Origin of the sequence: Ferroplasma sp., assembly GCF_031200575.1 — an archaeon.
GTDB lineage: Archaea > Thermoplasmatota > Thermoplasmata > Thermoplasmatales > Thermoplasmataceae > Ferroplasma.
The window spans coordinates 1,149,951-1,265,293 of the sequence record NZ_CP133597.1 but is presented as its reverse complement, the minus strand read 5'-3'; the positions used below and the strand labels follow the sequence as shown (position 1 = coordinate 1,265,293).

The window sequence follows — 115,343 nt, the reverse complement described above, 5'->3', positions numbered from 1 at the left end:
TAAGGCCCCTTTCCTATTATGTGGAGGTTTATATTAGACATCCTCTCCAGTGCAAGCAGCATATCCACTCCCTTGCTTTCCACAAGCCTCCCCAGGTAAACCACCGAAAACTCATCATTGTTGAAGCAGCCATAGTTGCTAAATTTTACATTGTTATAGGGTATCTCCCTGATATATTCAGGACTGCATTTTATTTTCCTGTAATACTGGGACTGGAACTTATTCTGGGTATGGACAAAAAATTTTACTCCATTTTTCAGGAATTTATGGAATATAAGCTTTGTCAGTATTCTGGAGTATGCACGGGAAAGGGCGCCAAAGGTATCCAGAACCTCAAAGAATGTTCCATGGTTTCCAAGTATCACGGTTTTTCCTTCCCTGATCAGCCTGTAGCCCACTGTCCGGAACATTATTGTTGGTGAAATAAAATAGTACACATCAAAATCCTTTACCTCATCGTATATCTTCCTTGAGGTGTAAATTCCTATCAAACCTATAGATAGTATTTTAGAAACTTTCAGCATAGTGTCCGATGCCATAATATCAAAGGGAAAGGCGCTGGGGACGTAGTTAAAATTATATTTTTTTATTTTTCCCTCATATCCTCTTGGAATTCCGGATCCGAAGAGGGTGACATCATATCCCTGGCGGGTAAATAGATCCGCAATGTCCTTTGCATTTTCCTCTCCCCCTCCAGCGAATTCCAGATTCATTGATCCTATGATTGCCAGTTTCAATTATTCTCCGGTCATAATTGAGGAATTATATTTTAACTGTTTCATTAATTTGTTTATTTTTATGTAATGTTTTCAAGTTTTCCAAATACAGTAGTAGCCATGGCAATTTATTTTTCCATATAATTTGATATCATTTGTATCAAAATTATTATTTTCTCCTTATATAATATAACTATTAATGTTAGACTCCCAAGTATTATATTAACAAAACTCATTATGAAAGTAATCTAACTGTGATAAAAATTCCAAGGTGTTAACATGATTGGTTATGAAATATTCAATAAAACGTTAAAAAACATGGAACTGTACCCTGTATTTGGAAACCCTGGGACCACCGAGATTCCCATGCTGGAGGACATAGAATCTGATAATTATATTTTAACACTGCATGATTCCATATCTGTGGGCATGGCAGATGGCAGGGCACAGCTTACAAGAAAACCTTCCATGGTAAATTTGCACAGTATCCTGGGAATAGGTAATTCCATGGCCTTTATCTACTCAGCCTATGTGCATAAAATACCCATGATCATTACAGCCGGGGAGCAGGATAACAGGCATATATTTTATGACCCACTGCTCTCAGGAAACATAAATGACATGATTTCCAAGTATACAAAATATAGCTTTGAGATCAGGTCGGCAAATGACATAGAAAGGGCAGTGAGAAGGGCATACATAAGCTCCATTACCCCGCCGTTTTCCCTTTCATTTCTGGGATTCCCCATGGACACACTTGAGGAGAATGCAGAGTTCAGGAACCTTACCAGACCGGAGGTCAACAGTGATATTGTGGATGACAGGGCCGTAAGGGAGATTTGCAATGAAATCAACAATTCTGGGAATCCAGCCATGATACTGGGGTATGAAGCCGATCTTTACGGTGGAATATGGCATGCTAAGGAATTTTCCAGGAAACTAGGTATTCCGGTATTTGCTGAGCCATTTGCCAGTAGAGGCCCCTACGATTCGTCCGATCCATATTATGCTGGAGACCTTCCACCTGTGGCAGAAAGGATCAATAAAAGCCTTTCAGCTTACGATCTTATAATAATGGTTGGCGGTGATATTAACTTGTACCCATATTCACATAGTGACCTGCTATCCGGCAGGCGCATTATAAAAATTGGTCTGGATATTTCAGGTAAAATCGGGGATTCCTATTTCATGAATCCGGCCACATTTCTCAGGGAATCATTAAAATATTTACATGAGAGAAAAGGAGAAAAAATACCTGTTAGGCCAGAGGTAAACAAAAACTCCCAGATCCAGAGGGTTATGTTAAAAATACATGAAAATTTTCCTGGATACACCATTGCAGATGAATCGATTTCAGCATCGCCCTTCCTGAGGCAGATAGTAGGATACAACCAGGATTCCTACTTTATAGGAAAATCTGGGCAGATAGGATGGGCATTGCCTGCCGCAGCAGGCATGGCAACCGTAAATCCTAAAGTTCTGTGTGTTATTGGCGACGGGGCTTTTATGTACACATCACAGACCCTCTGGACCATAAGGAACTACAACTTGCCGGTCAAATTGATAATACTGGACAACCATGGATATGGCATACTCAGGAAATTTCAGGAGGTCAATTATGAGAACACGGGTAAATACCTTACATTTTCAATTGAACTGAAAAAGGTGGTGGATTCATTTGGCATTGATGTAAGGAAAAATGATGAAAATATGAGGGATATAGAATGGCTCAGGTCACATGATGGTCCTGCTGCCCTAATAATTAGGGTGGATAAGCCATATGGTTACAATTTATTCAAAAAATGATATTTTCATAGTTTTTCTACAGTTTTTTTCAGCACACTATAGCCATTCAAAAGGTCCTGGTCTGATGAGTACTCCTCCCTTGTATGGCTTCTGCCATTATGTGAGGGAATGAATATCATTGCAGTCGGGACAACACGGTTCATATACTGTGCATCATGCCCCGGCCAGCTGTAAAGATATTTGTACTTCAGGTTCAGGTCCCTGCATGATTTCTCTATTTCCTTTTTCATATCCTCGTCAAATATTGTTGTTTCAGTAATCCAGCTTCTTTCATATTTAAGGGATACTCCCTCCTCTACAGATATCTTCCTGGCTATTTCACCCGCCATGGATGAGTATTCCTCAGCAATAGATTTCTCGGGGCTCCTTGTGTCAAGGTTCAGTTCAACCCTGCCCGGTATAACGTTGTATGCATTTGGATAGTTATTCAGCTTTCCAACTGTCATTACCAGTTCCTTTCCTGATTTAGCGGCAAGGTCCCTTACAGCGGTGTTGAACCTTGATGCTGCAACCAGTGCATCCTTCCTTACATTCATGGGCGTTGGCCCTGCCTGGTTTGATTCTCCAGTAAATACCACACTGTCCACAGCCATGGTTACTATTCCCCTGGGTATGCCTATCTGGTACCCCTCAAGCTCCAGCACGGGCCCCTGCTCTATATGCAATTCAAGGTATCTGGATATGTCCTGCTTCTTTACCCGATTCTCAATGGAACCCATATAGCCGGATTTCTCCAGTGCATCCCCGAATGTTACCCCATTGCTGTCTGTCCTGGAGTACGTAAACTCCCTTGTAAAGACACCGGTGGACATTCCTGATCCAAGAAGTGAAGGCTGGAACCTTGCACCCTCCTCGTTGGTAAAGTCAATTGCTGTTATCTTTTTTCCGGAGGCCATTCCATCCTTCAGTATCTGCATTGCAGACATCACACCGTAGAAGCCATCAAACCTTCCGCCATTGGGCACTGAGTCCATATGCGACCCTATTGCCGTATTCTCGCCTGAACCCAGTGAACCGAATATTAATCCCGCATCGTCATATGATACCTCAGCGCCAACCCTTTTCATTTCATCCTCAAGGTTCCTCCTGGCCCTTATGTCGTATTCATTCAAAGCAAGCCTGTTAACACCATTATTCTCGTCCCATCCAACAGATGTCAATCTGTGGAACATTTCAAGAAAACCTTCACCTGACATAATTATTCACCTTTTATGTATAATTGATGATTTATTCCATGTTTAACTTTTCCATCGGTAGATATAGGCCTGATCAATAAAATAGGAATACTGAACTTTCCGGTTAATGTAATGCCGCATCTTTTATTTATCAATTCAAAATGTGCAAAATAGTGGGGAGAGATATTAAATTAGAAAAATTAATATGACTGTAAGTAATTATATATTATGGTAAAGAATACTTATAAAATAATAGGCACCCTGGCTGGGACCCTGATCGGCACAGCAGTTGGAAACAAATATGGTATGGTGGCCGGGGCAGTAGTAGGATTTGCTGTCGGTCATATACTCGATGGTATAATGGAAGGATAAGTAACTGGGTTGCCTTCCTATCAGGCATATTCGTTTCTATAATAAAATCCAACTATAATTTTTCTATAAGACTTCAGCTGTGAAAGCCAAAAAAACAATCTATTTCCTGAACATCTATTTTAAATAGCAACATACAATTATTGATTATGGTGCTTTATGCTGAAGATATAATGAGAAAGGACTGCCAGATCGTTGAAGGAGACATGAACGCGCTGGAAGGTTCAAATATAATGGCAGAGAAACAGCAGGGTTTCCTTATAATAGGTTCAGGCAAGATTCCCGAGGGAATAGTTACTGAATGGGATTTTATAAATAAAATCGTATCCAAGAACCAGAATCCGGAAAAAATACCCTTAAGGGAGATCATGACAACACCATTGACATCAGTACCCTCTGATACACCCATGGAGAAGGTTGCCAACCTCATGGCAAAGAAAGGAATAAGGCGTCTGCTTGTAATAGACGAGGGTAAGCTATCCGGAATAATCACATCCAGGGACATACTGAAATTCTTCAGCGATTATGTATCTGACATGGTGGAAATAGCATCAAAGTTCGGAATAAGATAATTTTTTTAAGCCTTTGAAATAACCAGATTTTTTCTTTTTGTTTTATTGTCCCTTATGTTGACACCCACGGAAAGCATAATAAGAAATGCCATGGGAATCAGTGTTGCGTATATTGCTATTTTTATTGTATATAGATCTGAAATCAATCCGAATATGAATGGTATTACAAAGGCTATTACATCCATGATCAGCAGAAACACAGAATAAACAATATTCATATACTCCATGTCAACACTTTCAGCTATGTATGAGGTTGACAGGGGGAATATGGACCCATGCGGGAATCCCAGAATCAGAAGGGCAGCTATGAACATTACTATTCCTGTATTGATGCCAACAAGCATATATCCCAGTATGCTTGCTGCAAATGCTGCATACATAAGATATTCCTTGCTCCTTACCTGCCTGACCGATAGGATAACCCTGGAAAGGAATGAAACGCCGTAAAACAATGCAAGTAGGTAAAGGAATGTACTCGGTGCAATGCCATCGTATTCCCTTCCAATTATGCTTCCATAAGTTATCAGGAGAATGAAGGGAAATGCATAGGAGATGTTGCCGAACATTGCAAATAAAACCTTTCCCTGATGCAGCGAAGTTGATGCCCTTGAAATAATTTCCCTGAATGACCTGGTCTTGGTTGATTTTGCCGGTATATGTATTTTTCTGGACAGGAAGAACATGATTATAGATGATGCTGCTGCAATAAAGAAGAAAATGACAAATGCATACCTTACATCTATTGAGGAAATTATAAGGCCCTCAACCAGCACACCGAAAATAAGGCTCAGTGATAGTGATGCAGTATAGGCTGCTATATACCTGTCCCTGCTTCCTGGAGGTGCTATGGCATTTGTGATTGTCATTAATAATGGCTGGACAACACCCATGGAGAGGCCGGTAACAGCAGATAATACAAATACTTCATAAACGTTGCTTGAAAATATATAGAAAAATATTCCAAGTGTCATAACGGCAAGGAAGGCAAAAACCACCTTAGGAGTTTTATCAACGCTGATTCTTCCATTCACAAATATATTTGATACCATGCCACCGATACCGTACAGTGTTGCTGTTAAACCTACGAAGAGTACGTCTGCATTTATAACATATTTTGTAAAAACAGGGACAACGGTCATGAGCATATTTGTTGACGACCTCATGGTAAATGTAACGGACAGAAGCATTATCATGTTTATTAATAGAAGCTTATTTCCCTGGTTTTTCACCTTTAGTATATTGCAAAATATTATTTAACCTTTAAATTGTTTAGTACATGAACTAAATAATGCCGGAATAGGATAGTTATCCTCCTTTATCAAAGTTTTTATTATTTCATGGAATAGTCTTTTATGGCAAAGAAGGTAGCAGTAATAGGATCAGGAATAATGGGCCAGGGCATATCGCAGGTATTTATCAGGCAGGGATTTGATACACTGCTTATAGATATCAATGATGCCATACTGGAAAATGCAAAAAACAGCATAGCTGATGGCAAATTCGGGCTTGCAAGGCTTGTGCAGAAGGGCACAATAACGGAGGAGCAGAAAAAGGAGTACATGAATAACCTTACAACCTCAACTGATTACGGAAAGTTATCGGACAGGGAATTTGTCATTGAGGCAGTCCCCGAAATTATGGATCTGAAGTTGAAGGTCATGGAAAGCATTGAAAAAAACATTCCTGAGAATGCAATTATAGCCTCAAACACCTCAGGCATAATGATATCTGAAATAGGCATGAACATTAAGAATAAAGGCAGGCTGCTGGGGATGCACTGGTTCAATCCCGCACCGGTAATGAAGCTTATAGAGGTTGTGAAAACCCCCTTTACCTCACAGGATGCATTGGACACTGTTATCGATATGGCAAAGGCAATGGGAAAGGAACCGGTGGTCGTTAAGGACTATCCGGGATTTTTCACCACCAATTTTGTACATTCATGGCTTGTTGCATCACTGAGAATGTATGAGAAGGGAATAGCCAGCATGGAGGATATAGATAAGATGGCAAAGCTGGGATTCGGGTTCCCCATGGGGCCATTTGAGCTCATGGACACAATAGGCCTTGATACCATGAAGGAAATCGGCGATTACCTCTATTCAGAAACCGGAGACGAGAGAATGCTCCCACCACCGATCCTTAAGGAGATGGTTTATGCGGGCTACAGGGGAAACAGCAAAATAAAGATGAATAGCAGGGGAGGATGGTACGACCTGAAATAAATTATAAATTTTTTTCAATAACCCTGAAGGCATTGTTATAGAGCACATCATCTGCATGGCTGCCCAGTTCGTCATGGAGCTTTTCAACTCCAGTAATATCTTGGAAATTGTCAGGCGGCACAGGAATTCCCAGAAAATCTGTGCCCAGGCTCACATGCCTCCATCCGAAATTATCGCCCAGGTAATTTATGCTCTTCATTATTCCATCAAAATCAGGGGTGATCAATGAATCCCTGATGCCGGTTATTCCCATGACACCATCGGTTTCCACAATTGCCTTTATGGACTCCTCATCTATATTCCTTGGATGGTTTTTAAGTTCCCTGAAATTGGTATGGGAATCCAGTACCGGTTTCTCCGTTACCTCACAGGTTTCCAGTATGGTCTTCTTTCCTGCATGGGCTAAATCAATTATTATGCCGCTGGAGTTGCATATTTCAACAAGCTGCTCTCCGTATCCAGTCAATCCGTAATCCTTTCTTGAGTAGCATGATGATGCAAATTTTGTGTCATAATTCCAGGTTAATCCCATATTTCTAAGTCCCATATCTTTGAACAGCAGGACATCCTCCGGGGTGTTGAGTATATCTGTTCCCTCCATGGAAATAAGGAAGTTAAGGCCATTTTCTGCTTTTGCCGAATCCATTATATTTATGCCGAATTTTTCAGCAATCATTCTGTAGTAGTTAAATTGCTGGTATGCCAGGGTTACATTTGGGATGGATTTTCCGAACTCCTCACCAGACCTCATATTAACATGAGGAAAAACTACTGAAAAAATTATGCTGTCTGGGAATTTTTTCAGCATATCCACCGATGACTGTTCATTGCCATGTATCACATCCTTGTACATTGAGGAATAGGCTATATCTTCGTGCAGGTCTATAAACTTCATATAGCTCTAATTAACATATACTAATAAATTTATTCCTTGTTTATTTCATGGTAGAGATGGTTTACCATGCCATTTATTATTTCAAATGCTATTTTCTGGGCATCCTCAGAACCCGGTACAGTGAATATAATTTTTTTCTTGTAAATGAACAATGAGGCATCCGATATGTATGGGAAGACTCCCCCAGATTTTTCCCTGAAAAGCTCTCCAAACCCACGAACCTCACGATCTGCAATCTTCCGGATAGCCATGGATGTCTGGTCAAGCCTTGATATGCCGGTTCCACCTATGTAAATGAACACATCTGTACTGCCATAGTTTATGAAAAGGTCAGAGAGGATCATGACCTCATCATCCTTTACCAATCCGCGAGACGCCTTATTTTCAAGGAGTTCCTCCATTATGGTGCCTGACCTGTCGTTTTCCATGGTCCTGCTGGTTGATACCGTGACTATTCTGTATCTTAAGCTGTATTTTTTATCCTCATGATGTATAGGAATCACCCTTCTTCTTGTACAGCACAGAGATATTTCCTATGGATGTATGGGGATAATTGCCTGTTTCATCCTTCTCCAGGTATTTCACCATATCCCATATGGTCAGCAGGGCAGTCTGGACTCCATTAATTGCCTCCATTTCAACACCTGTCCTGTATATAGCCTTAACCCTGCATGTAACATCAATCTTTGATTCCTTTATATCGAAATTGAAATCTATGGACATTACAGGGACGGGATGGCAGTATGGTATCATGGAGGAAGTGTTCTTCACGGCCATTGTCCCGGCTATTTTTGCCGTTTCAATCGTATCACCTTTTTTAACCCTGTTTTCCTTTATGAGCTTCACTGTCTCCTTTTCCAGTGTGATGGTGCCGGTTGCCATTGCTTCCCGGCTTACAGTATTTTTATCCGTAATATCTATCATAAGATATTATGTTATTTACATACTAAAAAGTTTTTAGAAGTATGCAGTATAAATAAAATAAATTGAAAAACTATAAAACTAATCTAGCGGATCAGCGCCTTACGCTTTCTACCCTGTGGTGAATGCCATCAGAGAACTTCCTGAAATTCCTCAGGTCCCTGGACAGCTCCACTGTGTTGGGCTTCAGATAGAGGTCTATGTACTCCACAATGTCCATTTCATTGTCGTTAGCCTCACCGGCTATCTTGGCAATCAGGAACGGCATTATGGTTTTGGCATCCCAGATCGAGAGATCGTATTTCCTGAAAACATCGAAGATTTCCTCTGAGACCTCGTCCATTCTGTTCATGGACTCCCTGGTTATGACCTCACCCGGGTAGGAAAATTTGCTTTCCATAAGCAGTCCCTTTTCATTCTTTTCTGTTTCTTTTATCTCCTTAACCTCTGCCATTTTAATCACCTCTTTGAAGGCATATAGGTTATTATAAACTTCTATAAAAACATTTCGATAATATAACCATATTATAAGGTTATTTCCCTTAATTAGAATGATATTGGTTTAATCATAATATTTAATCTTTGAGTATATATATCATTTCTCAGGGATTCCACTGGAATATTGCATAGTATATTATTTTAATCCAAATGAACCTATTGCGATGTTGATGTATCACTCACTCCATAATATGTGCTTTAATTTATAATAGCCACTAATAATGGTATTATAGTGTTTTATAAAGCTCCCCGGGGAAATAACGTCTTAATGTGGCACAGGTTCCTGTACCATATCTTTTTGATATAAGATAAATTAAGCTATGGTTGTCACATTAAAAATAAATATAAATTTATAAATAGATATTCTATTCCCATCAATGAGTCTGACAGAGTCAATCAGAAGATATAAAATGGCATATAAAAATTACAGGCATGTTATGCTTGATTTAGCTACAAAGAAGGAGCATATTAAGATAATAGCCCAGAATGGCAAGGATTCCTTCTGGAACATGCAGAAAACTTACCTGTATTCTCTATGCGTGGAGAATGGGCTCTGCAATAGCAATCTTGACTTTTTTACATTCGAGAACTCCCTTGTTCCAGGATGCATGAATTTTAAGTACAAATCAGGGCAGCTATTCATGTGCAATATGGATCAGAACCATAACTTTCTTGGTACATTCGGGGCAAATGAATACGCCTTTCTAAATGTGGCAGATGAAAATGTCATAGACATAGGAAGCAAGGTTGGCGATTCCCCAATATATTTTACACTGAATGAATCAAAAATAGTTATAGCAGTGCCGGAAGAATCATTTTACGATGCCCTGTCAAAAAACGTGAAGGCCAATGACCTTGAAAAACGTGTTATTGTTACAAGGTCCACATACTGCAACGGGAAAAACGACGTTTCACTTAAAGACCTTATGGAAAAGTACAAGCTGGATTCAGCCGTTCTCAAGGTTGACGGTTCAGCATCCATTAAAAAACTTCTGTCAGAGGACGATGACAGTTTAAAGATGTTTAAGCGCATACAGATTCTTTACGAGGGATCGCCTGATGAAATCAAAAAGAGGCTGGAGGCTGCAGGATTCAAGGTAACCATGCAGAAAAGAGCCCTTAAAAGTGTAAATCCCAACACAGGCTTTGTATGTGCCGAGCTCTAATTTTTATTTCTATTAATTATATGCAAAAATTTATTCATATTTTCTAGCTTTGCATATATATAATCATATAGAAATATTTAATAATAATTTTCCACTGGCGACCTGTGAGTTTAGAAACCAACGATTATGGCATCAAACTCTTCTCGGTTTCGGTTATCCTGTTTCTTCTGTTACTGTTCGCCAGTTATGAAAATTTTCTTCTAACCTTATACGGCGTACTGTATCTGGCTGTAGCAGATGTTGTCATTTCTGCCATATCTGTTGTTTTTATGGATTACCTGGATCCCATAGGATACATTCTCATATGGTTCTGGAGTACATTTGCCATCTATCTTGTTAGATTTCTTGTACATTCTTCGCCCTTAACTGCCGGGCATATTTTTCTCGACCTGCTTGGCATTCCTATTTTCCTTTCACTTCTTCTCGGAGGGATATTCATGGTTTTCAGGTCCATATCATGGAAGGTGCATTTTCATAAGCCGGCAGAAAGAATATCTGAATCCTATTCTGGTTTGAAACGCCAGTACATGTCAGTGGAAGCATCTATTTATTATGCAGTACTCATAATTATCTCACTTTTTTATGAAAACCGTGGGAATATCTACTTTTTGAAACCGGGTTTTCTTGTTATTTTTATTCTAGCCGCATACATATCATCCCTATTCTATATTGTTATAACAGATAGCGCCGGGATCAATGCATCAGTGCCATTCATGTTTTTTATTTCTGTTCTGCCTGCCATCAGCTTTAGCCAGTTTGTCCCCATTAGAGGTTTCCTGGAGCTTATCCTTATCCTGCTTACTGTATCATTTATAACATTCTATCTCCTTGACAAGGAAGAAATCGGTTCCGGTGGAGAATATACAGGGTCGGTTGTATCATCGCAAACTGATAATCTCATAGGACTTGCCATAATCTTCGTGGCATGGCTGGTTTCTAGCATTGTTTTGAATCTTCCACTGAATTCTGGCACTGTTCTGTTTATCCTGCTTCCACTTTTTGTAGGGAGCCTTATGTCCGATCAGATCCATGGCAGGCGTGCAACCAAACTGTACAGGCAGCACAGTAAAGCAACAAATTTCGTGGGTGTTATTGGTGGCGCCGGCATGTCTGATGGCCTGTGGTTTGAAATTTTGACAGTGATTGTTCTGTACCTTTTTATAAATATGATCTGAACAAATTCAAGATACATTTCACTGGTGAAAGCATTCCATTTATAAACTTCAAATGGATAAATTTTAGATTCATGATATGATGCTTATAAGTGGATAAACTCAGGAAGGCAGTTTTTGTGGATCGTGACGGCACATTGAATTATGATAATGGCTATACGCATAAAATTTCAGACCTGAAGATATACGATGACATAATACCTGTCCTGAAGGATTACTATGATCAAGGCTATGTAATCATTGTGATAACCAACCAGTCAGGGATCAACAGGGGATATTATAGCATAGAGGATATGGAAGCATTCAACACAAGGCTTGCTGAAATATTCATAAAGCATGGCATAAAGATAGAGGAGTTTTTCTACTGCCCCCACAGGCCGGATGAGCACTGCAGCTGCAGGAAACCGGAAACAGGGCTTATTGAGATGGCCGCCGAAAAGTATGGGATAGATATTAAATCATCCATAGTAATAGGGGACAGTGAAAGCACCGATGGAAAAATGGCGTCAAGGCTGGGAATTAAATTTATAAAGGTGCACGGGTACAATTAATTTTTAATTATGTCGAAGGAACTGTCATCCCGTGATGCCCTGATTGCATAATCCACATATAATTTCATGGCTTCCTGTTCCCCATCCTTGAGGAATATTATCCCCGTGCCGTTGCTTCCGGTGCCAAAAAACTTGAAAAAGCTGCTCCAGAATTCATTCTCATACAATGGTATCCCGCTGTTGCTTACCGGAATTATATCATTGGCTGTATTGACTATTATCAGTGGATTTCTCAGTGATTCTGTTCCTGTTACGAAACCAGCCCAGAGCTTGGATGCCAGTGACTGGCTATCCTGAACCGAGGATACAACCCTTCTTTCATAGTATTCAGGGCTTATATCGAAGCGCTTTATGCTGAAGCTTGTGTTGCTATTGATAATATTCTTGAAGGGGTCAAATTTCGCAGTGTTCAGTATGGCTATTTCCCTGCCGTTCTTTTCTGCCTCTGCAATTGCTCTGGCTGCTACCCCTATTTTTCCTTCCCCGGAAATAATAGATGCCTTCTCCCCTGTTGCCATGGAATTGATTATCTCCGATTTTTCATCAAGGATTATGGCATTGTCCGATTCATCCCTCTTGAATTCCAGATATCCTGATTCTTCCTGCCGCCCTGGCGGGAGCTTCATCTCCTTTGTGCTGTAATCCAGTTCAAGGAAGTTCTCTATTCTGGCTTTATACGTGTACAGAACCTTCTTTCTGCTTATCAGCAGTGGCGGCATGAGGTCACCTGAATAGATTTTATTTCTGGTGCCCTTTAACTCCTTCCATGTAATCTCTGTCTTAATGGAATTCTGGATCATTCCCATGATAACGTTGGTAAGATCCTCATCTGGCTTCTGCTTGCTGAATTTGTCAACCCTCTGCATGAATATTATCCTTACAAGGTATTTGTCCTCCTGTAGAACATACTGGTCCTTTGGCGGCTTCTTATCATAGTACATGAACCAGAACATGACCCCCTGCCCGTCCGCCAGTTTCTCTATAATGCCCTTAATATCTGAAAATTCAACGCCAGTATCGTAATAATCCTTTTCCTTCCTTGCCCCTGAGACAAAATAGTGATTCATCTTGGGCATCTCGTCTATGGGGTCAAGCTCCACTGACTGTTTAACAAATGAAAATCTTGTATTTGTATTTAGAAATACGTGTATCCTGTTATCCCTATTGAAGTAAAAAAGCCCGAATTTCTGTCCTATGATGCTGTACAGCTTCTTATTATACGCAGAGCCTGCAGAACCGTTGATGACTTCATACCATGCCATTTAAATGCACTATGGATATAATCCTTATATATACTTAAATTTTGTCATTCAGCAGTCATACAAGATTAGATATATCAGATACAGTTATGGTAACTGGAGTATTAAAATGCAGGAGGTTTTTCAATGTTTTCACTGGGGATAGACCTTGGTACAGGAAATACGGCAGCGGCATTCACAGGGGTTTCTGATGGAAAGATAAACACTGTTGTTATACCCCTGAGCGGAAATAAAAGGGCAAATTCCATGAGAAGTGCTGTTGCCTTTGATGGGTCGGACAGAATGTTCTCAGGAAAGGACGCCGAAAGGCTTATCCGGCAGGGAAAGGCAGATGGGGCAGTTGCATTCAAAACCAGGATGGGTACTGAATACCTTTACCAGTCCTACGGAAAATTCCATTCCCCTGTTGAACTGAGTGCCATAGTGCTTGAGAATGTGAAGAAAAATGCAGAGGCATTCCTGAATGACAGGATGAGGGAGGCTGTAATTGCAGTGCCTGCCAGATTTGGGCAGAACCAGAGGAATGCCACAGTGGAAGCAGCCACAATAGCAGGCATAAAAGTGAAACAGCTCGTTTCTGAGCCCACCGCAGCTGCCATTGCATACAGGTCTAAAAATCCATCAATGGATGGTAAAACAATGCTTGTTTTTGATATGGGTGCTGGCACAACTGACGTTAGTGTGGTGCACGTAAATGGCAGGAATTTTGCTGTGCTGGGAACCTATGGGAATACACATTTAGGCGGGAATGATATTGATAATGCCATAGTTGAAAAAATTAAGGCGTTTCTGCATGGCAGGGGATTGAAAACTTACCCGGAAGGGCTCGAAGTGCTTGCGGAGCAATTGAAAATAAAGCTTTCAGGGGGCAATGAGGCGCAGATACGCATACCAGGAGCAGGAGGAAAATCAGGGCAGACATTATACAGTATGTCAGCCATCGAGATGAATGAAATTATCCAGCCACTTCTTCCTGAAATTTTCAGGTGCATTGACATGGCAATTTCAACCTCCGGAATAGGCAGAAGGAGCATTGATGTACTGCTTCTCACGGGTGGTCAGATGAGGATGCCACAGTTGAGAATGTCCATAGAGGATTACCTTTCAATGAAATCGGCAGGGGGAATAAACCCTGAAACAGCTGTTGCAACTGGTGCCTCTATTATAGCCTCCGGGTATGCATACACAGAAAATGGAAACGTTTCAAGGATCCGGGTACAGGATGTTGTCCCCATGACACTGGGAAGTGTGATACTCAACGATATTGTTATACCCATGATTCCGGCAAATTCCAGAATACCATGCAGTGCAACAAGGCCATTTACAACAATAAGGGACTACCAGAAGGAGATAGAGGTAAGGGCTGTGCAGGGTGAGAGGCCAATGGGGTCTGATAATATCCAGCTGGGGAAATTCATACTTACAGGCATAAAGGCCGCCCCCAGGGGAGAGGTATCTGTGGATGTTACCTACAGCGTTGATAAAAATGGAATACTTACAGTATCCGCCACAGACAGGGATACAGGGTCACATAAGGAAATAAAAATTGAGAATTCAATGCAGCACAGCCCTGAAGAAATAAGGGAAATGAAAGAGAAGGTAAGGGCATACTTCAAACGGGATGCGGAAATGAAGAAAATGGCCGAGGTCATGAATAGGGCAGAGGATCTCCTGCACAGGCTAAAGGTCATAGCAAACGAACAGCTTTCATCCGGAACCGTTTATTATAATGTAAATACTGATATACTCCGGGTAAGCAGGGCCATAAAGGCGGAAAATGTGAAATTGCTGTCACAGCTTGTTCCGAAACTGGAAAAGGAGTATAAAATTATTAACTAACTGACTGAAAATACTCCTCAGATTCTTTCCGGAAGGCATTTAGATATTTTTTGTGCGCATCAGGGTTATGACTTCCTATTAGGTAATTTCCCCCGCTGATTTCCAGGAATTCGTCCAGCAATTTCCTATCGGCTGACATTACCATGAGTGATGGTCCGGTGTCGCCTGTGATATATATTCCTTCATTTCTCTTCCTGAATTCAAGGAATTTTTTCAGCAGGGCGAGGCTTTCCGGTGTCTGGACAATATTGCCCCTGGACATGAGCACAGAGTTGAGGCTGAACATGTCCTCCAGTCCCCTTTCCATAAGGTCTTCTGTATTGAAATTCCCTGTCATTATCTCATTAATCCTCCTGTATTTTTCGCCTATCCAGGAATCGTAAAATGGGGATTTGACCGCTTCGGAGTGAGCGCTAGTGGTCTGGTAATCTATATTTGCAGGAAATATTGCATAGCTTATTTTATTCACATCAGCCGGTATTTTAACAGCATAGGATTCATTTTCATTTATTCCCGGATATGAGAGCCAGATTGACGGGCCATTTACCGCCGCCCTTGTGCCAGAGCCTGAAACCATCCTTGCATATCTGGATACTGTACTGTCATCTCTTCCTGCATCCTCGCCAAATATATTTTTTACAAGGCTCCTGGACACAGCGGATGCTACGGCTGAGGATTCACTCATGCCCTTTGCATCGCTGTACTTTCTGTACCTTTTTATGTAGAAAGAGAATGAACCCTTAACACCTGTGTTTTTTCTGAAAAATTCTAGGGGCTTTCTGTATCTTTCTATATATTTGTCCGCAGGTTTCCCATCCAGCATTACAGTATCATTTCCTTTATTCCTATTATACATGCAGGCACTGAAAATCAGTGAGAAATCTGTATTGAAAGAAATAGACGGGTTATATGCAATATTGTAATAGCTGTCATAATAACCTAAGAATTTTTCAAATGCCTTGATCGGATAGCTGTAGCCTGTGGAAATTTTTCCCTCCTCTGGATCAGGATTATAATCATTCAATGGGCTGTATATGCCAGAATCGGTAAGTTTCCTTTTTATTGTCTCTCCTTCAAATTTATAATCCATAATATGGTAATAATACCATTTAATAAAAACCTACATAAAGCCCAACCATAACAATAGTATACCTATGAATTCAGCATAATAGAGGAATACCGGTATCTTGACAATAAATAATGTGCCTGCAACTGAAACAACAATCACACCGGCTATAATGCTCAGAAGCTTGTTGCTGTGGAATTTTCTGTAACTGATTGCTGCAATGATTATTATAAACACCGCCGCAGGGAAGGTAACTACCGATGATGATATTGTGATGCCCAGGGGCAGAACCCCGAAAACGATATGACTTCTTATTATGTCCCCAACTGGATAGAGTATCAGAGTAGCAATCAGGAATATGGTGGCAAGCACAGAATATATGTAATAATAATTCAGGAATTTCTTATTTCCAAATAGTGCAAAGGAACCTAAGGCAAGAAACTGTACAAGCACTGCCACAAGGAATAAGTACAGGTCTATTATAAATCGATCATAAATGTTATTTGCCATGAGAATTTCCAGCAGTACTGCAATAGTAAATACAATAAGCCCTGAGGACCAGTAAAGAAGATTTAGGTGCTTTTTAGCAAGGTATTTTCTTACAATGAAAAAGGTAAGGCCGGCGCTGAGGAGGAATATAACTATGGTGGAAAATGTAACAAATGCTGTGGAAACTACTGAGAACATAGTAGTTAATTACAGAAAAGGATATAAATATATTTTATCTAAATAAATGGTAGACACATCTTAAATTTTACGAGACCTTTCACCAATAAGAATGTTCTACCATCTGCCCTAACCCTATTCAGGATTATTTAAAGGTTTCTTGACACATTATCAGGTTTTCCATTATTCACATATTTCATTGGTTTTATACAGTTCTATGTACATGTTCCAGCATTATTTTCTCCTCTCTTAGTCTTTCCTCCCTGCTGGCTGCATATGCATCTGTGTCTATGCTGTATAGAATATCATCCCTTTTATCCTCTATAATATCCAGCCTGACACCTCCTTCTTCCCTATGGGGATATGCTATTATTGAGTCTCCCATAAAATCATCTGAAATAGAATTTATGGATATCACAGGTATCCTGTTCTCCAGTGACCTTGTTTTAACGTACAGGTGCCACTCTCTGTGGAAATCCTTTCTTATTAGTGAGGGATTGAATATAATATCGCAGTGCTCCCTGAAAAGCATTCTGGCATAGTCAGGAAAATCAAGGTCATAGCATACAAGTATTCCTGCCCTGTAACCTGCCATATTAAAGACTTTAAGTTCACTTCCAGGCGTGTATTTAGTAGCCTCTGCCCTGTAGAGATTAATCTTATCCTGCCATCCCATGATTTTTCTGTCCTTTATTATAAATGACCTGTTGAATAGAAATCTGTCCACATAGGATAGGCTTCCAAGAATTATTGTGTTGTTGAACTTTATAGAATCCAGTATCATACCGAGGCTATTGCCATCTATCTTTTCCGTAATGAATTTCTCAGGCAATACAATAATTTCATCAGACTCTGGGTCCAGTGATGAGAGGTACTCCATGGCATTATGCATGGTCATTCTCCTTGACTGTAAACCCCTGATTCTCAATTTCATATTTTTTAATGTTTGTGGCTTATTTTAACTTTTATGAATAATTTTCTCAAAGGCCCTTGCGTCATCCAGTGTATCTATATCCATAAGTGAATCGTCAGGTGCCTCCATTCCAGTAAAATCATCCATGTGCCTCTTTATCACAGGCTTTCCTCCACGGTCTCCGTTTAGGTCAAGAAGTTCCTTGAAATATTTCCTGCTGAATATCACAGGGCTTACAGGTGACCCATGCATTAAAAATCCTGCTATTCCCTTTCCATGAGTGTTAAAATGGCTGATTAAACTGTTCAAATAATCTGAGGGCATCATGGGCAGGTCCCCCGGAATAATCATTGCAGCGTCTGAATTCTCTGATACATTCTTGATTCCCAGTATTATGGATTGGGACATTCCTTTTTTATATTCATCATTCCAAACCGGAATAAAACCATGATTCACGGCGTATTGTTTAAGTTCACTGTTTCTAAGCACAATCAGCCTTTCATAAAATCCGGCTTTTAGGACATTTTCCATTGTATAATGTATTATAGGGATTGAATTTACAATATACATTAGCTTATCGGAACCGAAACGCTCTGCCATGCCTGAGGCGGTTATTACTGCAGAAATATGTGACATATGCTAATATTAGTTTTATCTAGATATATGTTTAGTTTCAAACATCTGATAAAATCCGATAAATTCCCATGGATAATACTGAATCATAACAATAACTGCTTAAACCATGGAAGACATCCTGGGAATCATTGATTGAAAGGATTGCTTTAGCCAAACCCCAAATTTTTATAAGATTTTTCCATTACCGGCAGTGAAGAGAATCCGGCTGGTTGCAATAATATTTGTATTACTATTTTCTGTATCCATAATTCATATTCCATCTTTTGAACAGGATCACAGCTCTGTAAGCCCTGATGCTGTTAATTCAAACATAAATGTAAGGAATCTTTCGGGAGGTGCAATGGATATATGCACAGACAGTTCTACTCCTGTATATTACAATACCACAGTGAGCCATTATTGCGAGACAGAATACAGCTTTAATCTCTCATGGGCGCCCAATAGTGATGTGGAAGGTTCAACTGAGAATAATATTATCTTAGAACAGGGAAATGAAACCCTGTTATCCATTGAATACGGTAACCAGCTATGTTATAAGACCATAGTTTCAGGACGCCAGAATTATACCAATATCTTGAATTTCAGGTCGTGCTATACAGCATATAACCTTTCCATAATACTATCGGCCAATATGAGGAATCATGCAATTATTATGCAGGGTAATGGGCATTACAGTGAACCGGATACTGTTGCATTGAAAAATCCTTATAAAAGTGGAAATGTTATATTTATGTTTGGGGGAGAATATTCCAACCAGACCATAGGAAAAATAGCAGTTAAAAATTATAGCAGGCTGCTTTCTCCTAGAGGGGCCAGGATTGATAATTTAAAGGTTGAAGGTAAAGGTGTAATTCCCTACCAGCCCTACAGTTACTCCATGGTATTTCTGGATTCAAGGTTGAATTCTGTGATATATCTGAACAGTGATTTGTCCATAATCCGGTATAACTATTATGATGGCAACTATTTCACCTTGGGCAGAATAAGAGATATCCCAGGTGATAAAATAATATCGTTCCAGTATGGTAATATGTTCTTATATTATTACAGCACCTCTTTTGAGATGCATATATACACAGTTAATGGTACAGACCTATCAGTTAACAGAACCGTTATCCAGAATGATAACTCAACACAGCTACTTATTTACAGGAATCATTATATTACGTTCAATCTTAATGGTACTTTTATTTTTCCCGGCAATTATAGGGTAACTATTCCTGATGTTAAGATTTTATCTGTAAATGCATCCAGAAATATTCAGATTACAGCCTTCTCAGGAGACAGAATATACAACTATACAATGAATAATACAATGGTACCCATGCAAACAGGTAATTACAAATGGAACATGGCAGGTAAGGAAGTTTACCTTCATTCTTCCAATGGGATAAATTACCTGCTAAAATACGGAAATGTATATTTGAGGCCATATGGTTACACATATTACAATTTATCATATTTAACGGATAATACCCTTGAAGCCAAAGGTGAAATCTATGAATTAATTCAGGGGCATTTAATAAACACAGGAATAAATGCAAATAATTCTGAAATCTCAAAATCCAGCAATGCAATGATATCAATGGACGGGTTTCATATGACTGTATACTCAGATAACACTATACTCTCACCATATATAATTAAAATCAACAGGGTATCAGAAACTGTTAATTACAGAAACACAACATTGAAGTTTAATGTTTCTTCAGGATTAAGCTATAAGATGTTTTTAACAGTATTCAATAAAACCTATCCTGTGCATAATAATGAGTTCTCATTCATATCCAGTAATACAACTACAGGAATTTACAGTTACAAGGTAGTAGCTATAAATGCAGCTGGATATAATTATACCTCCATAAATACCCTGCAATATAACAACACACTTTATGTCAAACCGGTTACAACAATTAGCTCTGCAGTGATTAGTGAAAAAGCCGGACACTACTATTTGATAATCCATGGCAATAACACAGCCAATGTAACAGTTAAATGGTATATAAACGGTGTATACTCAGGAACAGGCATGGTGCTTGATAAAGGATTGCCTGAGGGTCTTGACAAAATATCCGCTGAAATTTCCTATAACGGGAAGACATACAATGCCATGAGGACTGTAGTTGTACTGGGAAATCTGCCGTATATTGTCGGCTTGGCAGGAATAGGTTCTGTAATAGCCGTATTTGCTGTTGAAACATTCTACTTCAATAATAATGATATCGATGATATAATTGAAAATTCTTACGGAAAAACTGTAAGGGAATTATTAAGAACGGGAAGAAGGCAGCGTGTTAGTGGAAGGAGGATAAAAAGCAGATTAAATCAGCTATCAATGGAGGGCAGAATATCAGTTGCAAGGGATCTGGATAATAAAAAATATATAATGGCAGGTAAAAGAAAAAGGAGCTAAAATAGGTCGATTAAGGTATTTTAATCTATATATGAATAGAATTCCGGAATCTATTACTTAAATTATTTAAAATACCATGAATTTATATAAACTAAAAATATTAATAGTCCGATAAATTACCCTTAGCTATGGTTATAAATTCAAAGACACTCACAAGTACCAGTGACATTTACACAGAAAATTATATAAAAATTGGCGACCACGGTGCAATATTCAACAATAGGACATCTGCCTTGGTCGGTTTCGATGGAACTATTGACTGGGCATGCTTTCCAGATTTTGATTCAGACCCTATTTTTGATTCAATACTGGATAGCAAAAAAGGAGGTTATTTTCTTTTCAGGCCCCGGGGAGAATCAAAAATAAATCAGTATTATGAGGAATTTACAAATATACTCATAACCGAATTTATTCAGAATGACAAAATTGTTTTAAGATTGACAGATTTTTTGCCAACATCTGATTGCTCCACACTAAATTTCCCTGAAATACATAGGTTTGTGGAAGTTCTAAGTGGCATTAATGTTGAGATTTATTTCAAGCCGAGTTTTCATTTCGGAAAAGAAGTGCCAAAAATTATAGAAAATAAAAATGGTTTCCTGTTCCAGGGAGAAAATTCCAGTGTTGGGTTATCATCAAATTTCAAACTTCTAAGCGGGTCTGGAATAGTTTATAACGACAATCTATTCCTTGGCGCGGGGACATATCAATGGCTTGTTATATCAACTGATATCAATTATATACATAAGGTGGAGGAATATAAATCATATCAGAGATTGGAAGAAACCAGAATTTACTGGAAAAACTGGACAAATAAAATAACATACCACGGGCTCTGGCACAAATACCTTTTGCGTTCAGCACTTGTACTTAAGGGAATGTTTTATGAGCCCACCGGTTTAATGGTAGCCGCACCTACCTCCAGCCTGCCTGAATCCATAGGCGGCGAGAGAAACTGGGATTACAGATATACATGGGTAAGGGATACAACATACGTTATTGAGGCAATGTCAATGATTGGCCTTAAGGATGAGGCGTCAAAGTTCCTTTACGGGCTCATGAACATGATACATAGAGACCACAGGCTACGTACAATATATCCGCTGAATGAAACAGGGGAATTATCAGAAAAGATTCTTGATTATTCTGGATATATGAATTCAGGTCCGGTGAGAATCGGAAATGAGGCCGTAGATCAGCTGCAGGTAGACCAGTATGGTTCTATTATCAACGCCATTTATCATTTCGAACTTTCAGGTGGCATCGTCACATTACAGCTATGGGACTTTATAGTTGAAATACTGGATACATTGAAGAAGATATGGAAATACCCTGATTCCAGCATATGGGAATTCAGAAGTGTTCCCCGGCATTATGTTTACTCTAAATTAATGTCCTGGGCAGCCTTTCACTTCGCTGGATTAATAGGCAAAAAACTTTCTTATTCGGCTGATTATGAGGATTGGGCGAAGATAGAAAATGAAATAAAAGAGGATATACTTGCAAATGGCTTTAACAGTGAATTAAACTCCTTTGTGCAGAGTTATGGGTCAGATGAAATAGATGCGTCGTTGCTCAGGCTCCCCCTTCTGAATTTCCTCGAACCAACCGATCCGAGAGTGCTCAGTACAATCAGAGCAGTGGAAACCAGGCTGATGAACAGTTCATATCTTTTTAAGCGCTATCTGGAGGATGACGGTTTAAAGGGGGATGATAACGGTTTCCTCCTGCTCACATTCTGGTATATAGAGGATCTGATTAAGATGGGGAGTATCGGTAAGGCAAAGGATATACTTGAATCCATATTAAGCATGTCTAACCATCTCATGCTCTTCTCAGAAGAGATGGATCTGAAAACTAACGATATGCTGGGTAACTTCCCGCAGGCAATATCACATCTGGGCGTTGTCAGGACTATTACCCTCCTGAATAATGAATTCAAAAAAAGTGGGAACGCAGGTATATTGAAATATGCATGATGATTAAAGCATAATCATGTAACCCGTTTCCATTTACAAATTTTTTATTTGCCCATAGAAAATTATTAAATATATATCTATATAACAATCCAATGCAGGAAAATTTTAAGGTTATCCGTAAACGCCTTGTAGAATACGTCAATATGCTCATGTCAGAAAATGGTTACATGTATGCCGGATATCCAAGATTCATGGAACTCTTTGGCAGGGATTCAATTATTTCTGCAGTGGAGCTGTTCCACCTGTATCCTGAAATACTTAAAAAAACATTGATATCACTGGCAGGGCAGCAGGGAAAAGTATACAATGCAGAAACAGGTGAGGAACCCGGTAAAATACCCCATGAGCTTGCTAACCCTGAAACTTTTAGATACTATCCAGAAAAGGAAAAATGGGTTAAGCCAAACGTTCCGTTATATTATTCGGTGGATAGCACACCGCTCTTCGTATTTGCATGTGAATTATATATAAAAAATACGAATGACAGTGACTTTTTGAATTATATCCGGGCTTACATGGATAGGGCAGTTTCCATGATGATTAAAAAATCACAAAAAACCGGGTTTCTGACATATAATGCCTCAGAAATAGAAAACAGGCTGGCAACCCAGGGATGGATGGACGGATCGTGGGGCATATACGGAAAATTATCAGGAGATATTGCGCTTATCGAGGTTCAGGGATATTTTTACCAAAGCCTGAAAATATACAATGAGTTATTTCCTGGAAATCCAGTTGCAAAAGTCATAGCAGACCGCCTTAATTTCATGGAGAATTATATTGATCCATATTTCTGGATGGAGGATCAGGAGTATTATTCCCCTGCAGTCTTTTTTTCCGGTAAGGACAGGGAAAGAATTGATACAGTATCCTCCAGTGCAGGGCATCTCCTCCTTACAGAAATTGTAAGCAGAAACAGGAAAAAAAGCATGGTCAAAAGGATTTTCCAGGATGATATGGCAACACCATGGGGAATAAGGACAATATCATCAGAAAGCAAATGCTTTGATCCCTATAAGTACCAGTCAGGAAGCATATGGCCACATGATAACTGGATAATATTACATGGACTGAGGCACTCAGGTTTTAATGAAGAGGCAGAATTATTAGAGAGTTATATTTTAAATGCCATATCATCTGTAAAATATCCCTATGAATACTATTCGGTGGATCTGAATAATAATATAATAAATATGGAGATGCTCGAGGTTCCTCCCTGCATGCCTCAGGCGTGGAGTACAGGAGCCTTTATAGGAGTACTGGATAATAAATCCTAATTGTCCACGTCGTTTATCCCTGAACTGGCAACACTGTTTCCAGATTTAATTTCCTCGAGCACACCATTCTTATAAATATTGAATCTTTCCAGCCCGAATGAAATGGTATCATCCACATTGTATTTTGTATCCGTTCTGATTACAATATCGCTATCACCGGTTTTGCAGTGTACGAAATAATTTCCTTCAGAATTTTCTATTAATGTAACCTTAGCGGTTATATCGTTCCCCTCAGATACCCATCTTGTCCTGAAGCCTATCGTACTATCAGGGTATCCCATTAAATCACCGGGTATGAAATTCATGGGGTATGTGCCGATGAAATCACCTACCCACTGTGTATTCGGTTTTTCATAAAGTTCATTGTAGGGGCCTATCTGCTCTATGACACCGTTATGGAGCACGGCAACGCGATCTGCCAGATTCGAAGCCTCTACTTGGTCATGGGTAACATAGACAAATGTATGGCTAAGCTCTTTCTGCAGCCTCTTCAATTCCTGTCTTGATGTGTACCTTACCCTGGCATCGAGATTGCTTAATGGCTCATCCAGAAGGAACAGTGCAGGGTCCCTTACCAGTGCCCTGGCTATGGCAACCCTCTGCTGCTGTCCCCCGCTGAGTCTGGTTACGTTAATATTGAGCTGTGGCTCTATATTGAGCAATTTGGCTACCTGGTCTACCTTTGATCTGATACTGTTCCTGTCTGTCCTGGCCATTTTCAAGGGAAATGCTATGTTTTCGTATGCAGTCATATTTGGGTATAACGCATAATTCTGGAAAACCATGGCTATATTACGCTTATTTGGTGGCTTGAATGTTACATCAGTTCCATTCACAATTATTTTTCCGCTGTCCAGGTTTTCTATTCCGACTATTGTCCTCAAGAGGGTTGATTTACCCTCGCCGGATGGCCCAAGGACTACTAAGAATTCACCGTCTATCACTTTTAAATTCAATTTATCCAGCACCTTTTTATTCGAAAAGGATTTTTCAAGGTCTACAAGTTCCAGTTTATATTTCATATTTTCATCCCTCCACTTAAATATTCTCCCTTTAGATATTTCTGCAGTACCACAACTATTACAATTACCGGAATGGTAACCAGCAATGCAAAGCTTGAGGCTATGAAAGGCTCTCCCCGGCTTACATAGTCATAAAGGCTAACCGGGAATGTTGGATTAACCGGGGATATTATCACAGCATATGTAAATTCATCCCATGAGGTCATCCATGCCAGCAAAAATGATATGAGCAATGGTATTTTTATCAGCGGCAGTATTACGTTTCTGAATGAATGAAATATGGATGCGCCATCAACCATTGCCTGGTTTTCGATATCCTGCGGTAGTGCACGGAAGCCACCAAGCATTATGAATACAGATATGGGCAGGACCACAAGTTCCTGGGCCAGCGCTATACCAAATATATTATTATAGAGTCCCACCTTAATGAAATATACTGAAATAGGTATGGCTATTACTATTGCAGGCATCATATTTACAACAAACATTAGCATAATGATTTTATTGGAAAACCTTGCTGCAAGTTTGTTCAGTCCATAACCTGCAGGGGTTGCAAGGGCAATGGCCAGGATACCTACGGTAAATGCGACAATAATACTTCTTATTACGGGTTTTATCAGGGAAAGATCCTTAATGGAAGCCTCAAAGTTTTTAAGTGTGAATATAAAGGGCAGCTGGTAAGGATACAGCCTGTCAAATGTCAGGCTTATGGGCTCAAATGCTATGAGTATCAATATATAGAGCGGGTAGATGAAAATAACTGCCAGAATTATTGCAATTATATATGATGGCATATTTTTATTTTTCATACTGTTTTGCACCTCCAAATTTTATTATTATAAAGGCAAATACAACTATTATGGCAAGGAGAACTGAAGCTGCAGCATAGGAATAGTATGTTGTGGAAGAATATATAAAGTACTCATAGACAAGCGTGTTTATCAGGGATGGGTGATACCCTATCAGTATCAGTGGCAGGGCAAATATATTAAATTCACTAACACCTCTTATGAGCAGGGCGATTGCAATAAATGGTGCCAGATTGGGAAGGGTAATATGTATAAACCTCCTGAGGGAACCTGCACCGTCAACGCTGGCCGCCTCATTGAGGCTTGGTGGTATGGTGGACATTCCGCCCATGAGTATAAGCGCCACAAGTGGTGTGTTTTTCCAGAAATCTGCAAACATTACAACCCCCATTGAAGAGTATTTGGTGGAATACCAGTCAACACTATGAATTCCGAGGGAGTAAAGGGTTGAATTTGCAAACCCGCCAACAGGGCTAAATATGAGGGAAAATATAAACGCTGAAACGACTGTGGATATCCCGTATGGAAGTATGAATATTGTAGAAAATAGTTTGTTTCCCTTAAGTGACTTGATCAGGATATTAGCAATTAATATGGCGAAAAAAAGCTGAATCAGCAGGGCACCAAAGCTTACAATAACCGTATTTCCTATTGAAGTCAAAAGACCTGCCTTGCTTATTGCCTCATAATTTGAGATAGAATAAACGCCCCTGGGCGTTTTAAAGCTGTAAAAAACAACGGAAGCCGCAGGGAAAAAGGAAAGTACTGCAACATATGCCAATGCAGGCAGCACATAGACCATGTATCTATAATTCCTATATCTATGCATAAACATAAGAACCGATTTATAAGAAATACTTAAACTTTGGCATCTCCTATAAATAGCATAGTATGAAAATGCTCATGTTCTGAGGCATTAATATATTAGATGTTGCAAAAATTTATATATATCCATGTTATGGTATCTCATGAAAAATCCACAAGACGGATCATTAAAACCTAAAAATAACTTTTGGGTGAAGGTGATTGCAGTTATAATTGTGATAGCTGTGGTAGGCGCAGTTATTGCAATAGAACTGCCGCACTTATTGCCTAAGAAAGTATCAGAACAGACGCTGCAGACATATCCGGGACCAAGCGGCCCGGTAAATTCAGACCACTTACTGGGAGGATGCGTTATTGCTGAGGCTAATACAACCGGATTGACTACAAGTGATGTACAGGCAATGGACCAATTCGTGCAGTACATGCTATCCCCACATGTTGAATTCGCAGGCGAGAGCGCCACCGGCTTTATACCCATAAGCAGCAGCAATACAAGCGAAAGTATAACTCATTTCTATACAGGTTCTACACAGGTTGATATAACATATTTCACCAGCGTATCTCCCTCAGATTTCTCGGCATACTATAAGGGTGTGGTAAGCGCATTCAATGCTAAATATAGCAACATAAAGGTAACTGCAGTAGACGAGACTGCAACTTCCATAGTGTCTGATATAGAATCTGATGTGGCATCCGGGCATGTTGGGCCAGTGGTCACAAGCATAGATAACCTTGATGTGGGAATCCTTGCATACGGTTCATACAACGGCCATTCATACCTGATGAATATAAACAGTACTGTATCTGGAGGGGTACAAACACTGATGCCAAATAACGTAATTCCATCCATAGTTAACCTGACCAACTACGAGGGCAAAATATTCGCAGGTTCCATACCATTCATAACAGAAATCATAAATACGCCTCTTGTGTGGATAGACCAGACAGCACTTAAGGCAGCCGGCATAAACCAGGAGCCGCAGAATTACACAGCATTACTAAATGACGCAAAAATACTGGATAAAAAGTATGGCAGGGGAATGATCAACTTCCAGGGACATGGAGGAGCCAGCACTGCAACGGAATTATACCAGTTCTTTGTGCAGTTTGGAGGAAACCCGGTGACATTCAACTCTACCAACGATGTAAGTGCAATGTATTACATATATAATTTAAGCAAGTATTTCAGCCCTGAGTACAAAACATCATACTGGGCAACATACAAGGGACTAGCAGCGAATAAATACACTATGATGGACTACCAATGGCCGGGATCAGTTGATACAAGTACTGTAGGTATGAATACAACAGACCTGAGTGGAAACAACTCTGTATTAAATGTATCATTGAAGGCCATAAGCGAGGGTGTATTCATAAGGGATCCGGTGCCATGGATAGGAGAATGGCAGACATTGATGGATTCAGCCTGGACAACTATTATAACCAGCGGTCATTCACAGAATTATACCACGATTGCGAGCGCCCTTGCAACAGCCAACTCATCAATGTACTCATACCTGCTGAGCAATTACAATTACACTGTTGCCCAGGAATACGAACAGGGAATGTACAAACCTATAATTGTATAAATTTTTTATATTTTTAGTTTTAAATTTATAATTATATATTTTTATAATTAATTAAAAATTTTTATGAATTGTAAACTACTTAATTTTACTTATCACTGACATTCATTCAATCTGCTCAAGGAAGCAAATTATTCCTTTTCCTATTTTATAACAAAATTCTCTCAACCCATAGCTTATAATATCAATCTGCCATCTTTTAGCTATTCCTGACTGCATAAGTTCCTCAATCCTTTTTGCTATGATTGTCCTGTTTGACCCCGGAATTGATTTAACAATATCAGTGAAATTTTTCTAGTGGTATTGTTGCCCATACCTCAAGAACCAGCATTGTGTATCGTTTCCCATTAATCGGAAAATTGGAAGTGAAGGGTCTATGCACACCGTTTTTCACCTTAGTAAATCATGCATGCATTTTCAATATTGCTATCCATGTACTAATTAATGCAATTTAATATATATTATTTGCACAGTTTCACCAAGTGGGAATACAGATATCTATGATTGATATTTTAAATCATTCTCATTGTTTCCCAATTTCTGTCAAATATAAGCCTAATATTATAAAGATGAAGTTAAACAATAACGATTCTAAATGTAGTGCGATAATGCGCTGATGTTTGATAACTGTTGTCATATTCCATATTTTATTACCTCCTTGCTTCAAAAGAGGTATTTCTCCATGTTATTTAATGATCATTTCATTATTAACAGGGGGTTTATATTTACACATAATATGGTACACAACCGGCATATTTCCGCCTATCAAATAAACAAGACAATAGTAATTAGCTTATGATTAATACTATATACTCTTAAATTATAAATTCTCCATGAAATACGTAAATTTAGGCAATACTGGAGTTAAAGTTTCAGTTATTGGAATAGGCACATGGCATTTGCCAGGTTCTGGCAGATACAATGAGCAGGGAATTGAATATGTTGATAATGAGACATTTGCTAGGATTTTCAAAAAGGCATACGACTCTGGAATAAATTTTTATGATACTGCAAACATTTACCATGGCAGGGTGGAGCATAACGAGGATTGTATTGAATGCACTGGGAACTCTGAAAAAATTCTTGGCAAAATAATAAAGAATTATGAACGGGAGTCGCTTGTTATTTCCACAAAGGTTAGGGGACCTATGGCGGGATATATCAATTCATCAGGGTTATCGAGAAAACATATAATGAGCCAGATAAAAGAATCCCTGAATAGATTAAATACAGATTATGTCGATCTATATCAATTTCACTGGTCAGATAATGAAGTTCCGCTAATAGAGACCCTGAAAACTATGAGCCATATTGTAGATCTAGATTACTCAAGATATATTGGTATGAGCAATGTTAATGCGACTGATATAAGTGACTTCATGCATCTATCTGAAAGATATAACCTGAATTTCTTCTCCACAATTCAGGAACCCTATAATATACTGAACCGCAATATAGAGGATAACAAATTAATTTATGCAAGAAAATACGGTCTTGGACTGTTGGCATATACACCACTGGACCAGGGAATCCTTACAGGAAAATATTTACAGGACTATGATAAAAGCTCAAGGATAACTTATTATCCCGAGCTCAAAAAGGAGATAGAAAGAACAGAGATAAAGGTAAAGCCGCTGAAAGAATTAGCAGATAATAAGGGGGTAACGTTATCACAACTTTCTATAGCATGGCTTCTAAAAATGTCAGAAAAATTGGGAATAAGGGTAATTCCCCTTCTAGGGATAACAAAAATACAACACCTTGCGGATAATTTAGAGGCTATAAATGTCAGTTTAAAGGAGGAGGATATGAAATATATAAATGAGATTTATTTGAACAATGCTTAAACTTATGTGTCCATACTCCATGATATTCTCTTTCAACAAATATTTTTCTGGCATAAATACCAATTAAACTGCAATAAGATTAGATTATCTGCCTTGCTATTACCACAGATCTTTATGTGTAATGTCTATGCTAAAATTTATTCTACTTCATTCAAAAAGCAAATTATTCCATTCCTTATTTTATAGCCTAATTCAGTTAGTTCATAGTATACAATTTCGTTAACACATCTTTTAATTATACCTGCCGCTATAAGGTCCTTAATCCGTGTTGCAATAATAGTCCTGCTGGCACCCGGAATTGATTTAACAATATCATTAAAATTTTTTCTTGTTTTATTATTTCCTATTACACCTAGAATAAACATTGTATATCTTTTTCCTATTAAGCGGAACAATGGCAGTGATGGGTCAATGCATATTGTTTTTCCATTATCATATATCATACAGGCATTTGCAACGTTCTGTTTCATGATTTTTACAATACCATTTTCTATATATCTTTAATTATAATTAATAAAATAACTGCATAGATGTAACTCGTATTTTAAAGAGGGTTTTTATTACCACTCTGAATGAGTGAAAGAAATAATACTAATCAAATCCATGTATGAGTAGTTACATACAAATGTTTATATACAAATAGCAGTTAAATTATTATGGCAAAGAAGAATACTGAAATTACAACAAGCCTACCACCGCGGCTGGACCGCCTACCATGGAGTGCATGGCACTGGAAGGTCTGGCTCATATTAGCCGGTGGGATGCTGCTTGAGGGTTTTGTCCTTTCTGTTGGTGGTTCTACTCTATCAACAGTGGAAAAGCTTTTTAGTCTTACCAGTGAGGAGGCGGTGGCACTTACACCCATATTCCTGGTTGGTGAAATGGTCGGTGGAATCTATTTAGGCTCCATGGCAGATGTGAGGGGAAGGAAGCAGCTATTTATAATAACAATGGCAATTATTGCCGGAGGGTCACTTCTTTCAGCGGTTTCTGTGGATTATCCGATGCTGGCTGCATCAAGGGCCATAGCTGGTTTCGGAATTGGCGGTGAGCTTGGATCTGCCATAGCAGCATTGGAGGAGTTCTCACCATCTAAAAACAGGGGCTTTTCAGTGGGAACGGGCAACGGTGTTATGTTTGATTTCGGGACATTCATAGCGGGCTTTGTTTCATTCTTTGCGATATCATACCTTCCAGTAAGCTTTGGATGGAGGATAGCATTCCTCACAGCATTTGTCTTAGCAGGATTTATCTTCGTTGCCAGGCTTGATCTCCCGGAATCAGTGCGTTACCTCCTGAGAAAGGGAAGGGTGAAGGATGCCGAGGATATAGTGGATGGTATCGAGGCAGAGGTAAAAAAATAAAAGGGAAAATTATCAGATGTGAAGGACACTGTAAATATTCCGGTTGATGAGGGGAAGGTGCCAGCAACTGAGGGATTCAGCGTTATATTCAGGAAATATAAGAAAAGAATTGCTTTATCATGGATACTCAATTTCTGTGAAACCTGGCCCTATTATGCCGCCTTCTCGATTATACCACTGATATTTACGAAGATATACCTTATACCATCAAAGGATACCGGGCTTATTTTAAGTGTGGTTCTCGGAGCAGGTGTCCTGGGTGTTCTGGTCTGGGCATACCTTCTGGATATAATAGGTAGAAGGCCTGTAATAATGATAACATACATAGTTGCAGGGGTTGTTGCAATAATTCTTGGTGTTGTGGTGCATTCCATAGATTTTGTGGTATTCATTGCCATTTTATCTTTAATGTACTTCTTCACATACGCAGCCGCAGCACTGCTGTATCCCCAGATAGGTGAAATGTTTCCCACAAGGGCAAGGGGTTCAGGACTTGGAACCGCAATAGGCTTTGGAAGGCTCGGCGGGATAATTGGTCCATTTGTGCTTCTGGCCCTCCTTAATTATGGATTACTGTACGTCTTTGTTGTTACAGGAATTGTTCTGATTATAGGAGGGATAGCAGAGGTTGTGCTCGGCCCTGAATTAAAGAGGGAAAGCCTGGAGAAAGCCTCCAATGATACCTAAATTTTTAAAAAATCCATTAATTTTTTTTCTTCCTTGAAATTATTAAACACAAGGTCTGACCCTGTTAAATCAGAGGCTTTGTACACTCCGGTTGCCACTGCTATTGCATTCACAGATGCATCCCTTGCAGCTCTTATATCCAGCGGTGTATCCCCTATTAGGTAGATATCCTCCCTTTCAATGGATTTACCAAATCTTTCTATGGCATAGTTTACAAGTTCTGATCTTACCCTGCTGTCATCTCCATAGCCACCGGTCACAAAGTATGATGATATGCCAGCCTTCTCAAGCCTGAGAGAGGCTATTGCCTGTAGATTTCCTGTAAGAATTCCCAAACTGTATGTGGTATTATGAAGCCTTTCAAGGATATGGCCAACGTTTTCCAGGAGCTTGTAGTCGTCAGGTTTCAGATTCGCAGAAACGTATTCAGCCATTGCCGAGAAGGCTTTTTTCATTCCATTCCTTATCTGGTCATCCTCAACATTTTCCTTTTTTAAGAGACCATACAGTATTCCTGTATCGGTCATTCCATGCCTTGGAAAAGAATCTATATCCGTTGTGACACCGTAAATAGAGCTGCATACATAATTGAATGATGCAGTATGTGTTGGGGATTCCTCCATTAATGTTCCATCAATATCAAATAACAATAATTTTGCCATAAAAGTAAATCTTTGTGTATAATATTATCTTTGCTATGTGAGAATTTTGTTATATAAAATAATAAATTTATTTATAAATGTAAAAGCCCTTTCCCGTCTTTCTGCCGAGGTATCCGGCTATAACCATATTCTTGAGCCTTTCAGGCGGTATGTAAGCATCACCGTATGCCTTATTGAATGATTTCAGGACATCATATACTATGTCAAGGCCAACATAGTCTCCGAGCTCAAAGGGCCCCATTGGGAATCCTGCACCCTTCTTCATTGCTATATCCACAGATTTTTCATCGGCTATTCCCTCATCAACTATTTTTATAGCCTCATTGATTACCTCTATGAGTATCCTGTTTACTATGAATCCCGACCTCTCCTTTGCCTTTACAGGAACCATTGTTTCCCTGTGGTTTCTTAATCCTGAGATAAGTTCATATGCAGCCTCCACAGTCTTCTCAGATGTCTGTATCGCCGGCACGATTTCTACCAGTGGCATTGTATACGGCGGATTGAAGAAATGTACTATCACTGCATTTTCCGGGTATTTATAATTTGATGCCATTTCGGTTATGCTCAATGATGATGTATTTGATGCAACTATTGTATTTTCACCGATAGATTTCGATAATTCTTTGAAAAGGTCGTTCTTAATATCCTGCCTTTCAAACACAGCCTCTATAATAATGCCGCACTGGGCAAGGTCATCATAGGATTCTACGGGATGTATCCTGGAAATAATTTTATCAATGTCTATTTTCTTTAACAGGTTTTTTTCAATTGTGCTCTTCTGCTGTTCATTGAGCTCAATGCCATTCTTTTCTATTCTTTTTATTTCCTTTTCAGGAAGTGAGTTTGCATAGTTCTGGAAGTCCTCCAAAACCTTTCTGGCATGATTTATTCCCTTATTTACATAATCTAAATTCTGGTCCTTGAGGTAAACGGTATATCCGTTGTATGCAAAAACCTCTGCTATGGATGAACCCATTGCTCCTGCTCCTATTATGCCTATTTTTTCTATCAAAATAACACCGGCATTTAATTTTCAGAGAATATATAAAATTTTGGAGTAAAACCTTTAGTTTTTCTTTTTCATGGTAAATTTATTCAATTCTTCATAGCCCTTATTTGTGTAGAATATTCTTCCACAGTTGGGGCATACATACGCCTCGAAGTCTCCTACTGTTACTCCATCTTTTTCATAGGGAGCCATCTTCAATTCCATATCCAGGTTGCAGTGCGGGCACACTGTAATATTATTAACTGACATAGGTGTAGATAGAGTAAGAATATATTAAGTGTTTGTCAGGGTTATTGTCGCATATGGTTTTTATGGCTTTGTATTGAATGGGATTCTCCATGAAATGTATTCTTCGTGATAGAATAATTTTATATGATCCTCAGAGATTCTTTGTAAATCCTGTTTTGAATATATTTTCTGTAACGCCTTTTTGATAATCTTAAAAATAAATATATCAGGATATGTTTTGCTTTATTTCTGAATCCATTTTTGCTGTAGATTAAAAAATTTATTATATTAACAGTGATATATTGATGATTATAGATAAATCTTAATATTCCATAATAGGTGATCTGGGCTTCAAGATATTTCTGAGCATTTTTAGTCGTAAAAAAACCAGTGAATGTATTATAAGTTTCAATCACCTTGTTTATATATTCCAACCTGGAGGCATTAAAATCATTTATATCAGGAGAAAAATTATTGCTGGCACTGTTATGAACCATATAAATAGTTAACTTTTGTTTATCTGCTAAAATACGTTTTCCTGATTCAACTGCACTTAAATACATAAATGTATCAAGGGAATCCGTTAGCCCAGCAATCTTATTAGATTCTATTATATCTTTTCTTATGGAAATGCATGACATATTAAAGTCCGGGAAATTATTCCTGTATACTATGGGTTCATATTTCTCGTTGACCGGCTTATACTGATTGTGGTAATATACAAGATTTTGATTCTTTATAAATAAAGAATATACATATTCCAATTTGCCCTCAAGGAAGGCGTCATCATCTTCAAGGAAAGCAATTATTTCCCCGGTGGAAATTTTAATTGCCTGATTTATTTTGCCACCCAGTGATTTATCATGGCTGTAAATATTTTTTATCCCATTTTTATCCAGAAAACTATCAATCATTTTATCATTATAGTTTTTGATGACAATCAACTCATAGTTACTTTCTGGTATCTTCTGGCTTAAAACACTTTTAACTGCATTTAAAATAAATTTTTTTCGATAATGTAATTTTTTTGCTGTAAATTTAAAATGACTCTTTGCAATATCATAATGAGGTAAACAAAATGACAAAGACAAAGAGTCAATTAATAAGTAAAGAAGAACTAATAAAGGTTTTCATAGAGGATAGAACAGAGGGAAAGAAAAAGTTCGTTACATGGTTCTTAAACGACGTAATGAATGAGGAGCTGATTGAGCAGCTGAATGCAGAATCCTATGAGAGAACTGATGGAAGAACAGGATTCAGGAATGGAACCAAGAAGAGGAAATTAAAGACTGTGGATGGTGAGCTAATACTGGATAAGCCTGATCTAAGATCAGGATCATTCACAACCACTGTATTTGACAAGTACTCCACTGTGGAAAAGGCCTTGAACTCTGTAATAGCAGAATCATATATCAATGGTGTGTCAACCAGGTCTGTTAACAATATAATAAATAATTTAGGTGTAAATGTATCACCTGAGTACGTATCATCACTGAATAAGGAGCTTGATACTAAGGTTAAGGAATTCATGGAAACAAGGATTGAAGAACAGATAAAATACCTGTACATAGATGCTGCATACTTCAAGGTCAGGAAAAATGGCAGATACAAATCAATGGCATTATACGTATCAATAGGTGTAAACAGCAAGGGAGTAAGGCAGATACTGTCAATGGATGTATATAATTCCGAGGATGGGATGGACTGGAGCAGCTTCTTCTTCAAGTTACAGGAAAGGGGATTGGCAGGAGTTCAATTGGTAATATCAGATGGCCATTCAGGAATAAGGAAGGCAGTAACAGAGTCATTCCCCGGTTCACTGTGGCAGTACTGCCATTTCCATTTCCTGAAGAATTTAAAAAAGACAATGAATAAGGACCAGTGGGAGGATATATCAAAAATAGTGTCGGAGGCCCTAATGGATGAATCACTGTTTAAGATAGCAATAGATAGAATGGAGAAGATGAAGCTAAACAGGTCCATTGACATGTTCTATAAATGGTATGATCCACTGTACTCATACACATCATTCCCTAAATCTCATCAAAGAAAGCTGCATACAAACAATGTAACAGAGAGATTCAATAAGGAATTGAAGAGAAGGACAAGAAAGATAGGTGCATTTCCAGATAGTGATTCACTGCTAAGGCTGGTTGTTTCAATAGCAATGGACATCAATGAGGAATGGCTGTTAAGGAAATACATAAATATGGAGGTTGATTAAGGATAATGGTAAAGGGCCATTTGAATTTACAGTAAATGTATTACATTATCTTTTTTTCTGTCATATGCTGTAATTATGACCGTTATTTTCACTGAGTAATATTGCAAATAATTTAAAAATTTTACTGGTTATTGCCATCTTTTTCAGAATTTATCTTATTATACCATTCTATGATTTTATTGTAAAGTGAAGTGTTGATCTGCTTCCTTGAATAGTACTCAATGAAGCCGGGGGTACCATCAATAAATATAATGCTGCCGAAGAATAAGGATAAGGCTGTAATAGGGGTTATAACGTGATTGGCCGCCAGATCAAAGGATATGGAGAATAATGATATAATAAGCACGGTCATTTCCATTACAGACCTGAACCGTGGGACCTTCCATTCCAGGTACTGTGAATATTTTTTACGGCCTGTGCTGAATTTGAGGAAACCCAGCTATTCTCCACTCTCTTCTTTATTTGGCCTCTTTTCAAGATTTGCCAGGAAATTCTGTTTCTCATCACCGTACATGGTTATGGGAACGATATTTTTAATGAAAAAATGTACATCTGAGTCCATATCAATGGGTTCCGTTGCGATTTTAACCAGCTTTATCTCCTGCCTGTACAGTTCAAGGACATCCTGTATTTTTATATTATGCGCCTTTAAATGCTTTTCAATGGAATTGTAATGGTCTTTATCAAATAATATATAGACAGTTTTAATATTATTTTCAAACACATATTCCTGTAAAAGTTCAGCCTTATCCAGTATGTATATTAGGTCAGCCAAAGCCTTTACCGTACTTTTCAATTCCAGGTTATTGTATAATTCATTATTATTTATGGACTCTATATAATTGTATACATCGGACCTGCTTCTGAATTTAACATCCATAGCATTGACGTTTTCTATGAGTTTCAATTTCTTTATAAATGGCTCAAGATTTGAAAAAACAACTTGGCATCCACATTGAATTTTATTCTATTTTCTGTATGTTCATCCAATCCAGATATATAATTTTTGTATGTAATCAATGATTCACATCTGTCTGATCTGATATCGTCATTTTCGAATATTTTATAAAGAGACTCTACTAATAGATTTGGTATGTCCCATTAATAATTTGGACAGTTATGAAAAGGAATATATAAATATTGTAGAATATTATTACAGTATCAACAGGGGTGCGTTATAATGAGGAATATAAGAACAGGTGAGGAAAAATTCAATATTATAATTGAGTCGCTTAACAGCAATGAAACTATAGCAGAGATATGCAGGGAGCATGGAATACCAGTATCAATGTTCTATAAATGGAAGGAGCAGTTCCTGGAAGGTGGGAGAAAGGGCTTAGAAGGAAAGGATCCTGACAAGTCTTTAATGAAAGAGAATGAAAGCCTGAAGGCAATAATAGGCGAAATGACAATAGCAAATGAAATTTTAAAAAAAATTATATGAGGAGGAAAAGGTAAGTTCAGTGGATGAGATGTATAATAATGGAATGAAAATAAGCAATGCATGCTATTATTCCGGAATCAACAGAATAACATACTATTACAGGAAGAAGCATGAAAACATTGAGGATAGAAGATCTTCAGCAAGGATTGATAACAGTACCATTAATAAAATAATAGAGCTATGCAGAGAAAGAGTAACATATGGATATAACAGGATCTGGGCATTATTAAGGAATTCAGGCATAAGAATAGCCAGGAAAACAGTATACAAGATAATGAAGAACAACAATTTAACACTTCCAGTGCATAGCCATAAGAACAGAAAGGAACTGAAACTGTTAAGGGCTGACAGGCCAGAGATGCTGATTGAAACAGATATAACATATATACCTACTAATAACGGAATGACCTATTTAATGTGCATAAAGGAATCATGAAAAACCTTATTTAGCCTCAGCTATATGACGATATAGCTGTGAGAATCTGAGGCGGTTTTCGAATACATTGGCATTCGAGGCCGTCATAAAGGATAACCGCCCTTTGACTCGATTTAATACCTTATTATTATTTAATAAGGTGAATAGGAGTTTGTCGAGTCTTCGATTCTGAATCTCACAGAACCACTAAGAGGTGATTAATATGGTAATAGGCTTGGATGTGCATAAACGTTCCGTATATGCTACGGTAATGGAGGATAATGGTAATATTATTTCCCAGAGAAATATGGAAAATAATATGGAGACAGTCAATGGGTTTTTATCAGTTTACAAGGACCATGATATAGTAATAGAATCATCAACATCCGGTAAATATCTTTGTAAGGAATTATTAAAACTAAACTATAAGATACATCTGATTAATCCTGCAAAGGTTCCTGAAATATCAAATAATTACAAGAAAACAGATAAGGAGGATTCCTTAGAACTTGCAGAATTATTTAGATTGAATGCATTATGAGGTATACATTCCATCAGGGGAAACAGAGAATATCAGATCATTGGTTAGATACAGGCATTCACTTGGAGAAGAGTTAACTTTAAAGAAGAATAAAATACATGCATTGTTAACATCATACGGAGTAATAATAAAAGCTACAGACCCGTTCGGTAAGAAGGGATTAAAGGAAATAGAGAATAATTACAGCAATCTTAATTATTCTGATAGAATAGTTTTAAGATCATTATTAAATGATATATCATTTATAAAAATAAGGGAAAGGAAAATAGAAGTAGAATTATCAAAGATAGCTGTAAACAATAGCAATATAAAATTATTGATGACAATTCCAGGAATCAATTATCACTCTGCATGTGGAATATACTCTGAAATAGGGGATATCTCAAGATTTAAGAACAGGGAGAAGTTTGCATCATATACCGGTTTAATACCTAAGGAATACTCTTCAGGTGAGAGGGTAGTAAAAGGCCATATAACAAAGCACGCACCGTCAATATTGAGGTTCTTCCTAACAGAAATATCGCATATTGTAATAAAATATACAAAGAAGTTCAGATCCAAGTATCTCAGCATTGTAAGAAGATTGGGAAAGAAGAGGTCAATAATAGCAATAATATTAGCAGAAACAATATTTACCATGCTTAAAAATAAAACAGGTTACATTGACTATGAGAGAGATAAAACAGGTCTAAAAATATTGATTATGCCTATTTTGATAGATTGGAAAGCCTTGCAATAAGGAAAAGAAGGACTATGGAATATACATCATTAAAAGACAATAACAATACAGTAGATGATTCAGCAAATTTAAAATACAATGGAGGCATAAAAGATTGTTAGGTATAGGTTTTTCATAGGAGGATGTATTTTCTAAGGAATGGTATGGCTATAACTATAATATATCATGCACTGCTAGGGATGCAATCAGTGCAATGGGTGATTCAATAATAAGGAAGCTCAATGGCATAGTACCTGATAATATTACATTGAGGACAGATAACGGTCCACAGTATATCTCTAAGAAGTTCAATAACTATCTTAAAATAATGGGAATTAACCATGAATACATAGAAAAGGAAACACCTGAAGAAAATGGTGATATTGAAAGTTTTCATAATTAAATTAAGACTGATTACATATGGATCAATGAAATCAATAATTTCAGCGATGGCAAAATAATAATAGAGAACGCATTCTATGATTACAACAACATAAGGTCGCATTCCACATTGGATTATTATTCCCCATCTGAATTTGAAAATAAATATAAAAATGATGTGAATTTCAGAAAAGAGTATAAACTATATCTGGAAAAGTTAAAGAAAAGCCAGCGTAACAGGTATATAAAAAATAAGAAGGTGATGTCAAGTGTCTCTTAGAATGGATAAAAAAGTGTACAAAAAAATATGGGTCAGATCACTTCTCTTTTCAAGCCCTTCTTTCTATTTATAGGATAATGATACTTCATTATATATTATTTATAGAATCAATAACATAACTAATCTCATCTTCATTTAAATACGGGTCTATTGGAATACTTAATTCTGTGTCTGCAATTTTAGAACTGTTTACTAGGGAATTGATATCATACTTCAAATATTTTAATGCAGGTTGCAAGTAAGGTGGCACAGGATAATGTATTATGGACATAATACCTTTTTTTTGAAGTTCCGATTTTATACGTTCCCTTTGTTCAGAAAATATGGGGAAGATATACCAGTTTGGGGTTGCATAATCTGCTATCTCTGGCAAAACGATTCTTTTATTATGTATTTCATTTAAATATCTATCAGCTATATACCTACGCCTTTCATTCCATTTATTGAGATATTTTAGCTTTGCGTTTAAGAAACCTGCCTGAATTTCATCTAGCCTAGAATTATAACCAATTAAATAGCTTACATAATTCTCCTTCTCACCATAGTTCCTCAGCAATTTCGAATTATAATTAATATTATCATTATCTGTAGCAATACATCCAGCATCGCCAATAGCACCCAAATTTTTTGTTGGGTAAAAGCTAAAACATTCAGCCTCTGCAAGTGAGCCTACAACTTTACCTTTATATTTTGCCCCGTGGCCTTGTGCTGCATCTGTAATAACCCTTAAATTATTTTCTTTTGCGATTTCATTGATAACATCCATATCTGGAGTCTGGTAATATAAATGCACGGGCATGATTACACGTGTTTTCTCCGTAATTTTATGTGGTATCAAATTGGCATCTATCTGTAGTGTCCTTATGTCTGCATCTACCGGTATAGGAACATAACCAGCTCTGATAATGGCAATAAACGTAGCTATATATGTATTTGCCGGTACTATAACCTCACTTCCTTTTTCTAAGTTCAACGATTTTAAGGCGATGGTTAAAGCATCCAAACCGGATGCCACACCAATGCAATATTTGGATTCAACAAACTTAGAAAAATTATTCTCAAATTCTTTTAGTTTACTTCCAAGAATATAGTAGCCCGAAGACATTGTTTCAAAATAACTAGTATCCAATTCAAGCTTTAAATCATTATAAAGCCTATTAAAATTTTGAAACTTAATTATCACTTGAAATCAGCTCCATAAATTTATCCTTATCTCTTATATACTCATTCTCATTATACTCCCCATCTGCTAAGACCATGTAAAGAGAGTTATTAGTTAAACTCCTGATATTAATCCATATTAAAGGACTTATAATTATTCCCTCATATTCTGTTAATAATAATTTTTTGTTCTCTATACTATTATAAAGTTCTATTTCTAATCTTCCCGAAATGTTAAATAAAATCTGAGTTTGTCTATAATGTGCATGTCCACCTCTGATAACATTTTTTTTTGATGTTTTTACATAATATACGCGCTTGATTTCAAAGTTATCTATTGGAATATTATCCGTAATAACTGTTAATATCCCCCTTTCATCTATATGAGGTGCAGAAAAATATTTAATGACCTTTTCATGAGGACTCATGGTACTCCACAATAGCCTATAAGTATAAATACTTAGTTATGGAATAGATGATAAAGGGAAGGACTGCATTGATTAAATAAAAACAAATAATAATATCTTAGGGTGTCCAAACATACGTCAACTCACGATGTACATTATTTTCCTCCCTGAGATTCCAGTTATTTTATTGGCCATTACAATACAGTTGTATGCAACTCCTCCTATGAAAAACCTATACTTAACAATCTTTTATGCCTCTATGATATATTAAATTTGCTGAATCGTCATGCACATTACCATTTTTAGCAATTCTTCTCATGTTGTTTATTTTCTTTAATGACAGTTCTTCAAGCCTTTTAAAGTATAATTCATCAGTATTGACTGTTTCAGTTCTTTCCCTTTCAATGTATCTTACATTGTTTTTTAACATTGCATAGATTGTTTCTGCTAGTATCCTTGCTATTGCTATTATTGACCTCTTCTTCCCTAATCTTCGTACTATGCTCAGATATTTAGATTTGAACTTCTTTGTATACTTTATTAATGAATGTGCTGTTTCAACTAAAAAGAATCTTAATAATGATGGACCATGCTTTGTTATATGTCCCATTACCTTTTTTTCACCTGATGAGTATTCACCTGGTATTAGTCCAGTGTATGAGGCGAACTTAAGCTTGTTATAAAATCTATTTATTGTTCCTATTTCTGATAATATTCCTTGGTTATGGATAGTTTAAACTTATACAAAGCTAAAGAGATATATATAACGGATAATTTATATAATTATATAAGGGAGGTAATGTAAATGCCGGGACGATTATATACAGGCGAGGAAAAATTCAATATTATAATTGAGTCGCTTAACAGCAATGAAACTATAGCAGAGATATGCAGGGAGCATGGAATACCAGTATCAATGTTCTATAAATGGAAGGAGCAGTTCCTGGAAGGTGGGAGAAAGGGCTTAGAAGGAAAGGATCCTGACAAGTCTTTAATGAAAGAGAATGAAAGCCTGAAGGCAATAATAGGCGAAATGACAATAGCAAATGAAATTTTAAAAAAAATTATATGAGGAGGAAAAGGTAAGTTCAGTGGATGAGATGTATAATAATGGAATGAAAATAAGCAATGCATGCTATTATTCCGGAATCAACAGAATAACATACTATTACAGGAAGAAGCATGAAAACATTGAGGATAGAAGATCTTCAGCAAGGATTGATAACAGTACCATTAATAAAATAATAGAGCTATGCAGAGAAAGAGTAACATATGGATATAACAGGATCTGTGTAAACGCCGGTCAGGATCTGTGCAAAAACGTCGGTTTGGAATTGACCCACTTTATATATACTTTTCCTCATTTTATCACTCCCTTTTATCTTTTTGGAAAGAATTCCTCTTCCTGTCCTTAATCCTGTAGGATTCGCCTTTTATATTGACAACTGTGCAGTGGTGCAGTATTCTATCGAGCACTGCTGCAGCCATGACCTGATCCCCGAGAACCTCCCCCCACTCTGAGAAAGATTTGTTGGATGTGTAGATTGTTGACTTTCTTTCATACCTGGATGATACAAACTGGAAGAACAGGTTGGATTCTTCCCTTGTCAATGGAAGATATCCTATCTCGTCCACTATCATTAATTTAAAGCGTGAATATGTCTTTATCCTGTATTCTAAGCGCTTCAAATCATAATCCTTCTTTAGTGTCTGCACCAGTTTCACTGCAGATATGTAATATGCAGGAATATCAGACATGATTGACCTCATTCCCAGTGCAATGGATAGATGTGTCTTTCCTACACCGGGTGGACCTAAGAATACAACATTCTCTGTATTGTGTATAAACCTTAGTGTCATCAGTTCATCAATCACCATTCGATCTATTGATGGCTGGAATGAGAAATCAAAATCATCTATTGTTTTCCTGAATGGGAAACCTGACCAGTTAAGCATGTTCTCCGTCTTCTTTGATGTTTTGTGCTTCAACTCCTCCGATAATAAATGGTCAAGTATTTCCATTACAGGCCTATTTTTTGATGCTTCAAGGTATGAATCTATAGTGCTTTCCATCGTTGCCATACCGAGTTTTAAAAGGCATTCATGAACCCTTTCATATGGACCCATTACATCACATCCTCATACCTTTTCAGGTCACGTTTCTCAACAATGCTGGAATATGTATTCTTATTCTCATCCCTTATTGCTTTTAACAATCCATCAAAATGTTCCTTCTTTCTTGATATCCTGCCGGTTCCATTGAGTATGCCATGTTCTGCAACTGTTGCTGAATCAATTTCAATTATTATCTTCCCTGAATTCTCCATAACACCGCATTCCCTGCCTGCATATTTCCATGGCACCGAATACCTGTTTCCCTTATAGGAAACATAGCATTCCCTCGATACCTTTCTGGTTTCCTTTTTATGTGTAAAGTATCCTGGCACAGCTGATATTGAATTGAGGTTTTCCCTCTTTTTCCTCTCTGCAGGTATTTCATGTGTTGTTCCATGTACCTGTGAATTAACTCTCTTCAGCCATTCATGGCACTGGATGTTTATGTCATTTAGATCTGTGAATGTTCTTCCATTGAAGAAGTTGTATCGAAGATATTTGATTGTGTTCTCAATCTTTCCCTTTGTCTGCGGCCTGTATGGATAGCATAGCCTCATTATTATCCCATAATAATCTGCAAAGTCCATGAATTTCTCATTGAAATGTGATTCTTGTGTATTGGCCTTTCTTTCAAGTACAACCTGCTTCATATTGTCATATAATATTGTGTCTGTGAAACCGCCAAAGTATTCAAATGCATTTAAATGCATTTTTATGGTATTCTCTGTGGATATGTCAGTGGTGAATTCAGCATACCTCATCCTTGAATATCCCAGTATCATTGAGAATGCATATAATTTCCTTGATTTGCCATCATATTCTATATGTCCAAATTCACCAAAGTCTACCTGTGATTGATTTCCCGGTCCAGTTTCATAGCGGTACACTGCCTGTATTGGCCTATTCTTCCTGATATCGTGGCAGTATTCTTTCAGTATTGTGTAGCCACCATTGTATCCCTTCTTCCTTATCTCTTCCAGTATCCTGACAGCAGAAAGATTGTCTCTTTCAATGAGTTCCTTTACTGTATCCCTGTTAGGATCAAGCTTAGATGCTTTTTTCTTTTTATTTTTCTTCACAGGTTCACCCTTGAGATACTTCCTGACACTGTTCCTGGATATTCCCATCTCCTTTGCTATTGATCTTATGCTCATTCCATCATTCTTCATATTGCGAATCATTCTCCACACCTCAAAACCATACAATTCTGACCACTGTTTTGTATAACGCATGGGTCAAAATTAAACTGGCGATACGGGTCAATTTTATTCCGGCGAAAATGCACAAAAATCAACCGGCGTTTACAATCTGGGCATTATTAAGGAATTCAGGCATAAGAATAGCCAGAAAAACTGTATATAAAATAATGAAGGATAATAATATGACACTTCCAGTGCACGATCATAAGAACAGAAAGGAACTGAAACTACTAAGAGCTGATAAGCCTGAAATGCTGATTGAAACAGATATTACTTATATTCCAACAAACAATGGAATGACCTATTTAATGTGTATTAAGGATGTATTCTCCAAGGAATGGTATGGCTATAATTATAATACATCATGCACAGCTAAGGATGCAATAAATGCAATAGATGATGCTATTATAAGGAAATTCAATGGTATAATACCTGATAATATTACATTAAGAACAGATAATGGTCCCCAGTACATATCTAAAGAGTTCAATAATTATCTTAAAATAATGGGAATTAACCATGAATACATAGAAAGGGAAACACCAGAGGAAAATGGTGATATTGAAAGCTTCCATAATTCAATTAAAACTGATTATATATGGATCAATGAAATCAATAATTATAATGAAGGTAAAATAATGATAGAGAATGCATTCTATGATTATAATAATATAAGGCCACATTCTACCCTTGATTACTATTCACCTTTGCAGTTTTTAGGTAAATGGAATAATGATAGTAGTTTCAGGGAATATTACAGAGGATTTTTAAAGAATTTGAAAGATAGTTACAGAAGAAGAAAGATTAATTATTATAAGAGGTCGATAATAAATGTCTCATGAAATGGAAAGATTTTTGTTTAAGAATCACTATCCAACATCAATATTTCTGTTTCTATTTCCTTTTCCATATCCTTAATGTATGATATGTCATTTAACAGTGATCTCAGTACTATTTTATCAGAATAATTAAGATTATTATAATTATTCTCTATTTCTTTTAATCCCTTCTTACCGAACGGGTCTGTAGCTTTTATTATTATTCCATAGGATGTTAACAGTGCATGTACCTTATTCTTCTTCAAGGTTATCTCTTCCCCCAGGGAATGCCTGTATCTAACCAATGACCTGGTATTTTCTATTTCCCCTGATGTAATGTATATCTCCTTCATTCCACCCTTCCTGAATACATCTGCAAGCTGGAATGAATCCTCCCTGTCTGTCTTCTTATAATTGTTTGCTATTTCAGGAACCTTTGCAGGATTTATCAAATGTATCTTATAGTTTAATTTTAATAATTCCTTAGAGAGATACTTGCCTGATGTAGATGATTCTATTACAATATCATGATCCCTGTAATCAGATAAAAACCCATTCACTGTCTCCATATTATTCTCCATATTCCTCTGGACAATAATAGTACCGTTATCCTCCATAGCCGTAGCATATACGGAACGTTTATGTACATCCAAACCAATTACCATTTAATCACCTCTTAGTGGTTCTGTGAGATTCTGAATCGTAGACTCGACAAACTCCTATTCACCTTATTAGATATTAATAAGGTATGAAATCGAGTCGAAGGGCGGGTATTCTAATTAACGGCCTCGAAGGTCAAATATACCAACAACCGCCTCCGATTCTCACAGCTATATCGTCATATAGCTGAGGCTAAATAAGGTTTTTCATGATTTCTAAATAATATCTATATGATATTATGAATATTTAACTTTACTTACAAAAGTTTTTTCCATTTCGCTAGCTGTGAATAATGATTCGATAGTTCCAGCATCTATCCACTCATTATCAATTATTCTATATTCAATATCATCATTGTCCAGAAAGTACTTATTCACATCTGTGATTTCCATTTCGCCTCTTTTGGACGGTTGTACTTTGTTAATTATATCAAAAACATTACTTTTATATTGATACAAACCTATGATGGCAAGATTTGATGTGATTTTTTTTGGTTTTTCAACGATCTTTGTAATCCTTCCATTCTCAATATACGCTATTCCAAATCTTTCTGGGTCTTCCACTTTTTTTAAAAATATCCTACAACTTTTACGCAATGGTTCTCTTAATTCTTTTACATTCCCAAAAATTATGTTGTCACCAAGTACAACAGTCATATCATCGATATATACAAAATCCTTAGCTTTACTCAAAGCATCGGCGATACCTTTAGCACTTTCTTGCAAGGCATATGTAAACCTTACATCGAAATCACTTCCACTTCCAAGCAGCAATAGAAAATCACTTGTCCTTCTTTTATCTGTAACTACTAGTATGGAATCAATAGCTGCACTTTTTAAAGTATTAATGGGAAAATATATCATAGGTTTATCATATATAGGCAATAGATGCTTATTTGTAACCTTTGTCAGAGCTTTCAACCTTGTACCTGTACCACCGGCAAGTATTATACCTTTCATATAGACATAATTGGCATTCATAATTTAAATTTTGGCTAAACATTTTATATGAAATATATATTTAAGAATATGTCTAAAAATATTTTGATAACAGGAGGATATGGTTTTATAGGCACAAACTTTGTTAAACACCTATTAAAAAGCAGTGATTATAATATTACAGTTTTTGATAAATTGACATATGCATCCAACATTAAGAATTTAGAAAAGGAAAACATAAAATTTATAAAAGGCGATTTATACAATAAAAACGATGTTAAAAGTGCCATTAATAATATGGACTATATTGTAAATTTTGCAGCAGAATCCCATGTTGACCGTTCAATTATAAACGCAGATGATTTTTTGAATTCTAATATATATGGTGTCTACAATATTTTAAATTATATTAAAGAAAATAAAAATATTGAAAAATTTATTCACATATCCACAGATGAGGTTTACGGTAATGCAATAAATACAACCTTCAGCGAGAATTCATGCCTTAATTCGAATAATCCTTACAGTGCAACAAAGGCCTCTGCAGACCTTTTAATAATGTCATATTATAAAACATACAAAATACCAGTATGCATTACAAGGAGCTCAAATAATTACGGACCTTACCAGCATCCAGAGAAGTTGATACCAAAAACAATAATATATTCGATTTTAAATAGGAAAATACCATTATATGGAAATGGAGAAAATACAAGAGACTGGTTATATGTTGAAGATAATGTAAATGGAATATTAAATATTTTAATACATGGAAAAAATGGGGAAATATATAATATCGGATCAGAAATAGAATTATCAAATATTGACATTGTTAGAAAAATCCTTAAATTTATGGATAAACCAGAATCACTGATAAATTATGTAAATGATCGGCCAGGAAATGACCTTAGATATTCAATGGATTCATCAAAAGTAATGAAATTGGGTTTTAAGCCTAAAATAGACATAGATAATGGACTGAAAAAAACAATTAATTGGTATGAAAATAACAGAGAATGGTGGTCTGGATATCTTGATAACATAGATTTATTTAATAGATTTTAGAATGTTTATATATTTTAAACAAGAAAAATAATAAGTTTCTTACCAGTTTCCAATACTTAACCCTTATCCTACCATGTCATATTTACAGGATAATTTAATTTTCAATTATTATGAAAACAGTGAAGGATATACTGAATAAACCAGCAAATGAAATATCAGAATCAATGAATCTTGATATAAACTCAAAGAGGATTAAATTCATTGACCATGTATATGCCATAATTTACAGTGCACTGCATGGTTGTGATTTAACCGATACTTCCATTGACAATGGAATAAGCAGGTCATGGCTGTCGAAGCTTAATAGAAATAAAACCGTACATGCCATTTATCCAGCTTTTCTATAAATTATTAGATCCATACATCAGGGCACATGACTACAGGGTATACAGCAAATACATGCGTGTTCTTGCTATAGACTCAACATTCATTAAAACATTAATGAATGGTTCAGGCAGCTATAAGGGAATATCAGATGGAATGAAGATACATGTCCCTGCAGTAGTATTCCCATTTACAGTTCCACTGAATGCACACATATCATCTGCAAATGTAAATGATTCATCATTATTTGATAATATTATAGAAGACATGGATAGTAAAATATTATACTCATCCATTTTAGTATTTGATTTGGGCTACTATAACTTAGACAGGTTCAGGGAGCTTGCTGATAGGACTATATTATTTGTTTCCAGGATAAGGAGAAATGCTGTATACACTGAATCAGGGAGAGTCAATGGCCATGAAATGATTGAAATGAGTAATGAATTGAATTTAAGGATTGTAAGGGTGAATGTTGATGGTTCTGAGTACAGGTATATTACAGACATAATGAATTTACCTGATAGATATATCTACTATGCATACAATTTAAGAAGGAACATAGAGGAATTATTCAAGAGAGTGAAATCACAGTTAAAGATAGATCGCCTATTATCAAAATCATTGAATGGGATGATAATACAGGTATTCTCCTATATGATTGCATATATCATTGTAAACATGATAATGGAATCCATTGGAATTATGGTTTCATTCCCTGAAATCATCAGGGGAATAAGGCATGGGTTTATAAGATACTTCAATAATATTTACCATCTTGATCTATCCAAAATATAGCTAAAATAAATCAGTACGGCATCCCCGAATGGGGAATGCCTTACGCCCTTGCCAGTAAATATTATAAACTTTTATTTAAGAATTTCTGATATTTCCATTATTTATTCTTTATTTCGTATCAATTGATTGGTAATTTGACTTTCTGTGATAATAATTACCATGGATTATGGATAAAATATTAATCAGTTAGTGGAGAATCGAAAAGAAATATATTAATATTGGAAACTGGTAAGTAAGTTTATAATTAACAATACTTTTGCATTTATCCTGAAAATAACCTCGATTTGTAGTTCTTTTTGATAATTAGAATCTCCTTTATAGCCCTAGAACATTCACCTATTGTCTTAAAAATCCTTCAAAACAGTTTCCCTCATGATCTCCTATGAAAAACCTATACTTAACAATCTTTTTTGCTTCCCCGGTATATTAAATTTGCTGAATCCCTCTGCGTATTGGCATTGTTAGCGATTCTTCTCATGTTGTTTATCTTCTTCATTAACAGTTCTTCAAACCTTTTAAAGTATAACTCATCAGGATTGGCTGTTTCACTTCTTTCCTTTTCACTGTATCTTACATTGTTTTTTAACATTATATAAATTGTTTCTGCCAGTATCCTTGCTATTATTGACCTCTTCTTCCCTAATCTTCTTACTATGCTGAGATACTTGGATCTGAACTTCTTTGTAAACTTTATCAGTGAATGCACCGTTTCAACCAAAAAGAATCTTAATAATGGTGGTCCATGCTTTGTTATATCGCCCATTACCTTTTTTTCACCAGATGAATGCTCAGATAGTATAGGTCCTGTATAGGAAGCAAACTTGAGCTTGTTCTCGAATCTGCTTATTGTTCCTATTTCCGATAATATTCCTGATGCTGTGTAGAAGTTTATTCCGGGAATTGTCATTAATAATTTTATGTCATTGCTGTTATCTGCTCTTGATGATATCTCTGCTTCTATTTCCCTTTCCCTTTCTTTTATAAGTGATATGTCATTTAACAGTGATCTTAACACTATTTTATCGGAATAACTGAGATTGCTGTAATTACCCTCTATCTCCCTTAATCCCTTCTTACCGAACGGGTCTGTAGCTTTTATTATTATTCCATAGGATGTTAACAGTGCATGTAATTTGTGAAGCATTTCTGTTTTACCATAAAGATGTAGCTGGTATAAATATAATAATGTTAGTAATCTACTATAATTAGATACAGATATTCCTTAGGGGAGGAATTGACCTTAAAAAAATAATTATGAAAGGAGACATCTGCCACTTTCAAAAGATGATAGGCGAGCATATAATGATATACGAATAAGAAGCCCCAATGAGAACTAATTACTCTCACCATGCACTCAAGCTTATTGCAAACCTTTAAATATAAAATTATGATTAGTTTTTCGATGAAGCGAGAAGAGAAGTACTTGTCATTAAATGCCAAAATAAAAATTGCAAAAACTGTTATAGATGATTCAATAAATACATTTAAAAGACCCGCAATTGTATGGAGTGCAGGAAAAGATTCAACTGTACTATTGAACCTAGTGAAAGAGGTATTTGAATCTAAAAATATGAAAATGCCTCCTGCAATACTGATAGACCATGGACAGCACTATGATGACACATACGATATGGTAAAAAAGATATCAGACGACTGGAATTTTAGGGTACTGTATGCAAGGAATGATGATTTCATTTCAAAAGTAACGGATGGAAAGGCGCTGATTGATGACCTGAATGAAAATAATAAAAACGAATTGAAAAAGATTAATTTTGATATAAATAAAAAATATATTGATTATTCCCTGGATACATTTGAGGGGAACCATTTATTAAAAACAGTACCATTTAATGAACTTATTATAAAATACAGGTTTGATGCATTGTATACCGGGGTTCGCTGGGATGAGAATGAGGCAAGGTCTGTAGAAACATTTATTTCAATAAGGAAAGACCCTGAACATTTCAGGGTGCAGCCTGTAATATTATTCACTGAGAGGGATATATGGAATTATATGTTTGAATATAAGCTTCCTGTGCATCCATTATACTACAAGGGATACAGGTCAATTGACGGCAAATACGATTCAAAGAAGATGAGTGACAGGCCTGCATGGGAACAAGACTTGGACAATACAGAAGAAAGGGCAGGAAGGGCACAGGACAAGGAAAAGATGATGGAAAGGCTGAGAAAATTCGGATACATGTAATATGGATAAGCCAAATATAATTTTGATAGTTGCAGACACAATGAGAAGGGATGCAATAGGCATCTATAACAAAAATGTGAGCACACCGAATATAGATGCACTTGCAGGGGATTCTATGGTATATAACAATGCCATATCGCCATCGCCGTGGACTATTCCTTCACATGCATCTATATTTACTGGAAAATATGGAATAGAACATGGATTGCACGAAACTTTTGACAAAAAAGGATTTGCCCTGATGGGAAAGATGAACGATGTGAAATATGAGACAATTGCCGAGGTTCTTCTTAAATCACATTATAATACTTATGGTATATCGGCCAATCCTAATTTAATCCCTGGAAGTGGTTTTGATCGCGGATTTAATTTATTTACCTATTGCCCGGTAAATTATTATTATGATTTGCTTAAAAAAGAATTGAAGAATATAGAATTTAAAGAAAGTAAAATTAAGGCAATGGTAGATTATTTTTCAGCAAATGGATTGAAAAATTCAATAGATTTAATCAAATTATATAAATTACAGAAATACAATAGCTTTAGTATTCCTAAGAGGGTTAAAAGCCCATATAATAAAGGTGGGTTTAACATAGTAAATAATATTGCAAATATTAGTATTGGAACTCCCTTCTTTTTATTTATAAATTTTATGGAAATGCATGATCCTTATATAAGCATTAATAACTCTCATGAACCAAATTCTGTCGAGAATTTAGTATTTTTAAAGAAGAACAGGTTAAAAGTTCTAAATAAAATTTCTAAAAAATATTATCAACAAGCTAATTTTTTAGATACTTATATTGGGAATGTGATAGAATTCTTAAAACAAAATGAAATTTATGATAAAACATATATAATTTTTACATCAGACCATGGGCAGTCTATAACAGAAGACTTCTACGGACACGGAACATTGTTGACTGATGATTTGATAAAAGTTCCTCTGATAGTTAAGGGAATAGCTAATGAAAGACGAGAAATTAATGATGTGATATCTACAATTAATATATTTGATATGATCGTGAAAATTACAAAGAATGAAGCATTTATAAATAATAATCCAATTGCTTTTTCTGAATCTTTTGGAATCATGTATGATAATGCCCTAAAATATCCTAAAAGAAAAGAAACGTCTAGAATAGCTATATTTAAAGATGGATATAAACTATCAATAGATGGCAATCTAAATGTAGAAGAATTCAAATATTTAAACAACAATTTAGATTTTGAAAAAAATTTGAATATACAAACCTGTTTAATGGAATCAATCTATATGCATCTTGGAAACGAATTAAATAATTTCCTAAACACACCTTAGGCATTGTAATTATATAACTTAATTAATATGACTTAGGCTGATCGTGTAATTCCGTTCTCCATGAAATTTGTCCCTTTTTATGTTGATTTTAGAAAGTTCCTCATCAGTTACTACTATCCCCTTTTCATAGATTCCCTTATCCAGTCCGCACTTAACGGTTAAGCCTTTCTCCGTGCTCGTATTGGCTATGAGAGTCACCACAACCTGGAACGACGTGAGAGGTTTCCCTCTCCAGTTCTTCGTTATGAACGAGAATAACCTGTGCTCAACCTTGTTCCACTTGCTCATGCCCAGAGGGAAATGACATACGTTTATGATGAGATTGAATTCATTGGCGAGCTTCTGCAGTTCTATCTTCCACATCTTTACTCTTGATCCATTGGATCCGCCGCCATCTGCCGTGATCAGCAGTTTCCTTGCATCAGGGTATCTCTCCCTGCCCATGAATTTCCAACATCACCCTATGGATTCCACCGCGAACACAGCAGTATCATAATCGATGCCCACATTGACCCATCCCTCGTTCCTCTTCATGTCATACACACCATACGGTACAGCTTTTGCATCTGCATCAGCAGGGAAATCGTACACGTTGACATGATCGTATTCACCCTCCGGTTTTCATTCCTTTCCGTTGTTCTTGAAATTGCCGATCAGTTCCTTCTTCTTTGTGTCCACGGATATGACGGGCTGGTTCTCCTTCATGAATTCCATTGCAGTATCGCTTATGTACCGGAACTGTTCATCACGATCCGGTTCACTTCTTCCTTCGTTTGATTTCTTGTTGCTCTTGAGGCTGTATCCCATGTCGTGAAGCATGATACTCACAGTCCTGTAGCTTACGTGATATCCATTCCTCTTCAACTCTTTTGATAGATTTCTGAGACTCTTGCTCGTCCAGAGAAGTGATGACATGGGGTAGCCTCTCGTAAACTGGGCAACTATTTCCTGCAGGTTCTCTTTCAATCCCGGGTTCATATCAACGGATCTCTTGCGTCCTGCTCCCTTATCCCTGATTCTTCTGTCCAGTTTCTTCCCGGCAATCACCTCATTTCTGCTTTTGACCACTGGATTCCTTGCCATACCTGTTGCTATGGATATGATGGCAATGCCGCCATGACCCTATGGAAAGGCATTCATTGCCTGCCCAGAGCCGCTTCGACAATTCACTCATGGTTCCGGAGATTCTGTCATCTCGCTCTTTGACATCGTTTACAAGTCTTTCTCTCCTTTCAGGATTGATGTGTCCTATATCATATATAATATGAGCGGGTTAAAATAGGTATTTAATTACATTACAGTACCTTAATATAATTTATGTTTTTGGAAAATATAGCTCAATTAGCATATGAATGAATAAATATGTACTAGAATTTTTAATTTTACCTATATAGTTTATTGGAAGCGGTATGTAATTTTTCAGAAACCTATAATATTCTGTTTTTGCAAAACAAATTATAGAAAATTGTGAGTAAAACCTATGATGATAATGTAAATGTATAATATCATCTATTTTAACTCTAAAAATCTTATTTTTTGTAAACAATCTACCAAAAAAATAAAAATTAAAAGGGAAATTATAGTTGTAAGGTAATATTTTTATTCTATCCTTCCCGTATGAGGCCATAAGAACGCTGGCTAATATTATTTGATCCAAAGCCCAATCAGCTAATTTATTACCTTTTAATATATTTCTAAAATTCTCATCTTTGGCAAGAGAACTGCTTTTTTCAGCCCACAAATCAAATAATTTCGTCCCTTGTTTTTCTACTATAAATCCGGAATTAAAATATGGATAAATTTTCTCTTTAGTAATTGTTGTTTTAATATTCCATAAATTACTTTTATCAATGTTCATGACTGTAAATATATAATTCCAAATTTCATTGAAATCTTCACCATATAAATTGCCTATATTTCGTACATCCGCGGGTCTTATTCCAATTTTTTGCATATTATTAAAAATGCTAAAATCTATAGGTTTTAATAATATTGAATCGGAATCTAAATAAATTACATACTCACATTCACTTTCTAATATTTTTTCACCATAACAAGCTGCATAGGGTTCGTTCATCATAGGATGATCTTTCCAGTCTATATTTAAATCAGCATCAAAAAATTCCGCACCTATTTTACCAAATTGATCAAGTATATTTTTAGATATGGGTTGCCCACTTCTTGGTTTAATAATTATTACTCTACATTCGTTATTATAAATACGTTTTATACTTAATGCACATAGTAATGCCTTATTTTCAAGATCTCCAGATTCGACTATTAATATAAATCCTAGTTTAAATTTAAACACTGTTAGATGATATATAAATGTCATATAATAATTTCCATTATTTTAACTATCATGATATTTCAATGGTATGTCCCATTAATAATTTCGACAGTTATGAAAAGGAATATATAAATATTGTAGAATATTATTACAGCATCAACAGGGGTGCGTTATAATGAGGAATATAAGAACAGGTGAGGAAAAATTCAATATTATAATGGAGTCGCTTACCAGCAATGAAACCATAGCAGAGATATGCAGGAGATATAATATAGCACCATCACTGTTTTACAGATGGAAGGATGAATTCTTTGAAGGTGCAAAACAGAGATAGTCAGGAAATAGGCCCGATATGGTAGCAGAAAGAGATATTACATATCCACAGGTGCAGGAATGACATGCCTGATATGCCTGAAGGATGTTTATTCAAAGGCATGGTATGGCTATAACTATAATACATCATGCATAGCAGATGATAATCAATGCAGTAATGGACTCAATTATCAGGCATTTCAGAAATACCATGCCTGAGAATTTTACACTGAGGACAGACAATGGCCCACAGTTCATATCAGATAAGTTCAATAAAATCTTAAAACACATGAACATAAAACATGAATACACAGAAAAAGAAACACCAGCAGAGAATGGCGATATTGAATCATTCCACAATTCAATAAAGACTGATTATATATGGATCAATGAAATCAATAATTTCAATGAAGGAAAGGAAATAATAGAGAATGCATTCTATGATTATAACAATATAAGGCCACATTCCACATTGGATTATTATCCCCCATCTGAATTTGAAAATAAATATAAAAATGATATGGATTTCAGAAAAGAGTATAAACTATATCTGGAAAAGTTAAAGAAAAGCCGGCGTAACAGGTATATAAAAAATAAGAAGGTGATGTCAAGTGTCTCTTAGAATGGATGAAAAAGTGTACAAAAATATGGGTCAGATCATACGGCATAATATAGCGAAAAATCCTTATGTTGATATTGAAAAAAAGATAATGGAATAAATATCAAGGAAATATTCTTTTTGTTTTGCCATTTATAATTTGTTTAATAAACCTTCTAAATATATTATGTTTATAAAGTATGAATGCTATTGATGCTTTTATCTTTTTTATAGTATTCATCCGGCCAAAAAATAAAAACCAAAAAATATCAATATTTGACTTTTCAAATGAATCATTTATAAACAAAACAATATTCCAGAATGTTATTTCAGTTTTTATTTTATTTATCACTTTTTTGGTTTTGAACTGATTTAAAAACTTTATATATTGATTTCTAAATGAAATATTTATGTGAATGCTTTCAACTAAATCTTTGCTTATACTTACATTTTTATCATGTATTCTATATAAAGTTAATACTTGATTTGAAATTTTAATCTTTCCCTTAAATTCAATCGCAGAGAAATACATAAAAGTGTCCTGTAATATTTCCAATTGTTTTAAATGTATTAAATTCAAAATATCCTTTCTAACAGATATTGAAGACATATTAAAACAGGGAGATCCATATTTATTATAATTAATTATTTTATCAAATTGATCAATATTTTTATGATTGTTATGGAGATAAACCAATTTTTTATCACTAAATGCATTGTAAACAGCTTGAAGTTTGCTTTGTGTAAACACATCATCATCATCCAGAAACACGATAATATTCCCTTTGGAATTTCCAACACCTATTGACAGTTGTTCTCCAATAGTTACGTCTCCACATTTTATATATTTAATATTATTAAATTTTTGTTCTATGTCAATATAATGAACTACAATAATTTCATATTCATCTTTTGCTAAAGACTGATCTATCACGCTTTGAATTGCATCATTATAAAATTCTAATCTTTTATAAATTGTAATTATTACAGATATAAAACGAGATTCATTTTTCATATGTTCACATTTTATTTGTATATTTAACTATTATGTCCTTGGAATTTTATTCTGTTATACCAAATTCAGTTCCTTATATAATGATTTTAACCATAACCCATTATGGCCTAGATCAGGTAGTAATGTGAATTCCCTAGCGTTTAATCCAATATAAATGTTCAGTACTTGTCCTTTTCATATTCATGTATGCTGATATTGGTTATGGATGGTTTAAAGTTAAACAACTCTAAATAGATAAATATAATGACGAATTTATATAAATACAAAAAGAAGGCAATGCAAGTGCCTGGAAGAATATACATATCAGATTAGAAATACAGTATTGTAATGGAAGCATTCCAGAATTCAAACATTACAGTAGCAGAACTCTATTCACGAACCATGGAATAGCATCATCATTATTCTCCTAAGAGAGTGTGAGGGATACTATTATTCTATAATCTACCCATATTGAGCAGATTATGCCATGTGCCTGTGCAGAACAGTGCACTGTATATTCTGTCATTCCTTTTCTGTGCCACATTCCATCCGAGCATCTTCTTATCAGCTGCAAATCCTGATTCTGAATTGCTTCTCTGATGGTATTCTTCCAGATATGGAACAGTATTCTCAACAAATTCCCTCATAGCATCCTTCCATTTCTTCGATCCATTAAGTGTTGAATTCTTCTTTGGCATAACGTAAACCTTTGTATTGCCAGATTTATCCCTGTATGATGCGAATTAATAGTACCTGTCCAGCCTGATTGAGGCGATTTCAATATATATGGTTCCAGGCATCCCTATTGCCCTATCATATGCGTGCCTCTCAGATTTCATGGATGCTCCTCTGGCTATGTATAATCCTGTTTCAATGTCCATTATATTGAATGAATATGTAAAGGGCCTCTTCTTATGGCCATCTGCTTTCATGTCGTTGCCCTTTTCCTTCCTGTTTTCAGGACTCTCCTTGGCAAGGTCCTTCAGCTTCTGTGCGTATGATTCATAGTTCTTCTTGACAGTAAGGCCATAGCCTGTGCCATCACCTGCTGCATTTGAGTTATTGATATCTTTTTTCCCTAATATCAGTACATGGAGATTATGTATGGCAGGAATTACCTCATGATCAGAATATAGCCTCTCAATGACTTTGTATGATACGTCGATCCCCGAGACCATGGAGAATATTACAGACATGTTGGCGAACATCCTGTTGGACTTGCCAACAAGCTGCCTGATCACTAATACCCTGACCCTCTGTTCCAGTGATAGAGTGTGTGGATGCCCTGGCCCTGGTGCTCTATGCATTGCCGATACTGCTTCGCTGACCAGTGGTTCAAGTTCCCTCATTGCTGTCTTTATTCTATCTGAGAACTCCTTCTCATAGTTTTTCCAGTCTCTTTCCTCCCTTAGATGTTCCAGGGCATACTGCCTTCCAATAATACTGTTTATTTCCTCCAGCTTGTAATTTATATAATCGCCGGCAACCTTTTCCATTAGATAGTTATATATATAATATATATACATTACTATGAACAATGTAAAGATTGAGGAGACAACAGAGTTCACAATAAAAGGAATCTATGGTGTCATAGAGAGAAAGGTCACGAAGTTCGGATCGGGAGCAAAGGTGGATTGCCCCAAGGAATTCCTTGGCAGGAGAGTTTATTTAATAATAACAAAGGACGAGAAATAGTGCCCCACACTCTATGATTTCTAGTTAGTCACGCATTTTTTCACGTCTTCAAATATGAATGATGTAGGATCATTTTAATTTTACAGCAAACTAATTACATTATTTCAATAATAGAGTAGAATATAACTTAATAATATTAGATTTAAATTCGTTATGGTTGAATATTCTACATCTTTCTAAAGATTTTTTTGGATATTTATCATGCTCAATATTTCTTATGCTATTTACAAAAGAGTTTACATTAATTTCTGAAAATATACCGGCACCACCACATATCTCCCTTGCAATATCAATATCTGAAGCAACAACTGGTAATCCCGTGGCCATTGCTTCTACATATGGAATCCCAAATCCTTCTCTCGATGACGGTAATAAGGCAATGTCTGATAAATTATATAATTCATTTAGTATGATAACATCAATATTTTTGAATACTCTTCCAGTATTAATATCAGAACCTACATGTATTAGATAATAATCATTACCAAGTTTTTCCATTATGGGTTTTAACATATTTGTATTTTTATATTCGAAATTATTAGAAACATTAATTATAACCTTTTTATCTATTGGTATATTATATTTTTTCCTTAATTCATTTTTGTTGTTCATTTTATATATTCCTTTAGTAACAGGAGGATAAATAGTAACTATTTTCCCATCAAAACCATAAGTCTCACAACATTTTTTTACAGTATTACTTACGGTGTGAACAAAATTAAATTTTTTATATTTTTTTAAATTTCTCTGTATTATAGATGAATATATTTTATTTTTATTAGATTTTTTATTAACCGCAAAAAGGTCATGTATTGTTATTATTGAATTTACATTTATAACCGGATATATGGACATATTTAAATAATGTATTATATAATTGTTATTCAATGAAATTTCATTGTATATATTTTTATAAATATATTTTTGAAAATACGCATTAATTGGCCATAACTGTATATTTGATGCCTTTAATCCGTAATAACCTTCACCATAAAAATCTTTTTTTGATTTTTTACTATTCATAATTAGAGATATTATTGTTGTATTATCAACAGAGCTATGTATATCCATAGTTACATTGCTAATGCCTGTATACTTTGTTTGATCGTTCAATAGAAAAATATGTTTATCCATTTTTTACTTAATTGAAAGTAAATATTAAAAATTTCCTCTATTTTTTCTATATATATCTATCATGAAATAGGTTAATGCTATCAAATAAAATATGATGCCTATATAGAATGCATCCATTAATGCCTCTCCTTTAACAATTATCTTGGCATTATTCAGAGAGCTTATATTCCCTGGTAATATGTATATGCTGTCTCCATAAATTCCGGGAATGGGTTTGTAGTACTTATTGTTATATTTTAATTCATAATCCCTAAGGCTTGGGTCTATGGAAACTATATAAGATGTATTTTTCTGCTCCAAAATACTTTCATTGTTTAAAAGTACAAGTGCGGCAACATCAGTTTTATTTTTTATATAAAGGCCTTTAGAATAATTGAATTTTAGCCACTCAAAATTATTACTGGTGTTGTTTTTCATAAATATTAATGCTGTTTTGTTTCCTCCTTTCAATAATGTATTGTTTAAAACAACGTAGTTGCCAAATGGCATTGAAGAATTTTCTACAATGCTTGGGAGTACTGTATATTCGGTGCTGAGATTTTTTACATAAAATGTTCCGGGGTTATAATCATATAACCTGAAATTCAAATATTGTTTAGCGCTGGTAAATGTGTATGAAAAAGTATATTTTTTATAGGTATTGGTAACGTTAAAACTTATACCATAATAGACATTGTCTGTATTTATATTGGTTTTAGGTTCTCCCATAAATAGAATTGTATCTCTTCCATTAACGCTTGATTTTGCATAAAATGTGACATTTAATTTTATATAATTGTTATTATCATAAAATCCTCCGGGCCCATTATTGAAAGAACCATTATACGATATGCTTGTTCCTGAACCATAACCACCGGTCATATGAATATTTGTAATACTATTGCTATAATTATAATACGTTTCATTATTGCTCCATAAGGTTAATGTATAATTATTATAAAGTCCTGTGCCATAATTGTGCCCGGCACCTCTAATGGATTCACTAGAATTTAAGTTAAAAGATTTACTGTTATTTATTTTAATAAGGTGGGATGCCAGATAGGCTGGAGTGTCAACATCATTACCCGTATTATTATTGAATAAAATGGTAATCCCATTATCACTATTTGTTAGTGAAGTGTTATAGCCCATAGTCTTAAAAAGATACGGCAACGCTGAATAGTCAGGATTGCTAACATTACAGTGTATCAGCATGTTTGAATTATACATGCTTGAAAATCCATTAACCTGGTAGATTATAACCGAATTTTTATTATATATCTCCTCTAATCCCGGTACGTTGTCCATAAATGCCTTTGCTTTGGAAAAGTTATTGAAGCCAGCATCCGAGAATGTATCCTCATAAATATTTGCAGCATTTTTTACTATATCCTGATTTGAAATAACAACATATTGTGTGTTTGAATCCAATAAATTATAGTAAAAATCATAGGTCATATTATTGGATGTTATATAAGATAGATCAGGAATGCTAGTAGTGGGATGTGGGGATTCGTAAACCCTGTTATTGTATTCAGGTCCGCCTATCCATAATATGTTGAAATCCGATTTCTGGGACGATATTAAATTATAAGCATATATAACACTGCTGTTCACTTGTATTGGTGTAAATCCACCTATATTAGCTACATGATTTCCATAGGTAGAATCCGGTGCTCTTGCCGGATAAAATGTTCCATCAAATGCCTGCCATCCAGAGAATAATATTACAAAAGTTATAAAAATTACAATAATAACCTTTACCTGTTTTTTATTAACAGAAATATTTTTTATAACAATATTTAGTTTATTTCTTCTTTCTGAGTCATTAGCTTCTTCATTGTATTTTATTGTCGGAGAGAATCCTCTGGCTTTATTAAATAGTTCTATCAATGTTACCGAAAGCAGAATATAATACATCCCTGCCATTACATTTATTACATGGCCTGGAAGTGAAAGTGTGGTTCCTATAGAACCCCCAATTAATGGAAGAGTTGTTAAATAGTATTCTAGGTCATATAAGGGTTTAATATAGTATACAAGAGACATAATATAAAATATTAAAAATAGTATGATTACCGGGAATGCTACTTTTCTTGATTGTTTAAAAATTATTGATATCAATGATAAAACAGGTATCATAATTAATGTAAATAACCAGAGGGTGGTTACAACTCCAGATGGAAGCAGCAACTGCGATGGATACATTAAAGCCTTAACACTGCTTATCTTATTACCATACAGTAAAATATTGGGCGGTGCATAGACTATGGTTGACCATAAATGACCTATAAGTATAAGCGGATATAGAGGTTTTATGTTGCCACTAAAAAAAGCTATTGTTCCATAATTATAAACCCTTAGGGCCCCAAAAGTTGAGATGGTAGATACAGTACTTGACGTTATATACATACCATATATAATGAATAACGCCGGAATAATGATAGAAAATATAGAAAGCAATGCATATTTGAATCTATAGATAAAGTCCCTGTTAACTATTCCTGAGATTATACTCCCGCCCAGTATAGATAATATGTAAAATGTTGTATAATCTGGCTCTACCAGAATGGATACTGCAAGGAGTAACGTAGAGAGCAGAAATGCAAGGCGCATATTTTTCCATGCAATAAAAGCGAATAGTATCATAGCGATAAATATTATATTTAACCCATCAGAATAACTTCCACCATCTGCATTTAAATTCAAAGCCGTAAAATTTGAAAATATGAACAAAACGATGATAAATTTGATTAATTTAATTTCATATTTATTATTAGTTTTTAATAATTTTGATGTTATCATAGATGCCAGTATATATGCAAAAAAGGTGTAAAGGACAAATGTATAATAAATGAATATTCTTTCAGTTATTTCCACGTTCTTGGTGAATAGCGTTATTATATAATATGGCCAATCGATTACCAATCTAGAAAAACTAAAGCCGCTTAAAGAATTTAAGGATAATATCCCGTTTGCGTAAACGTAGTTTGATAGAGGCCATCCCTGATCGGCGTAAAAATAATAGCCTGGAAAGAATAGAAATCCCCATAATGAGACTAAAGGTATAATAAAAATTATGATTATATCAATATAATAATATTTGAACCATTTTTTTAATGATGTTTTGTCAGCAAGTTTGATTTTAATCAATAAATATTGATATAAAAGTCCTATTTAAATTATTTTACTATAGTTGTGGTGTCTTTCTAATTATTCTTGGGCATCACAGAATCTTGTTAATACTGTTAGAAATCACCTTAAATTTTTGTAAATTTTCACTATGACCCTTATATAATCTAAGGCTATGTATTCGATGATATTCATGTTATAACGATAAATAAAGCGGTGTAATTGATTATAAAGTAGAACATGAACAGTAAAGCAGGAACGAACATAAATAATTTTATTCCGTGAACAGGAAGATGGATTAGACATTCTCCATACCAGAAAAATAGTAAAAGCTGAGAACATCTAGTACGCCTGAAACAGGTTATGTGATGATACTGTTAGGTTGAATATAATAGCATGCAATTTTGTAGTAATTTCAGATGTTGCACAAAAAATGATGCTAAATGTATATTTCTCCTCCTATAAAAACCTGTACTTAACATTCTTTTATGCCTCTCTGGAATATTAAATTTGACGAATCACAATGCGCTTTAACATTGCCTGCAAGTTTATTCACATTGGTTGTTTTCTTCATTGATAAGTCTTCTAATTTCTTGAAATGAAGTTCATCGAGATTAATTGTTTCTTCCTTTTCCTTTTTAATATACCTTATATTGTTTTTTAATATTGTATAAACTGTTTGATTATGGATATTGGTTATTGAATATATCCCTTAATATTTCTGTTACCTTCCTTGTTGATAGATCACTGGAGTATAATGGTACTATTAAATCCTCAATGCTTATTTTACTTTATTAATTAAATATTTATATACAAATATTATATATCCAATTTGACAATTTTCAGATCGTGTACCATATTATGTGTATTTATAAAGGGTACCTCTTGTTGAACATCTCTTTAATCTCGTCATTGCATTTATAGTATCTGTTCATCTTCCTGAATGCATGCCTGGAATTGAACTCTATTGATTTCAGATAGAATATCTTCATTGCAGAATCCTCATCAGGGAATGATGATACTACTTTTATCCTCCTTCTTATTTCCCCATTCAACCTTTCTATTTCATTGGTTGATTTAAGTGAATTTCTAATCTTGGAAGGATAATCATAGAATCTCAATAACTGCCCTAGTGGTTATGGATAGTTTAAACTTATACAAAGCTAAAGAGATATATAACGAATAATTTATATAAATATATAAGGGAGGTAATGTAAATGCCGGGACGATTATATACAGCTGAGGAGAAATACAATATTATAATGGAGCCATTCCAGAATCCTGACATTGCAATAGCAGAGATATGCAGGGAGCATGGAATAGCAGTATCGTTATTTTATAAATGGAAGGAGCAGTTCCTGGAAGGTGGGAGAAAGGGCTTAGAAGGAAAGGATCCTGACAAGTCTTTAATGAAAGAGAATGAAAGCCTGAAGGCAATAATAGGCGAAATGACAATAGCAAATGAAATTTTAAAAAAAATTATATGAGGAGGAAAAGGTGAGTTCGGTGAATGAGATGACTAATAATGGAATTGAAGTAAAAAAAGCATGCTATTATTCTGGAATCAACAGGATAACATACTATTACAGAATAAAGCATGAAAACATTGAAGATAATAGGCGTATAACAAGGATTGATAATAATATTATAGATAAAATAATAGAACTATGCAAGGAAAGAATAACCTATGGCTATAACAGGATATGGGCATTATTAAGGAATTCAGGTATAAATATAGCTAAGAAAACAGTTTATAAAATAATGAAGAATAATAATCTAACTTTACCATTGCATAACCATAAGAATAGAAGGGGATTGAAATTATTAAAAGCTGATAGACCTGAAATGCTGATTGAAACAGATATTACTTATATTCCAACAAACAATGGAATGACCTATTTAATGTGTATTAAGGATGTATTCTCCAAGGAATGGTATGGCTATAATTATAATACATCATGCACAGCTAAGGATGCAATAAATGCAATAGATGATGCTATTATAAGGAAATTCAATGGCATAGTACCTGACAATATTACATTGAGGACAGATAATGGTCCCCAGTACATATCTAAAGAGTTCAATAATTATCTTAAAATAATGGGAATTAACCATGAATACATAGAAAGGGAAACACCAGAGGAAAATGGTGATATTGAAAGCTTCCATAATTCAATTAAAACTGATTATATATGGATCAATGAAATCAATAATTATAATGAAGGTAAAATAATGATAGAGAATGCATTCTATGATTATAATAATATAAGGCCACATTCTACCCTTGATTACTATTCACCTTTGCAGTTTTTAGGTAAATGGAATAATGATAGTAGTTTCAGGGAATATTACAGAGGATTTTTAAAGAATTTGAAAGATAGTTACAGAAGAAGAAAGATTAATTATTATAAGAGGTCGATAATAAATGTCTCATGAAATGGAAAGATTTTTGTTTAAGAATCACTATCCAACATCACTGTCTCTTCTATTACTTCCTCAACATTCGATATGTTTATATTGTCATATTCCATATTTTATTACCTCCTTGAGTTCAGAAGAGGTATTCCTCCCTGTTATTTAATGATCATTTCATTGGTAACAGGGGGTTTATATTTACACAAAATATGGTACACAACCTATAAGTTTGATTATTCTCTAATGATCCGTGTTATTATATAACCAACTGCTAAAGTTACAATGAGATTGTAATTAATCAGTATGCTAATGTAGTGGAATTCAATAACTAGAAATTATAATTAAAGCTCGAGTATGTCAATGATAAGTCTGTATATACTCCATCTTCTTTTCTCTACACAAAACATTTTTATCAATTATATACATAGTTAATAGTATATGTTGTTTGGTCATATCAGCATTTTAATTTTGTTGATACTGCTCGGCATCTATTGGTTGCTAAAGGAAATATGATATATCTTAAATATTAAAATTTTATTGATGTTTAAATTTAGCACTTAAAAATCCCAAAATAAAAGAAATAGTCTTTATAAAAAATAAAATTTTATTTTTTAAAGAATTTTTATGTATACTAGTTCCTTTATTCTCTATCTTTACACGTGGGTCACCTAAATATGAATAACGTGATATTCTAGAAAATACATAATAATTGCATTTACCATATCTGTAATATTTTTTAATATAATTCATTAATGACTCTGATTCTCTATGTATTAAGTAACTTTTACAAACGCCAATTTTATTACTTATTTTTAAAGCCTCAAGATACAACATTCTATCTTCAAGCGAGCATATGTTATTAATTTCATTTTTATTTATATTATTTAAAACTCTGTTGAATGCGTCGTCCAATATATTTTTCTTATAAAATCTAGGTAAAAAAATACCGTTAACAGGGTTGCAGTTTGATAAAACGTAGTTAATATCTATTTTTCCCCATTTATTATAATTTAAAATTTTTGACTTAGATTTATTTATTTCAGGAATTATTACCATATCTTTATTTTCACCTAAATTTATTAAGTTTGCTAAAACATCCTTATCAAGGATTCTGGTGCTATCTAATAATAAAACATAGTCTCCACCAGCAACCTTGTTGGCATTAAACCTTGCATTCAAAAAATTTGAATTAACATCATGAATATATTTTATGCAACTTATACTTTCATAGTCCTTATAATGATCTTCTATTGAAGAATCTACTATAATAATTTCAAGATCCTTAAATTCCTGATTTAAAATTGCATTTATGGATTTATTAATATTATTATCATTTTTGGTTATCATCTCGATTGAAATCATTTATTGTTGATTTTAATTGGTTATAAAAATTATTGTATGGTTTCGTTACATAGTAATTTATACCACATTTCAGCCGTTTTATCCCATGTAAAGTTTTCTGCAAATTTTCTGGAATTTTTAATAAATAAATCCTCATTTTTAATAATATACAATATTTTATCCTTAAAGTCACTAATATCCTCGACTAAAAAACCGTTAAAATTATTTTTGATTGTATCTACAACACCGGGAACTCTAAAGGCAACACTTGGTGTTCCTGATGCAGATGATTCCAGTATTGACAATCCCCAGCCTTCTGTAACTGAAAAATGAAGATTAACCCATGATTCACTTATTATTTTTGATAGTTTATTATAATTTATTTTACCCAAAAAATCAATATTATAATTCTTACTTTTTATATCTTCTTTAAGTTTATTTAACATTGGCCCGTTGCCGGTTACAACCAATTTTAAATTGTGTATTTCATTATGTAATTCCTCATAAACCTTTATAGCATACTCTGGCCTCTTATATTTTCTAAGGCCGCCAAAATATAATAACTGTATATTTTTTATTTTCTCTCCGGGATGAAATAAATTTAAATCAACACCAGGAGGTATTCTTATTATATTTTCTCTTTTTATTCCTAAATGAATTAAATCGTTTTCTGATGTATCTGATTCTGTTATAAATGTATTATTTCTATATATAAACGGATACATTTTTTCAATAAGCGTAATTATTTTAGCTAAAAAAATATTTACCTGCCCTGGTAAAGACCTTGCATGTAAATGCCTAAAAAATACTATTACTTTTTTATGGGTAAACCATGAGGAGCACCACGGAATGGCATGATCCATATCGTCTATTATTACATCAGGGTCAATTTTTTTAACCATTTTTTTAACACTTAGATGGGCTTTAATGTTTCCTTTTATCCTATATGTTTTTATTCCATCAACATTCTCATAATTTAATAAATTGCCAGGATTTACTGTAACTAAATGAACGTCTATATTTAATTTAGTCAATCTTTTTCCCACCTCATAAATTGTCCTTTCTGCTCCCCCGGCTTTTGGATGTTTGATATCACGGTGGGCAAACCATAAAACTCTCATTTAATCATTATAACTATTAAGTTTATAAAATTCACTTTTTATCTAGTAAACTTATTTATACAAACATTGGATTACCCTCCATGTCAATCAGGAATAAGGAAATTTTAGTTACAGGCGGTGCAGGGTTCATTGGATCCAATTTGGTAAACACGTTATCAAAAGAGAATCATGTGTATGCGCTTGACGACCTTCAGACAGGGTCAGTTCATAATTTAGATGATTCAATAGGAAGGATAGAATTCATAAAGGATAAGGTCAAGAATATAAATGACTATGAGATAAATCCTGATTACATATTTCATATTGGAATATACTCTTCTTCACCCATGTACAAGAACAATCCACACCTAATGGCAAATGCCATAGATGATTTGATAACAGTGTTAGAGTATGCAAAGCCAAAGAGAGTACCCATAGTGTATGCATCCACATCATCCATATACAATGGAATAGAGGAGCAGAAGGAGGATGCCATACCCAAGGTATCGGACTACTACACCGAGGCAAGGATAGCAATGGAGAGGATAGCGAACTTATACTGCAACCTATATGATATGAGCGTATCGGGCATGAGGTTCTTCTCCGTGTATGGCTATAATGAGAGGTCAAAGAAGATATATGCAAACTTAGTATCCCAGTTCCTCTGGGCAATGCATGACAACATTAGCCCTGTGCTATATGGAGACGGTGAGCAGAAGAGGGATTTTGTATTCATAGAGGATTTAGTCAATGCACTAATCCTTGCAGCAGAGAACAATAAGAAATTCAATGTGTACAATGTTGGAACAGGAAAGAACTATACACTGAATGAACTGGTAAAGATATTAAATAAGCATCTAAACAAGGACATAAAGCCCGAGTACATTGAGAACCCCATGAAGGACACATACGTCTACTACACAAAGGCAGATATAAGGAAGACTGAGGAGATGATAGGCTTTAAGGCAAGGATATCCCTGGACGAGGGAATTGACAAACTGATAAAGTATTATAATTACTAATTATTTTTATTCTTTGTTATACGAATGAAGATAACGTTTGTTCTTTAAAAAATTCTTGGTTAATAGACAGTAATTATATGATTTCTATTAAAAATATATTTAATTTCATGAAATGGTAAAAAAAGCACCTGATTTTTAAATCCGGGACGTTAAAAAAACCTCAGCAAAAAAATATATGCACATTTATCATTCCAAGTTATGAAATCACTGGTAATAGGAGGTTCTGGATTTATAGGGAGAAATATCATAGAATTATTGAATAAAAAAGGCCATTACACCATTTCATATGATATTGCAGAAAAGGATAATGATGCAAATGAACATGTCATAGGAAGCATATCTGATTATGAGAAACTTTATAGTTCCATGAAAGGTGCTGATTATGTTTTTAATCTAGCTGCTGTCACATCACCACCAGAATTTGAAGATATAGATTCAAATGGCTATGAAATCAACGTAATGGGAACATATAATATACTGAAATCTGCATATAAAAACAATGTTAAAAAGGTTATTTTGGCATCATCATCAGCAGTATATGGCAATATAGATGTCCCTGTAAAAGAGAATATGGTTACAGATGCATATCCCAACCTGTATGCAGTGACAAAGTATACAAATGAAATTACTGCAAGGTCATTTTCACTCTTGAGGCATCTGGATTCTGTTTATTTAAGATATTTCAATACATACGGAACAGGCGAGAACAGCAAGGGTGCATATTCAAGTATATTCCACAAGTTCATAGAAGACTTAAAGAATAAAAAAACCCCGGTAATATTCGGCGACGGCACCCAGAGAAGGGATTTCATTTACATAAAGGACAATGCAAGGGCATCTGTTCTTGCAATGGAAAAGGGAAAAACAGGGGAAGCCTATAATATTGGAACCGGGGTATCCACTGATTTCAATACAATCTATAAAATCATCAGTGAGGAAATGGGTTCAAGCATTAACCCAAAATATGAGAAAAACCCGTTTTCCAGTTACCAGATGTTTACTGAAGCTAACATTGAAAAGGCAAAGGCTGATTTAGGCTTTGCCCCGGAATATAATATCAGGTCAGGTGTCAGGGCGATGCTGGATCAATAAAAATTGAATTTTGAAACAACTTTATAAAAAAACTTTGGAACATATTCTTTAATTCTTGAATTCATGAGCTTTATTGCAACTATTGTCATGAACATGGGTATTATCGCTGCCTTTATGGGCATGTTTGAATTATTATCATGATTCCATGTTACAGGCATTTCACTGATCTTGAATCCTGATCTCTTTACATGGTACAGTATAGAAACATCGAATGTCCTGTTCCTGACAGTTACGGCTGGAAGTATCTTATCTATAATCTTTTTATTGAAAAATTTTGCACCACACTGTGTATCCTTAACATTTAGCCTGAAGAACGCATTGACAAGGAGGTTGAATCCCCTACTGGATATTCTGTTAAATAATGGCTCTTTATTGATCCATTTGCTATTATTCAGATATCTTGATGCTATTGTGCAGCAATTATTCTTTATGCTTGAAAGCAAATTTTTAAAATCCTTTGCGTCCAGACTTCCGTCTGCGTCTATATACCCTATATAGCTATATTTTGCAAGTGAAAAGCCTTTCTTGACAGCACCACCCTTACCGAGCCTTATTACTGGCTTGTAATAACTTAAATTTTTAATCCCGCCCAATATATTCTGTGTTCCATCCTCCCCATCAATCACAACTATAATTTCATATTTCAAACCTGTGGATTCAAGAACGGGTATGTATTTATTTAAACTCTGCATGATTCTGTTTTTCTCATGATATGCAGGTATAATTAAAGATATGCCTGTTTCGTATTTTTCAGAACTTCCTGAATTTTTGCCATGTTCCATTATATTCAAGCAGAAAACCCACTGTTATATATAAACATTGGCATAAAAACATTGATTTTACTGTATTTGTAGGACGTTGTCTGATATATCTTTTAACGGTATATAAAAAATTACATGATGATTTTATATTTGTAAAGTGTCTTATATCAGCCATTTGTACTGCATGTTTGGTTGTGCATACAATCATTAGAGAATAAATACTAAATAATGTAATTTTTCTGGATAAATGCAACACTCATATTCGAATTAAATTCTACCCTTACACCTGTGATGTATTTTGTTATTTGAAAATATGCATGGCCATTGTCCGGAACTATATTATACGTTTCACTACTGCTAATAAGTGTTATGTTTACATTAGACTGAATCGAATAATTCCCCGGAGGAATAAAATTAATAATTGAATTGTTCCTGGCACTTGCTTTATAAGGAATAAATTTAATTGGTTTTCCTGCATATCCCCTCTCCATTAAAATCATGCCTGATTCCTCGTATAGTATTCCATAGTTACCGGAGCTTAATTTTTCATTGACAAATGTCAGGGTATTAGTGTATGTATTTGGCGCTATGCCCACATTGTAAAACCACACCGAGTATGGGTCGGTGATTATATACTGTGGGGACCCATTATACCCGTTGCATGGCAACACGTAATTGTATGATTGTACCAGCTGCGGCATATTATTCTGTATGGCAACAGAAGAACCTTCCGGAATTTTGACTATCATTGAGTTTAACTCCCCATCCTCCAGGGTGTATGTAATAGCAGAATGCGTATCATAATTCCCCATTGATATTTCATTTGCGTACTGAATTCCGGAGTTATTATTTGTGATTAAATTTCCATAGGGTGTAAAGAGGAGCCATGTTATAACTGTAATTGCAACTACAGCCGGCATTATGTGTTTAATTTTTACTTTTAATTTGCCGGATGAAATCCGTTTTAAGCCGTAAATAAATGAAATAAACATTCCAGAGGCAATTAAGGCAGGATACTGATACAATACCGGCTGAAAATATGGAGTATAATTATGTACAAATACAAGGCCAATATAGGGAACTATAAGGAGTGCCTCCGGTACAGTAAAGGATATCAGTCCCAGAGGTATGCCAGCAAGTACAAAATATAAAATTTTCCTATTCAACGATGCGTATAAAATTGCAGGGTTTGCGTATAGTGAATATAGGTTTAGGAGCCCCAGTATATAGGACGGATATTGCGTAAAGACAAGGATAATTATGGCGGCAACCGTGAATATTATGGAATATAAATAATATTTTGGAACCTTTGACTTCTTAATAATCAATATTATTACAAGAAAAATAAGTATAAACGGGGCCAGCAGATCGGTTATTCCTGCCAGAAACATAAGGATTAAAGATTCCCTATATTTTCCATATACAAAAAATGCAAATCCTGCAAGAAATAAAGTGGGGAAAAGTGCCATAAAGTGGAAATCAAACCACTGTACACCTGACAGTGGAAAATATAGTAGCCATAATAGTGATATAATTACTGAATATTTCCTGTCGTCTATTACCCTTCTGGATATGAAATACAGTGGAATGCTTCCAGCACATATGAAGAAGTCTTGAAAAACCATTAAACCAACCTGTGAGGGAAAGAAATGATAAACAGGAAATATTAGAAAATATATAAGTTTATGATAGGCAACAGGAGATGTAAGGGCATTCTTAATAAGGGCAGATGAAACACCCAAATCGTAAACACTGTCATTAAAGCTGATATATTTTAAGTAGGAAATTATTGAGGATAAAATTGAGAATAGTATAGTGAATGCAGATAAGATAATTATATCTATTTTTGTTTGTTTCTGCATGAACTGCTATAACACACTTATTAATTAGTTTTATCTCTAACAGCATCTTCCATTATACCGTTATAATATCTTATAAGTTTATTTCTAATAACTTCAGGACTATATCTATCTGATACTGAATATCCCTTTTTTATTAAATTTTCCTTATTATCCAGTGCATTCTTTACTGCTTTGATATTCTGGTCTAAATCATTCGGGTTTACCAGTATGGCCGCATCTGATGCTACTTCCCTTATTACTTCTATATCAGATGATACAACAGGCAGTCCGGTTTTAAAAGCCTCAACAACAGGATACCCAAATCCCTCCATAAGAGTTGGAAAATAAAGTATATCACAGGCATTATATATCTCGTTTACCGTCTCCTGTGAAACATTGTGAAATGTTATGGAATCACCTACCTGAGACCCTATCCTTACAAGTTTATAATCAGTTCCCAGCCCTTCCATTACCTTTTTTACCATTCCTAGGTTTTTTCGTGGTTGATTTGAGGAAACAGAAAGTATCAGTTTTTTATTTTCAGGCAATCCATGTTTTTTCCTCAACATATGTTTATCCATAATATGATTAAAGTTATTGGAAACATATGGGGAAATTACAGTAATATTATTCTTATTAATATTAAAATTTTCAAGAATCATCGATTTTACATAATTGGATATTGTTATAATGTTTTCGTATTTAATGTACTCATGAAGATATTGCCTCAGATAAATATTCTTTATTTTCTCCATTATTGAGTTAGATGCGATATTTTTCTGCATGGCTATGACATCATGAATGGTAACAACCATATTTTTTGCTTTGAATATGGGCTTCATTGTCTGTGATGTAATATGTATTATATTGTCCCTGGAATTCACATCTTTTATTATATCTCTATAGATTGTTTTAGACATAAAATAATTCAGAGCCGTATATTTTGTTCCCATTACAGGTGTACTGTAATATTTATCCATGAATTTTTTATTAAAAATTATCTGTATAATTTCACTTTCCGGTTTTAATAGGTTGTATACATCGTAAGCGTATTTGCCAACACCTGTAACGGTGGAATCGACTGTAATGTAAGTGATCATAGCATGGTATGCAGAAGTTGATTAAAAATTTATTTTAGGAGTAGCTTAACTATTCATGTCCATAATAAAAATACCCAGATATAATATGTAGATTTATTTGCTATTCAATACTCATATTATATAGTTCTTCCCTATAATAATAGATAATGTAGTTTTAAGAAATAACTTTCTGTTTTGTGCATTATTCACTAAATTCTCCCAGATAAATGAAAATGCATTAAAATCAGCTTTGTGAATTTAATTATTGATTTAATAATTTACAGAATAAATACCTACAAATCATTTATTCAGCGCCGACATAATCTGCTTATATTGAGTTTCCATATTAAATAATTTACCCCTCTCTATGCCCAGTTGCCTGTATTTATCATATTCCTTATAGTCCTCGACTATGGATTGTATGCGGTCCGCCATGAAGTCAATGTCATATGGATCAGAAACAATGCCTGAATTTCCGATAACCTCCGGTAATGAGCCGCTGTTTGAGCCAAGCACAGGCACACCAGAGGACATGGCCTCTACAATGGGAAGCCCAAAGCCTTCCAATAATGAGGGAAAAACAAACATATCAGAACCTCTATAAATATCTGCAAGTTCTGCCTCTTTTATGTTTTCTTTAAATATAACCCGTTTTTCCAAATGTAAATCATGTATTAACTTCATTGATGAAGTGCTCCTGCCCACCCTTATCAGAACATAATTGTCTGGAAGCTTTGACATCAATCTTATAACAGTTTCAATATTCTTATTGGGCTTTTCACCTGCCACATTCAGTATTAATTTTTTATTATCAACTCCGAGTGTATTCCTGAAAGTACTCTCTCCAGGGTAAAATATTTTGCCGTTAATATAAGGATAAACAGTTGTTATTTTATCAGGAACAATGTTTAATCTTTCAATCATATCATTCCTGGTGAATTCAGAGTTTGAAAGAATAAAATCAGGTTGGTTGAACATTTTATACTGTTTTCTGAAATAAATATTAAAAAGCTTTGAATCGTTGTTGTTATATAGATAATAAAGGTCGTGAGCGATTACCCCGCAGTTATGGATGTATTTTGTTAATTTAAGAAGGGCTGGATTTGATAGAATTGTAAAATCTCCAGTTTTTATTTTTCTAAATTGATGCCAGTTATGACCAAAATAAAGGTCTGTGACTGTTATAGCTTTTTGAATGAATACAGAGCTTGGAATATTTCTTGGCTCATTAATTACAGCTATACCATCCGGGGGCGTAATCTTTGATTTCCATAATATATACTGGTATAAGGCTGCATCTTCGTTATGAAATTTCATATTCTGAAAAATATTATAAAAATATGTGGATATTCCACTAATTGGTCCCCCGTCATGCATCATTGTTATTTTCATTTATACTCACAATCTCTTGACGCCATGAATTATAATCTAATAAATATTTAGTTGACTAACCAACATTTATCAATAAAATATTCAATAATTATGTAATTTCATATATAGTATTTCCTTCTATTTGGTGATTTTACCTTCTAATTGCTATTATTCTATCATTTTTACAATTTTACCGGTCATGTAAAATATAAATAGCTCTCATAATGGCATCTCAAAGATAATATTTTTCGAATACTGAATCGAAAGAATAATCTTATGCACTACAAACCTATATATAGCCATTTTTCATTCACAACTAATTGTATGAAAGCAGCTATTATAGGCTCATCTAACTTGGGTAAAAATGGATTGGCGGAAAAGAATATAAAACAAATTGCTGAAACTCTTGAACAACTTGGGTATGATGTCACAATTTTTACACCAGCATATCCCATGGGCGATAATATTAAACTTAAGGGATCAGGATATACAATAAACACAAACGCCTTCAATTTTGATTTATTTGCAAAAAAATCTGTATTAGGTCTCAGTAATGGAATATCAGTAGGCCTTATCGGTTTGTTTTCATTCGACCTTATTTATAGAAAGTTTATAGACTATGATCTGTACTATTTCGCAAATCCTGACGTTATGTTTTCAAAAATGACCCGGTATTTCTACTTACATAATAAAAAACCTATAATTATTCTGGGAAATCATGGAACATACTTTGAGTATTTAAGCAGGAGGGGGATAGAAAAACCCTTTGTTAAATTATTTAACATAATTATATTTAAGCATATAAACAGACTGGACGTCAGGGTTCAGGTGCAGAACGATTATCAGTACAATTTCTATACAAAACTGGGTATCCCAGAAAATATGATATTCAATATGCCTCAATATAATCTGAATAATCAAATATACAATACTGGAAAAAATTCGGGATTTACTGTGGTCTGTTACGATAATATTTCATCCTATAGATGGCATAGCCTGATTAAAAAAATGATAAAATCTTTTAAATCTGTAAATTTCTGGTTTATTGAGAGTAGAAAAAGGAGAAATGCCTTTTTAAAATCCATATCTAAATACAGCAATGTTAATGTGTTTACAGATTCTGATGAAAAGTCTAGGTGTGAACTTTTAACAAAGCCTGATATAATGATAAATCTTTCAAATTATGAACCACTTAGCAGCGCATATTTTGAGGCACCGCTCTCCGGTCTTCCTCTCCTATCAACTAACTTCTATTCAAGTTCAACTCTCTCACAGGATTTAGACAATAATATCATTCTTGTTAAAAAACCAAATATAGTCAAATTAACCGAATTTGTAAATTATTATAGAAAAATAAAAGAATCAAATCCCGAATATTATGCAGAAATGAAGGCATATATACACTCCAAAAGCCTTGATTTCATTGAAAAGAACAATAGCCAGATGGGATTAAAGAAAATATTAAATACGCTGCCGCCTTCAGATAAGAAGATAAGTATTGTAACTGCTTCACTGAATGAAGCAGGAAACATAAAGGAATGGCTGGATCAGGTGCACCGTACCATTGAATTAAATAAAATTAAAAATATAGACGAGATAGTTATAGTGGATGATGGTAGTACAGACGGCACCCAGGAAATAGTGGAACAATATAAGGAATCAAATCATAAGATTAATATAAATCTTATAAAAAGAACCAAGAAAATGGGTACGCTGGATGCACAGATAGCAGGTGCCAAAAGCGCAATAAATCCATATATTCTTATTATGGATTGTGACCTTCAGCATCCAGTTGAATATATAAAAGATTTCGTTGATAAATTTAATCAGGGATATTCAATTATAATCGGTTCAAGGTATATAATAGGTTCAAAGATTCAATGGGATTCTAAAAGAGAGGTAATTAGTAGAATAGCCACAATAATCGCGCATTCAATGTTTCCCTTCACAAGAAAAATTAACGATCCATTATCTGGATACTTTCTCTGCGAAAGAAAAATGTTAACTGATTTAAAATCATACAAATATTTCTATAAGGCATTGCTCTACATTTTAATATTCAACAGCAAAAATAGAAAAATCAGAGAAATACCTGTTGAAATGAGGGATAGAAAGTCAGGCGAATCAAAAGTTGTAAGTAATTATTCAAAAACTGTTATCTTGTATTCAAGGGAGATTTTAATATATTACAGGGATTCCAATAGGAACAAATTCCCATTTAATGGATTATAAAATTATGCTATTGCAGCCTTTAACTGTTTAGTGCTTTCTGCTGTGGGTGTTTTTGCTATATTTTAATTAGTACTTTCATCCTTTTCGATTTCTTTTAAGTATTCTAAATGCATATTTAAAGCACTCTCTGGACTAAGGTGTTCATTGTAATATTTTCTAACATTCTCTGATATATCTGACCTCAGTTGTACATTCTCCATCAATAATTTGATTTTATTTATAAATTCATAAGGATCATCTTCGACAAGCATATGTATTCCGTTTTGTATTCCCTAGAATTCACAGGCTATAGCAGAAGTTGTTATTATTGGCTTACCCCAGTGCATTGCCTCTGTCACCTTAGTTTGGTTTCCAGTTCCTGAAATAAGTGGCATTATAATAATATTGCTTCTGCCTATTAATTCATGAAATTCTTTATCTTCCAAAAAACCACATAGATGCATATTGGAAGATATACTACTTTTATCATTTATATTGGGTATAAAGCCTGTGATATAAAAATTATAATTTTTTAGTTTTCTAGATATAAAAAGTATATACTCTGTTGCTATTCTTGCAGATAAATCATTGCCTGAAAAGAATAGAATGGAATTCTGATCTGAATGAATATCTAAACGATCCCCAAAGTTGTGCAGTGGTGGAATGTATTCAACCTTGAAATTTTTAATTTTTTCCAGGACTAACTTGTCATATTCGCTTACGGCTATAACATTATGCGATGATAGAGAAGAAACGTAGAACCAGAACACCATCCTACTCATAATTTTATGTACAATATCTAAGATCTCACTGGATAAAGCCGATGAATTATTTGTATACACAAGCCACTTATTTTTATTATTCAGGTAGTGTGGTAATCCACTAACCAGTGCGAATTCTATTATTTTTGTTCCCTGAAACTTTTCCAAGTATTTCAGAATTCTATTATTGTTGTAGGAAATTCTTATTGCTATGTCAAAAAATCCTAAATTTAACCTCTTAAATTGTTTTATACTCGGGCCTCTGGCCTTACGTAAGAATGGGATATACCGAATTCCTGTGTAAGATAATATATCCATTATAAAACCAGGGATTTTTCCATACTTGACCGTTGCTACAGCCTCAGAATCACTTCCCATATGAATTATTTTTAAGTTCGTGTCTTCTAATCTTTTTGATATCCCTGATCCCCATGTTAAAACTGTCACATTATATGTTCCTGATAGCAGTTTTGCAGTGGTATATATATGTTCATCTGCTCCGGGTTTTGGTGGTAGTATATTTGAATGGTAAAGGATTAATAATTTCATCAACTCTTTCGACTCTCAATAAAAAACTATTATAAAAATTATTGTTTCCAATTAATTTTGTTTTGAATTATTTTCGGATTTGTGATGCTTTTATATTATTGTTTTTTAGAATGACAATGCCATCAGGGCTATTTTTATCAATTACAGAAAAAGTCCCGTTATGAAGCACTTGTTTCATTATGACCTCCAGAGAATGATTTCCATTAATGTTTGCCCATGCTGAATTATTCTGAAGAACAATGTACTGAAATCTGGAAAGATTATTATAGTACCCGGGTGTGTATGGCGAGGCGTATACATTTAAATGATTGCTGAAATAAGGCATCAATGTGTTTTCAGTTAGTATATATGAACTTTGGGGAATCTGATCGGAGAAATGCGTTAAGTATTCTGGCACAGCTGAAATATGCTCTTCAAATATATCGTTCATCGGGTCATGATAGGGTGATTGTTGAATATGTGGCGGTGAGAACAGGCCATATGGCACCATTGCAATAATTATCGCTATTACAATAACGGTGCATATGGCCATAATTCTTTTTTCCCCTCTATTACCGCTCCAGTATTTATTTATATTCATGGCACTTTTCTCATTAAAATTACCCTTAAAATAATCATAGAGCCTTATTATATTATAACAACCCATTATTGTGGAGATGTACACTGCACCTATAATCAAGGCAGAGTACTGGTATCCTATCTGGTAATATGAGGAATAGGATGAGGGTAGGGCATATAAGATGTATGGTAAATCCATTATAAACGATAAGGGTGAAAATATGGCTATATAACCAGTACTTTCATACATAAATTTAATATAAAACATCTTCTCGCCTTTATTTACATTAATTATAGATATTAATTCCTGTGGATTATGGAATGCCAGGCCTATTAGCGCCAAAGGTGAGCCAACCGGAGAGCCAGATTCTCCAGTCGACGGTGTGAGGGAATAGGATGATATCCCTGCTATGTGTAACTTAATTATTCCGGCCATTACAACGTAACCGTAAAGCAATACTATTGAAATGACCAATATAATAAAGTCTTTTGTTCCGCCTGGTTTGGATGCTCTGGATAGCCATATTTTTATTTTTACTCCATTGTATGTATGAAGATACAAAAACTCGTATACAAGCAATACTGCAACTATATACACAAAGTTGGCATGTAACGATATTATAAATAGAATGGAAATTATCTGTAAAATCCTCCTGCTGGTAATAAAAGCATAAAAGGCTAATAAAAAGAAAAAAGGGAGAAATGCCATATTGTGAAATGGAAATGAAACAAGGCTTTCAACATAGGGAGATATTTCATATGAAATTAGTAAAATTAGTGAAATCATAAAAATTTTCTTCTCAGAATTAATTCTAATTTTAAAAATTTCATTGGATATTAAATATATAAGATATCCTGCAATGGCGATAAATACATCCTCAAAAACCATTAATGTTATAGGCGAGGGAAATATATAATAGAGTGGAACTTGAATAAATTTAAAAATAGTAAAATGCTGTACAAATGCGTTTTCATCTAATAGTGGAGTGAAAAAGTTCCCTGTATGGATAAAGCCCCATAGCTCCTGGGCATTAATGCCAAGATCGTAGGCTGATGTACCTACTGCATAGTACTGTATGACTGAAAAGATTGAGAATAGAATGGCAAATGAAACCGAGATAAGGAAAGCAATAGTATTATACGGCTTTTTTACAATTAAATCTCTTAATTTGCTAGGAATGTTCTTACCCATTATTGAGCAATAATTATACACAAATATTTAATTGTTGGTAATATAATAATGACTAATTTAGTATTACTTCTAATGGGTATTTACTAATTATATGCTTACCGGAATAAATACAGATTTTTCCCTTATCAATTCGATATTTGTTTTTTCTGAATTATCGTAATAATTATAGATTTCTTTAAACATCTTAACATATAAATATATCAAAGCATAGGCTAGATAGAACCTTTTCCTGACTCTTGCATTTCGTATATAAAACACCATATTCCTCATATTATTGCAGCCTGCACCCCTTATATAATCCTGGTAGGATAGTACTTTTCTCCTATAGTACTCCCTGCCATGCGCATATCTTTTCTCACGGTCAAATGAAACCTTTTCATTCTCCTCATATGTGATTTCATGGTCTGGGTATGTTAATTTATAGCCCAGTGATATGAACCTTGCCTCCCTCTCAACGTCCTCAGCAGCGGTTAAATCTTTCCATTGAACATTATGGTTTGCCTCATAATAGCACAGATGGTTATCCAGAAAAACAGAATTTTTATCCATGTTATTGTATCCGAATTCAATTAAGCTAACAAAATTATTATTGTAAACAGTATCAAGGTCTATAAAGAAGAACATATCATTTTCCTTAGCGTATTGCTCCGCCATTTCAATGGCAAGATGCCTGCCCCAGCCCCTTGTGCACTTTTCCTGTCTTACCATTAAGTTGTATTTATCTGCATTATCACATAGAAGTTCATAGGTTCCATCTGTGGAATAATTGTCTATGATAAAAATCCTCTTTTCAATATTAATCTTCATAATTGAATCCAGTGAGGATAAAACCCTATTTCTGGAATTATAAACAGTTCCGTAGATAAATAGCATATTGCAGTATATGTTTCATTTATATAAATTTCTTATATACAATAGTTTTTTAAATTAATCATCCATTCATGGGCATTGAGTGATAAATCAGAGTCCTTTGAGTCAGGAATAGCATTACAGTATTCAGCAGTAATTTCCATGTTTATTTTTTCAACATTATTTTATTTTATTATAGCACATTTATTGTCAACAACCCTGGTGGGTTCTATATCTCTTATATACGCTATTATAAGCATTTTTTCTGTATTTTTTGTAATAGGATTTTCAGCCGGCATTGAGCACTTTGTTGCCTTCCATCTCTCCAGAAATAACTATGGAAACGTTAAATCACTGATAAAAAAAACAGGAGTGTTTGCCATTATTTCGGCTGTAATGGCATATACCGTGGTATACGCTATTGCCCCCTATATTGCCATGGTGCTGTTCCACTCACTTTATTATGTCGATTTTATAAGAATATCAGGGATTGCCATAGCCGGGGCAATACTCATGAATATATTTTCATCCATGCTTCTCGGTTTAAAACGTTACAGGCAATACTCAATGGGATACCTCTTTGTTAATATATCATCTTATATTATACCAATAGGACTTTTATTCATATTCAGGACAGCCATATATGTAATCATAGGCATATCAATTGCAGATTTTATTAATGCAGGAATTTATATCTCCTTGCTGTCTAAGTCCTACTGCCTTCTGGGAGACAGCAATAAAACTGAAAGAATAGAGCCCTTTGCCACAATGGTGGTATATTCGCTCCCATTGTTTTTTTCATCCATAATGACCACCAGCGGAACATATATGGATAGAATAATAGTTTCATATTTTATCAATCTTTCATATCTGGGAATATACAACTATGCGCTTGTGATAGCCAGTGTTGCAGCTGTGCTCACCATGCCCATATCCAACCTCCTGATACCGAAGCTATCCGGGTACTTTTCCCTTGATGACAGAACCGGATTCAGGGATACTGTAAAAATGCTGCTTAATATATCATCAATGATTTATATACCCGGTGCCATGGGTATAGCTGCAATCTCTAGAATCACATTATACATATTCGCAGGGCCAGCCTATGTAATAGCCTATATCCCTCTCATAATTATCATGTTTGTCACCTCATTGTTCATAGGAACTGTAATACTGGCATCGGCTGTTAAAAGTGTCCAGAAAAGCAGGATATTCATATTATCTTCTGGTGCCTCCCTGCTGTCTAACATTATATTATCAATAGTGCTTATACCTCATTTAAATATAATAGGTGCAGGTATAGCCTATTCTTCCATGACAACTGTGAATTTTGCCATAATATATGCATATGCAAGAAAACTTAGAATATCCAATTATGATATAAGAACTGTGCTTAAAATATGGGGTTCATCAATTATTCTTTTCACAGTAATATTCACATTACAATTCTTTGTTCCTTATAACATATTTTCCGAGGTAGGGCTCATACTGGGTGGAATTGTAATATACATTATGGAAGTAAAATTCATGAAATTAATAGGTGCTCCTGAGATGGAATTTATTATATCCATTATACCATCAAGGTTTTCAGTGCTCAGAAGGCTGATAGCCAGACTTTAATCATGCATAGTCTCAAATACAAATATTTTTAAGAGGTGTTCAGTTTACCGCGTAATGGTTTATTCCTCGATAATAATTTTTGATTTCAAAAGACCTGATTTCGTGGAGAAAGCAGTTAATTTTCTCATAAAGGAAAGTTCAGGAACAGATTCAGAAATTATACTGATAAAGAGTTACAAGGATCCTAAGATAGAAAAATTTCTGGATGATAACAATATTGTGTACGCCGATCTTTTAGATAAAAACAAACAGAGTGATTACATAAAAACCGCCTGTAAGGTTGCATCTGGTGAAATACTGACATTTATGGATGATGATGATATTTTCTATCCGGGGAAAATCAAATACGTATCTGACATTTTTAAGGCCAATAAAGATTTAGGATACTACCACAATAATTTTGATACCATTGATGAAAATGGGAATCCTAAAATAAATAGGAATTATAAAACGCCTGAATTTGAAACCCTATATATTGAGAATAAAGAAAAGGCTTCCTTCTTTAAAAGGAATAAAAACCTGAAACTTATGCTGAAAATCAGGCCTGATTTCAATAGCAGCTCCATAGCCATAAGAAAAATTATTCTCTCAGAATATCAGGAAAACTATGATTTCAATGTAAGGCCAGACTCTTTTATCTTTGCCCTGTCTCTTATGTCCAAAATGGATCTTATGCTGGATGATAAGGTACTGACACATTATAGAATATACAGTGGCAATGTAAGCACATCCTATAATGCCACTGTGGATAAATTAAGGGAAACATTCATGGAGGCATTTTCCTCAGGAATTTCCATGTTTGATATTATAAAAACTATAGTAAATGGTAGTGCCTATGAAAATTATATCGAACTTAGAATCATAAATTTAAAACTGGCATATAATTTCTGGTCTTTAAGCAGAACATATAAGGTAAATTTAGGGAGCAAATTTCTAGCTCTGAGTATAGACTTAATCCATGAATCTGGATATATAATATTATCAGCAATGCCCGTATTTATAAAATTGAAAGCAATGAAGATATTTTATCATGCTAAATAATGATTAATAAATATTATTCAGAATCAAGGAACTCGATAATCTTACTGCATACATGCTCAACTTCCCCATCCTTCAGCTTAACACTGCTGGGTAGATTTATTCCTCTATTAGCTATGTCAGTGCTTACAGGATAATTTCCCCTGCTATACTTTTCATATGGTGGCATTGAATGCACCGGATAAAAGAATCTTCTTGTATCTATTCCGTTGCTGTAGAGGAAATCCATTAAGTCATCCCTCTCCTTTTCATCCTTCATTAATATGGAATACAGCCAGTAAGTTCCATTGTAAGCTTTGCCCTCAGGATGCAGTGTCACTTTATCCTTTAGTTTCTCTATGTATATTTTCCCGATTTCATGCTTTCTCTCTATAAAGTAATTGATTCTTTCTAGCTGTGCAACACCCAGTGCCGCCTGCAGGTTTGTCATCCTGTAATTGTACCCTATGAATTCATGCCAGTATCTTTTCTTGGAAGTCATTCCATGGTCCCTGAGCATTGACATTTTATTATATAATTCCTTATTATTAGTCGTGCAGAATCCTCCCTCTCCTGTTGTCATAGTCTTATTGCCATAGAAGGAGAAGCATCCTATAGTCCCTATGGAACCTAATTTCTTTCCTTTGTAAGTTGTTCCCAGTGATTCAGCTGTATCCTCCACAACGTATAATTTATGCCTATCAGCTATCTCCATGATTTTATCCATATCAGCTGCATTGCCGTATAGATGGACAACAATGATTGCCCTTGTTCTAGGAGTAATTAATCCCTCTATCTTATCAGCATCTATGCACCAGTTTTTCTTATCAATATCGCATAATACCGGCGTTGCATTGCAGTACAGCACTGCATTAACAGGGCTAATGAAGGTTAGGTCAGGGACTATCACCTCATCACCTTCCTTAATTCCCAGGGCAGATAATGCTAAATGCAGTGCTGTTGTTCCATTGGATACTGTTAATCCGTATTCTGTTCCTATGAATTCAGAGAATTTTTTCTCAAACTCATCTATGTATTTCCCGTGTGAGCTTACCCATCCTGACCTCACTGCGTCATCCACGTATTCTATTTCCTTTTCTCCTATGTCTGGCTCTGATACAGGTATCATTTTACATTACCCCTATAGGTTTTTAATAAGTTATTCTCATTGGGATAATTGGGCACATCCCACGGAAATTGCTCCCCCTTTAAATACATATCCCACCTCTCAAGTTCTGCCTTCATCATCAATTTTACAAGTTCAGGGAATTTTGTTTTCGGCTCCCATTTGAGTTCCTTTCTGGCTTTTGAGTAATCGCCTCTTAATGCAGGAACATCTAATGGCCTTACAAACCTCTTATCAATTTCAAGATACTCATGGTAGTCCATGCCTATGTATTCAAATGCGTACTTCAGAAACTCCTCCACTGTGTGTGTCTCGTCTGTGGCTATGACGTAGTCATCGGGCTTATCTGACTGGAGCATCCTGTGCATGGCATCAACATACTCAGGAGCATATCCCCAGTCCCTCTTGGCACTGATATTGCCAAGCTTTATCTTCTTCTCCAATCCATAGTGTATCTTTGCAACCTCATTGACAATCTTCCTGGTAACAAATTCCAATCCCCTTATTTCAGATTCATGGTTAAATAAAATTCCAGAAGAGATGAATAATCCATAGCCCTCCCTGTATATCCTTGATATCCAGTAGCCGTATAGCTTGGCTGCTGCATAGGGGCTCATGGGCTGGAAAACATCATTTTCATTTAATGCTTTATCATTATAGGACGAACCGAACATTTCACTGGTACCTGCATAGTATACCTTGATATTCTGGCTATACTGCTTCACAGCCTCAAGAATCCTAGTCGTTGACAATCCTGTTACCTCTGCAGTTGCCAGTGGGGACTCAAAGGATGCCTCTACAAAGCTCTGTGCAGCCAGATGGTAAACCTCATCCGGCTCTGATGCCCTGAACGCATTCAGTATGGAGGATAAATCACTCAGGTCTCCAGAAATTAAATTGATTTTGTCATATATTCCTAGGGACTGAAGCCTCCAGAAATTTGGAGTGCTTAATCTTCTGTATAATCCATAGACCTTGTAGTTTTTCTCTAAAAGCAGTTTTGCCAGGTAAGCACCGTCCTGGCCTGTAATGCCTGTAATAAGTGCAGATTTCATATATCAGGGATTAGTTACAAATATTAAAAATATTGTTTATTATACACCAGTTTAAATCATCCAACCCTAACTGTATTATCGGCTATTTCCCCTGCTATGTCCTTGTAGGATGGTATTTTTATGATATTCTCCTTAAAAAAGCCGGATTCTATTGCTTTTATTCCCTCTTCTATGTATTTGGATCCGCATTCTGGAGTATTATCTTCTATTATATGTACCCCATATTTTATAAGGTCATTCGCACACCCTGCAGGCGTGGTTATAACATAAAGTCCCATGGCTATGGCTTCCAGTCTGCTTATTGCAAAGCTTTCATGTTCAGAAAACAGGCAGTAAATTGAAGCCTTGCCATATATATCTATTAATTCTTCCCTGGTTTTCTCTCCTGTGAACACTATTCTTTTACCAAGAAAGGATGGTCCTGATGTTTCCTTAAGTGACGAAAAGTATTCCACATCACCAACAGCTCCTATAATTTTTAGATTCCAATCGGGATACCTTTCTGCAATCAACTTAAATGATTTTATCAGAATGTCTAAACCCTTTACTGGTGTAATCCTGGATACTGCGATAATAGTTTTATCCCTCTCCTTATTATTGTGTTTTAGGAAATCATCAAAAACCGTATTTGGTACAACCCTTAATTTTTTTTTAACTCCAGGCAAATTATGGAAAACTTCATATCCGCATGATGTTTCTGTAATTATATCGTTAAATATATGTGATAATACCCTATAATATGATCTTATAGCTATTTTTCTTATCCCATTCATGCCTATAAGATCTGAACCGTCATTGTCCAGTTTCAATATTAATCTTGTCTTTACCTTTCTTGTTCTGCAGTAAATTTTATACCGCCACATAATTAACCATGTTAACGTTGAGTTATTATATGCCATTAAAATGCCCGGATTTTCCTTTTTTAGGATTTTTAAAACCCTTTTATACTCACTGATATTAAAAAAATTAAGCAATCTGGGTTTTATTGCCATGCCAGATGATGCATCTGTTTTAACATACCGGTCATCCAGATTACCAGTTTCATAGATTCTTATTTTATTTTTACGGTAATTTGCACTTCTCATTACTCCTACTATTAATGATACATCAAATCCGGCCTGCACAAATCCTATGGGTATGGCTCCAAGGGCCTTATGTTCATAGTAGTCGATAAAATCCGAGTACGGGAGGTAAAGCAGGAATTTTTGCATAATTTTATTGTTATATTATAGCAATATTAAATCTTATTCATGTTTGAATCGTATCTTGCTCCCATAATACTATCAATTGCTGAAATATGGGAATCCGCTACATATTTCCATGATGTATGCTCTGATATAAAGTCTGTCAAATTAGGATCGTTAAACAACTCATTATCAGTACGTAAAAATTTCTCTGCCATAATAGCCATGGAATTTATGTCAAATTCCCTTACAAGGGCAACTGCCTTAAAGTCCTTATAAAGTGATAACCCCGGAATATCATAGGCAACAACCGGTACATGTAAAAATAAAGCCTGGAGGATAGAAATAGAAAAAGAATCACTGTGGCTGGGATAAAGCATTAATTTTGATCTGGCAAGTTCATTATATAGGTCATCATCTCCTAAAACTCCCAGATATTCCACCTTATCTTCAAGATTCAGTTTTTTAATGATCCTGTAAAATTCCATTTTTTCAAAATCCCGCTGAAATTTTCCGGATATCTTAAGTTTAATATTGTAGGATTCAGTTATCTTTTTATGAATGTAAAGTACATCAAACAACCCTTTCTGATAAATAAGCCTCGCATAGAATATAATCTGATTGCCCTTTTCATTTCCTTTATAATTTATGATTTTGTCATCAATGGCGTTGGATGGACTCAATAAATAAATATTTTTGAAATTAATTGTTACGTTCTTTTCATACTCTGTATTTATCATTGTAATTAATGAAAGGTGTTTTGACGATATCAATCTTCTTACTGTAATTTTTCTGTTAATTAAATTGTAAAATCCAGCAGCTGCAATAAACCATATTATTCTACTGGACATACGTGAAAATTTTATAATATTTAGAAAGGTCCTAATAAAATAAGAGTTTATATCACCTATGTCCTGGATGCATACGGCGAGCTTAATATTGTTCAAATTGCTCAATCTCAACGAGATCTCTCCGCCGAATTTAATATTATCAAGAAAGTACTGAAAATCCATGTCGTATATAATATTACATCCCCTCATCTCATTACTATAATTTTTGATTATATCCTCTATAACAGGTTTTGAGTCATAATTATCCAGAAAGTATTTACTAATTTTCACTTCTTTTCTCCTAAGAAACTCAATGAACTGGAAATCAATAATATCGCTGTTGCCAAACATTTGTGGTTCAGGAAAGAAGTAAACTTCATAAAATTCTGGCAGGAATTGAATTACTTCCCTCATATGTTTCTGTGCCCCACCAATTTTGGTGGATATTATGCCGTTTGCAAATATTGCCAGTTTCAATAGATGATGATTTTAGGTAGATATATAAATATTCACAGTCTCTGCAGGGGTACAAATCTTTAATGATAGATAGCCGGGGTAAGCTGGATTGGAAGCCGACCTTTGATTCGTTTTTAACTCTAATAATCAGTTGGGAATATAAAGAACATATTCCATAATCCGGATAATGAACTATTTATACCAATGAAAAATAAACACCAATGACTTTAACCCTGTTTCTGGGGCATGGGAGGACAGAGATGCGAGGAGGTCCTGCTATATTCATGTCCATATATAGCCAGTGGCCGGAAAGGGAAAAATACATAATTTATGAAAAATCATATATCAGGACCGTAAAGAAATTAGTTTCCTTTTTAAGGAATAATAAAAGCAATAAAAATGTATCAACACTTATTTTAGAAAATGAATATTTTACTGAGGTATTTCTTGCCTTATTATTAAAAATCTTTTACAGGGTTCTGACAATTTACGGTCCGGCATACCACATACCCTCAGCCCCTGTATATGGTAAAGGGTTTATAAATTCCCTTGTTCATTACATAGATTACAAGATTGGGCTATGGTTCATGGCTATTGTTTATTCAGGTATTTACACCGAAAATTCGTACATGAGAAACTACATATTGGGTTTAAATCCTAAACAAAGGGTAATAGTTGAGAGCCCGGGAATAAAAGAAGAAAGCATAATTCCCCTGGGAGAGTTAAAAAATTATAAAAGAGACATAGATTTACTCTATCTCACATCCATGACCAAAAACAAGGGCATATATGATTTTCTAGATGCTGCAAATCAAATCCAGAGAAAATATAACAAAGTAAAAATTGGTATAGCCGGGTACTCATCTCCCGCTGTAATGGATTACATAGAGAATTTTATAAAAAATAATAATATGAAAAATGTAGAGATATACCCTAACGTAAATGACGCGGATAAGTATAAACTCTATTCCAGATCTAAAATATACATTCTTCCTTCAGTGGAAGATGGAATTCCAATTACCTTCTATGAGGCATGGTCCTATGGGGTCGTGGTAATAGCATATAATCTTGAAACCTATTCAGATGTTAAGGATTATTTTATCCAGGTGGAAAAAAGCAATGTTCAGGAGCTGAAAGATAAATGCATTGAAGCCTGTAGAAATTATAACCAGACCTTTAACGCACTGGCTGAAAAATCATATAATTATTCATTAAACCATTCATTCAGTAACGGAATAGAGAATATCATAAATCAAATAATGGAAAATAATAAAATGCTCAGGCGGGCCCGGTAAAGACCGGTTTGCCTGTGTAACCCTTCTCCAGGACAATAATTCCGTATCCCTGGGCATATATTCCATACTGGCCAGAATTCTCATAGTTCGATTGCAGCTGATTGAGTGATATCTGTAAACTATCTATATTGGCGGTATCTCTTGCCCATAGGCTGGATGGTTCATTAACCAGATACTGGTAGTAAGACCCGTTTACCACAATATCTGAGGTGTATGGAAAGGCTGTTGCATTAGGATCATTTCCAAACAACGGGAAAATTGCATTTTCTGTGACTATTCTTGCATTTTTATTTATGGACTTGGCAACTTCATGCTCAAAATCAATTCTATGCATATATGATTTATTTTCCATGGCATTTGACATATCATACAAACTGGGTGAGAATGGAGTCCCTGAAACCAGCGGGGTTGCAATGGAAAACCCTGTTATAGATATAATCATTATAACAACCAGTGCAACAGTCACCTGTTTTCTATAGGATGGATGCGTATCAGATTTTTTCATCATTATATATATTCCAATTATCGCACTTACTGCAGCCATGGGGATAAACATCATTGTGTACTGGTAACCGATTGTATAGTATGGCTGGTAAACAGAGAACATGGCATAAAGGATATACGGAACAAACAGAAAGATGGATTTAGGGTACCTCAGGAAGAGGAAGGCAGAACCTGCCAGTCCGTAAAATAGTATTATCAGCTTTAAATAATAATTAGCAGTGAGAAGTTTTGCAACATATAATGGGTTGGTAAAAATATCCACTAAAAGTGATAATGGTGAGGCTGAACCACTGACGTGAATTGTGGGAACCACCGCAACTGATACCCCGGCAATATGGGTTTTAATGACGCCAGCAAGTATAAAATAGGATCCAAGCAGAACAATAGAGATCGTAAGATAACCTATAGATGTAATTTTTCTCCTGCTCATATTTAAATATAATGTTTTATCTATGAACAGCTCGAATATTACAAGCATAATAGCAATAAATACAAATGCGGAATGCAAAGAAACTATAAGCCCGGTAAACAGTATATTGAGCATTATATTTTTCCTTATGAAGAAATATAAGGCAAGGAAAAAGAATAATGGGAGGAAAATCATTAAATGAAAATCAAAAAAAACTGGACTTTCTGTGAGTGGGGATAAAAGGAATGCAAGAGCCAGTATAAAGGATATGATTCTGTTATCCGGGATTTTGGTATTTTTGTTGTTCTTTAACTTATTTAATATTTCCAGGGAGAGCCTGTAGAGAACATAGGCAGAAAGACCTATGGCAAATCCCTGTATAATAAAAAGTGTATACGCATGTGGATATATATAATATGGGATCACCAGCAGAAATAAAATTGGTGAAAAGTGCTCTGAAAGGTAGCTCCCGGGTAATAGTGCAGTATAAAATAAATGACCATGTATGCCGGAGTGAAGTACCTGCGTATATACCCCAAGGTCCCACGCAGACATATCCATTAAATTAAACCGTAGAACTGAGTATAATGTAAATAAAGTTGAAAATATTATTGATATTATGAAAACTGAAAAGCTAAACTTATCATCTATCAAATTATGTATAGAACATTTCAGTTTGTCTCTGACATTCATTATATTCTGGTAAAGTAAAATTCTAATATAATCTTTATCTAATGTTTTCTCCGTTACTTCTTGTTTCTACTTCCCTTATTTTATCTGTTACTGAAGGCGTCTTGATAAATTTTGATAGGATGCGGGCTACTATGTATAAAAATAGCCCATAAACTTTTCCTGTAAATCTTTTTAATTTATAAAATTTTAATAGTTTTCCATAGGTGAACCCAGAAACGAATATGACATCAGATGTACACCTTACTCTGCGTATTAATTTTCGTGCCAGATCAGTTTCGTACCTACTCTCACTACCTGCAGTGAGATTTCTGATTTTAAGGCATTTATATTCGCATTCAAAATCTATCTTTTTAATGGCATTGAAATGGTTGCACACTTTTTCAAAGTAAATGTCGTCCATGCAATTTACATCCTGCCACGCATCGTAATAGTCAAAAATCCTCCTGCTACCCACAAACACGTTTGGAGTGCATTCATTGCCCAGGAGATGAAATGCCAGGATCTTATCATTACTATTATAAGATTCATAAGCCTCCATTATTCTCTTTATGTCAAGAAGTTGAATATCGAAATCCGTCATGATAATGTATTCCCCATGTGAATTATCAATTGCAATTTTTCTTCCCAGGCCCCGTGAACATTTTCTTTTTATAAGATTTATTCTATCACCATAATCTGAGAGAATGACCGCAGTTTTATCTGAGGATTCGCCATCCACGATAACAATTTCACAATCAGTGTCGATTAAAGGCCTCAAAAAATCCTTTACTATCTCCTCTGAGTTATAAACTGTTACGCAGATGGAATACTTCATGTTCGGTGATTCAAGAACTGTATTAAAACATATTCGATTGCCATAATTTTCAGCAGAAGTAATCATGCAATTATCAATCAATAAATCAGGAAACCACATTGCATTAGCACGAGATAGCTCACTATTTTAATATATCCTATGAATTCACAATAATGGTAGAAGATGGTGATCTGGACTATCTGTTTCTGGTATGGGGTATACCTATTAGGAACAGTCCGGGAGCAGTAAATAAGCAGATCTACTCAATTGCAAACAGATTGGCTGAAGACAATAAAACGGTTGGTATACTCTATATATCATACAATTCTGTAGCGGCTAAGTATAATATAGAAAAAAACAGTTTAAATTTTAGGATAAAATTATTAGTTTCCAGAATAACATATACTAGATTTGTATCAAAAATACCTCTATATTTTTTTAAAAAGTCGAAGGGCAAAAATCTTAGTGATAGGGTAAAGTTATACGCCTCTGGGACAGATTTGCCCTTATTGAAGCCCAAGCATATAGTAACCAGCTACTGGTGGGCTGTACTTCTGGCAGCACAAAAATATTCAAGGGAAATTATATACTTTATCCTTTACCACGACTATACTGAGGATATTAGGCACAGCAACATGGAAAATGTACCGCTGCTTCAGCAGGCATATAAGATGTCCAATTTGATCCTGGCTAACAGGGATCTGGCTTCAAAAATTGGTAAGGATTATCCTGTAATAACTGAGGGCATAGACATAAAAGAATTTCTGTGTAAAGGCAGTGTAAACAGCAAAAAAGAGGATATATTGCTTATACCATTGAGAAAAAATCCACTAAAGGGTATAGAATATGCCATTCCTGCATTGAATATGATACATGAGCAGTTTCCACAGGTTGAAATAGTGGGGTATGGAGATTTTGATGGTAAAGTCCCAAATTTCATCGATTTTAAGCACATCATGCCTGATAAGATGTTAATAGAATATTTCTGTAATTCCACTTACTTTATTCTCCCATCTATAACAGAGGGCATCCCGGAACCTCTCCTGGAAGCTATGGCAGGAGGCTGTGCCTGTATCTCCACTGCCTCTGGTGGTCCACAGCAGGTGATAAGTAATGAAGTGAATGGTATGCTGGTGCCTGTAAAGGATCCTGAATCTATCTTTACGGCATTTAAAAAATTGTATAATGAAAGTAATTTAAGAAGGTCAATAATGGAACACGCAATAAGAAGTGCGGGCAACTATGACCTTGGCAGAACCTATAATGACTTTATTAAGGCTATAAAATTTTATGAAAATAATCATTAGCTGGGTTTCTAAAAATTAAAAACCATTTCTATATAATGATGCTATAATACTAAATATTAAAATCCACCTGAATAATAATTTAAATGAGCTTAATATAAAAATAAAAATTTAAATCATGATTAATCCATACAGCAGCTCATTTTGGAAACATCTCGAATAAATGCCTGCCCGGCAATCTTTATGGATTCTGCCACTGTTGGGAAGACATGTACTGTGTCGATCAGATCCTCATATGTAAGCCCGTGTTTCACAAGCTGGACAGCCTCTGTTATAAATTCTGCTGCATTCGGGGCTATTACCTGTACGCCGAGAATCTTTCCATCTTGGCCTGCAAGTATCTTTGCAACCCCATTGTTGGAATGGAGTATATTTGCCTTGACAACATTGCTGATATTTATTATTCTTACACTAAAAGTCTTTTTAGCCGTGATCAATTCCTTTTCAGTCTTGCCGACAGATGCTACATTTGGCTCTGTAAATACAACCCACGGCACCTCATTGAGGTTTATTGTTTTTTCACCGCCAAGGATATTCTCAACAGCAATTACTCCCTCTTTTCCAGCCAGCGTTTCAAGCTGAAGTGACTGCCTGACACAGTCTCCTGCGGCATATACCCTTTTATTTGTTGTTCTGAGATGCTTATCTGTGATAATTCCGTTTTCTGTTGATATTCCAGCTGCATGTAGATTTAACGATGCAATGTTAGGCATTCTTCCTGTGGATATTAAGATAGCATCAAAGCCAGTAAACGCTCCAGTCCATGTAAGTATATCCTTCTTTCCGTCTACAGTTTTTATCTCATGATAGTTAACTCCAAGATGAAATGAAACGCCATTTTCCTTCATTGCCTTCATTAATTCCCCGGTTATATCATCATCAAAGCCCTTGAGAACCCTGTTATGCCTGTTGAATACATGAACCTCAGAACCGAAATTAGAGAGTGCATATGCAAATTCCATTGCCACCTCTCCGGAACCCAGTATTGCTATCTTTTTTGGAAGTTCCCTTGCATTCCATATATTATCGCTTGTGTAATAATCCTCCAGGCCGGATATTTCAGGAACAAAGGTCCTAGATCCTGTTGCCACGAGAAAGTTTGTTGCCTTTATGCTTTTTCCGTTAACGTCCACTGTATCCTCGCTGGTAAATTTTGCCTCTCCCTCTATGAGTTCAACGTTTTTGAAATTCTCGATTACATCTATATATTTTCCCTTTCTTTCCTGTTCAACAAACTTATTTAGGTATTCCATGAATTTGCCGAAATCCAGGGATGCACCCCCACTGATCCCATCATATTTTTTATGGTTAGCCTCATAGTATGTTTTTGAGGCCTCTATCATTAATTTGGATGGTACGCAGCCAACATTTACGCATGTACCGCCCAACGGCCCTTTGCCTATGAGTGCTATATGCATCTGCCCGGAGGTTAGCTCGCTGGCCTTTATGGCTGCTGCGAAACCTGCAGCCCCCCAGCCTATTATTGCCAGATCATAATCAGTCATCCTTAACACTCCTTAGCTGCGCTCTATACTGCCCCTTGAAAACATCAAGTTTGGGGAGTTCCTCGGGGTTGGTCTCATCATTCGTCCTTACTATAGCCATGCCATCTTTCAGAGAAACGGAAACGTCCTGAACTCCGCTGGCATCCTTCAATCCATTTGTTACATGCCTTACACAGTCATCACAGGTCATTCCAAACACCTTCAATTCTATTGTTTTTGTCATAGTTATAACATAGCATGATAATATTAAAGATAACAGGTAAATAAAAGTTTACTTTTTCTGGCATATAATAGAGAAAATTACAAAATTTTTTATTTTATTTATTTAAATATTTCTACTCATATCTCACTATCCTGGCTCAAACTGTTATTAAAACTACCTATTTTGATCTGTTTTCCTCCCTATATGCCTTCTGTGGAAGGACAAATGAAGAGCCTAGAATAAGGCCTCCCACTGTGATAACAAACATAATTACCAGTGTCAGTACTGTGAGAAGATAGTAGGGTATCCCGGATATCTCTGCAGACAAAAGAGCACCCTTCATTTTTATGCCATATGATGGTATAAAGGATATGAAAAGCCCGGCAATTGAGAGTACGCCTGCAGCAAGTATGTACCATAGTTTCCTTAACAGGAAATATCCGATTGCAATAGCGGGTATGACCTGTAGATACCAGTATCCGTAATAGCTGAAGAGAAATCCAGTAATTATAATTATTATCAGCCCTGACATTATTTTATAGCCATTATTCATTTGAACCACCGTACCCGTAGTAGAATTCTTTAGGCATGTTTTCAGGAATCAGCCTGTAGTATACGCCGTTGTTCCAAGGTATAAAGTTATTTGAGTAATAATTGCTCAGCGGATTTTCTGATATTCCTCCCGGGTATATTCCCATGGAAGATTCCGGGTGTGATAAATTAACAACAAGCCTCCATGATGGGCCAAAGTCCGAGACTATGCCATAGGCTGCGTTTATTGTGTTGCCATCACCTGCAGCCGGCACTGTTTTTGTATTCAGGGGGTTCACCCCAAAGAAGCTGGATAGATGCCTTTTATGGATATTCCCCCAGTGCCAGTTATTGGTATTGCTTCCATACCTATGTGTAAGCTGTGCCAGTGTCTGATTGTATGCCCCTAGGGATATGGATGTAAAGTCCCTTGACTGGCCGTTTACGGGATTCTCAAAGTAAGATGTGTTAGGCTCATTTACTGTCCAGTTCACAAGGTCCTCTATTAGTGGCCCATGATACATTGAATCTGGCCCTATAAAGAATGAGACATTGAATAAACTATCCCTTGATGTAATGCCATAGGCGTGCATGTATGGCAGGAAGGTATCATTTACCAGGTTCTGCTCCCAGAAATAGAATACAGTTGCAGCTGTAGAATTCACTGTCATGTTCCCATTCCATTGCTGCAGTTCCCTGTACAGTGCAGAACCACCGTAATCCGCTTCTATGGAACTTAACAGTGGTTTCAGGAATATGTTGGTTGTATAGTCATGGATGGTCAGCTGGATATTCTCCATTTTTGCAGTGTTAATGCTGGAAGTTGTATTGAGAAGCAGGTGTGCCTCATCAGCACGGTATCCAGATTCATAATCCCATCCGATATAGTAGGGATAGTTTAGTGATACTGTGATCTGATTATCAGAGAATACGAATCCCCTGGCAGGGTCATAGAGGTATGGCTCATCCTTTAGTGGTACAAAACCAATCCAGTTGGATTCCCCTGTCCCGTTCAGTACACCTCTGGGATCTCCATTGCTGATTACCGGGTATTCTCCGTACGGAAATATTCCTATATTGCCCTTTGAATCGGCAACCGCCCAGTTCTGTATTGCAACCCTGAAATATTTTGTAAGGTTCTGCCTGAACTGGTTAACAGTATGTGACCTGTCTATGTGAAGGAAGAATGTTAATTCATAGCTCGAATTTAAACCGGTCCAGTCCATGGCAATCCTTACGCCTGAATCGTTTTCAATTACAACACCATTATCGGCTATGTTCAGCTTTAAATGGTATGGACTTGACCCTTTCACCGGTATTGTTTCGTTGATTGTCTTAAATTTTACCCATTTACCGTTTGAATAATAGCTTCCTGGATGGGATGGTGAGGTTTCTTCAGCATAAAAATAAGTTTCCTGTATCTGTCCATTTGTTGCTCCCCAGGCCAATTGATTATTATGGCCGAGTATAATTCCTGGGAATCCCGGAAATACCACTCCTATGACATTCTGACCGGGGGATACAAGCTGGAAGCCTATCCATATGGAAGGTACACTGGTTGTTAGATGCGGGTCATTTGCCAGAAGGGCAGAAACATTGTCGGTCTTAATGCCATTAACAGCCCAGTCATTGCTGAAACTGTCCGATGATGGAAATGCCAGGGAGACAGGTGATGAATCTGATACCTGCGTAAGATTCAGCGGTATATTTACAGATGGTGTGTAAAGTGTTAGATTTTTTATATCTCCTGTTTCATTATATACAGAGGGATTGCACTGATATGGAACAATAGGATTCTGGATTCCAGCTGGGTATGCAGGATAAATTGCCTTTATAACATTTTCTGGCATCTGCTGCAGTGCATACTGGAAGTATAGTGGGTCGAAACCTCCAGCACTGTTTTCCCAGAGGAAGGTCTGCTGTATGGCGAATATATTTGTTATGTTAAAGTCGCCTGGTTTATAGTTGAGCAGCTTGAAAAGCAGCGGGGTATTTTTGTATGATAGATTATTAATGTAGGCATTTATACCATCTACAAAATTGCTGGTTGCCATGTAAGTGAATGAAGATCTGGATAGATTATGTACCTCCTCACTGGCTATCTGGCAGTCCATAATTTCCCTGGAGAATATATCAGATTGCAGTTCACTTTTACCGACCAGTGATGAAAGGTTCCCCTGTGCCTCCTTCTTGATAAAGACCATCTGTGCAAGCCTGTACTTAGCTTCCAGATATCCCTGTTCATAATAAAGGGACCAGTTATGCGGGCTGTAGATTCCGATAAAACCATCAGATTCTTGGAATGTTATGACCTCAGATGTTCTGCCATCCTGCGTGATATTTATATATCTTGCTCCGGTTCTGTACTGGGGTGGAACTGAATAAATACCTGAATTCGGATTCAGAAGATTATCCACTGGCGGCAGGGGGCCGATTGAAATAGATATAACTGAGAATATCATTATAAGGACAATTATTCCAGCAATAAACCGTTTCCTTGATGAAAAGATTTTCATATAAATGAAACTTATATTTTTATTTAAAGATTTTTTTAAGAACTAAATTTAATTGATCCACGAATTAGAGAAAATTATCTCCTTATAAGTTTAGCTGATAATTCCAGTAGCGATATGGAATGCAGCCAGACCTTTCCGGGGCCTCTCATATCAGCAAAGAAGAATCCTTCTCCCTCCATTCCTCCCAATATCATAGTTTTGATTCCACCAATCCTGGAAACGTTGTATGATATGGAGGTCTCAAATGCAAGTACATGGCTTAATTCAGCCTGTATACCCTCGCCTTCCTTCAATTCATATTCTATAACCTGCCCATGTCCGTGAAGCATCACAGAACCCGTACCGGTAAACTGCTCAAGGAATATGCCCTCACCACCGAATACACCCTGCCAGAATCCTGCAAATTTGGATGAATACTCTATGGTTGAGTCCATGCAGAGAAAGGCATTGAACTCTGCGAATATGGAACTGTTGTTGAGCTTAACCTCGAAAACCTTTCCAGGAAGAAAACCCGCTGATCCAAAATTTCCCGGACCATCGAGCTTCAGCAGGAATACAGCGGATCCTGCCAGCATATGTGATAAAGCTCCTCTTAACCCGCCTGCCCTGGTATCAAGCCGTACATCCGGAGTTTTATAAATCAGGTGTCCCGGTTCAACAAGGGCAGACTCGTTTGGTTCAAGCGTGGCTTGCAGGTACTGAACATCCCCACCTCTAACTTCATATTTCACCATAAACTGGTAAAGAGGATATACACTTAAATTTTTCTTATAATTTTTTATTATTACCTGCTGGAGTTCGAAAAGACATGGTGAATAAATGAGGCTATATAAGCCGTTTCAGATGTCATATCCTCCATGCCTGCTCCTAAATGGCCACCATTTCCCATCATAAGATATGCATCACTTCCGGTTTCCTTTAATTTTTCGTAAAATGCCAGCGCATGGTATGGGTGGACCCTATCGTCCTCAAGCCTCGAGTATATCAGTGCAGGCGGGTATTTAATATTTTTTACCTGATCCATGGGTGAATACTTTTCAAGAAAAGCTGCATCCTCCGTATTATCAGGATTGCCATATTCACTGGTCCAGTACTGCCCTGCCAGGAGTTTGTGAAATTTCATCAGGTCAATCACAGGATTTCCAATAATTGCGCCCTCAAGCAGTTCCGGCACACTGGTAAGTGTATATGAGGATAGAAGGCCGCCATTGCTCACCCCATAGCATATAATTCTGTGCCCGGCATCATGGAATTTTCTAATTATCTCCTGGAAAGAGGAAAAGACATTAATTTTGTTTTTTCCCATCCCAAGCCTGTGCCATTCTTCTCCATACTCTCCACCGCCTGGTAGATTGCAGACAACAACATTGAATCCATGGTCTAAAAGATAGGCAAATAAGCTGTTATATGATGGAACAAGTGATATATTGAAACCACCATAGCCATATACCAGCGTGTTCAATGTTTCCTTGCTGGATTTTAGAAAGAAATAATGGACTTTATAACCTTCCATGGAAACAAAATCCTCTTCGATATTAAATTCTGATACAGGATTTGATTTGATTTTTTCAAGTTTCCCCTCCTCGTAGCTGTACATCTGGTATGGGATGCCGAAGCTGCCCATAATAAGCAGAGCTCTATTTCCATCTGAATCCATGGAAATTAGCCCTGTTGGTGAATCTAAAGGAAACTCCTTTATCTTTTTTCCACTGCTGTTATAAAACATGGGGATTGACTTTGCATCTCTCATGCAAACTGCCAAAAATCCATCCTTTACTATTGCGGCATCCTGTACCGGTTCATTTATGTAAAATTTTTCATCGCCATATCTTATTATTCCATTTCCATCAAATGCAAGCACACAAAGTTTGTTGTCTTTATAACCCAGTATTTTTACCTGTTTATCGTATTCAGACAATTTTTTCCATGTTGATGGGTCATCTAATTCCCCGGTGTACACAATAGTTTTTGTGTTGTCCTCTGCTGTTAACACCACCCTGTCCCCATAGTTATCAAGCTTGATGCCCATGCCCGCCGGAACTTTATCCCAAAATACTTTTTTATTGTTTATGTAAACGGTATTTGATGAGTTGTGAATGCTTCCAGCATTTTCAATCCTGGTTTCCTTTACAGTATAAAAACTATCATGGTAAAAAATTATATCATGTATAAGACCATGTTCTTCATGTATTAATCCTTTTTCTTTAAATATTTTTAGCGTTCCCGTATCCTTTCCATTTGTTTCATATAATGCAATCCTATCTCCATTATCTTCGGCTTTAATCCAGGCTATTATGCCATCAGTAGAATAAACAGTATCATTATTGACCACCAGATTATTTTTTCCATTGTCGACTGATATAAAGCAAATTTTATCCTTATTCATTTCTAAATCCTTGATTCTCCCGGTAAATATGTATGGCCTTAACAATGGTTCTGCATTCTTATATAGGGAATTGAAATAATTTTTGGATATGCCGGTCTGTTCAACTGCATAATTCCTGGTTTTTCTGTCCATTATTTCAAAATTGATGTTTTTCATATAAAACTACAATTCAATGGATTTATAAAAGATTATTGAAACCTCATACAGAATAACAGCTTAAAATTTCTATATATTTTAACAATCGTAAATTTTTTAAACACCGCAATTATAAAGATCAGTGCGATTAACTTTTTTTATGCGAGTCGATCTCAGGACAGGAAGAGGAACTGAAAATGTACTTTTCAATCTCTTAAAGTATGTACCTCAAGATGTTGACATAACAATAATAGAACCGGATAACCTTAAGCAGGAGAGAATTCCTGAAGAGGAAGTAAAAAAATTAACAGCTGGATGTCATATTATAAAAATACATAAACACGTTTACAGAATGGATTCTATTATACAGAGAGTGTATGTTAATTCTATCCTGCGTCCACCTTATAGAGATTTGAAATATGCAGAATCCAGGGGGCTGTTATCAGAAATCAAAAAAACAGACATAGTATATTTATTCCAAAATGAGTATTCCATATTCTTTAAAGGCATGAATATACCAGTAATAGGGTCAGGGCATGCATTTACAATTGGTGATTTTGTTAACAGGGAAGATTTACCGCATAAAATATATGCGAATTATCTTTACAGAACATATTTTAAAAATATAAATGGTTTTAATTATTTCCCAAAAGATTCTGAAGTTTTCAGTAAATTAAACGATAAATGGCATTTAAAATATAATTTTCCACTTCCTCCTGGGGTGAATACGGAATTATTTTACCCGGACTCACACATACCCGGAAAGAAACTTAAAATTCTCTTTGTGGCAGCCCTGGAGTATTCTAAAGGATTAGATTTGCTTATTCCACTTATGGAAAAATTCGGTGAAAGTGATGAGATTGAATTCCATATAGCAGGTAGAGGGCCATTAGAAGAAGAGCTGTCAAAAATGAAATATGTAAAATACCACGGAAGATTGGATAATGAAGAACTCGCTAAATTATACAGAGAATGTGATGTTTTTGTCTATCCCAGCCATAACGATACCTATTCATTGGTAACATTGCAAGCTCTATCTTCAGGTATGTATGTTCTTGCTGGTGATTTCTTTAAAGGTATCTTCGATGACCTTAGCAAATATTTAGAATACCTTCCAATGAATATAGATGCTTTCTACAATCGAATAAATTATATAATCAAAGATAGAAAAATAATAGAACATAATAAACAGGATGAATATCAATACGTGAAGAGGAATTATGACTGGAGCATAATAGCTAAGAGGTTTTATGATAACATGAATAATATATATAATGAATTCTCTAATGAAAAAAATTAAGTTAGGTTATATAAAATTATTCTTCATCTAAAATATTACAAACTTAATTAAAGAAGGCCTTTAATATATCTTCCTGTTTCTTTATCCTCAGAAAATATATATGTTCCATGGATGCCCCTGGTGAGAAGTATCCTGTATCTGTTAATCAGGAGCTGCATTGCTGTATTATATGAATTTACATCTCCATCCTTTCCCTTATAAAACGATTTCTTTATCTCAAAATCCTCACAGTTATCGCCAAGATCCCATTTATTTCCACGCCATACAAGGTCACGACCCCATATAACGCCTGTGTAATCCGCCTCGAATCCCTGGGCGCCGTAGACAGATGCACAGGTCTCAAGCCTATTGGAGTCGCCACCAACCCAGAACGGTGCGTAATCTTTTTTCGGGTTCATAAGCCATCTGATTCTGGTGTCTGTATTTTTGTATATATCGAGGCCCGAACGCAAGGGATATCCGATCCGGAGATTTTCAGAAGATGCGGGATTTTGAATATCTCCTTTTGCCTCTGTAAATGAGGCTACCAGTGCTGATTTTTTACCCTCTATGGTTCTTTTCCTTAATTTTCCAAGCATATCATCAATATTGGAGAAATATTTGAAATCATAGTAGATGTGAAACCGTGGAGATTTCCCTGCCAGGAGTTCATTTACAAAATTTCCATATTCATTCCCGTTTCTGTATAGCCCTTTTAAGTTTATTTCTACAGGATTATTCAGGTATTTTCTAAAGTTCTCCCATGTTCCCTGTTCTCTTTTGCCGAGAATCTGTGAATCATCATAAAAGAATACAGATATGTCTGCAACATTGCCGGCATTTTCTATGTTATTAATGGTCATCCTCTGGGCCTCGTCAAATATGGCTATATTGTATTTTGCCGTGAAGCCATTATCTGCAACTCCAGGATTGCCAGGTCTGCCGGTTGAATAATATTTTATCAGTGTGGACAGCCCCGGGCTAATGCCATCAAGCATTTTTCTCAAGGATTCAACCATCCTGTTGTTTCTGTATGCAAGAACTGACTGCTTCTCCAGTGTTAGGGACCTTAACAGCAGATTTATGGCCATGAGTGTTTTTCCTGAACCAGGGCCACCATGGATTACATAATTGCCTGGTACACCACTTATTAAATTTTCAATAATTTCTTCATATGGGGTCAGCTGTTCGCTGTATAGCCCGTATCCTTCTGTGGCAAGTGCCATCATTGCACCATTTTTTATATCCATAAAATATGATTTAACCGCTTCAAAAAGGTTCTTATTTTGCACATATTTGCCATTCAAAAATAAGGAGGCTGATCTCTCATCAAATCCTGGATCAAGATTTTTTCGCAGTTTATCAATTAGGCATCCTTCGTTGTTCCTAAAATAAACCTTTTCAGAGTACCTATTCTGATTATTAATATTATACAGGATTACAATTGAATCAATAGAAAAATTACCAGCATTTTCAACGCCGTATCTGATTTTTCCCTCGTAATTCATAACCTGATACACTGGATTCACCTCCATCCTTCCATCGGCATGGACAAAATAGTCACTGGTTGTGGTTTCCATTTTTCTCCATCCCTTCATTTCAATTATAGTCAGGTTTGGGTCTGTAGATTTTCCGATAAGTATGGCATCTGCTCTTTCACCACCGGCAGGGATTATATATTCCAGCACTATTCCTTTTTTATCCAGTTCATTTATGATTTTATGTAGATAATCAATAGAACCTGACCATGAGTTACGAATGAAAAGCCCGGGTTCTACACTATATAATTCACGATAATTTTTCGTTAGCAGTTCCTGGAAATCAAAATTCTCATAATCATCTAAAAATGATTTTGTATCATTATAATAAAGATAATTCATTATAAAGATAATTGCAGGACTTATATATTTGTTTTCCCGGTATGCCCAATATTTTCATGCAAGATAATTCGCATACCAGTTCCATAAAAATTTATTTAATGTTATATTACAGAATTTTGTGGAAGACATCTTCAATTTTCTCTCTGAGATTTCAAAAAACTTTCCAGATATTATTGTAAAAAAATATAATAGGATTGATACAGGCTGGATGAATCAAATAATCGTTGTAAATGATGAGTTAGTTTTCAGATTCCCACGGACCGCGAGTGCCATTAAAAAACTGGCCATGGAATTAAAGCTATTATCTGTACTGAAACAGTCACCTGTTAACTTGCCCGAATATAAATTTATCCACATGGAATATCCATTTTTCGCTGGATATAAAATTATTAAAGGCGATACAGTGGAAAATGCAAGGTCACTCAGCGTGAATGTACTTAATGACTTTATAGCAGTGCTGAATTACATGGGAACATTCAAAATCGACTCCCTTAAAGGTACTTTACTGCCTTTACATAACGCCAGTAGCTGGATAAGATATGAAAAATCATTAATGAGTTCATTTCAGGCATCACTGGAAGAAAATACAGGCACAGAATATTTCAATGAAATTTTCAGCTTGCTGGATATAGCAATGTCAGATCTCAATGATTGTGATATATCTTTAATACACGGTGATTTATCCCGTGGAAATGTTATCTTAAATAGAAAACACAGCAGGATTAATGGAATTATAGACTGGTCAGATGCATCATACGGTGATCTGGCACTGGATATTGCAGCAATTATTGATGGCTTTCCACTCAGATATTTGCCCTATATATTGCAAAATTTTAGTAATAATTTCTCCACCAGGGCATTGAAAAGAATATTGTTTTACCGCCTTGTTTCACCGCTTTACAGGGCGTATTTTCTTCAACAAACCGGGGATGAGTATGAGGCAGAAGCCCTATGTAAAGAAATTTTAAACGACAGGAATTCACCAAAAATTAAAGAAAAAATAAAAAACAAGACTGACAATTATGGATTGATATCACACTAATCATGAATTAACAATACTTATTTATTAATATTTCTATTTTATGTAAAGGCAACCAATATTTTGAGTGATTTACAGATCATATATGGGGGAATTCCGGAAGATATCTGAAAATTATGTATGCATGTATTTAAATACAAAAATGTAAATTTTTATTTTTTTAGAAATAGCATGAAGTAAAAAATAGTAGCAGGGAACCAGCAAAACACATGCTCTGGAATAGTTAAACATTGCATTTTCTGGATATCTATATATCTATAACAGTACTAATCCCGCAGATATATATGCTGGAAATACTCATACCGGCCTTCGTACTGATCATCTGGACTGCGTCCAATACCCTAATAAAAAGCCTAACAGGAAAAATGGAAAGTGATAATATTGCATTAATAGTAATAGGTGCCGGAATAGTACCTATGACCCTATCAATATTCATGACACCACATTTGAATATTGCAGAAACGACATTATTTTTAGGTGTAACCTCAGGAATATTCCTTAGCCTGGGATATATACTCTTTTATAAATCCCTGAAAGGAGAAAATCTGGGCAGTGCAGGCGTAACCATTAATATGCAGCAGATAATTGTAATATCATTCAGCCTTTTAGTCCTCAAGGAAACAGTATCATCCCTGATTCTCCCCGCGGTTATACTGATACTGATAGGTTCTATGATGGTCACCATCAAAAATGGATTTAAAATCAACAGGTACCTTATGCTTGCGGCACTTGCCAATATAATATGGGGGATATATTACATGCCCCTCTCCTTTGCCATATTATCACTGCACTCATCTGTAATGCCATTGCTCATAGCTAGGACATCGGGATTTATAATGACTTTCATCGCCTTTGAGACACTTTTCATGTACAGGCGCATGAAGCAGAGGCATATAACAACTGTAACCACGCCGAATTATAAGGCTAAACTGTCCTTTACACTGATGCTCGCGGTTGTCGCTGGAATACTGGATGGATCAGGAAACGTATTCTATGCTCTGTCCATATCCCAGGGTGCACTTGTGCTGGCAGGTGCCCTGGTTGCAATGCTTCCGGCTACCCTGGCACTATCAGGTAAATTCCTGTTCAGGGAGAAATTAAGCTCTAAACAGTATATAGGAGTACTACTATCTGTTGCCGGTGCACTGCTAATAGCCCTATAAGAATAAAAAGTTAAATTGCGAATTTTATTTTCAATGCACAACAAAAATTAAAATTAATATAATTGCTGGAATAGCTATTAATGCTGCCAGTATGGCTATTCCTGCAGGATGCCCCATGTTGAATGTAAATCCCACTCCGAATCTTTTTGGCACAAGAATCCTGCCATCGTTTCTGTTTACGTATATTACACCGCCTTTCCAGTATTTATCATCATCAGCTGTATCCCTTACCGGCTGTTTATTTATCTCAGATGGCACACTGCCCCTGATTCTGACATTGCTACCTACCTGTCCAGTAGCAAAAGAGATAACCATTACCGCTACCACCATTGCCAAAACAGGCGCTATTAGTATAGCTATGTTCAAATTATGAATCAGTTCCCACTCCTCAAAGCTGGAAAGGCCAAATGTAATATTTATAAATACAGGTATTATGGACAGTAAAATTACCATTCTATGCCTGAAGATATTTGTTCTTTCGCCTGCATGTCTAACTGCTGTATCCTCCCTTATAGAAGCCGGGCTGATTGCATAGGCAAGGATAATGATAAATAGAGTGGTAATTGCACCGATTACCGGAACAAGGAATACAGACAGTACTGTTTTGGTGGAGTAAGCGTTTGGCTGTCCATTGGCACCGAAATGTGTAGGAAATACCGATGGTATATGTGGGTAATAGAATATGCCGATAGCGAAGATTATCAGAATTATGAGAATTCCCGGCAATGCATATATAAATGGAAACTTACCTCCCGAAGCGATTACAAACTGGCCTGTTACAACTTCCTTACTGCCCTCAAACCAGTTTTCCTGTTTCTTAATTCTTAGCAATCTATAATGCTCGGCAAAGTACACAGAAAATCCCAGAATAAGAATAATCGGTAACATGGCCACTGTAAAAGCAGTAATGCCATGCAGGGCAACGTCCAGAGAGATCATTACAAGTGTAATTATTATTACCGATACCGCATATACACGCTTTGCCCTCCGGATGACGTCAGAATTTATTTTATCTACTGGTATCCTTATCCCAAAATTTATGGATTTTTCAGTCATATACGGAACAAAAGCTAATGAAAAGCCCACTACAAGCGATACGAATATTTCTATTTCTGCAAATACATTTAGTAACATTTGATACACTATCTCTTATTTTGTTATATATATTATAGAACAATATAATATTTTCTACAGTTATAATAATCTATTTTTAAAGGGACATAAATAATCCACTGTATTATGAGTGAATATATTATCAGGTATCCATGCTCCTAAGATTTATGTTTATACAACTTATAAGATCGTTATCATAGTTTTATTTACCGTTCTTGAAATACTATGCATTATTATGCATTTCTTTCTTGCAGTCGCTGCACATTCTCAACAACTACCTGATCTGGATGGTACAGGTAATCATTCTTCATGGAATGCCAGGAGGCACTGCCACTCACGGCAAACGGGGTGCCGCAAAGATATAATCTCCTGACTGAAATAGATAATGATGACAATCTATCCCTGTTAAAGGCTATACCACAGTTGTTGCATTGAGATATCTTCCAGATTGGGTGCTTTAATTTACCACCACATACAGGATATTCAGAAGAAGTCCCCTCTGGATTTATGTATAATGTTCTATTATTTGATTTATAATCTATAAACCTCTGGAATAATCTGTAAGGCCATCTGTTGATGTCTGTCCTGAACCTTTTTGATTTGTTGTTTTTATTATATGCTGCATTGCTTTTACTATCCTTATTATCCCTATGTTTCTTTTTTCCCTCCTTTTTTATATCTGTTAAATCCTCGAACACAAAGGTCTTTTCACTGTTGTTGTTTACAATTTTAGTGGTAAGCTTCTGCAATTTATCGGTTACAGTGTTCTTCTGCCTGTGTTTGGCATCCTTCAATTTCCTGTTCCTTTTGGCAGGATTCTTAACATGCTTCTGAATCTTTTTTCTCTTTCTTGCATAGTCCCTCTGTGCCCTTGCTATGTCAGATGTATCTATTGTATCAACCTTCACGATTTCATTGCTTTTTATCACTGTATAATCAACAGATTTGAAGTTCAGGTCAAATCCTATTATATTATTATTAATTACAGGCTTGTTTAGGCTTCCTGCCATGAATGTAATGCATACTTTTCTATCTGTCAATAATACCTCTGATAATTTATATTCAGAGTATCCATTGAATTTTTTATTCTTATCAACAATGTGAATGTATTCATACTCATGTGGCTTTACAGTTATTCTTAATTTACCATTCTCTATTTTTATTAGTTCTGAGTCTATCCTCATGGCAAGCTTCCCTGCCTTGATAATCTTCAACTCTCCATCATTGTTCTTTTTATAGGACCTTAATATTGCTATGGCAGTTCTGCACACTGGATTAATATGGTGTTTGGCATAATCAATATTGTTATCATAATATTTCTTTAATGATTTCCTCAGGGTAATAGGGGATGGCAGTTCATTATTGTTGGATTTGGCTATTGAATATGCATTTATTATGGCCTTATTTGTTAGATCCCTCATATCAGCTAAATATTTTAAAATAACAGAATCAGGAGTATAGCCGAATGCTATTGTTCTTTTATCACCATCAGACTTCCATAAATGGCTCATTCCTTCACAGCCTCTAAAATATTCTTCATTTTCTGTGACCTGATACCATATAATCTTGCTGAGAATGATGTTATTATGGATATTAAATCATTAGTTAATTCCTCATTGGCTGATTGTATCTCCTCACCCTCCACCTCTATTATTCTTGTATTATGTATCCTGCATATATCCTCTATTAAATCAAACCCGAATCTTGCCAATCTATCCTTATGTGTAATGTAAATATTGTTTATCTTATTGTCCTCTATCATATTCAATAATTCAATAAATCCCTTCCTGTTAAATTTTAATCCTGACCTTACATCCGAGTATACCAATGCATCAGGATGCAATGATTTTAATCTATTTATCTGATTGTATAAATCATTCTTCTGGCCATTGGATGATACCCTTGCATATATTGCATCTGTTCTGTTGCTCTTTATTCCTAATATCCTGTTTATTTCCTCCTCCGGTACCCTTCTGAAGTTGTTTGAAAGCCTTATGCAGTGTATTTTCCCCTCTCTATCCCATCTTCTTAATGTTGTTGCATCTATCTGCAATATATCGCATGCTTCCCTGATTGTGTATATCTTGCCCATATATATTGCATAATGATGCATAACTATATATAAATATTCCTACTAACAGTTAAAGCCCTTAAATGATCAGCAGTACGGCATATACGAAGGAATATTATCATTCCTTCACAAAGTTCTTAGCATTTTTACGTATATAAACCCCGAGATATATGAATAAACCCATAGATATCAGTACCGATGCGAGTCTGATTATCAGGGCATTCCCGGCTTCCCCTGCATATTTGATTTGAGATTCATAATAAGCTATTTTATTTACATCAATCATTTCATTTCCCATTGTGCCTTTCAACCTTAACAGATAAACCCATGTATATAATATATCTAAGGCAGATGACACAATTAAACCTCCTATGAATGGCAATTTATGACCAATGAGAAATTTATATGATATCAGAATGTAGGAAATAAGAGCAACTATTACCAGAATTGCAATAGAATAAAAATAATAATTAAAGAAATACTGAACAAAATATTTTCCAGATATTTCACTTCCATGTTGATAAATGGCAAGACTTCCAATAAACGATGAAAGTGACATGGCAATATAAACCGAGAAGGCAATAAGACTTAATATAAATAGTATTATTCCAGAATAAACATATCTTTTAATATCTGGATTTATATATTTTCTCTGCAGGATAAAAATTATAATCCCTACAAACCCTATAAATAATCCTAGATCATATTCGGCAGTATTGAAAACGAGCAGAAAGGTAATCGCAAATAAAAAAATGAGAGTGCAATCATATTGCCGGAATGATTTACTATATTTTGTTCTGCTGAACTATTTTCCATATTATCCTAATAGATAAATTTATTAAAATTTATGCTTCAAAATGAATCTAATATTTCAATTATAATATTTAGCTTTTAATATCCATGAACTCCATCTCGGGCTTTTCAGCAGTACCATATACCCTGGCCATGAGGTGTTCTGGATCATGGTTGAATATAATCCTGATATTCTCATTTATTGCTTTTTTGACAAGCTTTTTCTTCATTTTTAGAGATTCAACAGGATAGGAATCTATTGCGGTAACGTAATATGGCTTTATATGGAATGCAGATGGAAAAAGATCCCCGCCGTACATGTATTTTTTAGAATTTATGCTGAATAATGTAACCATATGTCCCTCACTATGGCCACCTGTAATTAATGTACCTATATTCCCATTAATCCTTGTGGAGCCGTTTAATCTGGTAATTTCAGGTGTTATTTTATCCCTAATATAGCTTCCTCTGGTAAACTCATTGGGGTGCCTGTATGCATTTAATTCTTTTTTCTGTACAATAAGGTTTGACTTCCTGAAAAGGCTATTCTTTGAAAATACATGGCCGCAATGATCAAAATGCATATGAGAGACTATAATATCTTCCACCCTTGTGATATGATAGTCATTCTGTAGTGTTTCTTCTATGTCATGATCCTTTACCGGATTGAAAATTTTATTGAATTTATCTGAAAAATTATTGCCTATTCCCGCATCCAGGATTATATGCCTGTTATTTATATTCAACATGGGCACATTGGTTGTTATCCTGATTTTATTATCCCTATCCCTGAAATGCCTGGACCATATGGCCCTGGGCACTATACCAAAATAGGCTCCTGCATCCAGTTCATATGACCCGTCATTTAAAAAAATCAATTCCTCCATTTTTAAACATAGACATTTAAAATATTAATGTTTTGAAAATTTTTAGACATTAGCATTATTTATTTTGCCAGAAGTTCTGTTGCATAAGATATTATGGGGAAATATAAACACTGTTTTAACAATGAAATTGTCATTAAATAACGTTGAAAACAGCATCTTTTAAAACCGGGACCTAATAAAACATGAAGTACGAGAATAGAAACATATTGAATGTAGACAGGCTCGTCGCATGTGTAAATAGCTGATGATGTAATACAGCCCTCTAACATGAAAACATCATGTTATTCTATCTGTTTGCTGCATTAATTGCCATGGCTGAAGCTATCAATGCACATCGAATGCCAGTAATTCATTGCCTCTCCCTACTATTACTCATCCATTGCCGTTCATAATTATATTCAATTTACCCCTGCCCATGGGGATGATAAAGTCCATGAGAGTAATCCATCCAGATCCTGCTGTCCTTCTAATAAGATTAAGAAGAACCCACGTATTATTACATCAGCACTGAAATGTAGAAGAGAAAATGCCTTAAGCCCATATGAGGTGAATGTGTCTTCTCCTTTACATCCTTCTTCTCCAGGCAGCAGTTCTCTATTCCCCAACTCTCACGATATATCTCTGCTATTTCCCTTACATTGCCTTCATTTACATCTATGTTTATTTAAAGGGAGAAGTTATGCCTCTTCCTGTCAGGATAATATATTATATGAACAAATTCTGTTTCTGCTGATTCCTTTCCGGATGATATTTTATCATTTATAATAAGATATGATATTCCATTATCACAGTGCTCCATCTCCATCTTCCTAAATTTAAGTACCTTTTTGTTATCCTTTGCTGGTATTATGTATTTCAGCTTAAGGGATTCAACCCTTATTATAACTCCTGCATTCATGTAACCAAGATCCATTAAAACTGTATTTATAGCAATTCCAAAGGCTATTGCATGTTTCAGAAGGTAATCAACCTCATTTGCACTATCAATTTCTCACCATTCTTAACAGATTCAAGAGTTGCAAACCTGTATACCAGAGAAGTTCCACTGAACTTATGGAATGGTGCATTGATAAGGTATCTGTTATCAATGCCATAGTAGGGCTAATCATGCTCATCTTATAACAAAAATTATTTATACTATTATATATAATTTAGACAAATTTATTTGTTGTATAGAAATGAATAAATATAACTAAAGATTCTATTTTTAATGAAAAATAGTTTGAAAGTTTTGATAGTAGTTATAGTGGCTATTATTCTGATCGGAACCGCATTTTTGGTGTTATACCATCCTACAGAACAGTTCACTGACACAGCACAGGCAATAGCTCCTGATGAGCTTGATCCTGCAACTGGCTTCTTTATAAGTGATGGTCCCTTATACTCTGCAGTATTCAATACTCTTGTAGAATATAATGGAAGCTCAACTAGCATTGTCCCTGTTTTAGCCAGCAATTATACGGTATTACATCACAATGACAAGAACTATACTTTTAACATAAGGCCATATGCAAACTTCAGCAACGGCCAGCAGTTGAATGCATCCTCAGTATGGTTCTCATTTTACAGAGGAATAATAATGGGCCAGGGCCCTTATGCATCTGATTACTCTGGGATACTGTTCAATGGGACATGCTATGCAAACACAAGCATAGGAATAGCCCTTCCAAATGGAACAATACCTGCACTGGAATCAGCAGGCTATAAAATAACAGGCAATATATCCCAGCAGTACAAGACAGCAGCCATGGACCTTGATAATATACTGTCCCACTTCAATTACAATGCAACTGAAATGAAGGTAATGACATATAAAGGTCAGGCACTTGTTGTTAATTCAAATGACAATGTGTCAATAAACACCATGGTTCCATATGCTTACCTCCTGCAGGATATAGCAGGGTGGTGGGGAGATATAGTGGAACCCAGCTACGTGGATGCACACGGTGGAGTGACATACAATACTCCAAATTCATACCTTGATGCAAACGGTGTCATAGGCTCAGGTCCATACATAATATCAAGCGTGGGAAAAGGTTTCTCAACCATAGTGCTGAAGGCAAACCCCAACTACTGGGTGGATGGCCATAACAGCAGCGTCCCTGCAATAGCACAGCCTGCACACATAAAGACAGTGGTAATAAAGTACGGCTTATCTCATGCTGACAGGCTGGAAGACTTTGACAAGGGAATATCACAGATATCCACAATAGCCCCAACATCATTCAAGCAGATGATAGATGGTTACCACATAGCAGCTGACAGGAACTCGTCTCTTGCCCATGCATATCCGGAGGTAGGTGACTGTGACATATCAATAAATGTAGCTTATCAATATACCAACAACACCCATTTCAGGGAGGCACTTTACGACGCAATGAATTATAATGCTGAACTGAAAATATACGATAACAACTATAATGGTACCGCTGAAGCATACCAGGAACTCGGACCACTATCTCCTGTATACGGACACGCATATTATAACCCAGATAACTTCTCACTTCCAGCTCAGAATTTAACAGCAGCTATACAGAATTTGACCAAAGCAGGACAAGAAATGAACTTCTACGTCAAGCTTCCAAGTGGCAAATATATAGGGAATACAACATCCATTAATTCTCACGCTACCGATCTCTCAAAACATGATTTCGTAATTACTGGTATATCGCCATTAAGCACTGTAAGTACATCAGAGCTTGCCGTTGCTATATCTTCCTTCTCAGATATAGGTCTCAAATTTTCTACAACTGCGGTTACAGGTTCCGTAGTAAGTACTTGGACAACCAACACATCGACACCACAATTTACAATCGATTTGGGATGGGACCCGGATTATCCCGACCCCATAGGTCAGCAGCTTATACCTGTATATGATGTAGCTGAAGGAGGCACATACGGAGGTAATATGGCTTGGGTAGACAATTCGACTCTTCAGAAATACTTCACGAATTTAGATTTTCAGAATAGAAGTACACAGATCCACGAAATGAAAAACATCTCTAAAATTGTATATAATCAGTATGCATACCTATGGCTTCCAATGCCAGATGATGTGTGGTTCGTTGCGCCAGATGTGCATGGGTTTGTATTTAACCCTATAACTTCATCATACTTCTACAATCTGATGACAGTTAGTGGGAAACTTACAAGCTCAGTGGGCTTCATGAGCATATATACATTGGTAGCAAATATAGAAATGGCCATAACTGATATAGCCCCAAAATTATAATTTCTTAAAATATATTTTTTATATTTTTAGATCATTTATTTACCGAATTTAGGCTTTATGGAAAACCCGTGGTATTAATAGATCAGTTGGTATGCACTATTTAATTTAGACGGTTTAAAAGTGGATATATTTCCATATCTTTATATAATACTATAAATTAAAAAATATTCAGCATATAATCCTCCCATACAATGTATATCTAACTCTTTAATTGTAAGATATATTAGCTCTTCCTATATCTATTTAGATGTGTATAAGTTTAAACTATCCATAACCATGAATGGTGAGATAGGCAGGAGCATTAAGGTAATATCATCATTCCGCTGATGAGGACTCTGCAATGAAGGTATTCTATTTGAAGTCAATAGAGTTCAATTCCCGGTATGCATTCACGAAGATGAACTGATACTATAAATGCCATGATGAGATTAAAGAGATGTTCAACAAGAGGTATGCTTTATAAATACATATAATATAGTACACGATCTGTCTTTCATATTTCCGTGTCACATATGACACAATATTTATATAAAATTATGTCTTATATGACACAATGATTACAGATGAAGAGTATATCAGCATTCTATCAAGCCATAATTTCTGGGGGAAAAATATTGATACAGGCATATCAAGAAATTTTTATACTGATAAAATAATTAAATTTTTGAACGGTATAAATATAGTAACAGAAAGTGGTATACGTAGATCGGGGAAATCATTCATATCGATGCAGGCTGCCTTATTATTAATCAAAAATGGCTATGCACCGGAAGATATACTGATTATAAACTTTGATGATGAGAGACTTGAAAATGATATTAAAACACTTGATAACATATACAATGCATACAAAAAATTGATTAAAAAAACTGAGAA

The 115,343-nt window shown here is 35.5% G+C and carries 109 protein-coding genes and 5 pseudogenes (2 of these 114 cut by a window edge); 47 read left to right on the top strand and 67 right to left on the bottom strand.

Annotated features, from left to right (window positions below; genetic code table 11):
- A protein-coding gene (locus tag RE471_RS06845) for a glycosyltransferase family 4 protein (protein WP_309214074.1) crosses the window boundary here: on the bottom strand, nt 1-737 show its 5' portion. The gene continues 430 nt to the left of window position 1, outside the view; the window shows 737 of its 1,167 coding nt (coding positions 1-737); the start codon lies at nt 735-737; its stop codon lies off the left edge, out of view.
- 258 nt (nt 738-995) lie between these two features.
- On the opposite strand from RE471_RS06845, the gene RE471_RS06840 reads away from it, so the two are divergent.
- Nucleotides 996-2,522: a thiamine pyrophosphate-binding protein gene (locus RE471_RS06840; protein ID WP_309214073.1), complete on the top strand. Its 1,527-nt coding sequence runs from the start codon at nt 996-998 to the stop codon at nt 2,520-2,522.
- A gap of 5 nt (nt 2,523-2,527) precedes the next feature.
- Here RE471_RS06840 and RE471_RS06835 read toward each other — a convergent pair whose 3' ends face one another.
- Nucleotides 2,528-3,718, bottom strand: a complete 1,191-nt coding sequence (locus RE471_RS06835; RefSeq protein ID WP_309214072.1) for a M20 family metallo-hydrolase — start codon at nt 3,716-3,718, stop codon at nt 2,528-2,530.
- Between the two features lie 207 nt (nt 3,719-3,925).
- Between RE471_RS06835 and RE471_RS06830 the strand changes: the two genes are divergently transcribed.
- Together RE471_RS06830 and RE471_RS06825 are read left to right on the top strand one after the other, a co-directional pair.
- Nucleotides 3,926-4,069 (top strand): glycine zipper domain-containing protein, encoded by a 144-nt coding sequence (locus RE471_RS06830; RefSeq protein WP_309214071.1) that lies wholly within the window; start codon nt 3,926-3,928, stop codon nt 4,067-4,069.
- A 146-nt stretch (nt 4,070-4,215) separates the two neighbouring features.
- On the top strand, nt 4,216-4,638 hold the full coding sequence (locus RE471_RS06825) for a CBS domain-containing protein (protein ID WP_309214070.1): 423 nt from the start codon (nt 4,216-4,218) through the stop codon (nt 4,636-4,638).
- 5 nt (nt 4,639-4,643) lie between these two features.
- Here RE471_RS06825 and RE471_RS06820 read toward each other — a convergent pair whose 3' ends face one another.
- Nucleotides 4,644-5,867 carry an MFS transporter gene (locus tag RE471_RS06820; RefSeq protein WP_309214069.1) on the bottom strand — a complete coding sequence of 408 codons (1,224 nt, stop codon included), beginning with the start codon at nt 5,865-5,867 and terminating at the stop codon, nt 4,644-4,646.
- Between the two features lie 123 nt (nt 5,868-5,990).
- Here RE471_RS06820 and RE471_RS06815 point away from each other — a divergent pair, with 123 nt between their 5' ends.
- Nucleotides 5,991-6,863, top strand: a complete 873-nt coding sequence (locus RE471_RS06815; RefSeq protein ID WP_309214068.1) for a 3-hydroxyacyl-CoA dehydrogenase NAD-binding domain-containing protein — start codon at nt 5,991-5,993, stop codon at nt 6,861-6,863.
- A 1-nt stretch (nt 6,864) separates the two neighbouring features.
- Here the strand turns inward: RE471_RS06815 and RE471_RS06810 are convergent, their stop codons facing one another.
- The 4 genes from RE471_RS06810 to RE471_RS06795 form a co-directional block, all read right to left on the bottom strand.
- Nucleotides 6,865-7,758, bottom strand: coding sequence for a dipeptidase (locus RE471_RS06810; protein WP_309214067.1), 894 nt, complete (start codon nt 7,756-7,758; stop codon nt 6,865-6,867).
- 29 nt (nt 7,759-7,787) lie between these two features.
- A complete protein-coding gene (locus RE471_RS06805) occupies nt 7,788-8,261 on the bottom strand; it encodes a MogA/MoaB family molybdenum cofactor biosynthesis protein (protein ID WP_309214066.1) in 474 nt (157 codons plus the stop codon).
- Entirely contained in the window at nt 8,242-8,682 is a 441-nt protein-coding gene (moaC, locus tag RE471_RS06800) for a cyclic pyranopterin monophosphate synthase MoaC (protein WP_309214064.1), read from the bottom strand. The genes RE471_RS06805 and moaC overlap by 20 nt, the downstream gene beginning before the upstream one ends.
- Nucleotides 8,683-8,773: 91 nt before the next feature.
- Nucleotides 8,774-9,133, bottom strand: a complete 360-nt coding sequence (locus RE471_RS06795) for a hypothetical protein (RefSeq protein ID WP_309214063.1) — start codon at nt 9,131-9,133, stop codon at nt 8,774-8,776.
- Nucleotides 9,134-9,554: 421 nt separating this feature from the next.
- Here RE471_RS06795 and RE471_RS06790 point away from each other — a divergent pair, with 421 nt between their 5' ends.
- The 3 genes from RE471_RS06790 (at nt 9,555) to RE471_RS06780 (ending at nt 12,066) form a co-directional block, all read left to right on the top strand.
- A complete protein-coding gene (locus RE471_RS06790; RefSeq protein ID WP_309214062.1) occupies nt 9,555-10,343 on the top strand; it encodes a hypothetical protein in 789 nt (262 codons plus the stop codon).
- Between the two features lie 104 nt (nt 10,344-10,447).
- Nucleotides 10,448-11,518 carry a hypothetical protein gene (locus RE471_RS06785; protein ID WP_309214061.1) on the top strand — a complete coding sequence of 357 codons (1,071 nt, stop codon included), beginning with the start codon at nt 10,448-10,450 and terminating at the stop codon, nt 11,516-11,518.
- An 89-nt stretch (nt 11,519-11,607) separates the two neighbouring features.
- On the top strand, nt 11,608-12,066 hold the full coding sequence (locus RE471_RS06780) for an HAD family hydrolase (protein ID WP_309214060.1): 459 nt from the start codon (nt 11,608-11,610) through the stop codon (nt 12,064-12,066).
- On the opposite strand, the gene RE471_RS06775 is transcribed toward RE471_RS06780, so the two are convergent.
- A complete protein-coding gene (locus RE471_RS06775; RefSeq protein ID WP_309214059.1) occupies nt 12,063-13,328 on the bottom strand; it encodes a hypothetical protein in 1,266 nt (421 codons plus the stop codon). The two genes, RE471_RS06780 and RE471_RS06775, sit on opposite strands and share 4 nt — an antisense overlap.
- A 123-nt stretch (nt 13,329-13,451) precedes the next feature.
- On the opposite strand from RE471_RS06775, the gene RE471_RS06770 reads away from it, so the two are divergent.
- Complete coding sequence (locus RE471_RS06770; protein WP_309214058.1) at nt 13,452-15,164, top strand: Hsp70 family protein; 1,713 nt, start codon at nt 13,452-13,454, stop codon at nt 15,162-15,164.
- Here RE471_RS06770 and RE471_RS06765 read toward each other — a convergent pair.
- The 4 genes from RE471_RS06765 to RE471_RS06750 form a co-directional block, all read right to left on the bottom strand.
- Nucleotides 15,157-16,254 carry a mevalonate pyrophosphate decarboxylase gene (locus tag RE471_RS06765; RefSeq protein WP_309214057.1) on the bottom strand — a complete coding sequence of 366 codons (1,098 nt, stop codon included), beginning with the start codon at nt 16,252-16,254 and terminating at the stop codon, nt 15,157-15,159. The genes RE471_RS06770 and RE471_RS06765 overlap by 8 nt on opposite strands.
- Nucleotides 16,255-16,284: 30 nt before the next feature.
- Nucleotides 16,285-16,917 (bottom strand): hypothetical protein, encoded by a 633-nt coding sequence (locus RE471_RS06760; protein ID WP_309214056.1) that lies wholly within the window; start codon nt 16,915-16,917, stop codon nt 16,285-16,287.
- 184 nt (nt 16,918-17,101) lie between these two features.
- Entirely contained in the window at nt 17,102-17,830 is a 729-nt protein-coding gene (locus tag RE471_RS06755) for a carbon-nitrogen hydrolase family protein (protein WP_309214055.1), read from the bottom strand.
- A 24-nt stretch (nt 17,831-17,854) separates the two neighbouring features.
- A complete protein-coding gene (locus RE471_RS06750) occupies nt 17,855-18,445 on the bottom strand; it encodes a nucleotidyltransferase family protein (protein ID WP_309214054.1) in 591 nt (196 codons plus the stop codon).
- A gap of 190 nt (nt 18,446-18,635) precedes the next feature.
- Here RE471_RS06750 and RE471_RS06745 point away from each other — a divergent pair, with 190 nt between their 5' ends.
- The 3 genes from RE471_RS06745 to RE471_RS06735 all read left to right on the top strand — a co-directional run bounded on the left by RE471_RS06745 (nt 18,636) and on the right by RE471_RS06735 (nt 24,114).
- Nucleotides 18,636-20,858, top strand: coding sequence for a hypothetical protein (locus tag RE471_RS06745; RefSeq protein WP_309214053.1), 2,223 nt, complete (start codon nt 18,636-18,638; stop codon nt 20,856-20,858).
- Between the two features lie 128 nt (nt 20,859-20,986).
- On the top strand, nt 20,987-22,837 hold the full coding sequence (locus RE471_RS06740) for a glycoside hydrolase family 15 protein (RefSeq protein WP_309214052.1): 1,851 nt from the start codon (nt 20,987-20,989) through the stop codon (nt 22,835-22,837).
- 92 nt (nt 22,838-22,929) lie between these two features.
- Nucleotides 22,930-24,114 (top strand): amylo-alpha-1,6-glucosidase, encoded by a 1,185-nt coding sequence (locus RE471_RS06735; protein WP_298276014.1) that lies wholly within the window; start codon nt 22,930-22,932, stop codon nt 24,112-24,114.
- Here RE471_RS06735 and RE471_RS06730 read toward each other — a convergent pair.
- From RE471_RS06730 to RE471_RS06720, 3 genes are read right to left on the bottom strand one after another with little or no spacing between them, the layout of a single operon-like run.
- Nucleotides 24,111-25,136 (bottom strand): ABC transporter ATP-binding protein, encoded by a 1,026-nt coding sequence (locus RE471_RS06730; protein WP_298276011.1) that lies wholly within the window; start codon nt 25,134-25,136, stop codon nt 24,111-24,113. The two genes, RE471_RS06735 and RE471_RS06730, sit on opposite strands and share 4 nt — an antisense overlap.
- A complete protein-coding gene (locus RE471_RS06725; protein WP_298276008.1) occupies nt 25,133-25,945 on the bottom strand; it encodes a carbohydrate ABC transporter permease in 813 nt (270 codons plus the stop codon). The genes RE471_RS06730 and RE471_RS06725 overlap by 4 nt, the downstream gene beginning before the upstream one ends.
- A complete protein-coding gene (locus tag RE471_RS06720; protein WP_298276005.1) occupies nt 25,935-26,780 on the bottom strand; it encodes a carbohydrate ABC transporter permease in 846 nt (281 codons plus the stop codon). Before RE471_RS06720 ends, RE471_RS06725 begins: the two co-directional genes overlap by 11 nt.
- A 133-nt stretch (nt 26,781-26,913) precedes the next feature.
- Between RE471_RS06720 and RE471_RS06715 the strand changes: the two genes are divergently transcribed.
- Both RE471_RS06715 and RE471_RS06710 read left to right on the top strand, forming a co-directional pair.
- Nucleotides 26,914-28,359, top strand: coding sequence for an ABC transporter substrate-binding protein (locus tag RE471_RS06715; protein WP_309214051.1), 1,446 nt, complete (start codon nt 26,914-26,916; stop codon nt 28,357-28,359).
- 830 nt (nt 28,360-29,189) lie between these two features.
- The gene (locus tag RE471_RS06710) at nt 29,190-30,203 is read left to right on the top strand and encodes an aldo/keto reductase (RefSeq protein ID WP_309214050.1); all 1,014 of its coding nucleotides are present in this window, start codon (nt 29,190-29,192) and stop codon (nt 30,201-30,203) included.
- A 137-nt stretch (nt 30,204-30,340) separates the two neighbouring features.
- Here the strand turns inward: RE471_RS06710 and RE471_RS06705 are convergent, their stop codons facing one another.
- Nucleotides 30,341-30,673, bottom strand: coding sequence for a helix-turn-helix domain-containing protein (locus tag RE471_RS06705; RefSeq protein ID WP_298275997.1), 333 nt, complete (start codon nt 30,671-30,673; stop codon nt 30,341-30,343).
- Between the two features lie 186 nt (nt 30,674-30,859).
- On the opposite strand from RE471_RS06705, the pseudogene RE471_RS06700 reads away from it, so the two are divergent.
- Nucleotides 30,860-32,254 (top strand): annotated as a pseudogene (locus RE471_RS06700) (MFS transporter).
- Here the strand turns inward: RE471_RS06700 and RE471_RS06695 are convergent.
- The 4 genes from RE471_RS06695 to RE471_RS06680 form a co-directional block, all read right to left on the bottom strand.
- A complete protein-coding gene (locus tag RE471_RS06695) occupies nt 32,251-32,916 on the bottom strand; it encodes an HAD hydrolase-like protein (RefSeq protein ID WP_309214049.1) in 666 nt (221 codons plus the stop codon). The pseudogene RE471_RS06700 and the gene RE471_RS06695 sit on opposite strands and share 4 nt — an antisense overlap.
- A gap of 67 nt (nt 32,917-32,983) precedes the next feature.
- Complete coding sequence (locus RE471_RS06690; RefSeq protein ID WP_309214048.1) at nt 32,984-33,931, bottom strand: 3-hydroxyacyl-CoA dehydrogenase family protein; 948 nt, start codon at nt 33,929-33,931, stop codon at nt 32,984-32,986.
- A gap of 54 nt (nt 33,932-33,985) precedes the next feature.
- Complete coding sequence (locus RE471_RS06685) at nt 33,986-34,177, bottom strand: hypothetical protein (RefSeq protein ID WP_309214047.1); 192 nt, start codon at nt 34,175-34,177, stop codon at nt 33,986-33,988.
- A 119-nt stretch (nt 34,178-34,296) separates the two neighbouring features.
- Nucleotides 34,297-35,241 (bottom strand): glycosyltransferase family A protein, encoded by a 945-nt coding sequence (locus RE471_RS06680; RefSeq protein ID WP_309215747.1) that lies wholly within the window; start codon nt 35,239-35,241, stop codon nt 34,297-34,299.
- Between RE471_RS06680 and RE471_RS06675 the strand changes: the two genes are divergently transcribed.
- Entirely contained in the window at nt 35,235-36,380 is a 1,146-nt protein-coding gene (locus tag RE471_RS06675; RefSeq protein ID WP_309214046.1) for an IS256 family transposase, read from the top strand. The two genes, RE471_RS06680 and RE471_RS06675, sit on opposite strands and share 7 nt — an antisense overlap.
- A 121-nt stretch (nt 36,381-36,501) precedes the next feature.
- Here the strand turns inward: RE471_RS06675 and RE471_RS06670 are convergent, their stop codons facing one another.
- Both RE471_RS06670 and RE471_RS06665 read right to left on the bottom strand, forming a co-directional pair.
- Nucleotides 36,502-36,738 carry a hypothetical protein gene (locus RE471_RS06670; RefSeq protein ID WP_309214045.1) on the bottom strand — a complete coding sequence of 79 codons (237 nt, stop codon included), beginning with the start codon at nt 36,736-36,738 and terminating at the stop codon, nt 36,502-36,504.
- A gap of 81 nt (nt 36,739-36,819) precedes the next feature.
- Entirely contained in the window at nt 36,820-37,287 is a 468-nt protein-coding gene (locus RE471_RS06665; RefSeq protein WP_309214044.1) for a hypothetical protein, read from the bottom strand.
- A gap of 273 nt (nt 37,288-37,560) precedes the next feature.
- On the opposite strand from RE471_RS06665, the gene RE471_RS06660 reads away from it, so the two are divergent.
- The 5 genes from RE471_RS06660 to RE471_RS06640 all read left to right on the top strand — a co-directional run bounded on the left by RE471_RS06660 (nt 37,561) and on the right by RE471_RS06640 (nt 39,901).
- The gene (locus RE471_RS06660; RefSeq protein ID WP_309214043.1) at nt 37,561-37,824 is read left to right on the top strand and encodes a transposase; all 264 of its coding nucleotides are present in this window, start codon (nt 37,561-37,563) and stop codon (nt 37,822-37,824) included.
- Between the two features lie 28 nt (nt 37,825-37,852).
- The gene (locus tag RE471_RS06655; protein WP_309215746.1) at nt 37,853-38,260 is read left to right on the top strand and encodes an IS3 family transposase; all 408 of its coding nucleotides are present in this window, start codon (nt 37,853-37,855) and stop codon (nt 38,258-38,260) included.
- Nucleotides 38,261-38,462: 202 nt separating this feature from the next.
- On the top strand, nt 38,463-38,780 hold the full coding sequence (locus RE471_RS06650; RefSeq protein ID WP_309214042.1) for a transposase: 318 nt from the start codon (nt 38,463-38,465) through the stop codon (nt 38,778-38,780).
- Nucleotides 38,770-39,519: a transposase gene (locus RE471_RS06645; protein ID WP_309214040.1), complete on the top strand. Its 750-nt coding sequence runs from the start codon at nt 38,770-38,772 to the stop codon at nt 39,517-39,519. Before RE471_RS06650 ends, RE471_RS06645 begins: the two co-directional genes overlap by 11 nt.
- Before the next feature lie 193 nt (nt 39,520-39,712).
- Nucleotides 39,713-39,901 carry a hypothetical protein gene (locus RE471_RS06640; protein ID WP_309214039.1) on the top strand — a complete coding sequence of 63 codons (189 nt, stop codon included), beginning with the start codon at nt 39,713-39,715 and terminating at the stop codon, nt 39,899-39,901.
- A 346-nt stretch (nt 39,902-40,247) separates the two neighbouring features.
- On the opposite strand, the gene RE471_RS06635 is transcribed toward RE471_RS06640, so the two are convergent.
- From RE471_RS06635 to RE471_RS06625, 3 genes are all read right to left on the bottom strand, one after another.
- On the bottom strand, nt 40,248-41,342 hold the full coding sequence (locus tag RE471_RS06635) for a DegT/DnrJ/EryC1/StrS family aminotransferase (protein WP_309214037.1): 1,095 nt from the start codon (nt 41,340-41,342) through the stop codon (nt 40,248-40,250).
- Nucleotides 41,332-41,748, bottom strand: coding sequence for an FdtA/QdtA family cupin domain-containing protein (locus RE471_RS06630; RefSeq protein WP_309214036.1), 417 nt, complete (start codon nt 41,746-41,748; stop codon nt 41,332-41,334). The genes RE471_RS06635 and RE471_RS06630 overlap by 11 nt, the downstream gene beginning before the upstream one ends.
- A gap of 217 nt (nt 41,749-41,965) precedes the next feature.
- Complete coding sequence (locus RE471_RS06625) at nt 41,966-42,430, bottom strand: transposase (protein WP_309215745.1); 465 nt, start codon at nt 42,428-42,430, stop codon at nt 41,966-41,968.
- Between the two features lie 102 nt (nt 42,431-42,532).
- On the opposite strand from RE471_RS06625, the gene RE471_RS06620 reads away from it, so the two are divergent.
- Nucleotides 42,533-42,799, top strand: coding sequence for a transposase (locus RE471_RS06620; RefSeq protein ID WP_309214035.1), 267 nt, complete (start codon nt 42,533-42,535; stop codon nt 42,797-42,799).
- A 19-nt stretch (nt 42,800-42,818) separates the two neighbouring features.
- Nucleotides 42,819-43,142, top strand: a complete 324-nt coding sequence (locus RE471_RS06615) for a hypothetical protein (RefSeq protein WP_309214034.1) — start codon at nt 42,819-42,821, stop codon at nt 43,140-43,142.
- Here the strand turns inward: RE471_RS06615 and istB are convergent.
- Nucleotides 43,096-43,854 carry an IS21-like element helper ATPase IstB gene (gene istB / locus RE471_RS06610; RefSeq protein WP_309214033.1) on the bottom strand — a complete coding sequence of 253 codons (759 nt, stop codon included), beginning with the start codon at nt 43,852-43,854 and terminating at the stop codon, nt 43,096-43,098. The two genes, RE471_RS06615 and istB, sit on opposite strands and share 47 nt — an antisense overlap.
- Entirely contained in the window at nt 43,854-45,047 is a 1,194-nt protein-coding gene (istA, locus tag RE471_RS06605; protein ID WP_375379258.1) for an IS21 family transposase, read from the bottom strand. The genes istB and istA overlap by 1 nt, the downstream gene beginning before the upstream one ends.
- A 14-nt stretch (nt 45,048-45,061) precedes the next feature.
- On the opposite strand from istA, the gene RE471_RS06600 reads away from it, so the two are divergent.
- A complete protein-coding gene (locus RE471_RS06600; protein WP_309214031.1) occupies nt 45,062-45,883 on the top strand; it encodes a DDE-type integrase/transposase/recombinase in 822 nt (273 codons plus the stop codon).
- A 17-nt stretch (nt 45,884-45,900) separates the two neighbouring features.
- Here RE471_RS06600 and RE471_RS06595 read toward each other — a convergent pair whose 3' ends face one another.
- On the bottom strand, nt 45,901-46,524 hold the full coding sequence (locus RE471_RS06595) for a transposase (RefSeq protein WP_309214029.1): 624 nt from the start codon (nt 46,522-46,524) through the stop codon (nt 45,901-45,903).
- A gap of 231 nt (nt 46,525-46,755) precedes the next feature.
- Entirely contained in the window at nt 46,756-47,478 is a 723-nt protein-coding gene (locus RE471_RS06590) for a sugar phosphate nucleotidyltransferase (protein WP_309214028.1), read from the bottom strand.
- A gap of 69 nt (nt 47,479-47,547) precedes the next feature.
- Here RE471_RS06590 and rfbB point away from each other — a divergent pair, with 69 nt between their 5' ends.
- The 3 genes from rfbB to RE471_RS06575 all read left to right on the top strand — a co-directional run bounded on the left by rfbB (nt 47,548) and on the right by RE471_RS06575 (nt 49,644).
- On the top strand, nt 47,548-48,522 hold the full coding sequence (gene rfbB / locus RE471_RS06585) for a dTDP-glucose 4,6-dehydratase (RefSeq protein WP_309214026.1): 975 nt from the start codon (nt 47,548-47,550) through the stop codon (nt 48,520-48,522).
- A 110-nt stretch (nt 48,523-48,632) separates the two neighbouring features.
- Nucleotides 48,633-48,869, top strand: a complete 237-nt coding sequence (locus RE471_RS06580) for a hypothetical protein (RefSeq protein WP_309214025.1) — start codon at nt 48,633-48,635, stop codon at nt 48,867-48,869.
- Nucleotides 48,844-49,644 carry an IS4 family transposase gene (locus RE471_RS06575; RefSeq protein WP_309214024.1) on the top strand — a complete coding sequence of 267 codons (801 nt, stop codon included), beginning with the start codon at nt 48,844-48,846 and terminating at the stop codon, nt 49,642-49,644. Before RE471_RS06580 ends, RE471_RS06575 begins: the two co-directional genes overlap by 26 nt.
- 397 nt (nt 49,645-50,041) lie before the next feature.
- On the opposite strand, the gene RE471_RS06570 is transcribed toward RE471_RS06575, so the two are convergent.
- Nucleotides 50,042-50,788, bottom strand: a complete 747-nt coding sequence (locus RE471_RS06570; RefSeq protein ID WP_309214023.1) for a transposase — start codon at nt 50,786-50,788, stop codon at nt 50,042-50,044.
- Between the two features lie 258 nt (nt 50,789-51,046).
- Here RE471_RS06570 and RE471_RS06565 point away from each other — a divergent pair, with 258 nt between their 5' ends.
- Both RE471_RS06565 and RE471_RS06560 read left to right on the top strand, forming a co-directional pair.
- Nucleotides 51,047-51,853, top strand: coding sequence for a phosphoadenosine phosphosulfate reductase family protein (locus tag RE471_RS06565; RefSeq protein ID WP_309214022.1), 807 nt, complete (start codon nt 51,047-51,049; stop codon nt 51,851-51,853).
- 1 nt (nt 51,854) lies between these two features.
- Nucleotides 51,855-53,174: a sulfatase gene (locus RE471_RS06560; protein WP_309214021.1), complete on the top strand. Its 1,320-nt coding sequence runs from the start codon at nt 51,855-51,857 to the stop codon at nt 53,172-53,174.
- Between the two features lie 18 nt (nt 53,175-53,192).
- Here the strand turns inward: RE471_RS06560 and RE471_RS06555 are convergent.
- Together RE471_RS06555 and RE471_RS06550 are read right to left on the bottom strand one after the other, a co-directional pair.
- Nucleotides 53,193-54,348: pseudogene (locus tag RE471_RS06555) on the bottom strand (ISAzo13 family transposase).
- Between the two features lie 141 nt (nt 54,349-54,489).
- Nucleotides 54,490-55,485 (bottom strand): hypothetical protein, encoded by a 996-nt coding sequence (locus RE471_RS06550; protein ID WP_309214020.1) that lies wholly within the window; start codon nt 55,483-55,485, stop codon nt 54,490-54,492.
- 154 nt (nt 55,486-55,639) lie between these two features.
- Here RE471_RS06550 and RE471_RS06545 point away from each other — a divergent pair, with 154 nt between their 5' ends.
- A complete protein-coding gene (locus RE471_RS06545) occupies nt 55,640-55,798 on the top strand; it encodes a transposase (protein ID WP_309214019.1) in 159 nt (52 codons plus the stop codon).
- Between the two features lie 138 nt (nt 55,799-55,936).
- Nucleotides 55,937-56,398, top strand: coding sequence for an integrase core domain-containing protein (locus tag RE471_RS06540; RefSeq protein WP_309214018.1), 462 nt, complete (start codon nt 55,937-55,939; stop codon nt 56,396-56,398).
- 100 nt (nt 56,399-56,498) lie between these two features.
- Here RE471_RS06540 and RE471_RS06535 read toward each other — a convergent pair whose 3' ends face one another.
- Complete coding sequence (locus tag RE471_RS06535) at nt 56,499-57,389, bottom strand: glycosyltransferase family 2 protein (RefSeq protein ID WP_309214017.1); 891 nt, start codon at nt 57,387-57,389, stop codon at nt 56,499-56,501.
- Between the two features lie 434 nt (nt 57,390-57,823).
- Nucleotides 57,824-58,864 (bottom strand): annotated as a pseudogene (locus tag RE471_RS06530) (ISNCY family transposase).
- 34 nt (nt 58,865-58,898) lie between these two features.
- On the opposite strand from RE471_RS06530, the gene RE471_RS06525 reads away from it, so the two are divergent.
- Entirely contained in the window at nt 58,899-59,063 is a 165-nt protein-coding gene (locus RE471_RS06525) for a DUF2080 family transposase-associated protein (protein ID WP_309214016.1), read from the top strand.
- Nucleotides 59,064-59,162: 99 nt separating this feature from the next.
- Here the strand turns inward: RE471_RS06525 and RE471_RS06520 are convergent, their stop codons facing one another.
- The 3 genes and pseudogenes from RE471_RS06520 to RE471_RS06510 form a co-directional block, all read right to left on the bottom strand.
- The gene (locus tag RE471_RS06520; protein ID WP_309214015.1) at nt 59,163-60,197 is read right to left on the bottom strand and encodes a glycosyltransferase; all 1,035 of its coding nucleotides are present in this window, start codon (nt 60,195-60,197) and stop codon (nt 59,163-59,165) included.
- 24 nt (nt 60,198-60,221) lie between these two features.
- Entirely contained in the window at nt 60,222-63,056 is a 2,835-nt protein-coding gene (locus RE471_RS06515) for a hypothetical protein (RefSeq protein ID WP_309214014.1), read from the bottom strand.
- Nucleotides 63,057-64,177: 1,121 nt separating this feature from the next.
- Nucleotides 64,178-64,441 (bottom strand): annotated as a pseudogene (locus tag RE471_RS06510) (transposase); the annotation flags it as partial.
- Between the two features lie 84 nt (nt 64,442-64,525).
- Here RE471_RS06510 and RE471_RS06505 point away from each other — a divergent pair.
- Both RE471_RS06505 and RE471_RS06500 read left to right on the top strand, forming a co-directional pair.
- The gene (locus tag RE471_RS06505; RefSeq protein WP_309214013.1) at nt 64,526-64,795 is read left to right on the top strand and encodes a transposase; all 270 of its coding nucleotides are present in this window, start codon (nt 64,526-64,528) and stop codon (nt 64,793-64,795) included.
- 10 nt (nt 64,796-64,805) lie between these two features.
- On the top strand, nt 64,806-65,744 hold the full coding sequence (locus tag RE471_RS06500) for an IS3 family transposase (RefSeq protein ID WP_309214012.1): 939 nt from the start codon (nt 64,806-64,808) through the stop codon (nt 65,742-65,744).
- A gap of 513 nt (nt 65,745-66,257) precedes the next feature.
- Here the strand turns inward: RE471_RS06500 and RE471_RS06495 are convergent.
- Both RE471_RS06495 and RE471_RS06490 read right to left on the bottom strand, forming a co-directional pair.
- Nucleotides 66,258-67,085: a glycosyltransferase family 2 protein gene (locus tag RE471_RS06495; RefSeq protein ID WP_309214011.1), complete on the bottom strand. Its 828-nt coding sequence runs from the start codon at nt 67,083-67,085 to the stop codon at nt 66,258-66,260.
- 29 nt (nt 67,086-67,114) lie between these two features.
- Nucleotides 67,115-68,185, bottom strand: a complete 1,071-nt coding sequence (locus tag RE471_RS06490; protein ID WP_309214010.1) for a glycosyltransferase family 4 protein — start codon at nt 68,183-68,185, stop codon at nt 67,115-67,117.
- Nucleotides 68,186-68,265: 80 nt separating this feature from the next.
- Between RE471_RS06490 and RE471_RS06485 the strand changes: the two genes are divergently transcribed.
- A complete protein-coding gene (locus tag RE471_RS06485) occupies nt 68,266-69,186 on the top strand; it encodes an NAD-dependent epimerase/dehydratase family protein (protein WP_309214009.1) in 921 nt (306 codons plus the stop codon).
- A 198-nt stretch (nt 69,187-69,384) separates the two neighbouring features.
- Nucleotides 69,385-70,278 carry an NAD-dependent epimerase/dehydratase family protein gene (locus RE471_RS06480; RefSeq protein WP_309214008.1) on the top strand — a complete coding sequence of 298 codons (894 nt, stop codon included), beginning with the start codon at nt 69,385-69,387 and terminating at the stop codon, nt 70,276-70,278.
- On the opposite strand, the gene RE471_RS06475 is transcribed toward RE471_RS06480, so the two are convergent.
- The 4 genes from RE471_RS06475 to RE471_RS06460 all read right to left on the bottom strand — a co-directional run bounded on the left by RE471_RS06475 (nt 70,272) and on the right by RE471_RS06460 (nt 75,276).
- Complete coding sequence (locus RE471_RS06475) at nt 70,272-71,060, bottom strand: glycosyltransferase (protein ID WP_309214007.1); 789 nt, start codon at nt 71,058-71,060, stop codon at nt 70,272-70,274. The two genes, RE471_RS06480 and RE471_RS06475, sit on opposite strands and share 7 nt — an antisense overlap.
- 200 nt (nt 71,061-71,260) lie before the next feature.
- On the bottom strand, nt 71,261-72,901 hold the full coding sequence (locus tag RE471_RS06470; protein WP_309214006.1) for a DUF2079 domain-containing protein: 1,641 nt from the start codon (nt 72,899-72,901) through the stop codon (nt 71,261-71,263).
- 20 nt (nt 72,902-72,921) lie between these two features.
- A complete protein-coding gene (locus tag RE471_RS06465; protein WP_309214005.1) occupies nt 72,922-73,980 on the bottom strand; it encodes a glycosyltransferase family 1 protein in 1,059 nt (352 codons plus the stop codon).
- Between the two features lie 279 nt (nt 73,981-74,259).
- The gene (locus RE471_RS06460; RefSeq protein WP_309214004.1) at nt 74,260-75,276 is read right to left on the bottom strand and encodes a glycosyltransferase family 1 protein; all 1,017 of its coding nucleotides are present in this window, start codon (nt 75,274-75,276) and stop codon (nt 74,260-74,262) included.
- Nucleotides 75,277-75,654: 378 nt separating this feature from the next.
- Here RE471_RS06460 and RE471_RS06455 point away from each other — a divergent pair, with 378 nt between their 5' ends.
- Nucleotides 75,655-77,562 (top strand): glycosyltransferase, encoded by a 1,908-nt coding sequence (locus tag RE471_RS06455; protein ID WP_309214003.1) that lies wholly within the window; start codon nt 75,655-75,657, stop codon nt 77,560-77,562.
- Nucleotides 77,563-77,624: 62 nt separating this feature from the next.
- Here RE471_RS06455 and RE471_RS06450 read toward each other — a convergent pair whose 3' ends face one another.
- The 4 genes from RE471_RS06450 to RE471_RS06435 form a co-directional block, all read right to left on the bottom strand.
- Nucleotides 77,625-77,813 carry a hypothetical protein gene (locus RE471_RS06450; RefSeq protein ID WP_309214001.1) on the bottom strand — a complete coding sequence of 63 codons (189 nt, stop codon included), beginning with the start codon at nt 77,811-77,813 and terminating at the stop codon, nt 77,625-77,627.
- Nucleotides 77,814-77,834: 21 nt separating this feature from the next.
- The gene (locus tag RE471_RS06445) at nt 77,835-78,851 is read right to left on the bottom strand and encodes a glycosyltransferase (protein WP_309213999.1); all 1,017 of its coding nucleotides are present in this window, start codon (nt 78,849-78,851) and stop codon (nt 77,835-77,837) included.
- Between the two features lie 67 nt (nt 78,852-78,918).
- Nucleotides 78,919-80,601, bottom strand: a complete 1,683-nt coding sequence (locus RE471_RS06440; protein ID WP_309213998.1) for a DUF2079 domain-containing protein — start codon at nt 80,599-80,601, stop codon at nt 78,919-78,921.
- 87 nt (nt 80,602-80,688) lie between these two features.
- On the bottom strand, nt 80,689-81,474 hold the full coding sequence (locus RE471_RS06435) for a glycosyltransferase family 2 protein (protein ID WP_309213997.1): 786 nt from the start codon (nt 81,472-81,474) through the stop codon (nt 80,689-80,691).
- Nucleotides 81,475-81,549: 75 nt separating this feature from the next.
- Here RE471_RS06435 and RE471_RS06430 point away from each other — a divergent pair, with 75 nt between their 5' ends.
- Together RE471_RS06430 and RE471_RS06425 are read left to right on the top strand one after the other, a co-directional pair.
- Nucleotides 81,550-83,070 carry an oligosaccharide flippase family protein gene (locus RE471_RS06430; RefSeq protein WP_309213996.1) on the top strand — a complete coding sequence of 507 codons (1,521 nt, stop codon included), beginning with the start codon at nt 81,550-81,552 and terminating at the stop codon, nt 83,068-83,070.
- A 54-nt stretch (nt 83,071-83,124) separates the two neighbouring features.
- Nucleotides 83,125-84,111: a glycosyltransferase family A protein gene (locus tag RE471_RS06425; RefSeq protein WP_309213995.1), complete on the top strand. Its 987-nt coding sequence runs from the start codon at nt 83,125-83,127 to the stop codon at nt 84,109-84,111.
- Nucleotides 84,112-84,124: 13 nt separating this feature from the next.
- On the opposite strand, the gene RE471_RS06420 is transcribed toward RE471_RS06425, so the two are convergent.
- The 4 genes from RE471_RS06420 to RE471_RS06405 are packed head-to-tail and all read right to left on the bottom strand — an operon-like array spanning nt 84,125 to nt 88,759.
- Complete coding sequence (locus tag RE471_RS06420) at nt 84,125-85,216, bottom strand: DegT/DnrJ/EryC1/StrS family aminotransferase (protein WP_309213994.1); 1,092 nt, start codon at nt 85,214-85,216, stop codon at nt 84,125-84,127.
- Complete coding sequence (locus RE471_RS06415; RefSeq protein ID WP_309213993.1) at nt 85,213-86,268, bottom strand: GDP-mannose 4,6-dehydratase; 1,056 nt, start codon at nt 86,266-86,268, stop codon at nt 85,213-85,215. The genes RE471_RS06420 and RE471_RS06415 overlap by 4 nt, the downstream gene beginning before the upstream one ends.
- A gap of 56 nt (nt 86,269-86,324) precedes the next feature.
- The gene (locus RE471_RS06410; RefSeq protein ID WP_309213992.1) at nt 86,325-87,479 is read right to left on the bottom strand and encodes a glycosyltransferase family 4 protein; all 1,155 of its coding nucleotides are present in this window, start codon (nt 87,477-87,479) and stop codon (nt 86,325-86,327) included.
- Nucleotides 87,480-87,505: 26 nt separating this feature from the next.
- Nucleotides 87,506-88,759: a glycosyltransferase gene (locus RE471_RS06405; protein ID WP_309213991.1), complete on the bottom strand. Its 1,254-nt coding sequence runs from the start codon at nt 88,757-88,759 to the stop codon at nt 87,506-87,508.
- A 200-nt stretch (nt 88,760-88,959) separates the two neighbouring features.
- Here RE471_RS06405 and RE471_RS06400 point away from each other — a divergent pair, with 200 nt between their 5' ends.
- On the top strand, nt 88,960-90,033 hold the full coding sequence (locus RE471_RS06400; RefSeq protein WP_309213989.1) for a glycosyltransferase: 1,074 nt from the start codon (nt 88,960-88,962) through the stop codon (nt 90,031-90,033).
- Here the strand turns inward: RE471_RS06400 and RE471_RS06395 are convergent.
- Both RE471_RS06395 and RE471_RS06390 read right to left on the bottom strand, forming a co-directional pair.
- Nucleotides 90,017-91,507, bottom strand: a complete 1,491-nt coding sequence (locus tag RE471_RS06395) for a DUF2079 domain-containing protein (protein ID WP_309213988.1) — start codon at nt 91,505-91,507, stop codon at nt 90,017-90,019. The two genes, RE471_RS06400 and RE471_RS06395, sit on opposite strands and share 17 nt — an antisense overlap.
- Nucleotides 91,508-91,673: 166 nt before the next feature.
- Nucleotides 91,674-92,453, bottom strand: coding sequence for a glycosyltransferase family 2 protein (locus RE471_RS06390; protein WP_309213987.1), 780 nt, complete (start codon nt 92,451-92,453; stop codon nt 91,674-91,676).
- Between the two features lie 152 nt (nt 92,454-92,605).
- Here RE471_RS06390 and RE471_RS06385 point away from each other — a divergent pair, with 152 nt between their 5' ends.
- Entirely contained in the window at nt 92,606-93,739 is a 1,134-nt protein-coding gene (locus tag RE471_RS06385; protein WP_309213986.1) for a glycosyltransferase, read from the top strand.
- A 119-nt stretch (nt 93,740-93,858) separates the two neighbouring features.
- On the opposite strand, the gene merA is transcribed toward RE471_RS06385, so the two are convergent.
- The 6 genes from merA to RE471_RS06355 form a co-directional block, all read right to left on the bottom strand.
- Nucleotides 93,859-95,241, bottom strand: a complete 1,383-nt coding sequence (merA, locus tag RE471_RS06380; RefSeq protein WP_309213985.1) for a mercury(II) reductase — start codon at nt 95,239-95,241, stop codon at nt 93,859-93,861.
- Entirely contained in the window at nt 95,234-95,464 is a 231-nt protein-coding gene (locus RE471_RS06375) for a heavy metal-associated domain-containing protein (protein ID WP_309213984.1), read from the bottom strand. Before RE471_RS06375 ends, merA begins: the two co-directional genes overlap by 8 nt.
- A gap of 157 nt (nt 95,465-95,621) precedes the next feature.
- A complete protein-coding gene (locus RE471_RS06370; protein ID WP_309213983.1) occupies nt 95,622-95,996 on the bottom strand; it encodes a hypothetical protein in 375 nt (124 codons plus the stop codon).
- Entirely contained in the window at nt 95,989-98,490 is a 2,502-nt protein-coding gene (locus RE471_RS06365; RefSeq protein WP_309213981.1) for a penicillin acylase family protein, read from the bottom strand. Before RE471_RS06365 ends, RE471_RS06370 begins: the two co-directional genes overlap by 8 nt.
- A 74-nt stretch (nt 98,491-98,564) precedes the next feature.
- The gene (locus RE471_RS06360) at nt 98,565-99,224 is read right to left on the bottom strand and encodes a TIGR00266 family protein (RefSeq protein ID WP_309213980.1); all 660 of its coding nucleotides are present in this window, start codon (nt 99,222-99,224) and stop codon (nt 98,565-98,567) included.
- A 50-nt stretch (nt 99,225-99,274) separates the two neighbouring features.
- Nucleotides 99,275-101,032 (bottom strand): prolyl oligopeptidase family serine peptidase, encoded by a 1,758-nt coding sequence (locus tag RE471_RS06355; RefSeq protein WP_309213978.1) that lies wholly within the window; start codon nt 101,030-101,032, stop codon nt 99,275-99,277.
- 139 nt (nt 101,033-101,171) lie between these two features.
- Between RE471_RS06355 and RE471_RS06350 the strand changes: the two genes are divergently transcribed.
- Nucleotides 101,172-102,311, top strand: a complete 1,140-nt coding sequence (locus RE471_RS06350) for a glycosyltransferase family 4 protein (RefSeq protein ID WP_309213977.1) — start codon at nt 101,172-101,174, stop codon at nt 102,309-102,311.
- A 47-nt stretch (nt 102,312-102,358) separates the two neighbouring features.
- Here RE471_RS06350 and RE471_RS06345 read toward each other — a convergent pair whose 3' ends face one another.
- Nucleotides 102,359-104,170 carry a DNA/RNA helicase domain-containing protein gene (locus RE471_RS06345; protein ID WP_309213975.1) on the bottom strand — a complete coding sequence of 604 codons (1,812 nt, stop codon included), beginning with the start codon at nt 104,168-104,170 and terminating at the stop codon, nt 102,359-102,361.
- A gap of 118 nt (nt 104,171-104,288) precedes the next feature.
- On the opposite strand from RE471_RS06345, the gene RE471_RS06340 reads away from it, so the two are divergent.
- Both RE471_RS06340 and RE471_RS06335 read left to right on the top strand, forming a co-directional pair.
- The gene (locus tag RE471_RS06340; protein WP_309213974.1) at nt 104,289-105,212 is read left to right on the top strand and encodes an aminoglycoside phosphotransferase family protein; all 924 of its coding nucleotides are present in this window, start codon (nt 104,289-104,291) and stop codon (nt 105,210-105,212) included.
- A 281-nt stretch (nt 105,213-105,493) separates the two neighbouring features.
- A complete protein-coding gene (locus tag RE471_RS06335; RefSeq protein ID WP_309213972.1) occupies nt 105,494-106,372 on the top strand; it encodes an EamA family transporter in 879 nt (292 codons plus the stop codon).
- Between the two features lie 30 nt (nt 106,373-106,402).
- Here the strand turns inward: RE471_RS06335 and RE471_RS06330 are convergent, their stop codons facing one another.
- From RE471_RS06330 to RE471_RS06300, 7 genes are all read right to left on the bottom strand, one after another.
- On the bottom strand, nt 106,403-107,506 hold the full coding sequence (locus RE471_RS06330) for a DUF1648 domain-containing protein (protein WP_309213970.1): 1,104 nt from the start codon (nt 107,504-107,506) through the stop codon (nt 106,403-106,405).
- Between the two features lie 212 nt (nt 107,507-107,718).
- Nucleotides 107,719-108,996, bottom strand: coding sequence for a transposase (locus tag RE471_RS06325; RefSeq protein ID WP_309213969.1), 1,278 nt, complete (start codon nt 108,994-108,996; stop codon nt 107,719-107,721).
- Complete coding sequence (locus tag RE471_RS06320) at nt 108,993-109,577, bottom strand: IS607 family transposase (protein WP_309213968.1); 585 nt, start codon at nt 109,575-109,577, stop codon at nt 108,993-108,995. The genes RE471_RS06325 and RE471_RS06320 overlap by 4 nt, the downstream gene beginning before the upstream one ends.
- A 97-nt stretch (nt 109,578-109,674) precedes the next feature.
- On the bottom strand, nt 109,675-110,115 hold the full coding sequence (locus RE471_RS06315; RefSeq protein WP_309213967.1) for a hypothetical protein: 441 nt from the start codon (nt 110,113-110,115) through the stop codon (nt 109,675-109,677).
- Nucleotides 110,116-110,440: 325 nt separating this feature from the next.
- Nucleotides 110,441-111,235, bottom strand: a complete 795-nt coding sequence (locus tag RE471_RS06310; protein ID WP_309213966.1) for an MBL fold metallo-hydrolase — start codon at nt 111,233-111,235, stop codon at nt 110,441-110,443.
- 398 nt (nt 111,236-111,633) lie between these two features.
- On the bottom strand, nt 111,634-111,840 hold the full coding sequence (locus RE471_RS06305) for a hypothetical protein (protein ID WP_309213965.1): 207 nt from the start codon (nt 111,838-111,840) through the stop codon (nt 111,634-111,636).
- Between the two features lie 59 nt (nt 111,841-111,899).
- The gene (locus RE471_RS06300; RefSeq protein ID WP_309213964.1) at nt 111,900-112,148 is read right to left on the bottom strand and encodes a hypothetical protein; all 249 of its coding nucleotides are present in this window, start codon (nt 112,146-112,148) and stop codon (nt 111,900-111,902) included.
- 36 nt (nt 112,149-112,184) lie between these two features.
- Between RE471_RS06300 and RE471_RS06295 the strand changes: the two genes are divergently transcribed.
- From RE471_RS06295 to RE471_RS06280, 4 genes and pseudogenes are all read left to right on the top strand, one after another.
- Entirely contained in the window at nt 112,185-112,331 is a 147-nt protein-coding gene (locus tag RE471_RS06295) for a hypothetical protein (protein ID WP_309213963.1), read from the top strand.
- 114 nt (nt 112,332-112,445) lie between these two features.
- Nucleotides 112,446-114,467, top strand: a complete 2,022-nt coding sequence (locus tag RE471_RS06290) for an ABC transporter substrate-binding protein (RefSeq protein ID WP_309213962.1) — start codon at nt 112,446-112,448, stop codon at nt 114,465-114,467.
- Between the two features lie 279 nt (nt 114,468-114,746).
- Nucleotides 114,747-114,873, top strand: a pseudogene (locus RE471_RS06285) (IS256 family transposase); the annotation flags it as partial.
- 147 nt (nt 114,874-115,020) lie between these two features.
- Nucleotides 115,021-115,343: the 5' portion of an ATP-binding protein gene (locus RE471_RS06280; RefSeq protein WP_309213961.1), read on the top strand. It continues 1,018 nt past the right edge of the window; only the first 323 of its 1,341 coding nucleotides appear in the window; the start codon lies at nt 115,021-115,023; its stop codon lies beyond the right edge, outside the window.

Bases quoted from the DNA above. Each gene is read 5' to 3' on its own strand.
- RE471_RS06840 (WP_309214073.1), top strand. From the start codon at position 996: ATGATTGGTTATGAAATATTCAATAAAACGTTAAAAAACATGGAACTG.
- RE471_RS06835 (WP_309214072.1), bottom strand. From the start codon at position 3,718: ATGTCAGGTGAAGGTTTTCTTGAAATGTTCCACAGATTGACATCTGTT.
- RE471_RS06830 (WP_309214071.1), top strand. From the start codon at position 3,926: ATGGTAAAGAATACTTATAAAATAATAGGCACCCTGGCTGGGACCCTG.
- RE471_RS06825 (WP_309214070.1), top strand. From the start codon at position 4,216: ATGGTGCTTTATGCTGAAGATATAATGAGAAAGGACTGCCAGATCGTT.
- RE471_RS06815 (WP_309214068.1), top strand. From the start codon at position 5,991: ATGGCAAAGAAGGTAGCAGTAATAGGATCAGGAATAATGGGCCAGGGC.
- RE471_RS06810 (WP_309214067.1), bottom strand. From the start codon at position 7,758: ATGAAGTTTATAGACCTGCACGAAGATATAGCCTATTCCTCAATGTAC.
- moaC (WP_309214064.1), bottom strand. From the start codon at position 8,682: ATGATAGATATTACGGATAAAAATACTGTAAGCCGGGAAGCAATGGCA.
- RE471_RS06795 (WP_309214063.1), bottom strand. From the start codon at position 9,133: ATGGCAGAGGTTAAGGAGATAAAAGAAACAGAAAAGAATGAAAAGGGA.
- RE471_RS06790 (WP_309214062.1), top strand. From the start codon at position 9,555: ATGAGTCTGACAGAGTCAATCAGAAGATATAAAATGGCATATAAAAAT.
- RE471_RS06775 (WP_309214059.1), bottom strand. From the start codon at position 13,328: ATGGCATGGTATGAAGTCATCAACGGTTCTGCAGGCTCTGCGTATAAT.
- RE471_RS06770 (WP_309214058.1), top strand. From the start codon at position 13,452: ATGTTTTCACTGGGGATAGACCTTGGTACAGGAAATACGGCAGCGGCA.
- RE471_RS06765 (WP_309214057.1), bottom strand. From the start codon at position 16,254: ATGGATTATAAATTTGAAGGAGAGACAATAAAAAGGAAACTTACCGAT.
- RE471_RS06760 (WP_309214056.1), bottom strand. From the start codon at position 16,917: ATGTTCTCAGTAGTTTCCACAGCATTTGTTACATTTTCCACCATAGTT.
- RE471_RS06755 (WP_309214055.1), bottom strand. From the start codon at position 17,830: ATGAAATTGAGAATCAGGGGTTTACAGTCAAGGAGAATGACCATGCAT.
- RE471_RS06750 (WP_309214054.1), bottom strand. From the start codon at position 18,445: ATGTCACATATTTCTGCAGTAATAACCGCCTCAGGCATGGCAGAGCGT.
- RE471_RS06740 (WP_309214052.1), top strand. From the start codon at position 20,987: ATGGTTATAAATTCAAAGACACTCACAAGTACCAGTGACATTTACACA.
- RE471_RS06735 (WP_298276014.1), top strand. From the start codon at position 22,930: ATGCAGGAAAATTTTAAGGTTATCCGTAAACGCCTTGTAGAATACGTC.
- RE471_RS06730 (WP_298276011.1), bottom strand. From the start codon at position 25,136: ATGAAATATAAACTGGAACTTGTAGACCTTGAAAAATCCTTTTCGAAT.
- RE471_RS06725 (WP_298276008.1), bottom strand. From the start codon at position 25,945: ATGAAAAATAAAAATATGCCATCATATATAATTGCAATAATTCTGGCA.
- RE471_RS06720 (WP_298276005.1), bottom strand. From the start codon at position 26,780: ATGTTTATGCATAGATATAGGAATTATAGATACATGGTCTATGTGCTG.
- RE471_RS06715 (WP_309214051.1), top strand. From the start codon at position 26,914: ATGAAAAATCCACAAGACGGATCATTAAAACCTAAAAATAACTTTTGG.
- RE471_RS06710 (WP_309214050.1), top strand. From the start codon at position 29,190: ATGAAATACGTAAATTTAGGCAATACTGGAGTTAAAGTTTCAGTTATT.
- RE471_RS06705 (WP_298275997.1), bottom strand. From the start codon at position 30,673: ATGAAACAGAACGTTGCAAATGCCTGTATGATATATGATAATGGAAAA.
- RE471_RS06695 (WP_309214049.1), bottom strand. From the start codon at position 32,916: ATGGCAAAATTATTGTTATTTGATATTGATGGAACATTAATGGAGGAA.
- RE471_RS06685 (WP_309214047.1), bottom strand. From the start codon at position 34,177: ATGTCAGTTAATAATATTACAGTGTGCCCGCACTGCAACCTGGATATG.
- RE471_RS06675 (WP_309214046.1), top strand. From the start codon at position 35,235: ATGACAAAGACAAAGAGTCAATTAATAAGTAAAGAAGAACTAATAAAG.
- RE471_RS06670 (WP_309214045.1), bottom strand. From the start codon at position 36,738: ATGGAAATGACCGTGCTTATTATATCATTATTCTCCATATCCTTTGAT.
- RE471_RS06660 (WP_309214043.1), top strand. From the start codon at position 37,561: ATGAGGAATATAAGAACAGGTGAGGAAAAATTCAATATTATAATTGAG.
- RE471_RS06655 (WP_309215746.1), top strand. From the start codon at position 37,853: ATGTATAATAATGGAATGAAAATAAGCAATGCATGCTATTATTCCGGA.
- RE471_RS06650 (WP_309214042.1), top strand. From the start codon at position 38,463: ATGGTAATAGGCTTGGATGTGCATAAACGTTCCGTATATGCTACGGTA.
- RE471_RS06645 (WP_309214040.1), top strand. From the start codon at position 38,770: ATGCATTATGAGGTATACATTCCATCAGGGGAAACAGAGAATATCAGA.
- RE471_RS06640 (WP_309214039.1), top strand. From the start codon at position 39,713: ATGGGTGATTCAATAATAAGGAAGCTCAATGGCATAGTACCTGATAAT.
- RE471_RS06630 (WP_309214036.1), bottom strand. From the start codon at position 41,748: ATGAGTCCTCATGAAAAGGTCATTAAATATTTTTCTGCACCTCATATA.
- RE471_RS06620 (WP_309214035.1), top strand. From the start codon at position 42,533: ATGCCGGGACGATTATATACAGGCGAGGAAAAATTCAATATTATAATT.
- istB (WP_309214033.1), bottom strand. From the start codon at position 43,854: ATGGGTCCATATGAAAGGGTTCATGAATGCCTTTTAAAACTCGGTATG.
- RE471_RS06595 (WP_309214029.1), bottom strand. From the start codon at position 46,524: ATGGTAATTGGTTTGGATGTACATAAACGTTCCGTATATGCTACGGCT.
- RE471_RS06590 (WP_309214028.1), bottom strand. From the start codon at position 47,478: ATGAAAGGTATAATACTTGCCGGTGGTACAGGTACAAGGTTGAAAGCT.
- rfbB (WP_309214026.1), top strand. From the start codon at position 47,548: ATGTCTAAAAATATTTTGATAACAGGAGGATATGGTTTTATAGGCACA.
- RE471_RS06580 (WP_309214025.1), top strand. From the start codon at position 48,633: ATGAAAACAGTGAAGGATATACTGAATAAACCAGCAAATGAAATATCA.
- RE471_RS06575 (WP_309214024.1), top strand. From the start codon at position 48,844: ATGCCATTTATCCAGCTTTTCTATAAATTATTAGATCCATACATCAGG.
- RE471_RS06570 (WP_309214023.1), bottom strand. From the start codon at position 50,788: ATGCTTCACAAATTACATGCACTGTTAACATCCTATGGAATAATAATA.
- RE471_RS06565 (WP_309214022.1), top strand. From the start codon at position 51,047: ATGAAGCGAGAAGAGAAGTACTTGTCATTAAATGCCAAAATAAAAATT.
- RE471_RS06560 (WP_309214021.1), top strand. From the start codon at position 51,855: ATGGATAAGCCAAATATAATTTTGATAGTTGCAGACACAATGAGAAGG.
- RE471_RS06545 (WP_309214019.1), top strand. From the start codon at position 55,640: ATGAGGAATATAAGAACAGGTGAGGAAAAATTCAATATTATAATGGAG.
- RE471_RS06540 (WP_309214018.1), top strand. From the start codon at position 55,937: ATGATAATCAATGCAGTAATGGACTCAATTATCAGGCATTTCAGAAAT.
- RE471_RS06535 (WP_309214017.1), bottom strand. From the start codon at position 57,389: ATGAAAAATGAATCTCGTTTTATATCTGTAATAATTACAATTTATAAA.
- RE471_RS06525 (WP_309214016.1), top strand. From the start codon at position 58,899: ATGAACAATGTAAAGATTGAGGAGACAACAGAGTTCACAATAAAAGGA.
- RE471_RS06520 (WP_309214015.1), bottom strand. From the start codon at position 60,197: ATGGATAAACATATTTTTCTATTGAACGATCAAACAAAGTATACAGGC.
- RE471_RS06505 (WP_309214013.1), top strand. From the start codon at position 64,526: ATGCCGGGACGATTATATACAGCTGAGGAGAAATACAATATTATAATG.
- RE471_RS06495 (WP_309214011.1), bottom strand. From the start codon at position 67,085: ATGATTTCAATCGAGATGATAACCAAAAATGATAATAATATTAATAAA.
- RE471_RS06490 (WP_309214010.1), bottom strand. From the start codon at position 68,185: ATGAGAGTTTTATGGTTTGCCCACCGTGATATCAAACATCCAAAAGCC.
- RE471_RS06485 (WP_309214009.1), top strand. From the start codon at position 68,266: ATGTCAATCAGGAATAAGGAAATTTTAGTTACAGGCGGTGCAGGGTTC.
- RE471_RS06480 (WP_309214008.1), top strand. From the start codon at position 69,385: ATGAAATCACTGGTAATAGGAGGTTCTGGATTTATAGGGAGAAATATC.
- RE471_RS06475 (WP_309214007.1), bottom strand. From the start codon at position 71,060: ATGGAACATGGCAAAAATTCAGGAAGTTCTGAAAAATACGAAACAGGC.
- RE471_RS06470 (WP_309214006.1), bottom strand. From the start codon at position 72,901: ATGCAGAAACAAACAAAAATAGATATAATTATCTTATCTGCATTCACT.
- RE471_RS06465 (WP_309214005.1), bottom strand. From the start codon at position 73,980: ATGATCACTTACATTACAGTCGATTCCACCGTTACAGGTGTTGGCAAA.
- RE471_RS06460 (WP_309214004.1), bottom strand. From the start codon at position 75,276: ATGAAATTTCATAACGAAGATGCAGCCTTATACCAGTATATATTATGG.
- RE471_RS06455 (WP_309214003.1), top strand. From the start codon at position 75,655: ATGAAAGCAGCTATTATAGGCTCATCTAACTTGGGTAAAAATGGATTG.
- RE471_RS06450 (WP_309214001.1), bottom strand. From the start codon at position 77,813: ATGCTTGTCGAAGATGATCCTTATGAATTTATAAATAAAATCAAATTA.
- RE471_RS06445 (WP_309213999.1), bottom strand. From the start codon at position 78,851: ATGAAATTATTAATCCTTTACCATTCAAATATACTACCACCAAAACCC.
- RE471_RS06440 (WP_309213998.1), bottom strand. From the start codon at position 80,601: ATGGGTAAGAACATTCCTAGCAAATTAAGAGATTTAATTGTAAAAAAG.
- RE471_RS06435 (WP_309213997.1), bottom strand. From the start codon at position 81,474: ATGCTATTTATCTACGGAACTGTTTATAATTCCAGAAATAGGGTTTTA.
- RE471_RS06425 (WP_309213995.1), top strand. From the start codon at position 83,125: ATGGTTTATTCCTCGATAATAATTTTTGATTTCAAAAGACCTGATTTC.
- RE471_RS06420 (WP_309213994.1), bottom strand. From the start codon at position 85,216: ATGATACCTGTATCAGAGCCAGACATAGGAGAAAAGGAAATAGAATAC.
- RE471_RS06415 (WP_309213993.1), bottom strand. From the start codon at position 86,268: ATGAAATCTGCACTTATTACAGGCATTACAGGCCAGGACGGTGCTTAC.
- RE471_RS06410 (WP_309213992.1), bottom strand. From the start codon at position 87,479: ATGCAAAAATTCCTGCTTTACCTCCCGTACTCGGATTTTATCGACTAC.
- RE471_RS06400 (WP_309213989.1), top strand. From the start codon at position 88,960: ATGACTTTAACCCTGTTTCTGGGGCATGGGAGGACAGAGATGCGAGGA.
- RE471_RS06395 (WP_309213988.1), bottom strand. From the start codon at position 91,507: ATGGATATGTCTGCGTGGGACCTTGGGGTATATACGCAGGTACTTCAC.
- RE471_RS06390 (WP_309213987.1), bottom strand. From the start codon at position 92,453: ATGAAGTATTCCATCTGCGTAACAGTTTATAACTCAGAGGAGATAGTA.
- RE471_RS06385 (WP_309213986.1), top strand. From the start codon at position 92,606: ATGGTAGAAGATGGTGATCTGGACTATCTGTTTCTGGTATGGGGTATA.
- merA (WP_309213985.1), bottom strand. From the start codon at position 95,241: ATGACTGATTATGATCTGGCAATAATAGGCTGGGGGGCTGCAGGTTTC.
- RE471_RS06375 (WP_309213984.1), bottom strand. From the start codon at position 95,464: ATGACAAAAACAATAGAATTGAAGGTGTTTGGAATGACCTGTGATGAC.
- RE471_RS06370 (WP_309213983.1), bottom strand. From the start codon at position 95,996: ATGAATAATGGCTATAAAATAATGTCAGGGCTGATAATAATTATAATT.
- RE471_RS06365 (WP_309213981.1), bottom strand. From the start codon at position 98,490: ATGAAAATCTTTTCATCAAGGAAACGGTTTATTGCTGGAATAATTGTC.
- RE471_RS06360 (WP_309213980.1), bottom strand. From the start codon at position 99,224: ATGGTGAAATATGAAGTTAGAGGTGGGGATGTTCAGTACCTGCAAGCC.
- RE471_RS06355 (WP_309213978.1), bottom strand. From the start codon at position 101,032: ATGAAAAACATCAATTTTGAAATAATGGACAGAAAAACCAGGAATTAT.
- RE471_RS06350 (WP_309213977.1), top strand. From the start codon at position 101,172: ATGCGAGTCGATCTCAGGACAGGAAGAGGAACTGAAAATGTACTTTTC.
- RE471_RS06345 (WP_309213975.1), bottom strand. From the start codon at position 104,170: ATGAATTATCTTTATTATAATGATACAAAATCATTTTTAGATGATTAT.
- RE471_RS06335 (WP_309213972.1), top strand. From the start codon at position 105,494: ATGCTGGAAATACTCATACCGGCCTTCGTACTGATCATCTGGACTGCG.
- RE471_RS06330 (WP_309213970.1), bottom strand. From the start codon at position 107,506: ATGTTACTAAATGTATTTGCAGAAATAGAAATATTCGTATCGCTTGTA.
- RE471_RS06325 (WP_309213969.1), bottom strand. From the start codon at position 108,996: ATGAGCCATTTATGGAAGTCTGATGGTGATAAAAGAACAATAGCATTC.
- RE471_RS06320 (WP_309213968.1), bottom strand. From the start codon at position 109,577: ATGGGCAAGATATACACAATCAGGGAAGCATGCGATATATTGCAGATA.
- RE471_RS06315 (WP_309213967.1), bottom strand. From the start codon at position 110,115: ATGTCACTTTCATCGTTTATTGGAAGTCTTGCCATTTATCAACATGGA.
- RE471_RS06310 (WP_309213966.1), bottom strand. From the start codon at position 111,235: ATGGAGGAATTGATTTTTTTAAATGACGGGTCATATGAACTGGATGCA.
- RE471_RS06300 (WP_309213964.1), bottom strand. From the start codon at position 112,148: ATGGATCTTGGTTACATGAATGCAGGAGTTATAATAAGGGTTGAATCC.
- RE471_RS06295 (WP_309213963.1), top strand. From the start codon at position 112,185: ATGTTTCAGAAGGTAATCAACCTCATTTGCACTATCAATTTCTCACCA.
- RE471_RS06290 (WP_309213962.1), top strand. From the start codon at position 112,446: ATGAAAAATAGTTTGAAAGTTTTGATAGTAGTTATAGTGGCTATTATT.